Below are 115,343 nucleotides of genomic sequence, written 5' to 3'. Positions count from 1 at the left end.
GGGGAAGAAGGGGACGTAGGCGATTCCCTGCCTGGCCAGATCGTCGATGAAGGCGTCGTCGGTGCGTTTGGCGATGTTGTATTCGTTCTGGATGCAGACGATGTTGGCGATCTTCTGGGCTTCGGCGAGTTGTGCGGGGGAGACGTTCGAGAGGCCGATGTGGCGGATGAGACCCTGCTGCTGGAGTTCGGCGAGGACCGTCAGGGGTTCCGCGATGGAGCCGTCGGCGGGGATGAGGGGTGGGCCTACGCGGAGGTTGACGATGTCGAGCACGTCGAGGCCCAGGTTGCGGAGATTGTCGTGGGCACCGTCGATGAGCTCCTGTTTGGAGAGGGCGGGAAGCCAGGAGGAGTCGGCTCCGCGGCGGGCACCGAGTTTGGTGACGATGGTGAGGTGGGCGGCGTAGGGGTGGAGGGCCTGTTTGATGATCTGGTTGGTGACGTGCGGCCCGTAGAAGTCCGAGGTATCGATGTGGTTGACGCCGGAGGCGACGGCCTCTCGGAGGATGGCAATGGCCTGATCGACGTCGGCGGGCGGGCCCCAGACGTGGGGTCCGGCGAGCTTCATGGCGCCGTATCCCATGCGGTTCAGGGTGATGTTCGTTTTGGGAAGGGTGAAAGGGGTGCGGGTCGACATGGTGGGGCTCCTCTTTGGCATTCTTGTGATTAGATGAAGAAAGCTTCAGGTTAGGAGTTCGCATTTGCCGACACCGACGATCGATGTCTTTAGCCCAAGGAAGACGCCGGTTCAGGCTCGCTCGACGGCGAGCGTGGAGGCGATTCTCGAGGCGACCGTTCAGGTTTTGCTGAGCGTGGGGCAGGAGGAGCTCACGACGACGAAGGTCGCGCATCGGGCGGGGGTGTCGGTGGGCACGCTGTATCAGTACTTCCCGAACAAGAAGGCGCTTCTGCAGGAAGTTCTGACACGGCATCTCGACGGTGTGACCAAGGCGGTGGAGAGGGTGTGCCGGGAGCAGAGGGGGCAGCCTTTGCAGGTGATGGCCACCGCGCTGATCGAGGGTTTTCTGCAGGCGAAGATGCAGAGCGTGGCGACGAGTGCGGCGCTGTATGCGGTGGCCTCGGATGTGGATGCGGCACGCATTGTGAAGACGAAGGGCACGCGTTCGCTGAAGGCGATTGCGGGGATGCTGGAGAGTTCCTGCGACGCCATGACGCGCGAGCCGCAGAGGGCGGCCGAGATGCTGTATGGGGCGATGGTGGGGGTGAGCCGGGGGCTGCTTGAGTCTCCTGCTCCGGGGAAGATCGTGGCGGGGGTGCGGGAGGAGTTGATGTTTTTTGCCTGCTCTTACCTGGAGGCTTGCAGGGCCTGACGGGCAGTCAGCCAGCTTTGCGCGAAGGCGGCACTTTGTCCCGTTCCTTGCGATCTAGCGGCCGGACACCCACATTTCCAAGACGAGACCCATTCGACAAGCTCAGGGCAGGTTATGGGGCGGCCGCGTTATCGGCGCTAGAAGGAGCTCTGGGAGTGCGAGGTGAACTTGCGCAGGAGAAACTCCTGGACGAGGCCGTTGACCATGCGACCGGCGGTGCTGATGAGGGTGTTGGTGAAGACCAGGCCAACGCCACGGTCGGCGGGCGGGTAGTAGACGTTGGAGAGAGCGTTCGATATCAGGTCGCCGCCGATGCTGGAGTAGTTGGGCTGCCAGAGGCCGTTATCGCCTTTGGCGACGAAGGGCGCGGAGAGGGCGTGGATGACGCGAGAGCGCTTGGTTCCGGTTCCCTGGTAGAAGTAACGGGGATCCTGATGGAAGAGGGTGGGGAGGATGGCTCCGCCGATCATGATGTTGGTGGAGGCGTTGGCGTAGACGGCGCCGACGCGCTGTCCGAAGCCCTTGGTGCCCTGGACGTAGCTGGGGGTGAAGGCGGCCTGGTCGATGGCTCCGAGGAAGACTGCGCTGCCGAGGGTGACGGCGTCGGTCGCGGAGCGGGCGGCGAGTTGGAACTTCAGCTTGGTGGTGAGAGGGACGAAGCGTGGGTCGTAGACGACGTAGAAGTTAGGGATGAATCCGAAGACGCGTTGTTTTTCTTCGTTTTGGACCTGTTCGAGCGCGACCTTTTCGGCGGAGACGGCGCTGACCGTCGTGATGACGTCGCCCACGACGAGCTTGATGTCGTTCAGGTCGAGGGTCTGGCCGGGGGTGAGGAGGATGGGGGCGGAGGTCCAGTCGGAGAAGCCCTTGGCGTGGATGCTGAGGCGGTAGGTGACGCCGGGACGGAGATCGTGGAAGGTGAAGAGGGCCTGATCGTCGGCGGCGATGACCTGATGGTCGGCGGGGGTTTCACCGTCGAGGGCGATGATGGTGTCGGGGACGATGTAGGCGTCGGCGTCGGTGATGCGGCCGGAGATGGTGCCCGCGCCGGCCTGGGGGGCATCGGGAAGGGGTTGGGGCTGGCTTTGGGGCTGAACTGGGGCAGGCGTCTGGGCCGCGAGGGCGCAGGAGAGCGAGGCGAGCAAAACGAAGTTTATGAGTTTCAATCGAGATCCTTCTGGGGATTAGAGGACGGAAGGTGCCGAATCGATCCAAAAGGAGCGTTGACCGGGGGCGACGGCGCTGGGGTGGGGCTGGGGCACGCGGTGCGGTATCCTGAGCCTTGGTGAGTGAACAGACGACATCCACGGCGAGTTTGGACGCGGCGATGCAGACGCCGGTCATGCGGCAGTATTTTGGGGCCAAGGAGCAGCATCCGGATTGCCTGATGTTCTGCCGGGTGGGCGATTTTTACGAGTTGTTCTATGACGACGCGATTCTGGTGGCACGCCTGCTGCAACTGACGCTGACGGCGCGGGACCGGGAGAAGAAGCAGCCGATGTGCGGGGTGCCGTGGCACTCGGCCGAGGCGTATCTGCAGAAGCTGCTGCGGATGGGGTACAAGATTGCGCTGCTGGAGCAGGTGGAAGACCCGAAGCTGACAAAGACGATCGTCAAGCGCGATGTGACGCGGGTGCTGACGCCTGGGACGTCGATCGATCCGGGAATGGAGGCGAGCGATAGCTGCTGGCTGGCTAGTTTGTCGGTGTTGGGTAAGGGCATTGGGTTGGCGCTGATGGATCTTTCTACCGGGGAGTTTCGGGCGACGGAGTTTGCGGGGGATGGGGCGTGGGTGGCGGCTACCGATGAGCTGGGGCGGGTGAAGCCGGTGGAGTTGCTGTATCCCGGGGGTGGGTTGAAGGGGGCAGCGACGCTGGAATTTGGTGGAGCGTCGGAGGATGCTTCCGGGGCGTTTGAGGGGATACGGACGAAGACGGCGCTGGATGAGTGGGTATTTACGGCGGACTATGCGCTGCCGATGGTGAGGAATCACTTCAAGGTGCATTCGCTGGACGGCATGGGACTGGGCGGGCATGAGGCGGCGGGGGTGGCGGCGGGGGCGATGCTGCACTATCTGCGGGCGACCAAGCAGGGGGCGCTGGAGCATGTGGATGGCGTGCGGTTCTATGAGCGGTCGAACTGCCTGGAGCTGGATGCGGTGAGTGTGCGGAACCTGGAGCTGGTGGAGCCTCTGTTCTCGGGCGAGACGGTGCAGACGACGCTCTTCTATACGCTGGACGCCTGTTGCACGCCGATGGGGAAGAGGCTGCTGCGGGCTACGCTTCTGCGGCCGGCGAGCGGGTTACGGGAGATTGCGGCTCGGCTGGAGGCGGTGGGTGAGGCTGCGGGGGATCTGCGCAAGCGCGAAGGGCTGCGGCGGTCGATGGATAACGTGCTGGACCTGGAGCGGCTGCTGGGGCGGGTGGCTTTGGATTCGGCTGGGCCGCGGGAGGTGTTGTCGCTGGCGGGGACGATTGGGGCGCTGCCTGGGGTACGGGCGGCGGTCAGGGAGTTTGGCAGTGCTCGGTGGAGGGCGCTGGCGGAGCAGTTGGATGCGCTGGAGGATCTGCATGAGATGATCGCGCTCGCGATTGCGGAAGACGCTCCGGTGAACCTGGCCGATGGCGGGGTGATTCGCGCGGGGGTGGATGCGGAGCTGGATGAGTTGCGGGAGTTGAGCCGGAGCGGGCGGCAGGCGCTGGTGGCGATTGAAGAGCGGGAGAGGCAGAGGACCGGGATCGGGTCGCTGAAGGTGCGGTTCAACACGGTGTTTGGCTACTACCTTGAGGTGACCAAGGCCAATGCGAAGTCGGTGCCGGCGGACTATGAGCGGAAGCAGACGCTGGTGAATGCGGAGCGGTTCACGACGCCTGAGCTGAAGGAGTATGAGGCGAAGATTCTGACGGCGCAGGAGCGGTCGGGGGAGATCGAGCGGAGGCTGTTCCATGAGCTGCGGCGTCATTTGCTCGGTGGGGCTCCGCGGATGCGGGAGGCGGCACGGAAGATCGCGGAGATCGATCTGCTGGCGTGCTTCAGCCATCTGGCGGCGCTGCGTGGGTGGGTGAAGCCGGTGGTCGAAGAGAGCTCGGTGCTGGAGTTTCTGGGGGCGCGGCATCCGGTGGTGGAGAGGCGAATGGAGGAGAGTGGCGTGGGGCGGTTCATGCCGAATTCGCTGCATCTGGATGCGGTGGGTGGGCCGTCGATCGCGCTGATTACAGGGCCGAACATGGGTGGTAAGAGTACGTATCTGCGGCAGGCGGCGCTGCTGGTGATCATGGCGCAGTGTGGCTCGTTTGTGCCGGCGGATTCGATGCGGGTGGGGCTGGTGGACCGCATCTATACGAGGATTGGCGCGAGCGACAATGTGGCGCGAGGCCGGTCGACGTTCATGGTGGAGATGACGGAGACGGCGGCGATTTTGAATACGGCGACGGCGAAGTCGCTGGTGCTGCTGGACGAGATGGGACGCGGCACGGCGACGTATGACGGGTTGTCGCTGGCGTGGGCGACGGTCGAGCATATGCATGACCGGATTGGGGCGCGGACGCTGTTTGCGACGCACTACCATGAGCTGACGCTGCTGGCGGAGAAGCTGGCGCGGTTGAAGAATCTGCGGGTGACGGCGAAGGAGACGGCGGGCGGGATCGTGTTTCTGCATACGGTGGAGACGGGGCCGGCGAGCAAGAGCTATGGCATTGAAGTGGCGCGGCTGGCGGGGCTTCCGGCCCAGGTAATTGGGCGGGCGCGTGAGGTGCTGAAGGTGCATGAGCGGGCGGAGACTCAGCAGATTCGTGAGGCCTCGGCTCCGGAGCCGGCTTCGTTGCAGATGACGATGTTTACCCCGCTGTCGCAGAGGATCGTCGATAAGCTGGCCGAGGTGGATGTGGATGAGATGACGCCACGGGAGGCTCTGAATCTGCTGGCGGAGTTGCAGCGGGAGTTGAAGGGGTCGGCATGATCGTCGCGGGTGTGATGAGTGGGACTTCGGCGGATGGGATCGATGTGGCGATCTGCCGCATCGGTGCGGGTGGGCGGGTGAAGCTGGTGGGATGGACGGAGTCGCGGTATCCGACCGCGGTACGCAAGGCGGTGCTGGCGGCGATGAATGCCGAGGCGATGCCGGTGGCGGAGATGAGCCGTTTGCACTGGCGGCTGGGGGCTCTGTACGCGGATGCGGTGGAGGCTGCGGCCAAGTCGGCTGGGGTGAGGGTGGAGCTCGTTGGGTGTCATGGGCAGACGATCTATCACCAGGCTGTGGCGAGCAAGTACCTTGGGGCGCCGGTGAGGACGACGTGGCAGATCGGCGAGGCGAGCGTGATTGCCGAGAGGCTGCGAGTGCCGGTGGTGAGCGACTTCAGGCCGGCGGATCTTGCAGCGGGTGGGCAGGGTGCTCCGCTGGTGCCGATGCTGGATGTGCATCTGTTTGGGCATACGACGCGGAGCCGGGTGTTGCAGAATTTGGGCGGGATCGGGAATCTTACGGCGATTCCGGCGGGCGGTGGGGCGCAGGATGTGATGGCCTTCGATACTGGGCCGGCGAACATGGTGATCGATGGGTGCATGGAGCAGCTTTATGGGAAGCGCTTCGACCGGAACGGCGCTACCGGGCGCAAGGGCCGGGTGCTGACGGATGTCGTTGCGGCGGTGCTGCAGGAACCCTACTTCGCGGCGTTGCCGCCGAAGTCGTGCGGGCGGGAGGAGTTTGGCACGGATTTCGTTACGCATTTTATTGCGCGGTGCAGGAGCGCGGGTGGGACGGATGCGGATGTGATCGCCACGGCCACAGCTTTGACCGTGGAGTCGATCGTGGATGCGTATCGCAGGTTTGTCTGGGCGCACCTGGGGCAAAAGGCTCCGCTGGCTCGTGTGGATTTTTGTGTTGCCGGTGGTGGGGCTCGGAATGGTTTTCTGATGGAGATGCTGCGGGATGGGTTTGCTCCGCTGGGCGTGAAGGTCCAGGCGATCGATGCGCTTGGACTGCCGCCCCAGGCGAAGGAGGGTGTTGCGTTCGCGCTGATGGCGTGGCTGACGTGGCACAGGCAGACGGGCAACGTGAAGGCAGCGACCGGGGCGATGCGCGATGTTGTGCTGGGCAAGGTGACGTATGGATGAGCCGATGATGATGGAGCGGGTTCTGCTCTGGTGGCAGCGGAACCTTGGGGGGCTGTACGTCCTGATTGGGACTGTGGCGATCGGCCTGGCTGCGCTGTTCTGGTATGCGGCGGGACCGGTGTCGGTGGCGTGGATGTGGGGTGTTGCGCATCGTCATGAGGCCACGCTGCATAACGCCGCGGTGAAGCTTCCGAAGGGCTGGCGAGAGCACAACAGCGTGGGCCGCTCCGACCTGCATCTGGAGAAGCCTTACAAGTGGCATGCACGTTTGGATACGGTGGATATGGATGAGTTGGGCGGACCGGATGCCGACTATCAACGGATGCTGAATACGTTGAATTCACTGGAGAAGGTGGCGATCAGCAATGGCGAGGTCGCGGCGGTGTATCCCCTGAGCGACGCCAATGCGGCGCGATTCGTGTGCCTGGAGCATGGCAATGCCGAGGAGGCCACGCTGCATGTGACGTGTCTGGAACGAGACGGGCGGCGCGTGGTGCGGATGGTGGGCGAGGAGAACTCGCGGCAGGACTTCGCGGCGATTCTGACGGGAATGGCGGCGCTGCCATGAGGCTGCGTGTCGCATTGTTGCTGCCGGTGCTGGCGCTGGCGGGATGCCGTGCGCGCAACGAGGCGCCGGGTTCGGTGGTGATGGCGATCGAGTCGAGCCCGAACAACCTGGACCTGCGGCAGGGCACGGATGCCCAGTCGGAGCGGGTGGGATCGCTGGTGTTCGACGCGCTGGTGGTGAAGGACGATCACTTCGTGTTGCAGCCATGGCTGGCTACCAGCTGGGAGAGGCCGGACGCGGTGACCTGGGTGTTCCACCTGCGCGATGGGGTGCGGTTTCACGATGGGCGTCCGCTGGAGGCGGACGATGTTGCGTGGACGATTCGTTCGCTGATCGACGGCACGATCGTTTCGAGCAAGAGCGGCAACTTTGCGGCGGTGAAGAGCGTGGAGACGCCGGACCGGCTGACGGTTGTGGTGCATACGAAGTATCCGTTCTCGGGGCTTCTGTTCAATATGAGCGATGGGCTGTTTGGCGTGGTGCCGCGTGGCGCGGGCAAGGACCTGGGACTGCATCCGATCGGTTCCGGGCCGTTTCGCTTTGTGAGTGCGGTGCAGGACAAAGAGGTCGTGCTGGAGCGCAGTCCGCTGTGCTGGCGTGCCCCGGCTGTGCCTCCCCCGGGGAAGCATCTAGTCGATCATGTGCGGTTCGCGGTGGTGCCGGACACGATTACGACGGCGCTGGAGATGAAGAAGGGCTCCGCCGATGTGGTGAGCAACGTGGTGACGCTGGACATGGTGCATGCGCTGGAGCAGGCTCCGAATCTTTCGGTCGCGACGGATGAGAGTTCCATCGCGATCTACATGACGCTGAATGTGCAGGATCCGGTGTTGCGGGACAAGCGCGTGCGGCAAGCGATGGCGTTCGCGATGGACAAGCCGGCGATCATCCAGGCGCTGTGGCGCGGGCAGGCGAAGGCCGCGTCTACCCTGCTGCCGGAGGGACACTGGGCGGCGGCGAGCGCCGCTGAGCTGCCGCAGTATCCGCATAACGTGGCACGGGCGCAGGCGTTGCTGGAGGCTGCGGGGTTCCATGCGGACAAGAACGGTGTGCGGCTGCGGGTGACGTTGAAGACCTCGACCGATGAGACGACGCGTCTGCTGGCGGCGGTGCTGCAACAGCAGATGAGGGCTGCGGGGATTGAGCTGACGACTCGTTCGGCGGAGTTTGGGACGTTCTACGCGGACATCACCAAGGGCGCGTTCCAGATGTATATTCTGCGCTGGATCGGGAGCAATGAGGATCCGGATATCTTTCGGTATGCGTATGGGACGGCGAGCTTTCCGCCCAAGGGCGGGAACCGTGGACGCTACTCGAATGCGAAGGTGGATGGCCTGATTGCGAAGGCCGCGGCGGAGACGGACGAAGGCCAGCGGCGGGCCGACTATGTAGAGCTACAGAGGATTGTGGCCGAGGAGCTGCCGGTGATTCCGCTGTGGTATCCAAACAATGAACTGGTGTACGGGAACAGGATGGGCGGGATGGTCGTGCGGGGATCGGGCACGTTCGATTTCCTGCGGGACGCCTGGACACGCTGAGCGCACGATTAGTGACGCTGCTGCCCGGAGTAGGGATGGAAGAAACGCCGCTGGCAGGCCATGCAGCGGAACGGTGCGAGTTTGAACAAGCTAAGAGCGTACTCGTACCAGCGTCGATGCGAGACTCGAACTTCTTTGCACAGGCAACGCTTGCAAACGATCGTAACTTGTTTTTGTGCCATAGGTCCATAGTACAACGGCTTGCTCGAAATGCTTTACCAATCCGTGTTTTCGAGCTTTGGCTTCCAAGGAAAGTATGCGGGGGTGAGCAACATTGCTCGCCGACGTCCCACTTTTCATGCAGTCGTAACAGGAGGACCGTAAGATCCCTCGCGATCAGGGCTGGACGACGACGTGGCGTATGACGACCGGCGTCAGCGGAAGGTTCGAGGCGTTGCGCGGCAGATGCGCCATCCGCTCCAGGACCGCCACCGATGCCGCGTCGCACTGCCCAATGATGGGGTAGCCGCCATCGAGCACATGCATCGGATTCAGCGCAAAGAAGAGTTCGCTGTTGTTCGTGTCGGGGCCACCGTTGCCAAACGCGAGCCGCCCGGGACGATCGAAGGTGAGGCCAGGCGCGGTCTCGTTCCTGAAGCGGAAGCCGATATCGACCTTCCCGCTGATGTCGCCGGTGATGTCGCCGAACTGGATGTAGAAGTCCGGGAGCACACGGTCGATCGCCATGCCATCGTAGAAGCGGTGATGATGCTGGACGACGTGCGTCGTTGGGTCGGTCCAGTCCTTCGTTCCATCCACCAGCCCCAGAAACGTACTGGTGGCAATCGGACTCTCTCGTGTGAATAAGCGACAGGAGATGCGCCCGATGCTGGTCTCGAGAATGGCCGTCGGCCCTGTGGGTTCCGGTCCTGAAGGAGCGGCCAGCGCCGTGATCGGTTGCGCCGGCAGGATCGTGTTGGCGGCTACTTGCGGTGCGGGCGGGGGGAGCGGCGTCCCTGCGGGAACAATCGCAATGTGGTTGACGGCAAACGGCGTGGTGGGGTGGTTGTCGGTGCTCTGCAGGATGTGCCGTATGGTGGCTACCAGCCTGACCGTGGCTTCGTCGCATCGGCCGAAGACCACCGCGTGGCCGTCCACCTCTCGATTCGCATGATCCGTGATGAGGAAGCGGGATGGTCCTGCGCTGCCTTTGGCGATCGTCATGGCGAGGAGCCCAGGCTGGTCGAAGAGCAATGCCGGAGTTGCTTCCGCGGGGAATGTCTCGCCGGCGGGCTGCTCGGAGGGTGTGGCACGCACCCCGGCAGCGACTCCCGCAGCCTGGGGGAAGATACGCGTGCCGTCGTAGAACGGCTTGCCGCCTCCGGCTGAACCATCCGGCTGAACCCATGCCGTGGTTCCCTGCGCCAGCCCGATGAAACGAGCGGTCGTGAGGGGGCGCTCATGCGTCAGCAGCGTGCAGGTCATCCTGCCGGCCGTCGTGTCGATCACGGCAGTGGGCTCGCTCGACTGGCAGTCGGCATGAAGCGTGAACGCGAAGACGCAGGCGGCGACGAGAGCGCGGAAAGGCAGCATCCACAGGTTATACACCCGCTCGAGCACGGAACCCAGTACTTAGGTATCGGTCGATACCAAGGGCCAATGGCCATGGCTGTCTGCCTCTGGTGTGATCGCAAGACGCAATCGCTTACAGGCAACTCGGCAGCAATGGGTGCCTGTCTGCATGGAGGAATTATCATGACGCAATACGGAAGGGCTCCATTGGAAGATGGCACGCCTGCCACTGACACCTGCAACATCCACACCCGGCGGAGTTTCCTGATCAAATCGGGAGTGAGCAGTCTCTGTCTTCTGGGCCTTGCATCCAGCGGCGAGGCGGAGTCCGCCATCATGGAGCAAGAGACCCCTCTTCCTGCACCTGTGGCTGGTGACGACACCATTCGTCCGTTCCATATCAATATTCCGAAGTCCGATCTGGCGGACCTGCGCCGGCGCATCCTGGCGACACGCTGGCCCGACCGGGAGACGGTCGACGATGCATCGCAGGGCGTCCGGCTTGCGACCATGCAGAAGCTTGCCAAGTACTGGGCGACCAGCTTCGACTGGCGCAAGGTCGAGGCCAGGCTGAACGCACTGCCGCAGTTCGTCACCACGATCGATGGGGTGAACATTCACTTCATCCATGTCCGATCGAAACATGCGCATGCTCTGCCGATCCTCATTACGCACGGGTGGCCTGGCTCGATCATCGAGCAGATGAAGATCATCGGGCCGCTGACCGACCCAACGGCCTTCGGGGGCAGTGCGGACGATGCGTTTGACGTCGTCATCCCTTCGTTGCCCGGTCATGGATTTTCCGGGACGCCTACGGTGACGGGATGGGATCCAGTGCGCATCGCACGCGCCTGGATCGTGCTGATGAAGCGCGTCGGTTATACGCGATTCGTTGCACAGGGCGGCGATTGGGGAAATGCCGTGACGGAACAGATGGCACTGCAGGCACCTCCGGAGCTGATCGGCATCCACACCAATATGCCGGCGACTGTTCCTGCGGAGATCGCACATGCGCTGCAGTTCAGCGAACCGGCTCCGGCAGGCCTCTCCGCGGACGAGGAGGGTGCGTGGGATCAGCTCGACACCTTCTATAAACATGGCCTGGGCTATGCGCAGGAGATGGCCAACCGTCCACAGACGCTTTATGGACTTGTCGATTCCCCCATCGGCCTGGCCTCGTGGATGCTCGACCATGATGCACGCAGCCAAGCGCTTATCGCGCGTGTCTTCGACGGTGTGTCCGAGGGACTTACGCGAGAGGACATCCTGGAGAACATTACGCTCTACTGGCTGACCAACACGGCAGTCTCCTCCGCCCGTCTCTACTGGGAGAGCAAGCTTCCCTTCTTTGCGCCGAAGGGTGTGCAGGTTCCGACTGCGGTCAGCGTCTTTCCCGACGAGATCTACGCGGCGCCCAAGAGCTGGACGGAGAAGGCCTATCCCAAATTGATCTATTACAACCGGCTCCCGAAGGGCGGACACTTCGCCGCGTGGGAGCAGCCTGCACTCTTCAGTACCGAACTCCGCGAGGCGTTTCGATCGCTGCGGTCGTAACAACCGGGCGGCAATACGTGGATCACGGTCGACCACGTATTGCCTTCCCTGCTCCCGGTATAGACCATCTGCTTCTCCCATCTCTCATCCGAAGGAACATCGTCATGCGGAACGTCGTCGTCAGTCTTGTAGCGATCGCTCTTTTGAAATGGGCCTTCCTGAAGCTGTGCGCGCCATCCCGGGGTCTGGAGGACGCCGGCGAAGAATCAGGCACTGCGCACGGGCGTTAGACGGAGTCTGACCGCCATCTTGACCAGACCGGGGAGAGAGTCGGCCTGCATCTTCTGCATGACCTTGCCGCGATGAGCTTTCACGGTGATCTCGCTGACGCCCATCGCAGCCCCGGCCAGTTTATTGGACATGCCCGCAACGATCAGGGACAGGACATCCCGCTCACGCGGCGTCAACAGCGCGTAACGATCTCGCAACGTCTTGATCTCGGCCTCGCGGCGAAGCGCGAGATGGCTGCGTTCGATCGAGTGCCGGACAGCGCTCAGGAGCGCCTCGTCCGCAAACGGTTTTGTCAGGAACTCGGCTGCTCCGCCCTTCATCGCCTTGACCGTCATGGGCACGTCGCCGTGCCCGGTGATGAAGATGATCGGCAGGTCCTTGCGGTCGGCCGCGATGCGCTTCTGCAGTTCGAGCCCGTTTAGGCCGGGCAGACCGACGTCGAGGATCAGGCAGCTTGGGGTGAAAGCCCGCGGGTGGTCCAGAAACGCCTGCGCGGACGCAAACGTCTCCGGCTGCCAGCCTTCGCATCGAATCAGAGACTCCAGCGACTCGCGGACAGAGATGTCATCGTCGACAACAAATACGATCGGCGTGGAATCTGGCATAGGCAGCAACCTCGAAGAACGTACTCTCGCACGTGAGCGAATTGTCTCATTTCTCGACGCGTGCCGACCGCGATCTTCAGGCATCGGCCCACACTGTACGGTCACGATTATGCAGTAAACATTGGGTTCTTCGCGTTCAAGCGTTGGGCTTCTCCCCCGAAAGAGTTGTTTCTCTCTACACGATCCAGCGCACACGGCACTCGACGTGGTGTTTCGCGGCAGCGGCGAATCCGCAAGAATCAAGCCAGGAAGTAAACCATGCGATTGACGGCAGATTCGTTTCCCCAGACAACGATGCATGACGACGGTGCGGCGTCGATTGACTTTGCGGAACTTAGCCTGCTTGCCGCGTCGATTGCGCATGAAGTGAATCAGCCTCTCTCGGGGATCATCACCAATGCCAGCACCTGCCTGCGGATGCTGGCCTCGGATCCGCCCAATATTTCTGGAGCACTCGAGACCGCGCGCCGCACGATCCGCGACGGCAACCGGGCCGCCGAGATTGTGACGCAGTTGAGGGCGCTCTTCGCGCATGAGGAAAGCCTTCTCGAACGCGTGGACCTTAATGAGGCGACCCATGAAGCAATCGCGCGGACGTGGAGCGAGCTCCAGAGGAACCGTGTCATCCTGCAGCTCGGCCTTGCAGACGTTCTCCCCCCTGTTGCAGGTGTCCGTGTGCAGCTCCAGCAGGTCATCCTGAACCTGATTCGGAATGGGATGGAAGCGATGAAGGAGGTCGAGGATCGTCCCAGGTTATTGCGGATCAGGACGGAGAAGGATGGGTGGAATGGCGTTCAACTAACCGTGACGGACTCCGGGATTGGGCTCGACCCTCCGTCGTTAGCAAACCTCTTCAAGCCTTTTCATACGACGAAGCAAGACGGCATGGGTATTGGTCTGTGCGTCAGCCGCTCTATCGTGGAGCGATTCCGTGGCCGTCTCTGGGCCGCGAGGAACGACGGACACGGATGCTCGTTTGCGTTCTCGATCCCCTGCTACGCAACGCGGTCGACGAAGGGCAAGGTCCTGCGGTTAAGCACTGCGGCCAAACCATCCTTTCGCGGGAAGCAGCCCCGCTCCCCGCAAAAGGATTCCAAGTCTCGCCCGACGCATCGGTCACATAGGACGCGGCCGCGTTGACGTTGCAGACGGGCCAGGAGCTGCCTACTCCGGCTTGCCTACCGAGTGCTCCTTGTACGCCTTCTGCACCACGTAAAAAGCCTTCTTCTTCTCCATCTTTTCGGAGAAGAGGCCTTTGCGGTTGTAGCCGTCCTGAAGCCTGGGGATGTTGCGTGTGGTGGAACGGAAGTCCATCAGCACCCATGGCGTCAGGCCACGCACCGCAGGGATCTTTCGCAGCATGTTGAACTGATGCTCATAGACGTTCGCCTCCTGCTCTTCGGTCCAGCGATCCTTCGCGGTCCCGTGATTGCCGAACTTCGCCTCAGCACCAAACTCGGAAAAGATGATCGGCTTGTTGGCGGTGAAGGTCCAGGTCTTCTCATCCGCTTCCTCGGCTTGTCCTTCGTACCAGCCGATGTACTCGTTCTGACCGACGACATCGAGAGCGGCCATGAGGGGATCGTCCTGGAGGATCTGCGGCTTATCCACCTTCGGGCCGATGAGGGCGGATGTGATGAGGCGCGTGGGGTCCGTCTTTCTGGCTTCGTTGGCGAGGCGGGTGAGAAATTCGGTGCGTGCAGGATTCCTCGGCGTCTCGTTCGAGACCGACCAGAAGATCACGGAGGCCTTGTTGCGGTCGCGACGGATCATCTCATGCAGCATGGCTTCGGCCTTGCTGTAGACGGGCTCTTTATCGAAGGAGATGCGCTGCCAGAGAGGGATCTCAGACCAGATCATGATGCCGTCGCGATCGGCTCTGCGCTCCATCCGCTCGTCGTGTGGATAGTGGCAGAGACGCACGAAGTTGGCATTCAAGTCATGCAGCATGGAGAAGATGTTGTTGACATCCTCGTCGGTGTTGGCCCTGCCACCGCGGACGGGGGCCTCCGCGTGCATGTTGATGCCCTGCAGGAAGACAGGTTTCCCGTTGAGAAGGATCTTCGTACCGTCCACCCGGATATCGCGAAAGCCAATGCGATCGGTGAGAGCATCCTGTCCTGCTGAGAGCTCGACGCGATAGAGGCGGGGGGATTCCGGCGACCAGAGAGTCAAGGACTTTGCGTCGACGGAGAAGTCGGCTCGTCCTTGCGAGTCCGTGCTGACGATGGTGTTGACACCAGCCTCGGGGATGTTCAGATGAACCTTCGTGCCGGCGGGAGCATCCTGCACATGAACGTACCCGGTGAGCGTGTGAGCGTCCTTCGCCGAGAAGGTGGCGTCATGCTTGAGATGCACGTCGTAGTCGTCGATGAAGTGCTCCGGCACAGTCACCAGCGAGACATCGCGGGTGATGCCGCCGTAGTTGAACCAGTCGTAGGAGACCGACGGGATATCGTCCTGATGCCTTGTCGAATCGACCGCGATGACCACGGCGTTGGTTCCGGCGTGCGCCGCGCTGGTGATCTCGCAATCGAAGGGCGTGAAGCCACCCTCATGCTCACAGACGCGCGTGCCGTTGACCCACGCGACGGAGCGATAGTTCGCGGCTCCGATATGCAGGAAGGAGCGCGTGCCTGCCTTGGGGGTGTAGACGAAGTCGCGCTGATACCAGACGACGCCCTCAAAGCGGAACAAGGTGGGTTCCTGCGTGTTCCAGTCTCCCGGCACCTTGAGCGTTGGCGCGGTGGCAAAGTCGTATTCGCTGTTGTGGGGCCCGCTGCTGATGTTGGGATGGGTATTGCGCGCGTATCCGCTATCGCGGATCTGGCCGGCGTTGTCGTAGAGTTCGCGGAAGGGCGGCTGCTCCACGAGATAGTGCCAATCGCCGTTGAGGGACTCGGTCTTTCGTTGATCGACACCGACGAGCAGTGTCTGGAGTGGCTTCTGGGCCACGAGGAGCGGCGCAGCAAACGAGAGTGTCAGGACAAGTACCGCGGTGAGCCGGCTTTGCCGGACATATTGGGAAAGACTTGGTACGTGCATTGAATCTCCTCTGGAGGCGAATGGTTCCGACGCATTGCTGCCAAAACAGTTCGTTCGGCAAAGTCTGAAAAGGTAATCTGGGGAATATTACTCTTTTCCGGCAACCATCGACGAGATGCCGGTGAGGCATGCCCGATGGCAGGGGTTGGCGCGTGGAACTGACGATCCGATACCGGAGGCTAGGGCTTGTGGGTGATCAACGTGGCGGGCATACCAGGGCGTGCTGCAGTCCCTTTGAAGTTCTCCAGCTTGAGGCCTGATACGTTCTCCGCTTCCAGGGCGTAGCTGAAGTAAGGAGCCTGGTGAAGTCCCCAGCTTGCGGTGCAGTTGCGCAGTACGGCACCCTGCACGTTTCTGAGTGAGTAGGCAGGTGTGTCGTGCTTCTCCAATCCACCGGGTTCATGCATCGGGTCATCCGCTCGCGTGGGACGATCGTCGAACATGCCACCGGGATATTGGGTCCAGCGGTCGATCTTGACGGAGCAATCTTCCAGAAGGACATTCCTGATTGGCATGTCCGGATGAGCATCGATCCGGAAGCTGTTCTCCGCGACACCGTGAACATTTCTGAAACGAATATTGCTGAGGGTCCCAGTCTTGCCGTTGAGGGTTCGAGGCCAGACGGTTACGGATGCCGCTTCGCCCCAGCCCCACCAGCGAGCTGCGTGATGCTGCGCAAGGAAATCGATATCACGGAACTCCACGTCTTCGATATTCCCCGGCTGGCGATGAGTGATAGTGGGACCGCGACCACCGGAGACGATGCGGCAACGCTCAAAGAGGATCTTCGAGATATCGCCGAAGGTCTCTGTGCCGATCTTGATGCCACTGTCGCGACAGACTACGGAGCAATCGCGAACCGTAACGTTCTGCATGACACCATAGTTCTCCCCTTCCTTTTGCTCACTCGTCTTGAGCACGATGCCATCGTCCGCGCAGACGATGTCGCAGTTCCTGATCTCCATATCGCGGCAACGGTCGGGATCCATGGCGTCGCAGTTTGGCACGTCAAGATAGTTGCGGACCTTGATGCCTTCGACGAGAACATGGTCGCAGCCGAGGGTATGTAGACCCCACTCTGGCGCGTGCCCGAAGGAGATGCCCGATATCTCCAAGCCGGTACACGCGATGAGATGGAACATTCTTGGACGGAAGGGGAGAGGCTCCCAACGCTCATAAACGGGTGAGTAGATGCCCATGAACTTCATGCCTTGTCCGTCAACATGGCCTGTACCGCTGATGCGCACATTCGTGGCACCGTTGGCGTTGATGATGCCATTGTTCCTGGTGAAGGGATAATGCTGTTTATCCGGGCTTGCGAGAAGGACTGCGTCCTCCGCGAGATGGAAGTCGACGTTGCTCTTCAACATGAGCGCACCGACCAGGAAGCGCTTACCACCCGGCACGATGACACGGCCTCCACCGGCGGACGATACCCGGTCGATGGCCTGCTGGATCGCGGCCGTATCCAGCGTGATGCCATCGCCGACAGCGCCGAGCGACGATACGTTGATTTCAGTTCCCGCCATGGATTGCGCGAACGACGGCATCCAATTGAGACCGGCAAGGGAGAGTGAGCTGAAGAGGAAAGATCTGCGCGTCGCCATACGACTCCTGTGCTTCTTTTACTTTAGGGTTTGAGTTCGAGCAAGACGCAACTGTGAGGCGCCAACGTCAGGTTGATCGAGCTCGAACGCTCACGATCTTCATTCGACCACAGTTCCCTGCTGCTGTAGGTTTCCGAGGGCAGGTTATAGAACGCGTAGGTGCGGGATATGGTCTTGTCTCGGTCGTTCAGGTTGAAGAGGGCCAGATAACGGACGCCATTTTTTCCTGCGGCGGTCCATGCAACCGTGTTGCCTTCGCGTGCGACCTGGCGCTGATCATGAGCATACTGATTGACATTGAGGACATCGCGGTTGGTGAGGAGGCTGACGGTCCACTCGTCGAGCCTGGTGAGATTGGCACCGACGATAAGAGGTGAACGCATGATGGCCCAGAGCGTGATCATCATGCGTTGCTCCGATTGGGTTAAGCGGGTCTGTCGTGCCTCGCCATCACCGGGCTCCGGATCGAGATAGCCGAGGGGGAGCATGTCCGCATCGGGCCACTGGCCGGCATGCGCGTATGGAGACCACGCGGCCGCGAGTTCGAACTGATCGTGCAGGCTGCGCGGAGCATGCCGGACGTTCTTCCAGTAGTCCCAGATGTCGTCCGAGATGCGCCACATCTGGGCGTAAGGGAGCAACTCCTGCGCAATGCCTGGCGATGTCGGTCCAGGCGAGAGGCTGAGAACGATGGGCCGCCCTGTCTTCAGGATCGCTTTGTGGATCATGCGAATCTCGGTCGGTTTGTAAGGATGATCCGAGATGCAGTCTACCTTGATGAAGTCGACGCCCCAGCCTGCATACTGCGCGAGGAGAGAGTCGTACCATGCTTGTCCGGCGGGCGTGTCACGGACTCCCCAATTGGTAGGGTCCCATGGGCACGGGTCGGTTGTATCCGCTACATCCTGCGCGTGGAAGCGGCTGTTTGCGACCGGCATGTTGCGACTGACAGACTCACGAGGGATGCCGCGCACGATGTGGATGCCGAACTTCAGGCCCTGAGCATGGACGTAGTCGCCGAGAGCGCGGAACCCCTGGTTTTTTCCGTCGATCATGGCAGAGGGAAACCGCTCCGGCACGGGATTGTAGCGGCCGTATGCATCGAGCTCGTAGACGACCTTCTCCGGCGACTTGAGGTCCTTGGGGTTTTTGAGGAACCATCCTTCGTCGATGACGGCGTACTGCCAACCGAAGGGCTTCAGCGTCTTCGCAAGGATACTGACGTTGTCGCGAAACTGCGGCTCGGTGATCGTCAATCCATAGGCGTCCCAACTGTTCCAACCCATGGGAGGACGCGAAGCAAGTTCGGTCGCCCCGGGGGCTGGAGTTTGTGCGAACGAAGAGAGGACAGCTCCGAAAAGAAGCGTGGAAGCAAGAGCGAACCGAAGATACAAACGACCTCCGAATAGTGCAAGTGAAGCATGGATAAAAGTGCCCGGCGCGACCGATTGCGCGCGCCGGGATTGGGGAAGGGGCGTTAGAAGGTGATCTTCGCCGCGATCTGAAGCAGACGGGCATCGTTGGCAGTCGACGTGATGCGGCCGAACGTCGTGCTCGAATTGATGGCTGTGTTCGGGTTGGCGTAGTTGGGATGGTTGAGCGCGTTGAAGGCCTCTCCACGGATCTCGAGCTGAGAGCGCTCGAAGATTGGGAAGTGCTTGCTGATGGCTACATCGACGTTGGCAAAGCCTGGACCACGAGCCTGCAGAGGAGCCGCGTTGCCGAAGGTGCCAAGCGGTTGCAGAGCGTAGGCCGCAGCGTTGATCCACAGCGGCTTGACGCCTGCAGCCGGGAAAAGATTCTTTGCGTAGAGACTCTGTCCCGGGACGAGATTCGGGCGATCCTGGCCAATTGCCGTAAGCGAACGATCCGTACCGTCATTTACCGTGTAAGGCATGCCCGTGCGGTAGGTGATCAGAGGACTTACCTGCCATGCGCCAAGAGCATAGTTGAGCGTGTGCTGGTGGAACTTCGGTGTCGTGGCAACGCCGGAGATCGTGAGGTTGTGGGTCGTGTCGAAGTTGCAGTTGCCATATTCGGCGGCGTGATTGTTGGGGTCCTGCGGGGGCGGCGTGTTGTCGCCCGTGTAGTTCATGTTGGAGAGGCAGTGCGACCAAGTGTAGTTCATCAACATGGAGAAGTTGTTCGCGAAGCGGTGGTTGACCGTGGCGACGATGCCGTTGAAGTTCGCCATGCCGTAGTCTGCCGTGGCGCTGAAAGCACCATAGCGCGTGCCCGCTGTGGTGTTGCTGGCGATGGCAGCTCGATACAAGATGTAGCGCTGCGAGGTATTGTTCGTCGTGGCGACCGCACCGGACGGCGTGTTTGCAGGCGTTGCGTAGTTGTACGGCTGGAAGCCCCAAAGATGAATGGTGCTGGTCCCGATATAGCTGACCGATGCGAGCCAGTTTGCTGAAAGCTGGTTCTGATAGCTGAGGTTGTACTGGTGCATGTAGGTGCGGCGCAGATTGCTCGGATAGTAGCCCGTCGCCACGTTGCTTGCGGCGAACGCAGCGTTGGCTGGAGCCGGGTATTGCGTGGGATACGGGTTGCCTCCGACGATTTTCTTCCAAGGGTTGTCGAAGGATTTGACGGCATCCGTCTGGTTGGTGGAATTGTCGACCGTGAAGGACTGCGCCGCTGCGTTTGGAGAGTTTCCCGGGAAGCCCGAATCGTAGTAGAGTTCTGGAGCTTCGAAGGTCAGCGTATACGAACCGCGCAGGCTGGACCTGCCGTTGCCCATCGGGTCGAAGGCGAAGCCGGCCCTGGGCGAGAAGTTCGTGAAGCGGGAGTTGATGAAGCCAGGTTTAACACCCTTATCTCCGTAGAAGACGATGCCCGCAGGGGCGTTTGGATAAACGGACGAAACAGTATTCGAGGCGAAGGCCGCTGGGCTGAATTCTCCGCCGATATTGTTCTTCTCATACTCGGGGAACCATGGTTCCCAGCGCAGGCCGGCGTTGATGGTCAGCTTTCTGGTGGCGTGCCAGGTGTCCTGCACGTAGTAGCCGAAGTAGTTGTAGCGAAGATGGGCCGCGGCTCCGGGACCGAAGCCTTGCGCGAAGGTGTTGGGTGCGCCGAGCAAAAGATCGGAGAGTCCAAGACCGGAGTATGAGCCGTTGAAGGTGAACTGACCGTTCTCCGTGTTGAGTCCGGCGAGGTTCAACTCTTCGTGAATATAGTCGAAGCCGAGTTGCACGAAGTGGCTTCCTTTCTGCATGGAGACGTCGTCGGCCACCTGGTAGTGGTTGGTGACGTAGTGCGTGGGAGCGCAGCTTCCGCAGGACGCGGTAAAGGCTCCGCTGACGTTGAGGTAGATATAGTTGGGGACCGACGAGTAGACGTTCGAGCCGATGGTCGCGGGCGAGATGAGGTCACCCGGGGCGCCGCGTGCGATCGCGAGACGCGTGACCGTGCCGCGAAGGGCGTTCGAGATGTTGGGCGTTATGACAAAGTTATCGCCGAGTGTGAGGTACTTGCCGCGGTCCTTCAGGCCCGGGTTGATGGCGTTCAGCAGGTTTCCGTTGAAGATCGCCTTTTGGTAGTAGTTCGTCATGAAGTAGCGGGCGAAGACGTTATGACGTGCGCTGAGGGTGTAGTCGAGACGTCCGATCCACTGATTCTCGTCCTGGGGCGCGGGAACGGAGTAGGAGACGAGACCGGCGGCATTCTGCGTCTGGCCGGTGGGAAGGTACTTCATCAACGCTACCGCAGCAGGGCTGAAGAGCGAAGGGTTGATGGTTGCCGTGCAGGCGGTGGCGTTATAGACGAAGCCAGCCGAGGCGAGCAGCGTGGGGCAGGTGTTGTTCGCGCTGAGGCTGCGCTGGTACTGCAGGTAGGGAGTGAAGTTGCCGGAGAGCATCGCAGCCGTTGGCACGAAGGATGAAGTGCTGGCCGGAGCGATGCGCAACGCCGTGTGCTGATAGCCGCCGAAGAAGAAGAGCTTGTCGTGAATGATGGGGCCGCCGAAGTATCCGCCGAACTGGTTGCGCTTCAGATCGGTGTAGCCGTTGATGCGATTGTTGGCGTTCGCGTAGCTGTTGCGCAGGAACTCGAAGACGCCTCCGTGCCAGAGGTTGGTGCCGGACTTCGTGACGATATTGACGGCGGCGCTGGGGTGAACGCCGAACTGAGCCGACATGCCGGTCGTCTGCACGCTGAACTCCTGCAAGACATCCGGGAAGGGGAACGGCATATTGACGTTGGAGAAGGAGTCGTTATGGTCGCCACCATCGAGCAGATAGTTGATCTGATTGCCCTGGCCGCCGGCGACCGCGATGTTCAGCGCGCCACCGATCGCGCTTGTACCCGTGCTGCCGTAGCTCTTGGTGCTGGTCATATTGCCGTTCACGGTCGGGGCGGAGGCTCCGGAAAGCAGCACGAGGTTGGCCGCGTTACGACCGTTGAGGGGCAAGTCGACGACGCGGCTCTGGTCGACGACCGTCGCAATGGAGGTATCGTCGGTCTGGACCTGCGCTGCCGTTCCGTTCACCGTAATCGTGGTGTCGGTAGAACCGACGGTGAGAGGTGCATCCACGACAGCGTCGTTCGATACCTCCAGGATGATTCCGGTGCGGCTATAGGACTGGAAGCCGGGGGCGGTCACCTTGACGGTGTAGGCTCCGACGGGGAGATTCGACAGCACGTAGCTCCCTGTGCCATTGGTGACGGCCGTGGCGGTTGTGCCGGAGGCGGTTTGCGTTGCGACGACCGAAGCTCCACTGACGACTGCCCCGGTGTTGTCGGTGACCGTGCCATGCATCTTGGCCGAAGAAACAGCCTGCGCGAACGCGTTGTACCCGGGAAGCAGGACGAGGTAGCAGCTCAGCGCCACGGCAGACCTGGAAAGAATTCGCTTCATGTTCAGGAGCGAACGGATCAATTTTATGTTCATGTGTTGCCTCCAAATTTGGTTCCAACGGGAAACGTTTACCCGTTATCCACAGCCGTTGCACGAGTCCGTTTTCGACTTTGGGGCTTCGGTCTCATGGAATCGTTCATTCGCCAACGGGGGGTTCCGGTTTTCTCCAGCCCACGAAGCTTCTTCACTGGCCGATACGACTCGCAAGTGAATTTACGGTGAGGGAGCGGGAGCTTCACGGCCAGTCGGCAGCAATTCGCGTATTCCGAGGGGATCGCGACCGAAAACACGGACGTTAAGGCTTCGCATTCTTACTGTAAAAGGGAGCGTTTCCAGAGCAAAACGGCAGAATGGTATTCTGTCTCTGCTGGTGCCGGATGCAAACGACCCAACTCAATCCGCCTGAAACTTCCTTTCACCCATCCAAGGCGGAGTGGGAGCGGCTCCTAAGCCGCGTGGTGGATAGCACGCCCTTTCGGCGCTCGACCCGGCTACGTGACTTTCTGATTTATGTCGGGAACGAAGTTGTCCTCCACGGTGCAGAAGACCTCCACGAGCAACAGATCGGGACGGCCGTTTTCGGTCGTCCGGCCGCCTATGACACTTCGCAGGACAACATCGTGCGTGTCAATGCGATGGAGTTGCGGAAGAGAATTGATCTCTACTTCACCGACGAGGGGCAAAATGAGCCTCTCCTCTTCGAAATTCCTCGTGGACGCTATGTGCCTGTCTTCCGGTTGCGTCGCCTGGATGCCATCGATCCTCCGGAAATCGGACCTCTAAAGAGTGCCCCATCCGAGGAAGAACGAAACTCCACCGCGCTCAAGGATACTCCGTCGCCCATGGCGGAGACGAGCGCGATGCTGGCGAGGGCGGTGCGCAATGCCCTTCCCGCGATCCTTGTCGTTGTCATCCTCATCCTTACGGCCTGGCTTGTCATCGCCATACGGCGCGACCAGCAAAACCAGAACGCGCTGCACAAGTGGCAAAGCGGCCCTGCGCTTCGTGCATTCTGGGGGAATTTCTTCGGTACGGGACTCGCCCCTGAGATCGTTCTTGGCGACACCTCTTTTTTGCTTGCCCAGGACGTTCTTCGCAAACCACTTTCGCTGGCGCAATACCTCGACTACAGCTATCGTGCTGCTCAGTCGCCCGACCCGCTGAGCAGTGAGGCACGACAACAAGAGCAGAAGGATCTGGCCATTATCTTCAGCCGCAGTTCCGGAAGCCTTGGGGACTTCCGCGTGGCACGCCGGATTACGGAACTGGAAACCGGCAACGAAGGAACTCGTTTACTCTTCGCGCGAGAATACGCCGGGCACCGGCTGCGTTGGAACAATACGATCTTCGTTGGAAGCAGCAAGTCGAATCCGTGGGTCGAGCTGTTCGAAGATCGGATGGCGTACCACTTCAATCGATCCCCCAACCGGACATCTTCTGTCGTAACGGTGGATCATCCCACCGGGAGTGAGCAGGCGGAGTACTCACTCTCGTCCGATCCGGAGACGAGAACAGCCTACTGCGTCATCGTCTTTCTCCCGAATCCAACCGACACTGGAAACACGCTTATCCTGGCCGGAAGCGATTCTCAGGCGACCGAGGCGGCGGGAGACTTTTTGACCAGCGAGGACGGCCTGGAGAAGCTTCAGGCTGTCTTGCAGCAAAAAGCTTTCCCTCACTTCCAGGTTCTATTGCGGATTTCGCGCTTCAGTGGAACGCCCCTTGGCTACGAGATCGTCTCGCATCGCATCATCAAGAAGTAGTGGCGTCCGCGCTATTGAAGAAGGTGATCGCATTCGGAACGAAGCGTGTCATGCGCCCCGATCAGATGCGTTCGTTCTTCCTTGAGCCATCCGCCATCGGTGTTCAGTTGCTTTTCGGCTCTTGCCAACTCCGGATCGAGGGCTGCCGGTGCCGGACCGCCCAGGACCTGCCTCAATGCGATGAAGTGGACGGGATCGAGCGCCTGCACCAGTTGATCGTGCGTTACGGCGATTCCTTCTTTGCGCGCACGCGCGTAGAGATCCGTTGCCAGCGCAGTTGGATCGTCCGTCACTGCCGCTCTGACTGCTGCGGAAACCATGTGATGCGCTTGATGGAAGGAGATTCCGCACTCTCGGACCAGCGTGTCGGCAACTTCAGTCACCGTGAGGAAGCTTCCATGGGCGCGTGACCGCATGCGCTCCGTGTCGAAGGACGCCTCCGAGAGGGCACCGCCCAGGAGTGCGAGAGCGCGCTGCCCGTCATCGAAGGCAAGGGCCACGAGCGGCTGCAACGAGTCTTCGCCATCGTTCATGTCGGCGAAGGGCGTGTTGTGGAGAGAGCCAAGAACCGCCTGCGCCTCATTGAGCGCGCGCGAAGCAAGGATGCGCGTATGTTCCAGCGGCACGGGATTGCGCTTCTGCGGCATGATGCTGCTGATCTGCACGTAGCCATCAGAGAGTCGTAGAAATCCGAATTCGGCAGTGGACCAGAGGAGCATGTCCTGGGCGAAGCGGCCGAGGCTCAGCATTGCCGTTGCGAGGATGCCACAGGCCTCCGCCACATAGTCGACCGCTGCGATCGCTCCATAGGAGTTGACGACGAGACCGCGAAAACCCAGTAGCTTCTCTGTCACATGACGATCGATTGGAAAGCCTGTGGTGGTGATTGCGCAGGCACCGAGGGGACTGCGATTGACCCGCGCATAGCAACCGATGATCCGGTCCGCATCGCGCTCGAGGATCTCGATCATCGCCATCATGTAGTGACCCAGCGTTGTCGGCTGGGCCGGCTGGTTGTGGGTGTAGGCCGGCATGAGGGTGGTGCGGTTCTCCTGTGCGATTCGAAGCAGCGTCTCGCGCAGACGCAGCGAGTTTTCGAGCGTCTGCAGGAGGCGGCCACGCAACACCATGCGGTACATGGTGAGGTCAATGTCGTTGCGGGAGCGTGCCGTGTGCAAGCGACCGGCATCGTCTCGTCCGGCGAGTTCGGCGATCTTTGCTTCCACGAGAAAGAAGAGGTCTTCAACGCTTCCGTCATAGGGAGCTGTGCGCAGCGCCTGAAGATCGAGTGCGCGCAAAGCTCGCATGCAGGCGGCGGCTGTCTTTGCCGTCACGATGTTCTGCTTGCGCAGCATGACCAGGTGGGCCATATCGATTTCAACGAGCGAGGGCAGGAAGAGCCGCTGCGCATCCGCGAAGATAGCCGTCAATACATGTTCGCGATAGATGGGAGCGGGAAACGTGGAGACCTTGGAATCACTATGCATGGGGAGTCATCTTATCGTGCTGGTTTCGTGCAAGGAAGAAGCGGTGGGCGCGAACGCCCACCGCTCCACGGGATCCGGAGCGACCTAGAATTCGATCTTCGCGCCGAACTGCAGGATGCGTGCCTCAAGCACGGTGCTGGTCGGAACCAGGCTGGGTGCGCCTGTGGCCGTGACGGCACCGACTTGTCCAAGAGCCGGGTTGGTGATGGTTGTAGCCGTGGTGTTGATGCTGGTGACGTTCGAGCGATTCAACACGTTGTTCGCTTCCACGAAGATCTGCGGCTTCACGCGTTCGAAGAAGGTTCCGAAGGTCCGGGTGAAACGCACATCCGGCTGCACGATCGCGGGAGTACGCAGCGTGTTGCGACCGACAAACAATGGCCTCTGCTGACCGACGGAAAGAGCATCGCCGTTGAGGTTGCTGCCGGTCACCTCATTCTGCGCATCGCCGCTGCTCGCGTTCACCAGCACGGCAAGGTTGTTGTTCGAGGCCAGAGCACTGAGGAAACGGCTGTTGAACTTGAACACCGGCTGATACACAACCGCCGTCGTGAAGGCATTGGGACGGTTCACGTAGCTGTTGCCGCGATCGCGCTTGCGATTCGTCGGATCCGAGATGTAGTTCGAGTTCTCGTAGCTGTTGCCTTCGGGCGCATCGGAGATGGCATGCGACCAGGTGTACGAAGCGTTGAGCGTAAGCCCACCCGACATGCGGTGCACAAAGTTGGTGATGAGCGCGTGATAGCTGGAGTTCGCGCCGATATCGATCAACCGGATCGAGTTGAACGCCGGGTTATAGCGCGTCGTCGCCGATACGGTCGAACTGAAGGTGGGGCGACCATCGGCGAGTGCTCCGCCAGGGATTGGGATGACGTTGCTGTTGCGCAGGAACTGCAGGTTGCGGCCATTGGTCATGACGTAGCCGATGGTCAGCGCATCGTTCTTGCCCAGCGCCTGCTCCACCTGCGTGTTGATGTTCCAGGTGTACTCGTTCTTGAACTTCGAGGTCAGCGCAAACGGCGTGGGTGTCGGCAGCGACGACACCGGCACATTGTTGAAGGTGTTGGGGAAGTTCGGCGCACCGACTGTCGTGGGTCCGAGCGTTGCAATGAGATTACCCGTGTTTGTCAGACCATTTGCATACAGCGGGTTGTAGTAGCTGTTGGTCGGTGTGGCCTCATAGAACATGCCACCGCTGAGGCGAACGACGGTGCCCTGAAATGGCGAGTACGAAAGGCCGACCCTCGGAGCGAAGTTGCCCATCGGGATGCGGAAGTTTTGGGTCTCCGCTAGAGGAGCATTCGCCAGTCCATTCGGAGCGCGGTATTGGTCATAGCGCACGCCGTAGTTGGCGACCAGCTTATGGGTGATCTGCCAGGTGTCCTGTGCAAAGAGGGCGAAGAACACCGTCTGATAGCCGGCACCAGGACGCCCAATGGAAGCCGTGACGTTGCTGTACGACTTCGTGTTGATGCCGTTCTTGGCATTCAGGTAATCGGCCAGCGTGGCGAAGGTGAACTGCGTGTAGACATCGGCAAGCTGTGTGTCGTTGTTCTTCTGCAGGGCGGTTCCGAACTTGAAGCTGTGACCGCCATGGATCAGGGTTACGTTGTCGGAGAAGGATGGAATCTTCTCCTGGAACTTATCCCCCGCGCTGTTGGTACCGCCGAAGTTCGCCACACCCGAGATCGTCACCATCGGGCCGGGCCCGGTCGCGGCACCCGCGAAGTGCTGCTGGTTGCGATAGGGCCACGATCCACGAAACTCATTCAACAGCGTGGGCTTGAAGGTCGTGATCAACTGCGCGCCAATGATGTGGGCACGATCGCGGAAGTCAGCCTCCGCACTCTGGAGATACAGACCACCCGCATTCGTGTTGAACGGATACGTATTGCGGAAGTAGTTATAACGAACGAATGCTGTGTTCTTCGCATTGATGTTGACGTCGAGACGGGCGTCCATCCACTGTGCCCGCTGCACCTGAGGCGCGGTTCCAAAATCGCTCAACGGCACACCGGCGGCGATCAACGCTGCCTGATTCGCCGGGGTGACGGTGATCGCCTGCGGGTTTCCGCGCTTCAAGTGTTCGTAAGCGCCAAAGAAGAACACGCGATTCTTGATGATGGGTCCGCCCACGCGGCCGGTCAGATCGTCGACGTGAAGGTCAGGCAGAGGCTTGTAGTTCGAAGCGCCCGGATTGCAATTCTGCAGGATGGGGCAGGAGCTCGCCACCTTCGGACGCCAGATGTACTGCACCGCTCCATGCAGCGCGTTGGTTCCCGCCGGGGTGATGACGTTATAGATCACGCCGGCCGTGTTGCCGAACTCCGGGGTGAAGGCATTCGAGATGGTCTGCACCGTATCGGTGTAGCTGTCGGAGATAGCGAAGAGACGAAGACCGTAGCGGTCGCTCTCCGTATCCACCATGCCGTCGAGCTGGTAGTTCACGCGATCCACGAGACCGTTCGTATTCATCGTGCGTGGAATACCGTTCTCCGGATTCGGATGGCCGGAGACACCCGGTTGAAACAGAATGAAGTTGTATGGGTTCCGTGAAGTCAGCGGCAGGTTCTGCGTTTCGGCCGAGGTGATCGTACGGCTGAGATCGGCTCGCGCCGCTTCAATCATGGGTGAATCGCTCGTCACTGTGATCTCAGTGCCGACGGAGCCGGTCTTCAGCGACTCATCCACCGTGCTGTCGGAACCGGCACCCACGTGCACACCGCTCTGGGTGTAGGGCGCAAAGTTGGAGGATGTGGTGGACACCGAGTACGTCCCGATCGGAAGATTCGGCGCGATGTATCGACCTTCGCCATCGGAGGTCAACTGCCGTGTGTAGCCGTTATCGATGTTCTTCACCGTGACCGCCGCGTTGGGGATCGGCGCTCCGGAGACATCCGTGATTTGGCCACGGATTGTTCCATTGATGGACTGCGATTGGCTGAATCCCGATGCTGTCAGGGACAACGTGAGTGCAGAGAGAAGAAGAGTGCGCGACAGCTTAGACATGAGAGCCTCCGAGAAGTTGATGCAGCGGAACGTAGAGATCGTGAAGATCGATTCTGTTGCGACAGGGAGAACAGATAAGCGTCAACAAAGAAGGTTCGCTTCAATGGCAGCGAGAGAAAGCGATACAGCTCCAAAGAGTTGCGCCTGCGTGCTGAGCGCGGACGAGCGCACCTTTGGAATAGCAAAGTCGTTTTCCTGCAGGTAGTGCGTGGTCACCCGGCACAAGGCCGGATGGGCCCCCACACCACCACCCAGCACAATCAACTCAGGGTTATAGAGAAGCGCGATGGTACTCAGAGCCTCGGCAAGAAGGCGTCCCGTGTTCTGGAGTACCTCCTCCGCCCTTGCATCGCCCGCTTCCGCCATATCGAAGATCTGCGAGGCACGCAGAACACTCAACTCCTCACGCACACTGCGCCGCTCTTTGCGCAGGAGTTCCTTCCACCGAGCCTCGATCCCGAGACCGCCGGTGATGCGTTCGAGCTGGCCCGTCTCACGCATCAGCAGCCTTTGTCTCGGCATCCCCGAGACCGAAAGATAACCGATTTCACCGGCTGACCATGTCGCGCCGTGATGCAACGCTCCGCGAAGGAAGATGCCCGCACCCACACCGGTGCCCATGGCAATGAAGACGAAGTCGTCGATGCCGCGCGCCATGCCTTCGGCGTGCTCCCCTACCGCCGCCAGGTTCGTATCGTTCTCGACACCGGCGGGGATTCCAAGCTGGCGCTCCAGCAACGTCCGCAGAGGTACATCGTTCCAGCCAGACAGGTTCGGCGCGGCAAGGACCACACCGCGATTCACATCGGTGATACCAGGTGCCGCGGCGGTGATGTGCAGGACCTTCCCACTGACTCCGGCCTCAGCCACCATCGCCGTGAGCCCCTGCTGCACCAGGTTCACGACGCCGCGCGGAGTCTTCTGGTTCTCCCCAATCCGCGTGTCCCACTGCGCCACCGGGTTTCCGTTAAGGTCTGCGAGCATCATGCGCACGCGTGTGCCACCGATGTCGGCGGCTGCAACGTGACCATGCTTTTCATTGAATCGAAGTATGGCTGGTGGACGCCCACCGGACGAGATCCCATCACCCATTTCTTCCGCCAAACCCAAGCCAACGAGGCGCGATACGCCGATTGAAACCGTGGGGGCTGTGAGCCCGGACAAACGCGCCAGATCCGCCTTGGAGCATGGACTGTGGGCACGCAGCAGCTTCAAAAGGAGACGATCGTTCGCCTCGCGTAACTGCGCCGGCCGCGCAGGTTCCTGCGTCCCAGCGATCGTGCGATGCGTCATCGGGACCTTTGTCGTCATGCGGCGGCGGATTGGAGTAGCACGTCTCGTCATGAGCTTGTGCATGGATTATAAGGAACTTTTAAAAAGTTCGTGCAATCTTTTTTAAAGCAATTTATAAAGTCATTAGCAATCGATCACTTTTTGATGAATATTTTGGGCCTCGCCACGAGAACGCCGATCCCGATCGGGATTCGCAGGAGAATTCGTCGATGAAGTATGGAAGCTGGCAGAACAACGCGAAGAGCTATGCGGTAAGGGCAACAGGACGAACCGTGACCGCCATGTTTCTTGGTGCGGTCAGCCTCTCCGCCGTGGCGCAGACACCGACGCCGGAACCCATGAAGATTCAGGTGGATGCGTCGTATCCGCAGCCTCTTCCCATCGAGCGCGGTGCATCCGGCCTTGCTGAAAGCCTGCGCCGCCTCCATACCCGTGCGAGCCTCATCCAGATCAACGCACATCCCGATGATGAAGACGGTGGGATGCTCGCCTATGAAAGCCGTGGACTTGGCGCGGACGTCTCCCTGCTCGCGCTGAACCGGGGTGAAGGCGGCCAGAACGTGATGACGGGAGATTTCTGGGACCAACTCGGTATCCTGCGCACCCAGGAGCACCTTGCCGCGAACCGCTATTACGGTGTGCATCTCTTTTACACACGCGTCGCGGACTTCGGATTCTCGAAGACACTCGAAGAGGCCCTGAAGCAGTGGGATCACGATCGTGTGCTGCGGGATGTCGTTCGTGTTGTCCGGATCACGCGGCCCATGGTCGTCACCAGCGTCTTCGCCGGGTACGTGTCGGACGGGCATGGCCATCATCAGACTGCTGGCCTCATGGCACAAGAGGTCTTCCATGCAGCCGGCGATCCAACGATGTTTCCTGAGCAGATCAAGGAAGGCCTGCAACCCTGGAAGCCCCTGAAGGTCTATGCGCGCGTTCCGTTTGCGCAGGTTACGCCGAAGGGCATCTTCGACTATGCAACCGGAAAGTGGGAGCCGGTTCGTTTCAAGAACTACGTTACGGGCAAACCAATCGAGGGCGTTCCCACCGCCACGTTGACCGTGCCAGAGGGCGAGTACAACGCGCTTTACGGCAACAACTACCTGCAGATTGCACGCGAAGGACTCAACGAGCAGAAGTCGCAGACCGGCGGCGTTCCTATCCCGGCACCGGGGAAGTTCGACAGCCCGTACCATCTCTATGCTTCGCGGGTAAACGGAGCTGCCCTGCCGGAGCATGAGCAGAGCTTCTTCGATGGCATCGACATCTCGCTTCCCGGCATCGCAGGATACCTGCCCGCAAAGAGCCAGCCCGAAGTCCGCTCCCGTCTCCAGGCCATCGCGGCGCAGGTCGACGAAGCAACGCGCGTCTACGATGCCAACGATCCCGCAAAGAGCGCACCGGCTCTGGCACGTGGGCTGGACCTCACACGAGCTCTGATCGACTCACTCCGGTCCGCCAATATCCCGGAGGAGGCGCGCTACAACGCACTCCACGAACTCGAGTTGAAGAAGGAGCAGTTCAACTTTGCGCTTGGCCAGTCCCTGGGGATGTCCCTGCTGGCGACGGTCCAGGCGAAGATGCCTCAGGTCGGCCGCTTTGGCCCCATGGGCCCCACGGATGGCGTCTTCTCCGGCGCGGCTGCTACCGGTACGGCCATCGCCGGCCAGTCGGTACTCGTTGGCGTCCATGTTGCGGCTCAGGGTTCTACGCCAGTGCAGGTGGACAGCGTTACCCTTATCCCGAACACGGGTGGCGACTGGAAGCCTGTGGAGAAGGGCGGCATCGACGGCGCACTTCAGGCGGGCACTGCGAAGGATGCCTATCTGACCGTGACCGTCCCTGCCGACGCTCCTTATACCGAGCCATACTTTTCCAGGCCCAATCTTGAACAGAGCTACTACGACCTGAAGGCGCCGCAGTATCTCGATCTGCCGGTCATGCCCTACCCTCTCTCCGCGGCGGCGGCGTATACCTTCAACGGCACGCATGCGGAGGTGCGCGGTGTTGTGCAAACGGCTCATCGCGCCAATGGGTTCGGCGTCGTCCTCGATCCCCTGCTCATCGCTCCGGCCATCTCCGTGCGCGTCTCGCCGCCGGCGGGCATCATGCCCCTCACGTCCACGACGCTCGCACTGGACGTCACCGTTCACTCGAGCGTGAAGGGCCCAGCCGAAGGAACCGTAGACCTCAAGCTGCCCGCAGGCTGGACGGCTTCGCCTGCCACTGCGACCTTCCACACGATGCGCGACAACGAAGACGCCAACCTGCACTTCGCCATCACGCCGAAGAACGTGGAAGCGAAGAGTTACGACATTGCCGTCACCGCGAACTACGCCGGCAAGCAATACACTGAAGGCTTCCACACCATTGGGTACCCCGGCATCACGCCCTACCCACAGTATCGCGCTGCAAAGTTCCGTACCACCGGGGTCGACGTGAAGGTTGCGCCAGGGCTCAAGGTCGCCTACATCATGGGAAGCGGCGAGGATGTCCCGCAATCCTTGCGCGACATCGGCATCATGGTCACGCAACTCACGGCGGCCGATATCGCGCAGGCCGACCTCAGCGCGTACGACTGCATCGTGCTTGGCATCCGCACTTATGCGGCACGCCCCGAACTCCGCACCTTCAACCAGCGGCTTATGGACTACGTTCACAACGGTGGCATCGTCATCAGTGAATACCAGACTCCCGAGTATCAGAGCGACTTCGCTCCCTACCCCATTACGGTCGCCAGCGACGCGGAGAAGGTCGTTGAAGAGGATGCGAAGGTCACGATTCTCAATGCGAAAGATCCTCTCTTCACCTGGCCGAACCAGATTCTTCCCTCCGACTTCGATGGCTGGGTGGAAGAGCGAGGCCACGGTTTCCCGAACTCTTTCGACGCGCACTACACCGCTTTGACCGAGGTCCATGACAAAGGTCAGGATCCGCAAAAGGGTGGTGTCATCTATGCGCGGTCCGGTAAGGGCTACTACGTTTATCTCGCTTTCGCCTTCTTCCGTGAGATGCCGGAAGGTGTCCCAGGAAGCTTCCGGATGATGGCCAACCTGCTCAGCCTGAGCAAGAATCCGGGGCTGGCTCACGAGTAGGACATAGCGGTTCGCCCGGGCGAGGATGTCTCGGTGAAACGAAAAGAGCTGTCTGCGGCTGGTTTGAAACAACCACCCACAGACAGCTCTTTCGCTTGATGCACTAGAAGGTGAACTTGCCTCCGAACTGCAGTTGCCGTGCAGGATACGATCCGTTGAGACGCCCGAAGGACGTTCCGCTGGTTGCCGTGGTCCCAAGCGAACTATAGTTCGTGTGATTCAACACGTTGAAGAAATCAGCCGAGATGCGGAAGTTGACGCTGTCGTGGATGGGAAAGATCTTCGCCAGCGTGGCGTCGGTCTGCTCCAACCCAGGAAGAACAACCTGTCCCACGCCGGAGTTGCCGAACGCAGAGCCCGATGGAGCGGTAAAGGCAGCAGGGTTGAGGTACTGCTTCTGGTGTCCGGCGAGACTGCAGCAGTCGCCGACCTGGTAGATGTTCGTTCCCGCAACATAGTTCGCACGACGCGAGCCAAGGGTTGTTGCGCTCGCATTGATGTTGTAAAAAGCGCCCGTCTGCAGGCGAAGGACACCTGTGACGAAGAAGCCACCAATGGTCTCGCGCAACAGGAAACTATGGCCTTTGAAGGTCGGCACCTGATAGTTCAACGTGCCGATAAAAGCATGCTTGCGATCGATGTTGAGCTCACCGTAGTTGTAGCTGAGGCTCTGCCAATTGGCCAGGTCTCCGTTGTTGTTGGACGAGTCGCCGAGCGCCTTGGCAAAGGTATATCCCGCAGTCAGCGTAACCGCGCCCTTTCGCTTGGAGAGATAAACCTGCAGGGCGTTGTAGTTTGAGTTGGAGTCGCTGCGCCACTGGCTGATGGTGCTGAACCCCTTGTATGGGTTGTAGAAGTTTGCGTTGACGGTCGGATTCGCTGCGACCTGCGTGATGCTTGGCGTGTTGATGTTCGGCTGACGCAGGAGGTGATGTCCAACATTCCCTACGTAGGTTGTTTCGAGCAGCATTCCGCCGGGGAGTTCCCGCTGAATGCCGAGAGAGAACTGTTCCACATAGGGGTTCTTCAGGTTCGGGTCGATGGCCGTGATGCTTCCCTGAAGCCCGGTCGTGGCCGGTGTGCCCGCCGTGATGTTGCTGAGGTTCGCGTTATCGAACTCCGTGTTGACGAGGAAAGGCTGGATGTTGACCTGGCTGAAGCCTACGTTTCCTTCCGGCCGGTAATAGAAGACGCCGAAGCCGCCACGAACGGAGGTCTTTTCATCGACGGCATACGCAAAGCCGATGCGTGGTCCAAAGGCACCGTGCATCTTGAAGAGACCACGCGGGGCAACCTGCGGGATCTGTGGATAGGCGGCCGTGTTGATATTCGGGACACGAGCGATCTGATCCGATGGGATCGGATCCGAGGTACGCACCAGGCCGTTGTATGGGTTGCCCGAACCCGGGACGACTTTGCCTCCTGTCGTGACCGTGATCGCGGCCGACGGAATGTAGTACGCCGGATCGAAGTTACCGTAGTTGTTCCCCTGCGCGTAGAGCGGGAGGATGTCCTGCCAGCGGATGCCATACTCGAGGCTGAGTTTGCGTGCCGCCTTCCAGGTGTCTTGAACGAAGACTTCGGGTTGCGAGAAGCGGAAGTGACCCACTGGATCGGCGTTCGCTTCGGTGTAGGACTGGAACTGCCCGAGGAAGGCGTCTGCCAAGGCGTTGCCGGTCGTCGCCGTATTGCCCGCCGTGTTGAAGACGACGTTGCCGTTGTAGTTGGGGCGTCCGTTCTGATCGATACGGTCGCGGATGTACACGCCACCAAGCTTGATGAGGTGGTTGCCTTTGATGATCGTCATGGTGTCTCCGGCCTGGATGTCCGTGGTCGGAGAGTTCAACGCGAAGTAAGGGCCCGAGAAGCCGCTGAAGTTCGTGATGCTGACAGAGGGGATACCGTTTGCGTATTGGCCGGCAGTGGGGAAGAGCTTGGCGAACTGGAAACCGAATGTCGAGCGCAGATAGTTGATCCCGTAGGGTGGGATGTGCTGCGATACGAACGAGAAGTTGAAGGTCGCCTGATTGATGATGTTGGGCCGGTAACTAAAGGTCTCAGAGATCAGATAGCTCTGTCCTGGACGGTTGCGTTGCGTTGGCACTGTGGGCAGACCGCCGCTCGAGAAGGTTCCGAAGGGGTCGATGAGTGAGTTGTGATCGCTGATCCAGCGCCCGAAGATGTTGTTGCGCTCGTTGATCTTGAAGTCGAGACGCACGAAGTCTTCGCGGAAGTCGAGGGGGTTGTTGGGTGTGATGACGAAGTTGTTGGTCGGCAGTGATGGCGATCCCGCAGGGCTGTCGGTAAAGGTACCAAGCGCGCTGATGATCCGATAAACGTTGGCGATCGCTTTCCCGTCTGGGGTGATGAGCGGTGCGATATTGTTGTTTGGAATCGGTGTCGTTGTACCTGGGTAGACAAGCTGGAGCGGGGTTCCATTGGCGTTCAGGAGCCCGTGAAAGTCTCCGTTGAGCAGAGCCGTGCTTGGCACGGTAAGGGTCGTCGGCGTGTTTTGCTGACGCAGCCGCTTGTACTCCTGACCGCCGAAGAAGAAGAGACGGTCGCGCAGGATAGGACCGCCGACGCCAAAACCGAAGTTGTTGAAACGCAGGTGCGTCTTGTAGGTGCTGAAGAAGGGACGGGCATCGAAGATATTGTTGCGAATATCTTCAAACGCAACGCCGTGGAACTTATTTGTACCGCCGCGCGTGACGATGTTGAACGCGGGACCCGAGGTGCGGCCATACTCCGCGGAGAAGTTCGAGGTTGCGATCTTCACTTCCTGGATAAAATCGGGGCCGACATTGTTGATCAGAGAGCCGTTGGATCCCGATGCCTGATTGAACGCGCCATCCACGGTGAGATTGGAGGAGTCGGAGCGATTGCCGTTGATCACCTGGTTTCCGGAAGACAAGCTCGTTGTGATGGAGAAGATGTCGGGATTGGTGACGACAGCGCCGGGGATCAGCGTCAGAATCTGGAGATAGTTGCGACCGTTGAGCGGTAGCGTGTCGATCTCTTTGGTATCGATGACATGCGCGAGTTCGCCTGAGGTTGTGTTGAGCTGCTCGCCCTGAACGGCCTCAACGGTGACGATCTCCGCCGCCGTTCCGACTTTCAATTGAAAGTCGGTGGTAATGTGGGCATCTGCCGAAACAGTGATGCCGGAGCGTTTTTCTCCTCCATACGAGGCCTTGGCCGCCGCAACCGTGTACTGACCGATGGGCAAGTTCGTGGCGACATAAAAGCCATTGTTATCCGTAGTCACGGTGCGCACGGTTTGCGTATTGATCTCAGTGATCACGACCGTGGCTGCAGGGATGACAGCTCCGGTGCTGTCGGTGATCGTACCCGTGATCTGGCCCTGCGATGTCTGAGCCTCGACCGGTCCGCCTGCGAACGCCAGCATCATCACAAGAGCAGCGAGCGCATATCGTATGAAGTTCTTTACCATTCTGCCTCCAAGTTTTCTTGAACTCTGCCTGAGTCGTTCTTCCAGGTAGATTGCTGTCCTTTTGGTTTCGCCATCCGTTGCTTGCGCGAACGCGGGACGACCCAAGTTCGCAGCAAAGCTACCGAACGAAATGAATAGGCTTTCAAGAGCAAAGAAGGTTTACTTGAACGGTCCGACCAATGTCAACTCGTTCATTCGATTTGCGTAAACCGTCGGGAGACGAGGTTCGCAGACCTTGACAGTCCTTCGAGAGGGTGGCGGCCTCATGGGTCGCACCACCCCTTTGCATAGCGCTGAGGCAATTTTCGCTCTATTCCGCATGCGGAATGCGATGAGCGGGACACGCCGTCGGCGATTGGCGTCAAGGGTCGCCAGGCCGTGGGCCTGTGGAAGCAGGTGAAGCGTGGGCGGGGCAATCAAAGGATAAGCGGTACGACCTCTTCTTTTCCATCGAGTAGACGAAAACGGTCGTCAAGCCGCCTACTCAGGCTGTGCCGTGAAGCAGTCCTTTGAGATACGAGAACCCTTGTTGCGCGAGCATCTCGGGGGAGACGGCCGGGTCAGCCCATAGCGCACCCGGAGCTGAGGATTCGGACGCACGATAGCCGAACCCTTCGATCATCAGATATCCTTCGTACCGACTCCGCTGGAGAGAACGAAGAATAGCAGGAAAATCAACGTGTCCCGAACCGAGAAGGCTGCGGTCGTTCTCGCTCATATGCATGTGCTTCACGTGAACACCCAACGACTCGACCGCCGCTGCAATGTTCTTCTCTTCGATGTTCGCGTGGAACGTATCGATCGTGACCCCGATGCGCGGGCTTCCCACCGCGGCACAGAGCTTCGCGGCTTCTTCGCCGGTCCGCACGAAGAAGGTCTCCGAACGGTTCACGGGCTCTATCGACAACGTGACATCATGCGCTTCAAGAAGCCCCACGACGGACTGAAAGTGCTCGATCGCCCAGGTCCATTCGTCCTCTGTGGACCGGTGTCCGGGCAGATAGCCAATCGGCGCGAAGAGTGGTCCACCGAGAAGATGCGCGCCCATCTCTGCCGCAGCTTCGATCGAGCGCACGAGATGATCGCGAGAGCGCTGACGCACGACAGGATCGGAGCTGATGGGGTTGATGCCAGCCGGAAGAATCCCGCAGAGCGTGCAGGCGAGATCGTTCGCCTCGAAGGCGCGACGGATGGCAGCGACGGGGAGCGCCGCTGGGTCAAAGAGCGGGACCTCAAAGGCTTCGAAGCCCATGGTTCGCACGCCGGGGAGCAGGCTGAGATGTCGCTCTTCGAAGTTGGCGGTCCAGGCAAATCCACTGATTCCTAGCTTCATCGACTCCCCTAATTGAGACCCAGTTGCGTTTGAATCTGTTCGAGCGACCTGCCTTTGGTCTCCGGATAGAAGAAGAGCACGACGAAGAACTGAAGAAGCATCATCGCGGCGAAGAAGGCGAAGGGCGCGGCCTGCGAGCGGGCAGCGATGTAGGGGAAGGCTCCGGCGATGAGGGCGTTCATGATCCAGTGCGAAGACGACCCGATGCTCTGCCCCTTGGACCGGACGCGCGAGGGAAAGACCTCCGCGATGTAGACCCAGATGACGGAGCCTTGCGAGATGGCAAAGAAGATGATGAACAGCACAAGAAGCCAAACCAGCAGCGCCTGGTGAGCGTGGGTATAAAAGATGGCTGCTACTCCGAGCAGGGCGACGGTCATGCCGACCGATCCGGTAAGAAGGAGCGTCTTGCGGCCGAGGCGGTCGATGAGGCTCATGCCCAGCACCGTAGCCAGGAGGTTGACGAGGCCCACGCTCACCGTCTGTAACGCAGCCGAGGTAGAGCTGAAACCGGCGGAGGCGAAGATGTAGTTCGAGTAGTAGAGGATGGCATTGATGCCGGCGAGTTGATTGAACATGCCGATGGTGATAGCAAGGAAGATGGGTTTTCCGTATCGACCGTTGAAGATGGGCTCCTGCTGGGTGCCGCGTTCGAGATGGATGGAGTCGACGATCTCCTTGAGTTCGGCGGCGGAGTTGGGTGAGCCCATCAGTTCGAGGACTTCGCGAGCCTCGTCGGTCCGGTTGGTGGTGACGAGCCAGCGGGAGCTGCGCGGGATACCGTAGAGCATCACCAGAAAAAGGATAGATGGGATGATGGCTACGCCGAACTCCCAGCGCCACTGCATGGTGCCAAGATTGCGCGTGGTGATGATGTAGTTGGAGAGATACGCGAGAAGGATGCCAACGACGATATTGATCTGAAAGAGGCCGACCATACGTCCACGCCACTTTGCAGGCGCCAGCTCCGCGATGTAGACCGGACCGAGTACGGAGGATCCGCCAATACCGAGTCCGCCGATGAAGCGGGCGACCATGAGGATATCCCAGTTCCACGCGAAGGCACAGCCGATGGCGGAGATGGTGTAGAGAATCGCCATGATGCGCAGAGCTTCCCGTCCGCCGATCTTCTGGCCGAGCACGCCGGAGCAGAGCGCGCCGATGACCGTACCGACGAGACCGATGAAGACCGTGAGGCCGAGCGTGGTGGGTGTGAGATGGAAGATCTCGGTAAGCTGCTGGGTCGTGCCGGCGATGACGGCTGTGTCGAAGCCGAAGAGCAGGCCACCGAGTGCGCCCACGATCGTGGCTTTGGCGAGATATCGATTCACGTTCTTCTCCGCTGTTGCTAGGTAGTGAGACGGTTGATGGAGATCGGACGGATCTTCCAGGCATCCACCGTGACCTCTCCCAATCCGGTGGTGTGGACGTGGATGTCGGGCGCGGTGGAACCTTCGTAGTAGAAGCGTTTCGTATAGCCGATGCGTTCGCTCACGATGAGCTCGATGACTGAGCCATCGACGAAGGCATGCAGCCTGGGCAGGTCGCCGGGCTGCAGGGCAATCTCGTGTCCGTCGGCGAGGAAAGCGTGCCGCGCGGAGGAGTAGGCGATGTGCATGAGTTCGGTCGTTCCCGTACTGATCGAGAGTTCGAAGTTCTTGCCGGACGAGGCTCTGCAGAGCACTTCGCCGTTGGCTGCCGGCAGTGTGTGGAGCGTCCCTTCCCTGGTCTTCTCCGCGGGGACCGTGCCTGCGCGGAGCTTCGCCGCCTCCGGGAGAGACTGGAGGCGAAGTGTGCCATCGGAGTCGAGACGCATGACACGCGGAAGACTCATCATGCCGGACCATCCCGCTTCCAGCATCGCCTTGTCGTTGCGACGCTCTGGAATCCAGCCCCAGAGGATACGACGGCCTTGTGCGTCGAGCTGCGTCTTGGGCGCGTAGAAGGCGTCGAGGTCGAGGAGGCCGGTTTTGGTGGGCGTGAACTTCATCGTGGCTACGTCGAGTTTGCCGGATTGCCAGAATACCTTGCCAAGCGTGGAATAGATGAGGACGTGCATGCCGTCGAGTGCGAAGAACTCAGGGCACTCCCACATCTCGCCGTCATCGCATGGATTCGGCGTCTTCTTGCCGTTCCAGGTGCCGCTGGTCAGCGGGTGCAGGTATTCCCACGTCTTGAGATCCTTGGAACGATAGAGCAGCACGCAACCGCCGACGCGGGCAATGCCTGAGCCCACCGTCATATAGTACGTGTCTCCCTGCTTCCAGGCGGAGGGGTCGCGAAATCCGGTGATGGCCATGCCAGCGGGTGGCAGAGGCACGATGGGCTGCGGGAGCTTGGTCCAGTGGATGAGCTGCGGATCGTCGGAGTAAGCGAGACACTGCGACTCCTGGAGTTTGTCGGAGCCGTCACGAATGGTGGCCTTGTCGGGCGTGCTCTCCACAACGCCGGTGTAGACCTGGTAGACGCGTTTGCCCACGGCGAGGGCCGAGCCCGAGAAGCAGCCGAAGGCGTCGGGTGAGCCCGGCGTGGGCGCGAAGGCGAGGGGCGCATGCGTCCAGTGGAGCATGTCGGGGCTCGTGGAGTGATACCAGCTCATATCTCCCCAGGTGGCCGCGTGCGGGTTGTACTGGAAGAACATGTGGTACTTGCCGTTGAAGAAGATGGGGCCGTTGGGATCGTTCATCCAGTTCTTCGCGGGAAGCAGGTGGAACTTTGGACGGCGTGGGTCGGATGCGAGCGGACTGCTCTGCGCCAACAGAGCGCGGGGTGTGAGGGCCAGGGTGGCGGCCGTTGCGAGAAACTCGCGGCGGGTTGGGGAGAGACTGCGCTTCATTCCTGACTCCTCTTTGCAGCGTGACGCGAAGATTGATCTTAATCGACGCGTGGACGCATCGCCAGTCCAGGCCGATGCGTCCACGCGCGTTGGTGGTTAGAACGAGAGACGCATGGCTGCCTGCAGTACACGCGGCGTATTGGCCTGGCGGGTGACCGTGCCATATGCTCCATCGTTGAGGTTGGTATCGGGCGCGCCAAACTGAGCGCGGTTGAAGAGGTTGAAGGCTTCGATGCTGAACTTGCCGGTGACCTTCTCCCAGATGGGGAAGCTCTTGTTTGCGGAGAAGTCGAAGTTCGCTGCTCCAGCCGAGCGCAGCTTGCTATCGACGCGGCTCTCGTTGCCAAAGGTGAAGTCGGTTGGGATGGTGAAGCAGGCCTTGTTGAACCAGTTGTTCACGCGGCTCTGCGCCGATCCACCGACCTGCTTGTTGCACCCGGAGACCACATTCGGGCGGATGGGCCCCGAACCAAAGTAGTTGCTGAGCGAGTTACCCGACGTGGAGAAAGGGAGCGGCAGACCACTGTGGAAGGTGGTGATGCCGTTGACGCGCCAGCCGCCGATGACCGTATTGATCAAGGCATTGCTTGCATTCAGGTACTTCTGCCCGCGACCGAAGGGGAGGTCGACGCCATAGTTGATGACGAGGTTGTTGGTCAGATCCTGCATGCTGACCGACTTCTCGGCGCGCAGGTTGTAGTTGTCCTGCACGACGCCCTGTCCGCCTTGTCCATCCTGGAAGCTGCTGGTGTTCTCCGTGTTGCTCAGCAGCTTGGCCCAGGTGTAGGCGACCTGGATGAGACCGCCATGGTCGAAGCGGCGGTTGAAGGTTGCCTGCAGAGCCTCGTAGGTTGAGCTTCCCTTACGCGGGACCGTCTGGTTGACCGAGGTGTACTGCGGGAACGGCTTCAGGAGATAGCCCTGGAGGATGGTGGGTCCGCCAAGCTGTCCGCCTGCGGGGATCTTGCCATAGAGCGGGTTGGCGACGGGCTTGAAGAGACCGGTGCCGAGACCGGCCGAACCGCCGATCGAGTTGTACTGGTCGGGGAGCTGGTTGAGGTTGAGGCCCGTTCCGGTATAGCCCTGCGAGAGCGTGAGGTGCGTGCCCTTCGCGCCGGCGTAGGAGATGGTTGCGGAGGTCTTGCTGCCAAAGGCGCGCTCCGTGCCTACGTTCCACTGCTGCACGTAGCCGTAGGGCTGGTCGGGAATGCGTGAACCGATCCCCTGCCCCAGCACCGCGTTCAGCGCGGCGGCAGTGCGACCGGAGGGCAGAAGGATCCCGTTCGGGAAGGGGTTAGCGACAGTCGTATTGACGGTTCCACCCGGCGTATTGGAGAGGCTGGTGCTCGCATTGTTGATCGGCGCTCCGCCGGGTGAGTCGGCCGTGATCTCCGCCGGCAGGAAGGAGATGCCGTAGCCGCCGCGGAAGACGGTGCTGGAGTCCGCGCGGTAGTTCATACCGATGCGCGGGGAGAAGAGCTTCCAGTGCTGCGTCTCTTCACGGCGTGATGGGTAGAGCGAGCTGTTGACGTAAACCAGACCACCCACGACGGGCGTGCTGTTGCCGGTGACGGGATTGGTGACGCTACCAAGGTTCGTTGCGAGTGTCGGGTTGAGGATCGTGTCGAGATCGTTGACCTCGGAGTAGGAGCCGGGCTGATCCCAACGGACGCCCAGATTCGCCGTGAGCTTACCGGTCATCTGCCAGGTGTCGGTCGCGTAGAAGCCGTAGGAGTGCAGTACCGCGCGCCACGTGCCGACCTCGGTGATCCCCGTGCTGGCCGGAACGCCAAGCAGGAGCGATGCGAGCGCGTTGCCACCGCCAAGCGTGGGGCTCGCCGTGAAGGCCGTCGTGGAACCGAAACCGACGCCCTGGTTGTTGCCGAAGTTCGTCCACAGAATCTGCCGGCCGCTGCCGCCGACCTTGATGGTGTGACGACCGGCAACCTTGGTGATGCTGCCGCTCAAACCATAGACCGTGTTGAGCCAGTAGAGCTGCGAGAGGTTGACGCCCAGGCTGTAGCCCGGGACGCTGATGTTCGGCAGAAGGCCCTGATTCTTGTTCACCTGCTGGGCCTGGAGCGCGCCGTAGTTGGGGTTGATCGTGCTCTGGTTGAAGCCGTTCGAAAGCGGCGTCTGGTAGTTGTAGTTCTCGAGCCAGGAAACGCGGAGGTCGGCGATGGTGGACTGGTTGAAGACGTGATTGTCGCCGACGACAGCCTCGGTGGTGGTGTTGCCCGTGGGACCCGAGCCCACTTTGGTGCCGAGCGGATCGCTGTTGCCGTTATGCGGATTCCAGAACGTGTAGCGAGCGAAGAGCTGATCGGCCTTGCCCAGGTTGTAGTCGACGCGAACGTTGAACTGATTCTGTGCGCCCTCGATCGGAGCCGTGGCGACGAAGTTATTCACCAGTCCAGGACGATTGGGCAGAGGCGACTCCAGCGCAAGAATCTTCGCCGCGGTGGGGTCGATCTGGCTGGGGCAGATCACATTCAGCACACCGTTGCAGGAGTACTGTGCGCCGGTGACCGGGTTGTAGATGTTGCCGAGGCCTGCGGCGGAGAAGTCTCCAGCCACCTGCGCCGCCGTGGGCAGCGTGTACGTCGAGATGGCGCCCGACGTCAGCGTCTCGCGCTCGAAGGAGAAGAAGGTGAAGAGCTTGTCCTTGATGATCGGCAGGCCGATGTTCGCGCCGTACTGGTTCTGGTGCAGCGGCGAGCGCTTCAGGCCCTGATGGTTGCTGAACCAGTCGTTCGCATCCAGCACCGTGTTGCGAAAGTACTCATACACCGAACCATGCACGGTGTTGGTTCCCTGCTTGGTCGAAATTTGGATGACGCCGCCGGCGAACCCGCCAAACTCCGCACTGACGTTGTTGGTCTGAACGCGGAACTCCTGGACGGCATCCTGCGTGGGAACGATTGAATTCACATTGTTTTCAGGCACATTGGAGCCGACGCCGTCGATGAAGAAGAGGCTCTGTCCGCTGAAGCCGCCGCCAATCTGGTAGTTGCCATAGGCGATCGCCTGGGTCTGACCGCCGGCCTGGAAGTTGCCACTGCCGCCGTTCGCCATGGTATTGCCCGAGGTGCCGCCGCCAGGCACAACACCCGGAACGAAGTCGAGAAGGTTGTTCACGTTGCGTCCGTTCAGCGGCGACTCCAGCACCTGGCGCCCACCGACGACACCGCCCAGCGAAGCGCTATCCGTCTGCAACGGGGCCGAGGCCGCTTCGACCGTCACCGTCTGCGTGACATCACCCACCTCCAGCGCAACATCGACACGCGTCGTGCCTCCGACCGTCACGGTGATGGCGTTCTGCGTCGACGCCTTGAAACCGGTCTGCGAGACATTCGCCGTATACGCCCCGGGATTCAGATTCAGGAAGCTGTACGTTCCGCCGTTCCCAGTCGTCGTCTCCAGCGTTTGGTTGGTATCGGTGTTCTTGAGGGAAACCTTGGCTCCAGCCACGGTCGCTCCGGAGGAGTCCGTGACCATCCCCACGATCGAGCCGTAATTGTTCTGCGCCTTCATCGTCTGCGGAAGCAAGAGAGCCATCACTCCCAGCAGCATTGCGAGCGCGGTGCCTGTGAATCCAGAGTGTTTCCTGATCGTTGTCATGTTTCTATCCTCCAAAGTGCTGCGTCGGCCTTTTCTTGTAGCGATGACCCTTGTAGGAGAATCGATATACAACTGTCAACGAAATTGAGTAGTTCAATTCAACAAACCTAGCTATACATTTATGGGAACGCACGTAAGGTCTTTCCTGCCTATCGCTGCCTAAAGCTTCTTTGCCCCGCAGGACTCGCGCACCACCAGCGAGCCGTTCAGCAGCACCGAACGGGCCGGCAGATGAGGATTGCTGATCCGGTCCAGCATGGTCGCAATGGCGGTCGCGCCGATGTCCCGGCAGGGCTGGTGCAAGGTGGTCAGAGGCACAGGCAGAAGCTCGGCATAGCGCACATCGTCGATGCCCGCGACGCGGATATCGCTGGGAATCCTTAGCCCCAGGCCAAGGAGCGTGCGCATCACATGAGCCGCCGTGAGGTCGTTCGCGCAGAGCAAGGCATCGATCTTCTTCGCTGCAATGCGGGTCGAAAGCGTGGCGGCATCGGCCGGATCGGCACGCAGAATCATCTCCGGATCGAGAGGCATTCCTGCTGCATAGAGCGCCTCGCGATACCCGACGATACGGTCGTCCACCGTCTCCGCGGAGCCTTCCACGGCAAAGAAGGCGACGCGTTGCGCACCCTGCCGGATGAGGTGATCCGTCATCACGTAGCCGGCCCGCCGGTTATCCAGACCGACGATGTCGTAGTCGCTCCGCGCCGGGTACTCCAGCACGCAACGATCGAGCAAAACCACTGGAATACGGGCTGTTCGCAGCGACTTGAGTACGCGCCGGTTCACCTGCTCGCGGCGTGCGCCAAACTCGACGGGAGCGAAAAAGACACCGGACACGCGCTGCGCGATGTACTGCTCGCAGAGGTGCTCGGCCTCATCCTCCTTGCTCTCGCCGCCCGCGGAGTGCCCCCAGGAGAGCGAGTGGCCGGAGGCGTTGGGAGAGGCCGCCATGCCCTGGCAGATCGGCTCGAAGATCTCGGTCCGTCCAAGGTCGGGAATGATCAGACCGAAGACGGGCTTCTGATGCGGACCAGCCTCCGAGGCATACGTGCCGGAGCCGGCCCGTCGCACCAGTACCCCCTCCTGCTGCAGATGCTGCATTGCCTTGACGACCGTCATCCGGCTGACGCCGAAGCGCCGCATCAACTCCGCTTCGCTCGGCAGGCGCGCCCCGTTGCGATAGCGGCCCCCCTCGATGTTCTCGCGCAGGCTGTCGATGATCTGCAGATACTTCGGCTGCGGACGCTTCACCGCGCCTGGCAGTCCCTCTTCTTCGCTCGCCATCTCAAACCCTCTTTCTGCTCGCTCCATCTCAACACAAGCGCCGTTGTCACCTTGAAGCGGCAAGCAAATCCACGGCAAGAAGATAGACAACTCTTTAGCAATTGGAATATACATGATGCTGCAGACAAAACGACATAGGAAAGGCTGAGTCCATGGTGAGTTGCGTGATTGGGGAGATCCTTTGGGATATCTTCCCGGACGGTGAGCGTTTCGGGGGAGCAGCTCTCAACTTCTGCGCCAATCTGCAACGGCTCGGCGACCAAGCCATCCTCTTCAGCGCGGTCGGAGACGACCTCCACGGGCACATGGCGCTCGAGACGATGCGGGGACTCGGGATCGGGACGCAGGGTATCCGGGTAGTCGGTTCCGTTCCGACCGGCACGGCCCGCGTCTCGATGAACGAAGCGGGCGAGGCCTCGTTCGTCATTCCGCGCCCTGCTGCCTTCGACGAAGTTGAGGTCGACGCAGCGATGCTGATGACGCTGGAAGCGAGCGGCGTCGACTGGGTGTACTTCGGCACGCTTCTCCAGACGAATGCTGCGACGGAGCGGCTCACCCACAGCCTGAAGCACGCGCTCAAGCCTGCCCGCGGCTTCTACGATGTCAATCTGCGCACTGGGCACTGGAATCTGGCGCTCGTGCAAAGGCTTTCGCAACTCGCGTCCGTGATGAAGCTGAACGAGGTCGAAGCGGAGACCCTCTTCTCGCTGACCAATGCGTCGGAAGAATCCTTCACGCTCGAGCGCTTCTGTACCCGTTGGGCCGCCACTCATGGGATCGGGGTGATCTGCATCACGCTTGGGCCAGCCGGGTGCATGATCTACGACGAGGGTGCGTTCCATCATGTCCCCGGTTTCCCGGTCACCGTCTGCGACACCGTCGGCTCCGGCGACGCCTTCGCCGCAGCGTTCCTCCATGGGTATGAGCTGGGTTGGCCCACCGCGAGCGCCGCGCGCTTCGCCAATGCGCTGGGCGCGATCGTGGCCAGCCGCGCCGGCGCCACGCCCTCGTGGAGCATCGCCGAGGTCGAGTCGATGCTGGGCAAGCAGTTCATGGACGATCTGTCTTGAAGCCATCCGAGGAACAAGCCCGGATGGTCAGCGCGACAAGTCTTCACGCTCCTGCAGTCGCTTGAGAATCGACACAAAGGTATTGGCGATGGCCTCTCCGCCAAACTGCTGGCGCATGCCCTTGGCGAGCACCTCCGCTTCTGCTCGATACCGCTCGACACTCTCCACCATCCTTCGCATCGCGAGTGCCATGCTCGGAACATCGACCTCATCCCACCATTGATCCCTGGTGTAGGATCCATCCCGGCCCGGTGTCCTCACCGGCACAGCGACACTGCGCACTAAACCGCTGAGATCATCCTCCGCCAGGAAGGCTCGATGGCCGCCATGCTCGGGCGCGAGAAACGGTTTGCCGAACCACACGGCCTCATACAGCCCCATGCCCCATCCTTCGCCACGCGCGCACGAGACGTAGCAATCGCCCGAACCATGGAGCGCGGCGACCTCATCCGACGACATATCATCGGTCAAGAGGACGATGCGCGGGTCGTTCCCCGAGAGCACGCGCTCCAGCGGCTCTCTCGCTCCCAGCACCCGGCGGATCGCTCTCCGCCAGAGCGGTGCGGGGCTGTCCAGCGACCGCGGCGAGGTCTTCAGGATCAGCAGCACATCGTGCCTTCCCCGGAAGGCTCTGCGAAACGCCTTGAGCAGAAGATCATTTCCCTTTCGGTAGCTCCACGCGCCGATGCTGTAGAAAACGAACTTTCCCGCAGTCTCCGGCAATCGTGCGCGAAGTCGCGCGACGGTCTCGGCCCGCGGTGCTCGCCCCTCAAACTCGGATGCGTGCGGCAGACAGAAGACCGTTCGCGTCACCCCGCTCTCCAGAAAGACCGTGCGATTCCATGCCGAGGGCACAAGAATCGCGTCCATCCGATTCAGCAGCGCGGGCCAATGCCGTGGAAGTTTGCTCGTCTCCCACACCGTCATCCCGACGATCTTTCCCCTGACGCCTCGCTCTCGCAACCATTGCGTCAACGGGGCGTAGTACTCCGGCACGACATGCAGCACCGTGTCCGCGTCCAGCATCAGTTCCTGCTGCAAGACCAACTGAGTCTGGGGAGGCGCAGCGCACTCGTACCATAGCCCGAGCCCGGGCCCAGGCAATAGCGGTTGAAAACAGACCGACACGCCATGCGCGACGAGCAGCCGGATGTATTGTGCGGCGGCGCACGCATAGCCGGTATGGTCAGCCGGTGCGATGTAATTGATGCGCATCGTCACGGGCCACCAACCCTTTGCTTCTGCCGCTCCCACTGTCGATAGGCAATGAAGCCTTCGACATAGCCGACGAGAGAGATGATGCGGCTCCTCCTTCGCGAGCCGCGAAAGATCAGGCTGCCCGCGACGTGGCGACCGATGTCGTTGACGAAACGCCTGGGGGATGCACTCTGCCAGTGCCGGGCGAAGCATGCCCCGCGCGCACGGGAATAGATCCGAATCTTGCGGAGCGCGCGGTCGTCGACCTGCGAAGATCCGTTGTCATGCACGAAACAGATCTCCGGATAGTACTTCATCCGTGCCGACGGCATTTCTCTCCAGATCCGCCGCACCAGGTCCACGCCCTCCTCTGCGCCGAACAGCGACCCCGGCCCGAACGCCGGATCGAAGCCACCGACCGCGAAGAAGATCTCGCGCCGCAGATATAACGTCGACTCCGCAACCGAGCGGCGCAGCACATGGCGTGTGATCCTCGCCTCAGCGGGGTGCCACGGCAGAACCGAAGGGTTCCCCTCCCGGTCGCGTGTCATGCCGGTCAACACATCGATTCCATCCCCGACCGCATGGGCGCGGATGCGCTCCAGCGTGTCCGGAAGAAAGCAGCAGTCATCATCCGGAAAGCCCAACCACTGGCCGCGTGCCCGAGCGGCTCCGGCATTGCGAGCATCGGTCGCATGGCGATGATCCATACGCAGCCAAACCACCGGAAAGGACGATCCCACCGACTCGATCACCTCCTGCACACGCAAGTCTTCATTCTGGTCCGCGACGATTACCTCAAAAGAACGAAAGGTACACGTGCGAAGGCTCTCAAGACAGTGCCGCAGTTCTTCCACGCGATCGACGGTAGCGACAATCAGCGAGAGAAGGGGAAGAGTGGATTCTGCATCGGGCATACGTTCTACCTCTGTTCGGGCTCATAGGACGGTTGTTCGATCCGCAGTCTGGCCCGCTGCAGGTGGATATACGCAAAGAAACCTCTGAAAAATCCAGCAAGATAGGCGATCTTCCGCCGTCTCTTCTCGCTCCGTGTCAGGCACACGCCGCCGATGCGCAACACGAGCTTCCGCAGCACGGGCGCCTTGGGCAGCACACGAAGATGCCGAGCCACGAACGCGCCCTCAGCGAACGCGAAGCGGCGCACGCGATCGCGCCCCGTGGGCGTCTCATCGGTCGACTTCTCCGGGTGATAGAGCTGAATCGACGGCGTATACAACGTGCGCAGGGCCGTGCCCTCGTGCCACAACCTCCGCATGAGGTCGGCGCCCTCGGCCGCGGGAAACGGTGCGCCCGGCCCGAAGAGCGGGTCGAACCCATCGATCCGCAAGAACACATCTCTCCGGATAAAAAACGAGCTCTCCACGAAGGTGAAGTCCAGCGTATCCCGGGTGATCGCAGCATCGTGATCCAGCCAGGCAATCAGATGGGGCGCGCCGGCTTCGTCGACGATCTGTCCGCCGATCACATCGAGCGACGTGTTCTCCAGGGCGAAGAAGCGCTCGAGCGCCATGGGCAGAAATGTCGCATCATCATCGGGAAACGCAACCCACTCGGTCGAGGCGTGGCGGGCTCCAAGATTCCGCGCACGGCTCGCATGCTGGAAGGGTACGCGGAGATGCTCAAGCGAGAGATCGGCTCGAACAGACGCAAGCAGAGGAATCAGGCGGTCGTCGTCGTTCTGGTCGACGACGACAATCCGTACGCGATCGGCACAGTCGCTTGGGATGCTATCGAGCAGCGCCCGCAGCGGCACATCGCGGCCACACGTCGCAATCACGAGCGACAGAATCCTGGAAACGTTCAAGTCGTGCAAAATGAAGTACCGTATCGACTGTGAGTGCTGCGTGGCCTTTATAGTGAAAGAGCGCCATGGCCATTCCTCGATCGTTTCACTTCATCTTTGGGCTCAAGCCACAGACGACGCCGTTCCATCTGGCGCATTATCTATGTCTTCGCTCCTGTATCGAAGTCAACCGGCCTGCGGCAGTGAACTTTCACTACCGGAACATGCCCTGGGGCCCTCTCTGGGATCTTGTTGTATCGCAGATTACACTACGTCCGCTGGCCGAGTCAGTCCCCCTGGACACATACGCTTACCCTGAGGCGAGTACATCCGTAACCTACCGCTACGCGCATACTTCGGACTTCCTGCGCGTAGCCATCCTGGAGCGAGAAGGCGGCGTCTATGCCGACATCGACACGCTCTTCCTACGACCCTATCCGGATCGTCTCTACCAGCATCCCTTCGTCATGGGTCATGAACTCGTCGACCCGCACGTCCCCTCCGCCACCCTGGGCGGATCGCTCTGCAACGCCGTCCTGCTGTCTGAGCCGGGTGCCCGCTTCGCACAACTCTGGCAGCAGCAGATGGCGTCCAGCTTCGACGGCTCCTGGAGCCGCCACTCGACCTTTCTGCCCTACGAGATTAGCCGCGCCCACCCGGAGACCATCGCCGTCGAGCCCGAGAGCTCCTTCTTCCATCTCGACTGGACCCGCGAGGGCATACGACGTCTCTTCGAGACCTCCGAGACCCTGCCGGACAGCGTCTACAGCCTGCATCTCTGGGCGCATCTCTGGTGGGAGAGCGGCCGCACAGACGTCAGCCGCTTCCACGCCGACCGCCTGACGCCCGAGTACATCGCGTACGCCAACACCACCTATGCCCGCTACGCCCGACGCTTCCTCCCCGCGAACCTGAAGCTCGGCTCCCGCGCCGCCTGGACGACGCAACGCGCCATCGCCCAGGCCACGGACGCGGCATCGATTCTGAAAGCTCGCGCCGCCGCCCGCGTCCGCAGCCTGACCGGCCCGGCGCGATGAACACGCGTGAACACTGCGTCCTCATTGCGCCCGTGCTCCCCAACCCGGATGGCTCGGGGCTGGAGCAGAGGGCGTTCTCGCTGTTGCGGAACTTCGCCGCCCGTTTCGATGTGACGCTCGTCGTCGCCAACGGAGAGCCCAGCCTGCCCGCGATCCCATCCGCGGTCGAGTCCCTCGCCACCGGCATCCACCATCTGCACACTCGTCCCGCCTCACGCTTGGGCCAGCGAGCCGCCCGCCTCATCCCTCCCCTGGTTCTCCTCGAACCCCGCTGGACCGCGGACTGGCAACAGGCCGCCGCGCCCCTGACGATCCTGCACGCGCCCAGCCACGCGGTCTTCTTTCGTCTGCGGATGCACTCCCTGCGCGCCGCTCTCTTCCCCACCGAGCAGCCCCCAAACACGTTCATCGACCTCGACGACCGCGAGTCCACCACCCTCTGGAGCATCGGCTGCTACGCGTTACGCCGCCGCCGTCTGCGCCTGGCCCTCAAGCACCTCTCCATGGCCTGCCAGTATGCGCTGCTGGAGCGCACCGTGCTCCGCCGCTACAACACCGTCACCTACGCCAACCCCGTCGACGGCCAAGCCCTCGCCAACATCTCCGGCAACGCCACCCTGCTCTGCCGCCCAAACCAGGTGCGCCTGCCGGACGAGACCCCGCGCCCACCCGCCGATGCCCCGTTTACCCTCCTCTTCGTCGGAACCCTCGGCTACTTCCCCAACGAAGACGCGGCGCTCTGGCTGGCGGACGAACTCGTCCCAGCACTCCGCCTCCAGGCGCAAGTCCCCTTTCGTCTGCTCATCGCGGGACGCTGCGCAACGCAACGCCTTATCACCCGCCTCGCCTCGATCCCGGAGATCGAGTTCCTCGGCTCGGTCGAGCACGTCGCCCCCCTCTACGCGCAATCGCACGTCGCCGTCGCCGCCGTGCGCTGCGGTGGCGGAACGAAGGTCAAGGTGCTCGAAGCCGTGGCCCATCAATGCCCCGTAGTGGCCACCCCGCACTCGGCACTGGGGCTGCCCTTCCTCCCCGCAGAGGACCTTTTCACGGCCAGCGACGCGGCATTCTTCGCGGCCTCGTGTCTCCGCCTCGCGCGGCATCCGGATCAAGCCCGTGCCATGGCCCGAAACGCTTACCTCCGGCTGAGCGCATCCTCCTCGAACGCCGCCACCGGCTCCAGCAGCACGCCGTCTTCCAGCCGCTGAGTCCGGTCCGCGAACTGGTGGCCGTCGGTCCGATGCGTCACCATCAGGATCGCCACCTGCATGGACGCCAGATTTCGCAGCACATGCCGCTCGTTCTCGTCGTCCAGCGCGGAGGTCGCCTCATCCAGCAGAAGGAGCGACACCCGCCGAACCATCGCGCGCGCCAGCCCCAGCCTTTGCCTCTGTCCGCCAGAGAACAGGACGCCATTGTCGCCTACGCGCGTCTCCAGCCCGCCCGGGAGCGACGCCACGAACTCACCCAGGTTCACCGCCGCCAGGCAGTCGAACAGCTCCGCATCGCTCGCCGCCGCCATCCCGAATAGCAGGTTGTTACGGATCGAATCGTCCAGCAGCGTAATCTCCTGCGGCACATACGCTACACTGCCGCGATCGAGCCGCATCACGCCCGCGTCCGGATGCGAGACACCCGCCACCAGGTTCAGCAGGGAGCTCTTCCCGCTGCCCGATACTCCGCGCAGAATCACGATCTCGCCAGCCCGCACGCGCAGGCTCAGCCCCCGAAGAATGCGCGTCCCGTCTTCATACGAGAACGACAGATCCTCGATCTCCAACACGAACCCAGGCGCAGGAGTTTCGAGCACCGCCGGCACCGAGCGATAGACCATGCAATCGTGCAGCTCCTGATGGATGATCTGCAGGTTCTCATAGGCCCCCTCCAGTTGTCCGAAGGTCAGCGCCAGCGTGCTGATCATAGGCAGAATGCGCCGCGAGAGCACAAAGTAAAACACCAGCAGTGAAAGCAGTTGCCGCATCGGGCCATGCTGCAGTTCAACCGCGATCACGATGCCCAGGAACAGCATCACCACGCCCTGCTCCGCCAGCACCCGCGCCACCTGCGGCAGAGCGGCCAGCCGCACGTTGCTCGACGCCACCCGCGCGGCCTCATCGTGAATGCGCCCATGGAAGAAGGTCTGGTTGCGATACGTCCGCACCTCCTTGTTCGCGGCCAGCGTCTCCGTCACCGCTCGCTGCAGCACCCGCAGCGAGCTCTCCCGTTGCGCCGCGGCAGCAGCCAGCCGGTCGCGCATCGCAAAACGATGCAGTGCATACAACAGAAGCGTAATCAGACCCAGGCTGATCGCCAGCTTCGGGCTCTGATACACCAGCGCAAACGCAAATAGACACACCACCGTGCTGCCAGCGATACTCTCGATGAACATCTGGTACGAGAACGCCGCATCGAGCGCCGTGCTCGTCGAGTGCTTCAGCATCTCGCTCCGGTTGCGCTGCACGAACTGACTCCAGCGCATCTGCCCATAGCCCTCCGTCAGCCGCAGCAGAAAGCCGCCATACAGGTTCTGCGTGAACCGAACCATCCAGGCTGTGGACCCGATATCGATGACGATCCGCGCCAGCACCAGCACCATGGTCAGGCACGACGCCGAAAGCACCGTCTTCGGCGTCCACCAGCGATGCGCCGCGAGCGTACCTCCCTGCAATAGCAGGAAGACGACGTACATCGCCCCCGCCAGCAGCAGGTCGCAAAAGCCCATTCCAATCCGCGTCGCCACCAGCAGCGCCAGCGCCACACGCTGCCGTGCAGGCAAAAGACCGAGCGCCATGCGCCATCGGCTCACGTCCGCCGCGCTCCGGGCATCCTTCGCGTCCGGCCTATACCTCGTCATCGTGACCTCTGTCCTGTCGTGCTACGATTCTAACTTCCCGGAGCGCGTCTCACCATCTCCGGTCGCCCCAGGAGTTTGGAGTATGTTGCATATCCTCGTCGATCCGACCGTCTTTCGCTACGGGCGCTGCGGTCTCACGCGCTACTATGCCGCCGTCTGCGAAGGACTCGCACGCCAGCAGGTCCATCTCTCCATCCCCCTGCTCTCCAGCAACAGCGACTTCAAACCCGGCATCGCCCGCTGGACCGATCCGCTCCGCCGCATCCCCAAACTCGGCGGTCTCCTGGACACGCTCTCCGAACGCTGGTTCCATCACCTCGTCCGCCGGGGCGACTACGACTGCATCCTCTTCACCTCGCCCAGCTTCGACGCCGGCTTCCTCCGCCACAACCCAAGCGCCCGCTTCCTCATGATCGTTCACGACCTCATGAGCTGCGTGACGGCGCCCGATGGACTCTACGATGCAGCCGGCCCCGGCATGGTCGCGCTCATGTACCTCGCCAACCGCGCATCCCGCGTCGTCTGCATCTCCCATGACACCCGCCGCGCTCTGCTCAGCCATGGCCTTGTCCAAGCGGACCGCACAGCCGTCGTACTCACCGGCAATCTCCTCGCCGCCAGCCAGCCCCAAGAGCAGACCGTGCCTCTGCCCCGGCGCTTCCTCCTCTTCGTCGGCGAGCGCTCCGGGCGCAAAGGATTCTACTCCCTCATCCGCATTCTCCCGGAGATCCTTCGCGCTGCGCCCGATCTTCATCTCGTCTGCACCGGAACACTCCGCGAGGCGGAAACCGACTACATCGCGCGCCACATCCCTCTTGACCGCGTCCATGCCATCCCCGCCAACGACGGCGTGCTGGTCACCCTCTACCGCCGTGCACTCTGCCTCGTCTATCCATCCCTCTACGAAGGCTTCGGTCTGCCCGTCATCGAGGCCATGCACTACGGCTGCCCCGTCATCACATCCCGCTGTGGCGCCCTCGCGGAGGTAGCGGGGGACGCCGCCATCCTCATCGATCCCAACCAGCCCGAGCAGATGCGCGACGCCATCCTTCGCCTCGCATCCGACCCCGCGTGGACGGAGCGTTGCAGCAAGGCCGGCCAGACGCACGCGTCAGGCTTCGCCGTCGATCGCATGATGCAAAGCCTGCGCGCAGAACTGGAACGAGCAACGGAGCCACCGCACCATGAAACCACCCTCGACTATTCCGTCGTGTAGCGAATCTCGAGTGTTCGCATGCGATAGCACGAATAGAGCAGCACCGCTGCGATCAAGAAAAGCAAGCCAAGCGTGGCAACCCAGCCAGCCACCGGTTCCGTCTCGATGGTCAGCAGTGCAAGAAGCCCCTTCGCCCCAACGTTCACCGGCATCAGATGACGGAGATACGAGGCGACACTCAACTTCTGCAGCAACGAAGGCATAACCGGGTTGATTGCCTCCCAGCCGAGGAAGAGCAGTGCTCCCGGAGTCGGGTTCTTGAACATCATGCTCAACAAAAGAAAGACCGCTCCATAGCCAAGGCAGGCAAGTACAAGAATCAGAACGTACGCCTCAAGCTGTTCCAGCCCCGGTCCATTGACGATATAGTCTCTCCCCGCTGCACCGTAGGGCAGATACATCAGTGCGAAATCAGTCAGCGTAGCCGTCACAAAGAGAAGCAGCGCGGTGGCCGATCCCGCCGCGAATTTGGACAGCAGAAGCACTTCGCGCCTGACTGGTGACAGGAGATAAAAATGCAGGCTCCGCTCGATCATCTCGCCACGGATAAGCCGCGAGAAGATCCCCAGGCAGCCAAAGAAAACTCCCAGCCGAATATAGTAAAGCTGGACGATGCCCGCAAGCACCTGCGTATCCTCGACGATCGATGGGGCATCGTGGGGATCGACGAGGCCGTGGACAAGAATGATCAACGTCGGAATGAACGCCAGGAAATAGATCCAGCTCGCTCTCCAAGAAAATAGATTCCGCCTTAGTTCGATCTGGGTGAGACGTTTCGCCTGCACCCACCAGAGCGCCCACGGCTGTTGCATCAGGTCCTTCCGCAGCACGGCAGCGTGTCGCATCATAGTCTGCCTCCTTCGGAGCCGATGAGGTACTGGTAGATGGCATTGGCATCGTCATCCGCGGGCGCCACGGCTTCGATCTTCACAATCCCCTCCGTAGCGATCTCATTCAGAATGGAATAGAACTGGTCGACGTCGCCTGTGCGCAGAAAGATGCCCTTGCGATCCGGATGCAGCTTGGCTTCCACGCAGTGGTTCATGGCAAACATCTTCGCCGCCAGCGCCTCCGGACGATCGCAGCGCACCAGCACCTGCATGGGCTTCTCACGCACCTCCTGCCGCACCTGGTGAATATTGCCTTCCGCGATCAGATATCCGCCGGTGATCAGCACAACACGATCGGCGATGCGGTCTACTTCGTCGAGGATGTGGCTGGAGATGATGAGGTGAATCCCCTGCCGTCCGAGTTCTTCGAACAGCGCCATCGACTCGGCGCGCGCCATCGGGTCCAACCCATTCAACGGCTCATCGAGAACAAGCACCCTGGGACGATGCGCAAGAGCCTGCGCCAGCCTTATCTTCTGGCGCATTCCCTTGCTATATCCATCCATCTTCCGCAGGGCCGCCACCTTATCGAGTTGCACACGCTGCAGAGACTCCTCGGCTAACTGAAGAGCGGCAAGCTTGCTCATCCCGTACAGCATCAGACTGTCCACAAGAAACTGCCACCCGGTCATGCCGCGCGGAAAGAAGTCGAACTGCGTGCAATACCCAACCGTCGCGAAGAACCGGTTGGCATCGCGAGAAGACAAGCCCATCACCGAGATACGTCCACTCGATGGTTGAACGAGTCCCGTCAACAGGTTCATGAGCGTCGTCTTGCCCGAGCCGTTGGGACCCACGAGGGTTGTGATACCGGGCGGAATGGTCAGCGACACACGATTCACGCCAAGGACTTCGCCGTAAAACTTGGAGACGTTCTCGAAGACGATCAGGTTGTTCATCCGCGGACCACCTCGCGCGCCCGGATGCGGCGATGCAGCATGACGATCGAGAGACCGCACCCGAGCGCAAGCATCGCCACGATCGCCCCCGTCGGCAGATGCATCTCCTCGTTCAGGTGGCTCTGGATGCCAAGCAGGCTATCCCAAAGAAAGGACATCATGATGGGAACATTGAGCAGAAGCCCCCACTTGGTATGCAGCACCTTGGTCACAATCGCTCCAACGCCCGCCGGGACAAGAATCGCCGCAAAGAGAATGCCGGTGGCGATCACCCTCCACTTCACCCACGAAGAAAGAGCGAGGCCAAGCAGCGACAGGAAAGCAATCCAGATCAACCCTCCAGCCAGCAGCCCAGCGCCGATGCGAAGATTGCCCGCAGCCCATGGCACCGGCGAAGCGTACCCATGGTAGGCAAAGAGCAGCAGGCACGGAACCCACGTCACCGCCGAGAGTGTGGCAAAAAGTGCGACATATTTGCCCATCACATAGCCAAAGCGCGAGATGGGATGGCTCAGCAGAATCGGCAGCGCATTGTCGACAAGATCCAGCGTGATCAGACGCGGCGCAATCCACGAAGCAAGCGCCACCGCCAGCCATGACTGAACGGTCAGGACGTTGCGAAAGAAACTTCCATCGATCGTCAGCAGCCGCGAACCCGCGTTGCCCATCAGCAGCCGCGCGGCAGGATTGTTCGCGAGATAGATGGTAAAGAGAGAGCCGGCCGGAGGCAGCAGGCAGATCACGAAGAGCACGGTGGTGATCTTCGTGCTCCATGCTTCGGCCAGGCCATACCGCGCAAGCACCAGGATGCGCTCCCAATACGGCGTGACCCTCCCGGTGTAAGCGCGATAGCGATGCTTATAGATGGACATTGGCGGGTCGTTCTCCTTCCGGATCCATCGCTCGTAGAAAGATGTCTTCAAGGGAGTCGCGGCGTACGTGCATCCTTCGGATCTGTACCTTCTGCTCCGAAGCAATCCGATAGAGGTCGCGAGCTTCGACATGTTCGGGAAGCACGAGCTTGATGCGGCCGCCCGGGAAGCATGCGCATTCGCAGCCCAGACCGCGGATGCTGACAGAAAATCTTTCCGTCGCGCCTACCGTTTCGAGCTCCATGAAGCTGCGGTTGGTGCGGCGTTCCTCTTCGATGTTGCACAGCGCCGCGATGCGTCCGCCCTTCAGAATAAGAACTTCATCGCATGTCTCATCGATATCTCGCAGCAGATGCGACGAGATGATCAGACGCACGCTGCCTTCCTTGCGAATCTCCTGGATCAGATGAATCATCCGCTGACGCGCAATGGGGTCGAGGCCGTTCGTGGGTTCGTCGAGAATCAGCAATCGCGGCCCATGCGCGAGTGCCTGGGCCAACTTGATGAGCTGTTTCATCCCCAGGGAGTAGCTGTTCACCTTGCGATACCGCACCTCCCCCAGTCCGACGTAGAAGAGCGCTTCATGGGCGCGTTCCAGCGCCTCTGCCGAAGGCAGGCCGGAGATTTCCGCCATGTAGCGGACGAAGTGAACGCCGCTCATGTTGCCGATGAAGGAATCGTTCTCCGGCATATATCCAATGCCGCTGCGAATCTGCGCCCTGTCCCGGTACGTGTCGAGCCCGAAGATGCGCGCCGTTCCACTCGACGCGCGGTGAAAGCCAAGCAGAGTATTGATCAGCGTAGACTTGCCTGCTCCGTTCGGTCCAAGCAGGCCGATCGCCTGGCCGCGCAGCACGCCGCTCAGCCCATTCAGAATGGTGCGGTCGCCAAGCCGGACCTCGAGCGCATCGAGTTCAATCGTTCCCATGCTATTCACGTACGCTTACCCCTGAACGCTTGTTCCCTGGATGAACGAGAGCTTCGAGCGCCAGGAGGTCGAAGCCGAAGAGATGACTGTTGCTGGCGGCTTCAATGTTGTTCTCCTTCCCCCATGCGCAGATCGCGGTAGGCCGGCCATCCGCTGCGAGTTGGGTCAAAGCCTGTGCCGACTCGCCGCTCACATGAGAGAGCAAAGGCGTCAACACCGGGCCGATATTCTGGTACACAAGAGCGGAGTAGTTTGCATTCTCGTCTTTCGGCAGGAGCGCCTTGAAGGCCGCGGAACGCGCCAGCGAGTTGCCGCTCGCATGCGCCTGCAGCGCCTGCAGCAGAAGAGCGCGATGCGGAGCGAGGATCATATAACCATCCGCAAATGTATAGTGCGCCATGGCAGCGCCGGATGCGACATCGTCGATCGAGTAAAAAGTCTGGCCGTTGCTCTGGCTTGTGTGGATCGCAATGTCATGCGCATGATTGCCGCCGGGCTGGCTGCGCATCGCATCCGCAAGTCGTTCGAGGGTTCTCTCAAGCTGCTCGGCGTTACGAACTTCGACGACAGCCTTCCAGGCCGGGCTGGGCAGCACCGCACCATCGAGAGACATCAGGAAGTCTCCACCAAGATTCGCGGCGAGATCGTTGCGGACACTGATCTGCAACTTCGCCTCTTCCTCGCTCCAGCCACTGCTCGCCGATGCGCCGGAGGGTCGCGCCATCTTCATCATGTCGTCGGCGATCGCTACAGGGTCCTTCGAGAGAAATGCGACTGCGATGGCTGCGTTTGGAGTAACGAACTCAAGCGACCCGATCGGAGCCGGACCTGCAAGCCATGAAGCTGCACCCTGCCTCGCCCCGGCGAACTGCAGATTCACATGGTTATCAGGCAATCCATTGCGTTCGCGGTGCTCCGCGATGAGATACCGAACACTATCCATGCCGCTGCTCTGCAAGGCGTTTTGCGTGCTTGGCGTGTCGCGGCCTCTCTCGGACACAGTGTGCAGCATCTGATGAAGGTCTGCTGCAAGAATGATGCCGGCTCCACGACTGTAGGCCGCGGCAATCTGCTGCCCGAAATCGCCAGCTGCGAAGCTGCTTGCGTTGCCGTTCAACTGTGCGTTCATCTGTCTAAGGACGGTAACGCTGCTGGAGAAGACGGCTTCATGCTGCCGGACAAGAGCGAACAGACCCGGCCGATCCTGCGTTGGAGCAGTCGCAAGGGAAGCTTCGTCGAACACAACAATCGCTGGAGCCGTCACCCTCAGCACATCGCCCAGTCCGCCCCTCTGAAGATCGGCGACGATCGCGAACCCGGGGTTTGGCCGGGGACTCTCCGGCTGTTGCACCCCTGCGACCACAACTTCATCGCCCAGATACTCGCTCACCTGGTGAAGCTGATTGACGAGAGCATCAAGCTGCGCGGTATTGTGATGCGCCCCACTCTCCCACCACTGCTGGAGCGCCGGGCTCTGCTTCAACTGGTCGTGAAAGATGTTGTTCGCTTCGCTCAGAAAATTGCCGAGATTGGGAATGCTCACGTACAGCAAGGTGTTCGCAGGAACACGCCCAAGCAGATCACTCGTATACCGGAGCGGTGGCGTTGGAATCTGATCGATCCTGTGTTGCAGCGTGCCGAACTGCGCAAGCAGAGGAAGATACGTGTCGAGGTTGCGGCTCCATGCAATCTGCCGGTCGACGGGCTCCGAGCTCAAATTGTCGTTCGTCGATACCTGGTCGCCCGCATGCATCAGCGTCTCGAGACCGCCGTGCGTCACATGCACGGTTCCTTCCAATACCGCGACCCGTGAACCCTTGATCCCGGCGTTGACCGAGAAGACCGTACCGGTGACAGCAACACGGCAGTCCGGAGTCTTCACGTACAGGTGGCCCGCGGTCCGCTTGGCCGCCTGCACGATCACCGCTCCGTTATCGACCGCGACCGTCATGTTGCGGCCTCTCGCCCCGACGGAGAGAACGCTTCGTTCGTTGACCTCGACCGTGGAACCGTCCGAAAGACGCAGCACGGCGTGGGCTCCGCCGCTCGTTCGCAGATGCTCTCCCTCGTGCAACGTGTCGCCTGCCGCGATCGGGGCGTCCCCTGCATCTGAGATGCGTGAAGCAGATCCGTCGATCGACACCACCTCCGCGCGAACGCCGGGAGGAACTTGCCAGAACGCGCGATACAACACAAACGTCAGAGCCAGAACGGCGAGTGCAGGGGCGATGGCCCAGCGGGGCAGGCGGAAGCTCCACGTAAGAGCTCGCGACGCATGGGGTGCCGACCAGTCCAGTCCAGTCGATCCCAACCCACCGTGATAGGTGCGGTGGCACTCTCCACACTCGCGCAGGTGGGCCTGAATCAGAAGTGTACGTGCTGCGGACAGGGTCCCGGCACGATACGAACCAAGCAGACCCTGCACATCCGCACAGCTCTCGATCGCGGAGGAGGCGGAGAAATCCAAGCTACGCGTCGATTCGATGCCGAGACGATCCGCCACTCGCTGTGCGGAGGCAGAGACCTGTGTGGCATCCGGTTCAGCCGCGTGAATGGATTGAATCGCCGTCTCAAGTAAGGATTCGCTATCGTGTCTCATTGATCTTCCCATCCATTTCTAAAAGTCGCTTCTTGAGCCTGGATCGCGTGTTGTGAAGCGTCACAGCGACCGCGGCCTGCGAAGTTCCCATCATCGTTGCGATCTCTTTGTTTCCCAGTTCCTCGAAGTAGCGCAAGGCAAACATCTCCGCTGCTCTTGGGGGCAACTCCCCGATCGCAGTGCGCAATGCCTCCCCCAGTTGCCGGCTTGAAACCTCGGACTCCGGTGAGCTTCGACGACTGACCGACACGACCTCAACCGCCTGATCCAGCGGCTCGGTCGCTGCACTCTTTCGCCTCCGCAGCAGGTCGAGCGCTCCGTTGATCGCCGCACGATGGAGGTAGCTCCCCACGTTGTCGATCGGTCGATCAGTGCTTGCCAGCCTCAGGAACAAACCCTGTGCGATATCTTCCGCATCTGCCATATTGCCCGTGATGCGATGAGCAGCCAGCAGCACGCGGCGGTAGTGCTCCGCGAAGAGTTGCGAAATGCTTTCCATCGTCGGAATGATCATGCTGGCAGCAGCCAAGGGTTCACCTTCTTGCTTCTTCATAGAGATGACGCACCGCGTTGAGATTTATTAATGCAGGTGGCAGCATCTACGCGGGAAGGTCTCACGATGTTCCGTCCCGGCACACGCTGACCCCATCCCCGCGCCAGCGGAGCGTCTCCTGAGTTCATTGCCCACAAAGCCCCGCAGATGGCGCGCACCCGTGCGCCTCGCCGGCCTTCGCCAAGCGTGGATCCTCGCCAACCAAGGATGCTTTATCTGTACCGGTAGAGCTTTACCTTTTGAATGGAGGGCCCATCGGCCGCAAATCGCAGACCGCTTCCGGACTGGTTCGTCGCAGCCGCCTCGGCGAGTTTATAGTTCAGCAGCACGTCATCCCCGTTCAGCCACCGGCCCGGCATCCACACTCCCTCCGCGTAGTGTCCAGCATGAACCTGTGCCAATCCTGCAATCGGCGGACCCGGCGTGTTGGGTGAGAACGTGATCTCGACATTGCTGCCCGCGATGACGTATTCCTCCGGCCCAGTCGCGATGACCATCGCGTAGGCCGGTGCCGCTTCCGCGGTCGTGGAAGCCACCGCCGCCGACCGTCGATTCTGAACCGCACTGACCGTGACGCTGTACTGCCCCACATTGAGGGACCGGTTCAGCTCCCCAGCGTTCAGGACGACCGCACCGATCGATCCAGTCCCCTGGTGCTTGAGAATCAGCGGCGCAAGCTGCCCCAGCACGTCATACCCCTTGGCCAAAGGAAGACTCTGCACATCGACCGAGCCGCCTTGCTCCGGATCCGCAGACGCCGCCATCAGGCGCGACACGCTATCGATCCCAAAGGGAGAGTATCCGATCGCGTCGTGTTGGCCGATCGCATAGAACGCATTGGCTACGCCGGAAGTGTCGCCACGCGACTCCGGCACAAACAACGGATTGCCATTCTGGTGGAACCGGGCCACCCACTCCGCGAAGTTCGGAAGGTAGATGTCGGGCGCGTTGATGTCGATGTCGGGCCCACCGGCACGCCATATGTCCAGCACATCCGGCTCCGGGCATCCGCTCGGATAGTCTCCCGGCCCGCGGTCCTCCGGCTGCACGATCCACGTATTCGTAAACACCGGGACGGGATACTCTGCCTTCCCTGCCTTCGTCACCTGGTTCATGTAGCGCGCATAGTTCCACGCCATGAAGATCTCATCCGCCATGCCACTTCCGAAGACTTCGCTCCAGGTCCCATCCGTCTTATCGCCGTTCGCGTCCCACGCCTTCTTCAACGCCGGCCGCAGAGTCGCCACATGCATCCGCAGAGAGTCCATCAGTTGCTTTGGCACCGCTCTGGCAAATGCTTCGTTCGCGGCCGGACTCCGGTCGCGCGAATCTCCCAGAACGCCCACTTCGTTTTCGACCTGGATCATGATCACGGTATGCTTCTCCGCGTCCACCTCGCGCAGATGATGCATGAAGGCCCGATACGCATTGGAATCCGCCTTCAGGTTCTCCGCACTCAGCGTCGAAAGTACCTCGATCGACCTTCCGGACCCCAGCTCCGCCCGCGGAAATCGCCTCTGGTCCGCTTTCACCCAAGCCGGCGCGAAGCTGGACAACCCATTCTTCCAACTCCCGAACCAGACAAAGATCACCTTCAGGTTCTGCGCCCGCGCGCCAGCCAGCAGATCGTCCACCAGCGCATAGTCGTACTTCCCCTCTTCAGGCTCAAACTGCGCCCAAGACATCCCCGTCAGCACCGTGTTCAAGTGCATCCTGGCCAGTCGCGGCCACACCGGTTTCATATACTCCATGCTCGACGACGCCGTGTTCGCGAGTTCCCCGCCCAGCACCAGGTAGGGTTGTCCATCGACGATCAACTGCGTCGCCGCCCCGTGCTTCTCCAGATGCGCCATGGTCTGCGCACTCGCAGTGCCCGCCCCCAGGAAAACCATCAGGAGCATCCGGCCTGCGCGACGCATCGCTTGCATACTCATGAACACCCTCCCCGGCTCCGCTACTTTCCGTACGGCTTCTCCAACTCGAACAACGGACTCCGAGGCAGATCGAACGTCGCCACGCTATCCGGATGCGCCGGATCGAAAGCCGGAATCCCCGCCTTCAGATACGCCGCCAGCGGCATCTTCTGGTCGCGCATGCTCTGGACCACGGCCCGCGCCAGTTCGTACGCGCCATAGGAGTTGAAGTGCGTGTCATCCTTCAGCTCCGTGGTCTGCCCCGGAAACGTGTTGGCCGGATAATGCACGAACGCCTTGATCGTCCCATCCTGCCCCATCGCCTCATACAGCGTCTTGCTCATGGCATTCAAATCGATCAGCGGCAGCTTACGTTCCTCGGCAAACGCGCGCGTCGCCTGCGGATAGCCCCCCAGGGAATCCGTAATGTGCCCCTCCGCGTCGAACGTGCGCCGGTTCATCGCCGTCACGAGAATCGGATGCGCGCCCTTGGCCGTCACCGCATCCACATACTTCGCCAGCGAACCTTGGAAGTCCGTCGTCTCCGGAGATCCATTCTTCTGGTCGTTGTGCGCAAACTGGATGATCAGGTAGTCGCCCTTCTTGATCGTCGACATGATCTTGTCGAAGCGGCGCTCCCCGGTAAAGCTGCGAATCGTCTCTCCCGACTCCGCCTCATTCGCAATCACCACCCTCGGCCCGAAGAAGACCGGCAACATCTGTCCCCATGCCGCCCAGGGTTCTTTGTCCTGGTCGACCATCGTCGAATCCCCGGCCATATACACCGTCGGCACATCGCCGATCGGCCTCACCGCGATCGACCGCACGCTCGGGTGTTCGCCATTGAACTCAAGCGTCAGCTTCTCATCCCAGTCCAGCGCACCAATCTCGCGCGGCTTCAGCCGCACCTTCGCGCCCACGCCGCTTCCCCCGGCAATATCTGCCGTGCGGACATTCACATTGAACACCTCGGTCGCGGAAGCGCCCGCCGCCAAAGACCTCTTATCGACGAAGAGCCTCCGGGATTCCGCCCTTACCGTCGTCGTCGAGCGCGCGCCGGAACCCAGCACCACGGTCACCTGGTAGTTGCCATCGGGAACCGCGACCGAAAAAAAGAAGGCATGATCGCTCGCGCAGGCACCTCCGGCGAACTGATCCGGAGAGGCCACCAGATCGAACCCGAAGGCCGGTCTGCCCGTCGCATCGCTCTCCGCCGGAGCGGTGTACCTCTTCTCCGCGCTGAGCGAAATCGCCCCCTTGGCCTGCTTCCCGCACGTAAACTCGATCGCCTTCTGCGCTGAAGCCGATACACACACACCGCACAGCAGCAGCATCGTCCACCCGTATTTCCTCTGTCGCATCTTGATCTTCCCCATTTCCTTATCTTCCCCAGCCCCGCCGGGAGCCGTGCTGCTCGCACCGCACATCCTACAGCGATGCATCTATTATGAGGAATTATTTTCGTATTGATCATTCCCCACCGCCGCACCGTCCCTCCGATCAGCAGGAAAGCAGCAGCCGCCCCCATGCCCAACAGCTGGCCGGTCCAACCGGGGCTGATCCCAGCGGACAAAATCCATCCGGCAGAAGTATACTCAGCATGCTCCAAAGGAGGAACATATTCTCAAAAGAAACCTCCCCGGCATTCCCTCGCTCCCGTTTTCGCCAACGAACCCAGCCATCAACCGCTCCATAGACTGACGCCATCGAAAGGGCCCGGCGGTGCATACCAACTCTCTGTTCCGTGCGACCCTCGTCGCGTCCGTTGTTCTCGGCAGTCTCTGTGCCGTCGCGCAGACCGGTCAGGCCACCGCCATCACCGCAACCGCCGGGCTGCAGCCCAATCTCACCGGCAACATCGACAGGCCGCTGCGGTATCGACCGCAGGACCGCGACTTCGTCATCGAGGATGGCATCGAGTTCTTCAACCGGTCGCTCTATGGCGGCAACACCGCCTTTCGGGTCGATGGAGGCGACAAGCCCGAGTTCACCCTCTACCTTCCAGGCCGTGGCGGCAACCTCCGCCTTGGCATCGCGATCGCAGGCAAGACGCTCTGGCTCAAGGACGCCCGGCATATCGTCACCCGTTATCGTCCCGGCGAACTCCTCTACACCATCGCCGACCCCATCCTCGGCCCTGACGCCCGCATCACCCTTGAGGTCCTCGCTTACGCCGCGACCGAAGGCCTGATCGTCCGCGCGCAGGCCCAGCACCTCGCCGGCGGGGCCGAGCTCCTTTGGGCCTACGGTGGCGTCAACGGACAACGAGGGTCACGCGATGGCGATATCGGCACCGAGCGCGTACCGATCTCACATTACTTTCAGTTGCAACCCGCCTTCGCCGAAGGCAACACCTTCACGTTCACCGGCCAGGGCTTCACGCTCCACAGCGAGCACGCCGACATCGCCGGCATCACGCCCGCCGGCACCCAGCAGCATCTGGCGGATGCAGCCAGTTGGAACGACCTGCCTGCGCTCCTCGCCGCGACCACCACCGCCTCCACCCACCCCATTGTCGTCGGTCGTGCCCCCTTCGCATCGGACAAGCCTTTGCTGCTCTCCCTCCAACGTCTCACCGGCGCCACGCAGTCGCAGGATCTCAGCATCTACCGCGAGGTCACCGCGCCCGTTGCCGGCAGCGCGCCGAAACGCCAGCCGCTCCCTCTGCCGCCCGCCTTCGAGCGCGACCGTCTTCCCGGCCTTTTCACGACGACGGAAAGCCACTTCGCGGCCTTGCGGGACAAGGTCAGGATCGAGACCCCCGATCCTTATCTCGATACCGCCATGGCAGCGCTCAACGTGGTCGCCGACGCCCTCTGGGACGATGACGCGCACGCCATCATGCACGGAGCCATTGCCTGGCGGACCAAGCTCCTTGGCTGGCGCGGCCCCTACGCCCTCGACGACCTCGGCTGGCACGACCGGGCCCGCGAGAACTTCGAGACATGGGTTCCCAACCAGAACCGCAAGCCGATCCCTGCGGTCATTCCAGGCCCTGACCCCAAAGCCAACATGGCGCGCAACGAGCCCGGCCTCCACTCCAACGGCGACCTCTCCAACTCGCACTACGACATGAACATGGTCTTCATCGACGCCCTCGTACGGCATCTGCTCTGGACCGGCGACCGCGACTACGCTCGACAAGTGTGGCCTGTGCTCGAACGTCATCTCGCCTGGGAGCGACGCCTCTTCCGCCGCGAGTATGGACCGGACAAGCTGCCGCTCTACGAGGCCTACGCCAGCATCTGGGCCAGCGACGACCTCTACTACAACGGTGGGGGCACCGCCTACGGCTCTGCCTACAACGTGTACGCCAACCGTACGGCCGCCCGTATCGCCGTCCTCGCCGGTGTCGACCCCAGACCGTACACGGAGGAGGCAGACCGCATCCTCCAGGCCATGCACACCTTGCTCTGGATGCCCGAGGCCCGCACCTTCGCCGAGTACAAGGACCTCACCGGCAACCAACTCCTCCATGCCGACTACGGTCTCTGGAACTTTTACCACACGGTCGACGAAGAGGCGGTAACTCCGCGCGAAGCGTGGTCCATGGGCTCTGCGCTTCTCGGAAAATGGAAGCGAATCCCCGTGCAGGGCCCGGGCGTCCCCGACGACGCGCGTTATCACGTCCTGTCCGAGACCGATTGGATGCCTTACTCCTGGTCCATCAACAACGTCGTCCTCGACGAAAACATGAACACCGCGCTCGCCCTCTGGGAAGGAGGACACAGCCAGGACGCCTTTGTCATCGCCAAGGGCGGTCTGCTCGCCAGCATGTACATGGGCCTGTCCCCCGGAAATGTCGGCACCATGAACCTGTACGACGCCTATCGAAGGGAGAGCCAGCGCGACTTCGGCGACAGCGCCGGCACTATCTCGCGAGCGATCGTCGAAGGTCTCTTCGGCATCCACCCCGATGCACTCGACGGTTCCCTCACCATTACGCCCGGCTTCCCCACCCAATGGAACCACGCAAGCATCACGCACCCCGACCTTAGCGTCAGCTTCCTTCGTAAAGAAAAAGCCGACACCTGGGACGTCACGCAAAACGCAGCGGGCCGCTTCAACAAACTCACCCTCCGCATCCCTGCCGCCTTCACCGGGGTGGCCAGCCTCAAGATCAATGGAGTTGCAGCGCACTGGACCTCAGACCCTGAAGCCGCGGGCCGTCCACTCCTGGTCGTGCAGACCACGCTCACGTCAGCCGCACATATCGAGATCGAGTGGTCCGGCACCGAGCTGCATCCGGATGACACGACCGCCAAACCCGGCGCACGCAACGGCGACTTCCACCGCATGGCCCTCGGCTCCTTCACCTGGTGGGCACCCGAACCCATCCCACCCATCCAACCATCCACCCCGCCCATACCCTTCGACTGGCACGCCCTACGCACCGCGTCGGCTTACGAGACCGTGGACCTCACCGGCCATTTCAACGATCGCGTCTCCGCCATCTTTGCCAAAGGCAAGTACCTGTCGCCCCGAGCACAGGGCGTCAGCCTCGAACAGCCCTGGCAGGGCGTCGGAGCCTGGGCCGGGCACCTTAACACCCTGCCGGTCATCGACGACTCCGGCCTGCGCGCCACCGCCGCCAGCCACGGAGACAGGCTCACGATGCCCGATGGCATCTCGTTCGCAACCCCATCCGCACCCGAAGCCCGCAACATCGTCTTTACATCCCAATGGGAGAACTATCCCCACGCGGTCACGTTCCCCCTCGGCGGAAGGGCAAGCCACGCCTTCTTCCTTATGGCGGGTTCGACCAGCTTCATGCAAAGCCGCATGGACAACGGTGAGATTGTCATCCGCTATACCGATGGGACTTCAACGCGTCTCGCCCTGCGCAACCCCGAAACATGGTGGCCCATCGAGCAGGACTACTTCATCGACGACTTTCAGTTCCCGCTCGAAGCGCCACTTCCTCCGCGTGTCGATCTCAGGACAGGCCAGATTCGTCTGCTCGACCTCGCCACCTTCAAGGGTCAGGGCCGCGAAGTTGCGGGCGGAGCAGCCACCGTACTCGACCTCCCCCTGGACCCCAACCGGCAACTCAAAGATCTTACCCTCCGCACCCTCTCCAACGACTCCGTCATCGGCCTCATGAGCCTGACGCTCGAACGCCCCGGACGAACCACACGCTGAGAACAAGAGACCCTCCGTTCACCACACGCTGTCCAGCTTTTCCATCCATTCGCCCACGTTCTGCACCACCAAAAAGTCTCTGGTGAAACATGGGGAATTTCGCATCGCCAACCCGGAACACCTTTAGAAAACCATGCATGCACCGACCCGGGTTCTACCTCACTTTTGATCCACCCTTTCGGGTGAGAGAGATGCATGTGCCTGCGTGATATATTCTGTCTCGTAGTTGGCTCAATCTGTCTCCTGTTTTCCGGCAGAGAAGCGTGAGGTTACCATGTCTCCAAAAAAGATCAGAATTCTCTGTGTCGACGATCACCCCATCGTGCGGGACGGCATTGCCTATGCCCTGCTGCAGCAGAGCGATATGGAGCTCGTGGGAGAGGCGACCAATGGAAACGAAGCCATTGAAGCCTTTCGAAAATATAGACCCGACGTAACCTTGATGGATCTACAGATGCCGGGGATGAACGGGATCGAGGCCACCGCAGAGATTCGGAAGGAGTTTCCGCAGGCTCGCATCGTGATTCTGACGACCTACTCGGGCGATATTCAGGCTTCGCGCGCACTGAAGCTTGGGGCAGTGGGGTATCTGTTGAAAGGAATGTTGCGCACGGAACTGATCGATACGATCCGGCAGGCGTATGCGGGGCAGCGGCACATTCCGATGCAGATCGCCTCGGAGATCGCGAATCACTATAGCGCGGATAGACTCTCGGAACGCGAGACACAGGTGCTGCGCGAGGTAGCTGCGGGCTCTTCCAACAAGATCGTCGCGGACAAGCTCTTCATTACGGAAGATACGGTGAAGGGGCATATGAAGAGCATCCTCGCCAAGCTTCAGGCGAATGACCGGACCCATGCGGTCATGATTGCAATCAAGCGCGGCTTTATCGAGGGGTAAGGTTCCGCATATACCCGATGTAGTCATGGATTTCCCCTTCGCAAGGGGCATCCCCACTTGAAGTCTCAAGGGCCATACTCATGGAGTCGTGACGAACGACGCATCCGAGTTCGCTTAAGGAGATGTCTATGTTTCATCAGATGCTTCATTCCATGCTGGCGGCAGCCGCAAGCATGGCGATGGTCGTTCTGCCCTCCGCACCTCTGCTGGTACGGAGACGGCCAGCTTCACTTGCTGCCCAGGATATCGGGATCAGAGTCCAGCCCGGTCGCCGTGCGGCGAAACTGTAAGAGGCGTTGCCACCATACGAAGCGCTTGTTCGAGTAAAGATAGGCTCTTCTGGCGGGTACGCGCACCTCGATCTCGGTTCCGCGTCCCTTGGCACTCCATATCTGCAGCTTGCCTTCGATCGTCGCAGCGCGCTCTCGCATCCCGATGAGCCCCCAATGTCCAGTGCGCTGACCGCTGGCGAGCACAAGCGGAGGAAGACCGATGCCCGTGTCGCAGCATTTCATCAGAAGCTCGGAGCCATCATAGGTGAGGATGACCTCGGCGCTTGTGGCCCTGGCATGAAGGACAGTGTTGGTTAGCGCTTCACTGGCGATGCGGTAGAGCTCTTCCTGGGCGATTCCGTTGAGAGATTGCCGCTGGCCGTTCTCGACGATCTGGAAGGTCATGCTCTGTTCGATCTCCAATTCCTGGGCGCGCCTGGCGATGAGACTGACGAGATCGGTCCGCTCCGCCACGTCGTAGCGCAAGGATTCAACCTGGCTACGGGTCTCCTGATAGACGGAATCGGCGCGCACGAGAGCAGCCTCCAGGGATTGTCGCGCGGGGGTGTCTTCCGCAAGAGTCTGGGCTGCAAAGTGGAAGCGCAGCATCAGACCATGGACCGACTGCAGCAACGTATCGTGCAGGGCGCGCGCGATCCGCAGACGTTCGTCCGAGCGCTCTTTCAAACGATCTTTAAGGAGGTTCGTGAGGTACTGCACACGAAGAAGATAGATGAGATAGAGGAACATGAGAACGACAAGTATCGCAAGCAGATAGAACCAGACGGTCTGATAGAAGGCAGGCGTGATGGTGAAGACAAGCGGCGTGGAAAGCTCTTGCCACGGGGCCGTTCCATTCCAGGCACGCACACGAAAACGATACTTCCCCGGCCTGAGATGGGTGTAGAACGCCTGTCGGCGATTGCCGACTTCACGCCAGACCTTGTCTTCGCCCTCGAGCATGTACTGATAGGTCACTTTCTCCGGCGAGGAAAGATCAATTCCGATGTAGTCGATCTCGAGTTCTTTTAGCGAGTTGGCGCTTGTCGTGATCGAGGTGGATGAATGCTCGCGATCGATGATCGATACCCCATTCATGGAGACGTTCTGCAAGGACAAGGCGGGAACAGACTTGCGCACGGAGAGAGCTTCAGAATCCAACGAGTAGACCGCACCCGACATCGAAAACCACAGCAGTCCTTCCTTGTCCTCCACTGCCGATGGAGTGGGCTTGATCTGGGTTGCGGTCCCCTCGACGCCTTGTCGATCGTCAAGCAAATCGTATTCGAGTGACTTCTGGCCGATAGATAACTTATCCAGCTCCGACGCAACAATGCGAACAATGCCAACGCTTGTGTTCAGCCAAAGACTCTTGTACCGATCCTCTACAATTCCCGAGATGCCTCGCAGAGGGGCGTCTCCACTGAGAGAGACGCGCTGGAAGGCTCCGTGATCGAGGTAAGCGAGTCCGTTTGCTCCCGCGGCCCAGAGCCTATCGCGGAATACCGCAAATGTAAGAATATTGCCAAGATCTGCGCTTTGCTGCGGGGTAAGCGCGTGAACGCCATGTTCATCCCGCATGAGGATGCGTCCATCGGGATAGCCGAGCCAGACATGACGTTCTTTGTCGCGGAAGACCGTGAGTGGATGTTCTGACGGCAGGCTCGCATCCTGGACCCGTTTCCACTGGCCATCAAAACGCCACAAACCAAATTCGTCGAAAGAAACAAGCACTGCACCGTCGTAGTCCAAACCTATGCTTTGCGCCGGCACGCGATGCACCTCTTCCGGGACAGGGATGCGGGACATCTTGCCGCGATCGTATACAGTGAGCGTGTCGAAGAGCGGATCTACAAGCCAAACACGTCCTTGATCGTCACATACTATCGGGCTCGATCCGATCTCGCGTCCGGTCGCAGAAAGGGTGTCGCCAGATGCGTGAACGAGGGGATGCGCCAGCATGGCGATCCACACACCACTGTGCGCATCGGCGGCCAGAGCCGGATAGTATTCGACGCGAGTATTGCGAAGAGACTTCAACGGCGACGCATGAAAGCGGTCAAGCCCGCGCGAGGTGCCGACCCAGATGTCACCATCGCGGTCACGCAGGATCGAGTTTGTTTGTTCCGATGTGAGGTCGCTCTCTGCGACGAGTGGTCCGGAAGGCTTATGATTCCTCGCGGCCTGAAAGTGCGATACACCTCGATAGTCCTGGGCCATCCACATGCTCCCGGAGGGCTCAATCAAGGTGCGTGTGTAGCTCGGCACCAAAATCTTCTTCTCGGAGGACGTGGGGTCGAGAGGACGAATGACGCGCCAGCCGTCACTTAGCCATATCTCGCCGTCTGGCATCTCGGCCAGGTCCACGACGATGAAGGTCTTGGTTGGGTAGAGGACGAATGTTTGATGGCCGGGACGAAGAACGAAGAGCTTGTGACGTGCCGAAGTCCAGATGTTGCCGCGACTATCGAAGAAGAGACTCCAAAGCGGCTCATCCGGCAGACCGTGCTCCTTACCGAAGTCCACCCAGCGATCGCCACGCAGAAGGAGTAGCTTGTTATCTGCAATCGCCCATACTGAGCGGTCACCCTGCACGACGATCTTGAGGACGGACTTCGGACCGCGCCCGTTGCCCGCGTTGTAATTCGTAAGAACACCGTCGCGCGTAAGATGGCAGATGCCACCGCTGAGACGGAATCCGATCCAGAGCCCGCCCTGCGAATCAGCCGTGAGCGCATCGATGTCGAGAGCTGGAAGGCCTGCTTCCATCCGTGTCATCGGATAGCTTGCGAATTGCAGGCCGTCAAAACGATATAAGCCAAGGGGCGTTCCAAGCCAAAGATATCCGTCGGTCGTCTGAGCCATGGCGGCAATATTGCCTGGCGCTCCATCGCGTCCTGTCCACCTCATGTGGGCTACGACAGGCTTCATCTCGGGAAAGAACGATACAGGTTTGACGCCGGGACCTTGTCCACTCGACACAGTCACTCGCAGGAGGACGAGCAAGAGAATCACGGTGTGGGGCAATTTACGATTCACGTCGCATCCGTCCTTCATCATCGGGTAGCAGGCGGTTGTTTACTTCGGAGCAAAGGGGGCAGCCGCCTTGCCCACTCAATGACTGAAGGTAGCATTCCGGGCCGGGTTGCCGCTCACCCGAAAGGGTTGGTGCACCATTACCCTTCGTGAGCTCCCAAACTGTGTCACGAACATCTAGCCTTGGTCCATGTTAAGTTTTCCGAGAGGACAATCCGGTTTAGGTCTGATGCTCCTCCGCGTGACTGCCTCTGGCTTGCTCGTGGCCACCGCCTGCGACCATCTTTCCCTTGGAGCCGCTAGTTTACTCTCCGTCTCAATCATCATTCTTGCAATCTTTCTTATGCTGGGGCTATTCACCACAGCGGTTGCGCGCCTCTCGGCGATGCTCACCATGACGCTCTCCCTGCTGCCTCGTCAAGAGATACTGGCTGGAAGCATCGTCACGATCTCAGTCTGCATCGCTCTGGCGCTGCTTGGCGCTGGAGCTTATTCCCTCGACGCTCGTCTCTTTGGGCAGCGACGCGTGGTCTGGCCAAACCACTAAGAAACATCACCACGACCCATATAGAAATACAACCCACAACAACACTGAAACCGGAATGCCGCGCGCGACTATCCGGGCTTCAAAGAGCATCGACGCATCCTTCCATGGGTGCCCTTGCTAGCGGCTGACACAGACCCAGTTAAGATAAAAGTCTGCGTTGCAGGGCTACGACCGCGGTCCTTGCCATACGGCGAGTATCCGTCCGCTCACCGTGACTACATCCCATGCATGTCCATTGCTTAGTGGACAGCGCACGTGATCCTTTCTCCCTCATCACACGAACGAGTAGCTGCAAAAGCCCACTTGGGGAGTTACTTGAAATTCTCGCGAGCTTCCATACTCACTTTCATGAAGAGGGGATCGCGTGCCGCATGATCGCGAAGACCGGCAAGGTCCTCTCACTCTGATTTTCACTGTGCCGATAGATCAGGCGCTCCCCGATCACGCAACTTCAACCCATCCAGGAGATTTCAATGAGCACTCTCACCATGAAAGATGGAACGACCATTTACTACAAGGACTGGGGCACCGGTCAGCCTGTTGTCTTTTCGCATGGTTGGCCCCTGAACGCCGACGCTTGGGATGCGCAGATGCTCTTTCTGGGCCAGCTCGGATACCGCGTCATCGCGCATGATCGCCGCAGCCACGGAAGGTCATCGCAGACTTGGGATGGCAACGAGATGGACACATACGCTGACGATCTGGCTGCGTTGTTTGAAGCACTCGATCTGAAGGATGCCATTATGGTGGGCCACTCGACAGGTGGTGGCGAGGTGGTTCGGTATCTTGGACGCCATGGATTGAAGCGAGTTGCAAAGGTCGTTCTGATCAGTGCGGTCACGCCGATCATGGTTAAGTCGGAGTCGAACCCCGAGGGCACGGATATCCAGGCTCTGAATGCGATCCGCATCGGCGTCACGCAGGATCGATCGCAGTTCTTCAAAGATCTCTCGATCCCTTTCTTCGGGTACAACCGTCCCGGGGTGAGGATCTCCGAAGGCGTACGTGAGAACTTCTGGTACCAGGGCATGCAGGGCGGCTTGAAGGGCGAGTATGACTGCATCAAGGCATTCTCGGAGACCGACTTCCGGGACGACCTGAAGAAGATCGATGTGCCAACGCTGGTGATGCATGGCGACGATGACCAGATCGTCCCCTTCCAGGACGCGGGCCTCCTGACAGCGAAGCTGGTGAAGAATGCGACGCTGAAGGTATATCCGGGTTTCCCGCACGGCATGCCCATCCTTCACGCAGACGTCATCAACAAGGACCTTCTCGATTTCATCCAGCGCTAACCGGATGGCGGGTCGTTGTGAAACGACCCGCCACTTGACATCCCCTTCTTCCTGGAGCACGCCATGCTGATTCCCCCCATTTCTTGCGCAGCGAATACCAATCGGCAGCAGTCCAACCGTCATGCCTCCTTTCCCGTATTCGGCCAGGAGATCGTGACGCGCCTGATGGAGTTGGGTGTCGTAGAGATCTTCGAGCCTGGTGCCTTCCTCTTCCTGCGGGGAGCACGCGATGTCGACATGTTTGTAGTCGTCGATGGTGAAATTGAGATCATCGAGAAGATTGGGCAGATGACGGGCAATACCTTCGCAGTACTGGGCCGCGGCCAGTTCACCGGTGAGCTTGACTTGTTGGATAGCCGGCGGACCCTCTTTGACTGCAGAGCGATCACGCGCAGCCGCATCCTCAGGATCAACCGGTCCATGCTGCGCCAGATCATTCGATCCGAGATTGAAATCGCAGACCTCGTCATGCAGGCGTGCATGGGACGCCGGTCCGACATTGTCCGGGATGCCTCGGGTGGCGTAACCCTGATCGGACACAAGCATAGTGCGGATACGATTCGTTTGCTGCGCTTCCTCACGAGAAACGGCCATCCCTACACGATGCTCGATCCGAGTACCAACGCCGATGCCAATTCGCTCATTCACTCTTTCGATTTTCAGCAGGCGCATCTGCCTGTCGTACTTCTAGGAGACCAGACCGTACTGCGCAATCCATCGACCGCGCTCCTCTCCGATGAGCTCGGCCTTACCGATGTAAGCGATCGCACCACTGTCTATGACGTGGCGATCATCGGAGCAGGGCCGGCCGGTCTCGCGGCCGCTGTCTATGCGGCCTCTGAGGGCCTCTCCACAGTCGTCATCGAAGGCAATACACCGGGTGGGCAGGCGGGAACAAGCTCACGCATTGAGAATTATCTTGGATTTCCCACGGGTGTCTCGGGACAGGAGCTTTCGGATCGCTCGCTGGCACAGGCGCAGAAGTTCGGTGCACGCTTTGCGATCTCGCGCGATGTTGTGACGATGAGGCGGGAAAAGAACATATACGCCCTTCATCTGGAGGACGGCGAACCCGTGACGTCCCGTACCGTCGTTATCGCCACGGGTGCCCGCTACCAGAAGCTCAACCTGCCCAACTATGAGCGTTTCGAATACCAAGGCATCCACTATGCGGCTACTGCGATGGAGGCCGGCCTTTGTCTGAATCAGGAGGTCGTGGTGGTGGGCGCGGGTAACTCCGCAGGACAGGCTGCCTTGTTCCTCTCTCAGACCTCGAAGTGTGTGCATCTTCTTATCCGCGGGGAACGCCTGGAGACGACGATGTCGAACTACCTCATTCAACGTATCTTGTCTTCGCGGCGCATCTCTCTTCGGGTCCGGAGTGAGATCGTGCGCATGGATGGGGAGGATTGCCTGCAGGAGGTGACGTGGCGGGACAACGCGATTGGGAAAATAGAGTCAAGGGCGATCTCCAACGTCTTCGTGATGATCGGAGCACGCCCAAGAACGCAGGGCTTTTGCCATGACCTCGCCGTCGATGCAAAGGGCTTCATCATGACCGGAGGCGCTGTCGCCTCGGAGAGTCTCTTCGGCACCAACCTGGAAGCCGTGTTCGCAGTAGGCGATGTGCGCTCCGGATCCGTGAAACGTGTGGCTTCCGCGGTTGGCGAAGGTTCGGTTGTCGTCTCCGATATTCACAAGTACCTTGCCTCCACCAAAAAGGCCGACTCCGCCTACTCCGTCCCGGCAAGGGGTGTCGTCCCGGCCTACATGCCGGCGGTCATGCAAGCTCTGCCCCAGGGATTCTGAGGTCGAGAGAGGAACAATGGCGCAGGCCCGTTCCCGTCTCCGGTCGAACAAGAGCAAAACTCGTCGGCTGGAATCTCCTCGCCCTGGAAGTGGCATGAAGATCAGGGCGCTGATTCGAAGAGAGCCAGCCTCTGCTCAATCTCTTTCCGATCTGGCAGGGACAGATCGCTTGATTGGCTTCGAGCGCAGACCATGAGCGAGAAGAAGTCGAAGGGAGCGTGTTCGAGTACCGTCCGAGCAAAGTCCAAGGGAGCGTCCGGATCAAATGGTAGGCTGCGGACGCGCCGAACCGCGGAGCGCAGGTGCCTGCGAAACCGCGCTCTTCTTGACGGTGGTGCTTCCGCAAGCGCGATCATCACTGCGCTGTCGCGATACATCACAGAAGTGAGCAGAGGCCGCGCAAGGGAGAGCGCGCGCGAAAGACTTCCAGCGCGCACCAAAACCTGGACCGCAAGCATTCGAAGCCGAAGATAACCTGGATAGCTTTCCAGCAATTCGAGAACAGCTGCAACAGCCCCGGACTCGCATGGGCCGCGCTCTTCGAACCTCTGCATTGACTCCATCGCGACGTTTGCCCACGCGTTCGTTCTGGGAAGCGTGGAGTTGTTCATAGAGGCCGGAGCATGGGACAGATACCATGCCGCGTGTCTCTCAAGCGTCGATGCATGACCACCCTGGTTGAGCACATAGGCGTGCAAGCGCACTCGCTCCACTTCCATCGCTGCAGGATCCATGTGGAGCCGCTCCAGCATTGGACCAAGTGCTTGAGGATCCTGAAACCAAAGCGTGTGATTCAGATGTGCGCCGTAGACTGCGGACTTTTGCAGAATCGCTACGACACCGGCGGCGGCGTACTCGAAGAGCTTCACATCCGTTCTTCCTGCATTGAACGCGGTTGCCGCCAAAGGGATAATGCCCGCGTGAAGCGTCTGGAGAAACGCATCGTAGCTTGCAGGCGAGCCAAAGTCTTCGAAGCGAACCTGGGCTGACGGGAGTTCGTCGAAGAGATCGTGCAGCATCTCCAGGTCCCCTTTCAGTGCAAGCTGGATGCCCGGATTAAGGCGCAGAAGATCGCGCAGCACCGGCACCAAGAGTCGAAGATCTTCCCGGTGGGAACGCGTCCCCGCCCAGCCAACGGTGAAACCAGGCGGTTTCTCTGACAGGCGAGCAGGAATCTCGACCAGATTCGGCAACACCTGCGTGCGTTGCGAGACGATCGCGTACTTGCCCTGCAGCGCTGCGGACGAAAACTGAACACCGTCACAACGGGATGCAAGGTGGAAGCATTCGCTCAGAATGAGAGGACTCCGATGCGGAAACTTTCGCCAGGGGGCTGGCGCGCTGAGATCGTCCGCAATCTCGTAAAGAGTCGCTCGGCCGCGCGCCCTGCGCCAGTCGATCACGGCTTCCAATGCCATATCGTGGAGCAGATGGAGGATCAGGACGTCCGCGGCGCAGGCCATGGCTTCCGCGTCGGGATGATTCCAGGGAAGACCGATTGCCTCGAACCTTCCCTCGCGCGTCAGCAACTCACACGGCCGCTCGATACGGTGGAAACGGTTAGCGCGGTCCTCGTTCTCCTTTTCCCAGGGATGCAGATGGACGAGCTTCATCTTCAACCGCCTGCTCCGGATCGACGCCAGAAAACACACGTCTCATTCACCCACTGCATCGGGTCGAGGATGGAGTGGGTTTCCCGGAATTCATCGATGGCCTGGCGGCAGGCGGGAAGTCCGTAGTCGTCGACGATGATGAATCCGCCCGGGCTCACTCGGTGGTACAGACAGTTCAAAGCGTCCATGGTGGAGGAGTATAGATCGGCGTCGAGCCGGAGCAAAGCAAGAGGCCCGATGTGCGCTGCCGGCAGAGTTTCCGCGAAGAGCCCGGGCAGGAACCTTACATTCCGATCGAGCAGTCCGAGGTCGCGAAAGTTATCAGAGACGGTGCGAAGTGGCGCGACCAGGATGGGAAAGTTTTCCTTTGAGAAATCGACGCCATAGCGAATATCCGGTTCGGCCGTGTTGATGGGAAGACCGTCAAAGGTGTCGGCCAACCACACGGAACGGTTTTCCTGCTGGTGAGAAAGTTGGAGCGCGCGCATCATCATGGATGCACCGCCCTGCCACACGCCCGCCTCCAGGAAGTCTCCAGGAATCCCGTCGGCGAAGATCTGTTCCGCGCAGAATTCAATGTTGTCCAAACCTGCGAGTCCGATCAGTGTGCGAGGAAAGCTTCGGTTCGATAAGGCAGGAGAACCAAGGCGGAGTCCCAACGTGCAGGTCGCGTAATCCTCTGCGTCCGTATAGCGCACCTGGACCATCTGCGTGGTGCGCGTTTTCTTGTCATCGCTGAACGTTCCGCCCTCCAGCCGGGAGATCCTGAGGGCGTTCTCGGGATAGACGAGACTCGTAAGCGTCCGTTTCAGCAGATGGAGATAACGATTTCGTTGTCGCTCCGCAACGGTCGGTGGTGGAACGTGCAGGAGGAGGCCAAAGCTCTCCAGCTCAGCCAAGAAACTGAGTGCGCCTTGTCGACACTCCGCTTCACCCACATCGTAACTCGCCAGAAGATGCGCAATGACCTCATCGTGCGAGACAGGATACTCCAGCAGATCCCAGATCTCCTGACCGATACCGTCAAGGTGTAGGGTTCGCGAGTCGCCGCAACGCAAGCAGAAAGAAGAATTATCACGCAAAAGACCGGTCGGCTGTCTGCGCAGATACGTGTCAGTCATTCCTGGAATCCGACCTACCCGCACCGCCCCCTCCACAACGCAAGAGGCTTGTCGAAGACATTCATTGACTGCGAACACCGCTGGCCGCAAGAAACATGCACGCTAGGAGTAAAAGGTAGTGTGATCGTTGGAGTTAAACCGGTTGATCTGTTGGCTAGTTTCAGCGGTTGCGAGGTCTCGCTCCTCAATATGCGGCGTCGACCATGTGCGCTTGCTTCCGGTGAAAGTCTGACCGTCTGTCGATTCAAGGTGATCTGTCTGATTCATAAAAACCTCTTCGGTATTAGAGCTATAAGATAGCACGTCCATTGAACCTGCCAAACTTTGAGGATGGAGGAGCAACCGTGCGTTTTGGGAGTGGTTTGGTACGCTTGCATGGTCAGCCTTACCGAGACCAAATGCCATACCGTATTCAGCTGAACATACGCAGGTTGTGCCCCCCGCATTGCTGTTGGGATTACACTTTTTGATATGTCGGCTATCGCTGGTTCTTGTTGTTCTGACGGAAGTCCTTCGGCTCTCTCGCACTGCAAAAGTATGTTACGAGGGCTGAAGCCGTTTGGAGGCGGGAGGCCAGAATGCTGGGTGAGCGGTTCGGTCGCCCTCGGCCGCGACCTCCGACGACTCCTTCCAGAGGATGCTTTCGATCAACAACCGGCCTCAAGCCGCAACGGACGATATACCCTCGTCGCGGATATCCGGTTGGACAACCGCCCGGAGTTGACCGACGCACTTGGCATCGGGGCGGGTCAGGCCGCGAGGTTGTCCGACTCAGCGCTCCTTCTGCAGGCGATTGAGCGCTGGGATCTCGGGGCGGTCGACCGTCTCACCGGGGTCTTCGCCATTGCTCTTTGGGATGCCCATCTCCGCCGTATGCATCTGGTTCGCGATCCTCTTGGCATGAGGCCTCTTTACTTCCACCAGAGCGAGGGCTGTGTCGCGTTCGCATCCATGCCCTGCGGATTGCACGCGTTACCCGAGATTCCCTATGCGGTCGATGAAGAGCGCGTATCGGAGACCTTGATCCCAATGTCCATTGCGACCGAAAGGACGTTCTTCCGGGATATTCGCTCAGTCCTTCCAGGTCATGTCTTTACCTTTGCGGCGGGTGCGCTCACGCGCGTGAGATATTGGCGGCCCGAGGAGATTGCGACTAGGAGACAAACGCGAGAGCAGAGTGCGGAATCGGTACGCGAGGCATTCGACCGCGCCGTCGCCGCGCAGCTTCGGGGAGAGGGCGAGGTCATGAGTCAACTGAGCGGGGGTATGGACAGCACCCTGGTAACCGCGACCGCAGCCCGTATCTTAAGAGCCAGCAACCGCCGCTTGATTGGCGTGACGGCAGCGCCTTACCCAGGATTTGCTGGAGAGGAGCGGCGAGACCGGATGGAGGATGAGAGCGGGTTAGCCTCCCAAACAGCGGCGTTTTATCCGGAGATGGAACATCTTGTGATCCGGCCGCCGATGCATGTCTCGCCTCTGGCGGAATCGATGCCCGGCGAGGCTCTGCTCGGTAGACCGCGAGCGAGCCCATGCAACCAGACGTGGCTCACCGCGATCAACCAGGAGGCGCAACGCAGGGGAATTGCCATTCTGCTAGACGGCGTGCCGGGCAACATGACGGTCAGCCATCCAGGTCTGGATGCCCCCATGGATCTGGCGCGGCGAGGCCATCTACTGCGGGCGGGGCAGGAGGTCCTGGCTCTGGTACGCCAGCATCGCCTTCGACCGCGTGGCGCGGTTGGTTTGGCGGCTCGCGCGCTGCTTCCTCCGGGTGCCTGGAGGTGGGTTGAAGCCCACACTCGTCGAGCTCCGGACTATGACTGTTTCGGCGCGGTTCATCCGGACAGGATGAGGGAGTGGGAGCTGCTTCTCCGGACGGAGGCCCTTGGCCGGTCCATTCAGGCTGACGGGCTGGGCAGAAAGATCGCCGTATTTGAGATGACCGCTGAAGCGGGCCCATTGCGGAAGGGCAACCTGGCGGCCTGGGATGTCGATGAACGCTCGCCGTTGGGAGACAGAAGGGTGATCGAGGCTTGCCTTTCCATCCCCGCCGAACACTATCTTGAGAATGGGCAGACCTGCGCCCTGCATCGGAGAGCCTTCGGAGAGCGGCTCCCCTCCGATCTCTATCGGGTGCGCGCGCGAGGTCTTCAGGCCGCCGACTGGTGGGATCGTTTAGATGCCGATCGAACGGGTGTAGCCAACGAGTTGGATGCGATGCGGCGTTCCCCGCTGACCCAACACTTTATCGATGTTCCTCGGATCGCCAAGTATGTCGGAGAATGGCCTACCGATAGGCATCCAGGAGCTCGTACGACAGCGAACTACCGGATGCACCTTCTGCGAGCCGTAGCCATGAGCCGTTTTCTTCGGATGGTAGAGGCCGGGCGGCCCTCCTTTGTGTAAGGCGGCCAGGGCAGATCAGATGGTCTTCGGTATTGAGCTCCCCGATGGGCACCAAGCCCCGTGTGTCGAGCCGTGATCCACCGTCCGCATGACCGAGCGCACATTTTCTTCCTGCACAGTTATGCTGGCTCGCATCGTAAACTGCGAAGCCAGCGCTGATCAGACATGGCTGGTCGCTCCACATGGAGTCAACTCGCAGAGCCCCCGGAGAACACGAGGAGCCTGCTCGAAGAGGCAGTCCAGCGAGTCCGGCATCGTCAGGCGGTAGACCGGCGTCGAAGTCGCGATCTGCATCGCAGCCCGGTACGAGGGAGTCCGGTACGCCGGCGGGAGTTGCGCGCCCCAGGTGCAATGCTGGCTCAAGACATGCACCGCAGTTGGAACATCCAACTGGCTGGATTTCCAGCCAGACTGCCCGGGCTCTCTGCGTCCCAGCACAAACACAGCCTGCAATGGAGCCGGCTCCAACGGTTGCTGGCCGACCTCATCCATCTGCCAGCGCCAGCGCACCTTCTCCTCCGCGCTGCCGTCACGCCGCTCCCACTCCGGGAGCGTCTCGCGTTCGTCGAGCCGTGCGATCAGCGTCGGATCAAGCGAAAGATACGGCGGGCCTGGAAGGACGCTCCACCCGCCCCTCGCTTCTCGCAGCAAAAGCGTCTCCTCCGCAACAACACCCGCTCCCGCTCGCAGCAAGGCCGCCGTCGTCGTCGATTTGCCGTCGCCGCTATGACCCAGGATCGCGAAGCCTCTGTCTGCATGATGAAACATAGAGCCGTGAAGCACCGCAGAGCCCCTGAGGAAGGCGAGCGCCGTAAGCCCCTGGTAGACTACAAGCCTGCCCAAATCCCCCAGCAGACAACCACCACGGCAAAAGGCGCGGATGACTCCTCTCGCGTCGATCTCGAGCCGTGCCTCTCTTCCGGAGACATCATCGAAACAACGCAACATCCACCGATCGCGGTCGACCACCGAAAACTCGAGGTACGGTGACATGCGGAAATCGAAGCCAGTCCACGAGCACTCGCCCAGCGTCTCGTCATACAAGACACTCAACTTCGACAGATGCGGCGCATCGTTCGCTACCCTCCGAGCCGGAAGAGGAATCTCGGATCGGATGTCGAAGTCGAAGGCTGTATAGCGAAGTTGCATGGACGTTATCTCTCCATAGAATACAGGCTTGCCCAGAACCGAAGAACTTCCCCCTGTCTCCATGCAGCGATCATGTATCTTAATTTCAACCCGGTGATTCAGAATCAACCCCGGAGACCAAGAAGAAGACGGTAAGAGGTCGCAGATGCTGACGGGCAATACGACGGTCCAACGCGTGAGCCACACCATTGACGCCGAGTTTCAGGACTCGCTCATCATGTTGGACCCTGTTCGAGGCAAGTACCTTGCGTTGAACGCGGTCGGTCGCCGCATCTGGCAACTTCTCGAAGAGCCCACGACTGTCGATCGTCTCAGCGCAACGCTCCTCATGGAGTTCGATGTTCCTCCAACGACATGCCTCGATGAAACACGGCAACTGTTGGAAAGACTGAGCGCACTGGAGTTGTTGCAGATCGATTCGCACGGATAGGCACGATGACCGGATAGGTCCTCCATCCGACAAAGAGAATCCATTGACCAGGCGGGCCGCGGGGGATAAGAGCATGTATCACGAGGCGTACCGGCAAGCCATGTTGTCCCCGGAGTTTCGACTCCTGGTTGCCGCTTGCCGATGGCCGCATTCCATAAGCTGCCGGGAACGTCTTGATCGATGTCTTGAAGAGGCTATCCACTGGGAGCGCTTTCTGCTTATGGTGGATCGCCATCGTGTGGTGGGACTGGTGTATCACGCCCTCGCCCTCGCTGCCCCGGTCCATATCCCGGCAGACGTCCTTGCCGTGATGAAGCAACGCTCGGAGAAGCAGCTATGGCAGTGTATGGGGGCGGCAGGCGAGGCTTCGCGACTGACGTCTCTGCTTGATCGTGAGGGCATACCATGCTTGACCCTCAAGGGACCATCCCTCGCCATCCTCGCATATGGAAGTCTTGCCCTGCGACACTGCAAGGACAATGACCTCTTAGTCTCCCCCCAGGACGTTTCGCGCGCACATGCCATCTTGCTCGATGCTGGGTATCGCCGAGAGAAGCCCGCAAACCTGGTGGACGACAAACACACACGAATTTACATGCGGCACCGCAACCAGTTCGAGTACTTTCACGAACGAACGAAGATGCAGGCGGAGTTGCATTGGCGCATGTACGAGAACAATGCACTCGCGCAGTTCGACCCGCGTTCTTGGAGCGATCGACAAACCGTATCGCTCGGTGGAAGCCGGAGCGTCCGTACGCTGTCCGACGACGCGCTGCTTCCCTACCTCTCTCTGCATGGAGCGATGCATGGATGGTTCCGCCTGAAGTGGCTGGTCGACATTCAGGCGATGCTGCCGAGATCTCAGGATGCCGCCGCTCGGGTACTCGATGCGGCTGCAGCCCACGGAGCCTGCCGCGCCGCGGAGCAGGCGATTCGTCTGTGTCATAAGCTCTGGGAGATCCCGCTGCCATCATCCATGCCTCCCGATCATTGGACGTCTCGCCGCCTCGTCGCCGTCGCGTACGATGCAATCGCGAAGAATAGCGATCCAGCATCTTCCTCGGAACGTGCCGCGGGGGCACGCGTCCACGCATCCCACTTTCTCATCGGCGGTACGCTGCGCTACGTGTGGCACGAGATGATCAATGAACTCATGTTGCCGGACGACTGGGCGAAGACTCCAAAGAGCCTGCGCTTCCTTCATCCCTTCCTCCGGCTCCCTCGCTGGTTGATCGGCAGATTCAGGCGTACTCCATCACCACTCCACCCGGCGGTTCACGAATGAAGGGGCTTCGTCAGCGGTTTCGTATCCTCTTCATCCGGAAGCGTGACTTGCCCCTCGCGATGCAAGCGTCCGCATGGTTGTTTCTGGCGTGGCTTGCGCTCGATGTGCTGCCCGGCAAGCTCTACCTTCCCATGATGCGACCAGACGCCAGGGAGATCACGCTCTCGGACGACGACGTGCAGACTTATGCAAGGCGGGTACGGTGGTCCGTTCGTGCTGCGGCGAAGCGCGTTCCGTGGCGAGCGGTATGTTTTCACGAAGGTCTGGCGGCTCATCAGATGCTATCGCGCGCCGGAATTTCCTCCCTGCTCCACTACGGCGTTGACAAGACTGAGGGCGGAGGACTGGAGGCGCACGTATGGGTCACCGCAGGAGCCTGGATCGTGGTGGGAGGAGAGGCTTACGCGCGATTTACCGAGATTGCCACGTTCGGCGCGAAGTCGAAATAGCAACGTGCCTATTCTCACCGGCTTTCCGCGGAACAAATCGATACCTCAAGCGATGACCGGCGGAGAACATCTTCATCCAGATGCGCACGTCGGATGAAGGAACTCGGTGGTCGACCTGTCCGAGGAATTCAGTCGGCTCACTCAGGCATCTTCATTGTTTGCCAGAAATCCACGAGAATGGAAAAAGACAAGCTGCATCGACTTTCAGGGTAGACCCCCTACCTGTCCGAGCGTGGCGAGACAAGATATCTGTTGACAACGCTGCTATCCTACTTCCGTCACAGGGGAAACTCATCGATGAATGTCGCCAGGCTGCTTGTTCTTGTCCTCTTCGCAATGGCCGGCTGCCGCTGTATTGCCCAGACCAGCGGTCCACCGCTCGCAGTTCGTCAGGTTCCGGCGAAGTCCCTGCCCGTGCCAACCGATGTCAGTCCAGGAATGCAGGCTGTGATTGCCGCACCCCTGCGCACAGGCTGGGACGTTCTCTGGAAGACAGGTGGGGAGTGGCGAGCGGCGGCAAACGATGCAGCGGCAAAGACCATCGAGACGCTGCCGGCGATGCGCGAGCGGCTTCATGTCACGGTCAAGCCTTCGACGATTAATGGTGTCAAGGTGTATGTCGTGACACCCGACGCGATTCCGACGGAACACCGCGACAAGCTGCTGATCCATGTGCATGGCGGTTGCTATGAGCTCTCTCCCGGAGAGGCTGGGACACCCGAGGCGATCATGATGGCCGGGCTTGGTCATTTCAAGGTGATCTCGGTGGACTATCGGATGCCGCCCGACGCCTACTTTCCAAGCGCGCTCGATGATGCAATGACGGTTTACGAGGCCGCACTCAAGACATCCAACCCCAAGAACGTGGCCGTGTTCGGCACCTCCGCCGGCGGCGCGCTTGTGCTGGAGATGATGCTACGAGCCAAGCAATTGGGATTGAAGATGCCCGGGGCGATTGCGCCCGGAACTCCAATGTCCGACGTGACGAAGACCGGGGACAGCTTCTACACCAATGAGATGGTCGACAACGTTCTCGTCTCGCGAGACGGATTCTGCGATGCGGCCACCACGGTATACGCCCATGGTCACGATCTGAAAGACCCTCTGCTTTCGCCAGTTTACGGCGACATGCATGGGTTTCCGCCAGCGATCTTGAGCACCGGGACACGCGACCTGTTGCTGAGTAACACGGTGCGCGTACACCGTAGGTTGCGTCAGGCGGGTGTCGAAGCGGAGCTGGAGGTCTATGAGGGACAGTCTCACGCACAGTATTCCCGGGACGACCGTTTGCCCGAAACGAAGGAGGCCTTTGGCGAGATCACCGCATTCTTCGACAAGCATCTAGGCCACTGAAACAGGGGTGAGGAATCGGCTAGCCGCGGGTTGCGTGAACCGGATAGAATTCGTGCGACGACCAAAGGACACCCCCTATGAAAACCTATCGTATCGCTACGATTCCAGGCGACGGCATTGGGAAAGAAGTGATTCCAGCTGGCGAGCGGATTCTAGAAGCCCTTGCCACCTCAGAGAATACCTTCGCGTTTGAGTGTGAGAACTTCGATTGGGGTGGAGACTACTACCGTAGGCACGGCGTGATGATGCCCACCGATGGTCTCAAGGCTCTGCTCGACAAGGATGCGATTCTCTTCGGGTCTGCCGGCGATCCGCATATTCCCGACCACGTCACCCTCTGGGGATTGCGGCTGAAGATCTGCCAGGGACTGGATCAATATGCCAACGTTCGGCCGACCCGCATCCTTCCGGGCATCGACGCTCCGCTCAAGCGATGCGCCGCACACGACCTGAACTGGGTGATCGTACGCGAGAACACCGAGGGCGAGTATTCCGGCGTTGGCGGCCGCATGCATCAGGGACATCCCATCGAAGTCGCCACTGACTTGTCGCTGATGACGCGCGCTGGCGTGGAGCGTATCCATCGTTACGCGTTTCGACTGGCGCAATCGCGTCCACGCAAGCTGCTCACCGTCATTACCAAAAGCAACGCGCAGCGCCACGCCATGGTGATGTGGGATGAGATCGCTGCTGAAATTGCGAAGGAGTTTCCGGATGTGAAGTGGGAGAAGGAGTTGGTCGACGCGGCCACGGCGCGTATGGTGAATCGTCCAGCCTCGCTCGACACAATTGTTGCAACCAATCTCCATGCCGACATCCTGAGCGATCTCGCCGCAGCACTGGCAGGCAGTATGGGGATCGCGCCCACCGGCAACATCAACCCGGAGCGCGCCTACCCCTCGATGTTCGAACCGATTCATGGTTCCGCATTCGACATTATGGGCAAGGGTATCGCCAATCCCGTTGGGACCTTCTGGTCTGTGGTGATGTTGCTTGAGCATCTCGGAGAACTGGAAGCTGCAGCACGAGTCATGCTGGCGATCGAGCATGTCACGGCGGATCCGGCCTTACACACGGCCGACCTTGGTGGCAACGCAACAACCGCCATGGTGACAGAAGCCGTTTGCGCGCAGATTGCTTCCACCGCGAAACAACACATGACCGTCGCGTGAACAACCCAGCGCCGGTGCCCGACGACCTCGAAGCTCGCGTCATGCGTAGGATCAGTTGGCGGATCCTGCCGTTTGTGATGCTGCTGTACTTCATCAGCTTTCTCGATCGAGTGAATGTTGGCTTCGCCGCAATCACCATGAACAAGGAGATTGGCCTGTCGCCCGCTGCGTATGGCCTCGGCGGAGGACTCTTTTTCATCGGTTATTTTCTGTTTGAGGTTCCTTCAAACCTCCTCCTCTATCGGGTGGGCGTCCGTCTATGGATTGCACGCGTCATGGTCACCTGGGGCATCGTGTCCGCATGCTCCGCCTTTGTCACTGGGCCTCACAGCTTTTTTGCGCTACGGTTTCTGCTAGGCATCGCGGAAGCCGGCTTCTTCCCCGGCATCATTCTGTACCTCAGCCTTTGGTTTCCTGCGCGATATCGGGCGATTGCGGCTGCTGCATTCATGGCAGCGGCTCCTATCTCCACGGCGATCGGCTCTCCAATCTCGGGAGCGCTGATGGAGTTACCTCGCTGTGCGGGACTTAGCAATTGGCAATGGCTCTACCTCATCGAGGCAGCGCCCGCGATCGTGTTGGGCTTCGTCGTTTTGAAGGCGTTGACGGACAAGCCCGAAGACGCGAAGTGGCTGGCGGCAGATGAACGCGAGTGGTTAGTGGCGAGGCTCAAGCTCGAGCAGGGCGGCGCTTCCTCCACGCGTGTCAGCGGCCTAAACACTGTCTGGGAGACGCTTTGCGACTTCCGCGTACTGGCACTCTCACTGATCTATCTGGGAACATCCGCGGGGCTGTACACACTGGGATTGTGGGCCCCGCTGATTCTCCGGCGCTCTCAGTTCTCGTCGATGCAGACAGGCTGGATCAACGCACTTCCCAGCGTCGTTGCGGTTCTGGGAATGACGTTTTGGGCACGTCATTCCGACCGAACCCTGGAACGCACATGGCATGTCGTGATCCCGTGCGTTGCCGCATGTCTTGGTTTCATCTGGGCGGGAAGCACTCACTCGGCCACAGGTGTCATTCTTGCACTGGTTGTCGTCAACGTCGGCATCAGCGCGGCGAAGGCACCTCTCTGGGCGATGGCGAGTTCATTCCTGTCTGGTGCCAGTGCCGCCGCTGGCATTGCGACGATCAACTCCGTCGGAAACCTCGGCGGATTCATTGGCCCTTACATGATCGGGTGGATCGAGGGAAAGACCGGAAGCTACACGGGTGGCTTGTATCTGGTTGGTGCCACGCTGGGGCTGTCGGCAGTGCTCACTTTGCTCCTCAGCCGCAAGTGACGAGTCTCCGGATGCACGCTGCAAGAGCTGCATTGGCACTTATCAGGATGGAAAGTCCGCTGGTGCGGCCTAGAACTCGAAGACGTTACCAGCCTGTCCCGTAACCTCAATCTACACTCCGGATACACCTTCACCGCGACGCGGAAGCGAGTCGATTCCTCCGAGGATGAGCTCGATCCCAGCGAGAAAATCCGCGCGGTCATCATGCGCACGCATCTGTCCAGCCATACTGCGCGCGAACGGATACTCTTCTGGATCGAGCTGCGACCATATCTCCGAGACCGCATCCAGGAATTCGGATCTATCGAGACCGCGCATGCGGGCAAGCTGTCCGTTGGCCGCGTTCCGCCCACCGACACCAAGGATATAGTTCAGCAGAGCAGACGCTGCAGCCCACTGCTCTCCGGACGGCACGCCAAGGGCTCGAATCTGTTGCCCCAAACGTTCGACAATACGCATCATGGGCACCTGCCCCGGAGCCAACGTAAGGGCGGAGCCAACCCAAGGGTGCGCGTCGATTGCGTCGAACAGAGACAGCGCCAAAGTACGGATGATTGCCTTTGGCGATGCATCGAGAAGAAGTGCGTTCATTGTCAGAGCAACAATAGCGTCACAGGCGGCGGTCAACAGATCGCTCTTGTTGGCGATGTGCCAGTAAAGAGCACCGGGGCCGGTGGCGAGCCGTTCCGACAGAGCGCGGAACGTCAGTCCGCTCTCTCCGCTCTTGTCCAACAGCTCGATCGACGCCTCAATGATGCGTTCCCGAGAAAGCGATTCCTCCCGCCGTGAAACGCCTGATGTTTTCCGAGCCATACTCCATTTTGACATAAATGGAACATCGTTCCATAATTATGGAACGATGTTCCACTCTGCCATTGCAGTCTTCCCCGGCAGTCTCGACCCCATAAGGAATCGCGATGAATCCATCGATCACCATCATCGGAGGGGGCCTCGGCGGGCTGACTCTTGCGCGCGTGCTCCATATTCACGGTATCGCAGCTACCGTCTACGAGGCGGAAGCATCCGCCGACGCAAGAGGACAGGGCGGCTTGCTCGACATCCATGAATACAACGGCCAATTGGCACTCAAGGCAGCTGGACTCTATGAGGATTTCCGTGGACTCATACAGGCTGAGGCCGAGGCACAATGCATCCTCGACAAGAACGGTAGCGTTCTGCTCTATCAACCCGACAAGGGCAACGGCGGTCGCCCTGAGGTGCCACGCGGAGACCTTCGTCGCATCCTGCTGGACTCACTTCCTTCTGGGACGGTTCGCTGGGGACACAAGACTACAGCAGTGTCTTCTATCGGCGATGGCAGACACACCGTAACCTTCGCGAATGGATCGACGGCGACCACCAACCTCCTCGTGGGGGCGGACGGCGCTTGGTCCAGAGTTCGTCCACTCCTCACCGAAGCAAAACCGACTTACGCTGGCACCTCGTTCATCGAGACGTTCCTGTTCGACTGTGAAGCCCGTCACAAGGCAAGCGCAGATGCGGTTGGCAGCGGCACCATGATGGCACTTGCGCCGGGCAAAGGCATTATGGCGCATCGCGAGGCAGACGCCACACTGCATGCCTACGTGGCGCTCAACAAGCCGGAGGATTGGATCGCCAACATCGACTTCTCCGACCCCATATCGACCCTGGCACGGGTCGCCGCAGAGTTCGAAGGATGGGCACCGCAACTGATAGAACTTCTCACTGGCACGGAGACCGACCCCGTGCTTCGTCCAATCTACACACTTCCGATCGGACACCGATGGCGTCGTGTGCGCGGTGTCACACTCCTCGGTGACGCAGCCCATCTCATGTCACCCTTCGCTGGCGAAGGAGCCAACCTCGCCATGTACGACGGCGCGGAATTGGGGAAGGCCATCGCTGCCAACCCCAATGATCTTGAAGCCGCGCTTCTCGTTTATGAAAAGGACATGTTTACCCGAAGTGCATCCGCGGCCGAAGAAGCTGACCGAAACCTGAAGCTGTTCTTCGACGAGAACACTCCTCAGAGCGTGATCGACTTATTTACGAATCACCAGGCCATCCACGAATCGCTTGCACGCCAGTCGCGTGTGGCAGAGGCGACTTGAATGCTTGTCGGATGACTCGCCAACGATTCCCCTGACGGCCAGCCATGTTTCGACGACTTGAGGCCACCATGTAGCCGGACTCCGGGTACGGCGTAGTCCAGACGCGTGTCCAACCTGAGCGCATGTATACCTTTTCCGCCAGAATGACCACGTTTTCAGCGCGATAGAGTAGGCGGTCGAATCTTCCACATTGTCCTCCCGATCGTTCGCAGCGACTCTCGTTCAACAAAGGCATCCAAGGATGGGGCTAGTCGAGCGAACCCTTCTTTGCATGCGCCTTCGCCCAGGTGTCATATTCTGCTCTGCTGATAACTGAGAGATGCATCTGTCCGTCGACGGTCCCCTCGTCGTCCTCAAGAAGCGCGTACAACTCTGGAGTAAGCCAAGTAGCTCTTCGGTAGACCCTGAGTGTGGCTCCGTATAGGTTCGGTGTATCGACCTCTTTGTTCTCATTCGGGTGCGTGTCTGTCTTAGCTGAGAGATCCCTGACAACCTCTCCGAAATCGGCACCATGGAAATCAATGTCCATCTGAAAGAGAGCAGCGTTCCTGAAGTGCCAGATGATAGGGCGTGGCCTGCTATTGGGTAAAGATTGGATGACTACGGGGGAGGATGAAGCGGATGTGGCCAGGGACAACAGCGAATGGCAGAGGGAAGTCACATCCGGCATTCGCTTGTCGATCACAATAGGCATCCCCTGCTTTGCAAGATCTTCGAGTTCGTCGCGATTAGGGGGTCTCTTCCATTTCACCCGATACTTTGTGTCGGGCGAGCTAAGGACAGTCGCGAACACCTGTTGTCCCAGGGCATAGGCGTCTTGCTTCGAGAGCGCGTGGATCTGCTCGGCGGTCATCGGCTTCGGCTCCGACACACGGCAAGAGTCAACCCGACTCTCCAGCCCAGGCTCTGCGGCGAAGAACTGTGAAGCGCTCTCACCGATGTGGTGCCCCATGAAGACTGTCTGAGAGAAGGCTGGGCAGACCGCAAGCATGAGAGGAACAATAAATCGGCGCAACGTCATACCTCAATATCCCCAAGAAGAAAGAATTTGCGGCGAGTCTGTACATGCTCTCCAGCGACTCGCCGCAAAGGCTTGGTTACTACTTTTCGAAATGGCAGTCGAGATAGATGGTCGCGGCAAATTGATTTGGAACGACCTGCACTACTTTGCCGATAACCGTCGCGTAGTCCCCATTGCGCAATGCGAGAAAGCGGTCCAGTTGCTTTGGATCGGTATGGCAGGTGATTGATCCTGTTTGTGCCCCCGCGGGGGTTCCCAGAAGACCAGTCTTCACCTTCGACGTATTGAAGGAGATGTCAATGGAATTTCGTCCACTCTGGATACTTTGGCTCCTCCCCAGGGCCTCTCCAGGCGTCATCATGATAGCCACTTGGCCGTCAATGCGGTAGACACGGCCCATATATTGATTTTCGATATCGTCCGGCTTCAGTGGGCGACCCCAAGCGCGCCTCGTTACCTTCTGGGCGAGTTCGGTCGCCGTAATGTTGGTGATCTCATCGCTGTGAGTCTGGGCATGAGCCGCGGCGGCTGCGGCGGCACCGGCGCTGTCCATCGTGACGTGGGTCAGCATGCCGCACATAAAGCTCTGCATATTCGCAGCCGTGGAAATCTGCCCCTGATTGAGCTGAAGCGCCATGATTAATCGGTTGTTCGCCTTATTGGCTTTGATCAGAATGGGAAAGCCCTTGTTCTGATGCAGGAGACCACTTTTGTCTTTCCGAACGACGGTGAGCGTGCCCTCATCCCCTTCATAATTTTCGGCTCCAGGGGCAAGATCATTGTCGAGAGCGATCTTTTCCATCTGTCCGAGGGCACTGTGGATTTCGAGGTGGGGAATGGTGACGAAAGTTAGATAGGATGCGCCGTTGCGCGGGTCGCCACTGACCTTGAAGTTTGCTGCACACTCGTCCTGAGCAAGAGCTGTCTTCGCGACAAGGAAGAAGCAGCACAGGAACATGCTGGTTGATATGGCAACAAATCGATTCTTGACCTGACTTCCTGTCATTGCAAACTTCATCTTTTCTCTCCTGTTTGGGCCCCAAAACTACAGAAGCACTGGCGTGCACGTTTTAAGGAATGATCCATTACGAATCCGATGCAAATCCGGCATTAGCGTTTGGTTGATATACCAGCATTTTTTGTTTTTCCATGACTCCGCCACCAAAGGACCAGCGCCTCGAAGCGCATCGAGCTTTCTCGGAGTATTCCCAGCTCCATTGCACTCTGTGCCTTGAGCAGGCCGCCGTGGGCTCTGAAAATGCTCAAAGGCCGCACCACCTGGTTCGCGCTCCAACCATCGCCGCTCTTCAACAGCGTTCAGGAATGTTGCTATCGCCTCAGCCATCGTCAATGGTTGATCTACTGGAATCAAGTGGCCGCAGTCGGGGATAATCTCGAGCCTTGTACTCTCGATGAGGGGTAAGACCTCTCGCTGTTGCAGTTCTACAGGATCTTGCCCGTCTTGATCCCCCACAAGAAGCAGAGTCTGCACTGCGATCTTCGTCACTTGGGCCGAAAGATCTTCATAGGCGGCGATTGTCGGCCATGCCTGCTTCGCGCCGGGCGAGCCGACGTGGCTATCCTGCACAAGCTGTTCGACAGTTGCGTCGTCAGGTCGGCGCACTGTAAGGAAATTGATCGCCGCAAGTGCCATCTCGCGACTGTCGTATGCGTGCAACTGGGCTTGTCTCGCTTCTTCGGAAATATGCTGCGGGACCGGTGACGCAGTAGCTATAAGGACCAACGCATGAAGGCCCACTGGGCGTTGAGGGGCTGACAACTGCGCCACCTTGCCTCCCATGGAATGCCCTACGAGTACATACCGTTCCAGCCCTAGCGTCCGAATCAGCCTGGACGCGTCATCCGCCAAATTTTGCAGGTTGTATCCATCCGAGGGAGCATCGGACGCTCCCCAGCCACGCTGGTCATACGCGACGCATCGAAATCTGGGCTCCAGCGCACATGTCACGGACTTCCAGGTTCTCGCGGAACCGCCCCAATAATGCAGAAAGATCAGCGTCGGATCGCAGCTTCCGGTATCCACTACGTTGAGGCTGAGGGTGTCGATGGGAACCCTTCATCGTTCAGTTTTCCTTTCTATCAATGGTTGAGCTGTTTCTGTTGTGGCGAAGACAGACTCTCAGCATGCCGACGCACCTCGCTTGTATCGAGCGGTCCGCCATGTCCAAGATAAAACCGTTCGACACCGCCTTCAAAGAGTCTCAAGAGTTTTGCGGACGACTAGGCTATCGTCCGCAAACGGAGGCTGGATCGCGTGGTTGATTCGCAAAACACCGCCAATCAGGATGCCGGAGGCTAAAAGATCTCCTACCATCGCCTCTTTGTTTCCAAGTTCGACGGAAAGCGATCCCGCTGTATGCCCAGGCGTGTGCTTGACAACGCCCGCGAGGCCAAACTCGGAGATGTCGAGAGTGTCGCCAGCCGATAGCAAAACGTCCGGACTAAACGCGGTATAGCTCTGACGAGGAAGGGGTGTTTTTGAGAAAATACCGTCCCACCTCCCGGTAGGGCAAAGGGCCACCGGCTTCTCTCGCCTGTAATAAGGCAGGTCGTCCTCATGCGCGATAATCGGAGCCAGCGTCTTCTCACGGAGTTCTGCTGCTCCGCCTGCATGGTCGACGTGGGCGTGCGTAATAACAATGGCTTTGACATCCGCGAAGGTACCGAGAAGATGCTCCCATTGCTTACTGAGAGGCGAGGCGAGATGGTCGCTCAAAATCAAGGTATCCGGGCGAAGAAAGGCAAATCGGCAGCCCAGCTGCTGTCCACCTTGCTCCATAAAGCCGACGAAGGCGCAATCGGCAAGCTGATTGTCGAGGCCGTCATACTGCTCGGCCAGCAAGCGAGTGGACGGCAGCAAGGTTCTACGTGGCGCCACCAGGCGCATAAGGTGAACAACGATGCCGTCGCCCTTAGAGTCAAGCAGGAGTTCACAGCAAAAGAGAAGTCGAAGAAAGCTCCGCAGTACGTAGCCAAACCCGCGAAGAGGGTGGCCCTGCGTCTTGCCCCCGGTTTGCACGAACCAAGAGATCAAAGCCACGAAAGAACGCTGGATGACCGAATGGTGAATGATTAGACCGATGCAATGCGATACACGCACACCCACGACCAGAGGCTGAACGCAACCCCCGCGAGCCTCAACCACCTGCTCTTCCTAGTGGCCCTGGCCACCCCGCTGCGCCAATGCTGCGTCTGCTCTTTGCTACGAACGAAGTAACGTCATCGCCGTTCATTCGACTGATGAGCCCTTCTACCAAAAGTCCCTAACGCCGATGCTGGCCAGGAGGCTGTATCACGACCCCCAGCCGCTCGGCCATTTCTTCTCTTGTGCTGAACGTGGTTGTGGTGGGACGCCCTTCTGCAACCCATGCGTCGAGGCCGCCTTCCAGAATCCACACGTTGGATACTCCAAGTTTCTTCATCGCCTGCGCAACGCGCGCACTCGTAAACTCGTTTTTGGACGAACAATAGAGCACCATGCTGACCCCCTCCGGCACGACGACGCGCTGAGACTTTCTCAACTGTTCTGGGTCCGCCCGAACCGAACCCGGAATGCCTGCAAGCTCCTGGTCCATAGCTTCGTATCGCAGCAGATCAACCACCCCAATTCTGTCGCCATCGTCGATCATCCGCTGCAGCATCGCCGGGCTAATCCGGTGAAGCCGCAAGTGACGGATCATTTTGACAATTCTCAAGAGTCTCCAGGCGGCCCACAGCAGCATAGGGATACCTATCAGCAAAAGTAACCCCGAACCGAAGCGGTCGAGTAGACGGATGACCCGGTCAAGTTGAGTGGAAAAAAGAAAGCCCGCCAGGAGGTAAACCGCGCTCCAGAGGAGCGAGCCAACGGAGTCATAGGCTAGAAAACCTTGAACCGTCGCGCCCTGGGCACCAGCCAGCGGAGGTGATACCCCATCCAACAAAGGAATGAATTTTGCCACCAGCAGCAATCGTAATCCCCACCGATCAAACATATGCCGTGAGCGTTCACGGCTGCCCTGCGGATTGGAAGTCAAGCTGCAGATCATTCGGATGACATTGCTGCCCCAGCGTCTCCCTAGCCAGAACCAGACGCTGTCCGCGGCAACGCAGGCGAATACACTCGTCAACAGCACGAGTGGAATGGTGAGATGCCCCTCGCCACGAGCAGCCAACGCGCCGACTGTCATCAAGAGGAGCATGGATGGGAGCGGAAGGCATAGCTGTTGGCCGAAGACCGCCAGGCCGAGAGCTAGGTACGTCAGTTGTGCCGCGCCGTTCATAGACTCCTCATTCCGAACTCAAGGTGATTGTGCAACCGAGCCTGCTTTCAGTCATTGACTTTTCGAGTCATCAGAAGAACTTGCCATGGGCAAGAAGATCTTTCGCCTGACCGCATCGCCCACCGATCCGCCAAACTTGATCACTCCGATCGGTGTAGCGGCTACGTCCATCAGAGCTCCATCATTACGGAGAATGGTCGTTCGGTTTGGGGCCCAGATTTCACCCCCTTATCCACCGCCAGCATTTTATTGCAGGCGCTCTGAACGCGCACCTGATTCTCCCACTGATATACAGGCTGCCGCGTGATGCCCTCTCTGGGCTGGCAGAAATGCCAATCGGACTAGGGCTCCGGTAATACTCCGTCGAGAGTTGAGTCAGGAAACCCACACGAAGGTCGGCGCGTATCTCCGAGCCGAAGCCTTCGAAGTTGGGATCGTACACCCACGTATCGAATGTTGTACGGGTGACGTCGGAGTTGGCCGGGTTCCTCTGCGCTCAGGCGATAGAGCGATGGTTTCAGAGTGCCATTGCGTGAGCTATCGGGTCTGGTCAATGTGGCTCGGAAGAAACAAGCGATTGGAAGTAGACGAACAGCTAGCGTAGTTCTCTTAGGACACAGCTCATTGACGATAGGTGGCTAACCTATTTGAAGTGAACGGTTGGCTCTACGGACATACCGGGACGAACTTTGTCCAGACCGTCTTGATTGGGCAGAAATCGAATTCGTACAGGAAGGCGTTGCACGACCTTCACATAGTTGCCGGTGGCGTTTTCCGCAGGCAACACGCTTGCACGGTCGCCGGTCGAGGCTGCAATGCTTTCCACCGTTCCGTTGAAAGACCGTTCCAAAGCATCCACTTTCACGGTTACACTTTGTCCGGGATGCATCTTGCGAAGTTGTGTCTCCTTGAAGTTCGCTGTGACCCAGGGCGAATCAACCTGTGCCACCATGAGTAACTGAACGCCGGCAGCAACGCGCTGGCCTACCTCTGCGCTCCGCTGCATGACGATGCCGGCGACGGGAGCCACAACATGGCAGTAGGCTAGATTCAGCTTTGCCTGCTCCAACTGCGCTTTGGAAGACTCGACCGCCGCCGCATTGCCAGCAACAGTGGCATGCTTGATCTCAACTTGACGGGGAGCGTTCGCGGTCGTCTGCTGGTACTTGGCACGCTGCTGAACAACCTGTGCCTCGCGTTGCTGAATGACCTTCTTGTAAGAGTCCGCAGAGGCGGCAGCCGCATTGACGGCAGCTTCTTGTGACCGTGCCGTCGATGAATACTGGTCGTAGTCCGAGTGGGCAATCTCCTGCTTATCAAGCAGTTGCTTATACCGGACGAGATCGGATTGGCTCTTCTGATTTGTCGCCTCGGCCTGACGCAGCTTTGCAACGGCGCTCTCATAGTCACTCTTGGCTGCGCTGAGGGCAGCTTCCGCATTCTGCACCTCGGCCTGCTGCGAGGCGATGTCGCTGGCGTTGGTCGCCTGGGTGATCGGTACGTTGGGGTTCTGTGCGTTCAGTTGAGCGACGGCCTGATCGTAGTTGGCCTGCGCCTGAGCGAGTGCAACCGTAACATCATTCGGATCGAGATCGACGAGAGGCTGGCCGGCCTGTACGACCTGGTTGTCCTCGACGTACACCTTAGTTACTGTCCCTTGCACCCGCGCGGCGACAGGATTCAGGTGAGCGTCTACCTCTGCATCATCCGTCGATTCATAGGTGCCGGAGTAAAGGAACCAGCCAATGCACCCGACGATAACAAAGAACGCGATCAGTGCGACACCGAACATCTTTCTCCGCTTCTTGGCTGGATCGACTGGAGCATTTGCGTCATGAGCGCTGTCCTGGTGCTGATCTTTCGTCTCTTCCGTTTGTGTCGGCATAATAGACTTCCTCTCCGTGTAGATTCGGTTACTGAATAAGGGTGGGAACAACGGCCTCAGCCTGCCCGGTTGCTCGAGCAAGATTGATTCGACCAACGTTGAGCGAGAAGAGCCCATTGATGTAATCCAGTTCAGCCGAACCCAGGCTTTCTTGTGACTGCACAACTTCGACCGAGGTCGTGACTCCGGCGGCAAATCGGTCCTGGGACTGCTTCAGGGTGCTCAATGCGAGTTGGCGATTACTCTCCGCAACCTTGACCTGCTCTGCGGCGACGTTTAGATCCAACAGTGCCGTTCGGACGTCATGTTCGACGACGCCCTTTTTGTCGGCAAATTCGGACTTGCGCTGGTCCACTGCCGCGTCTGCCTGCTGAACATCAGATCGCACGCGACCGCTGGACCAGATAGGAATATTCAGGGTTGCGGTCGCCTGAAAGACATTGGCCCCCTTATTCGGATTCACGCCCTGCAAGCCGTAGCTGCCGTTGACGGAAAAGGATGGCAGATATTCCGACTTGGAAGCGTTGAGCGCCTGCTGCGCCGCTTTCACCTGGAGGCCCGCCGCCATCAAGTCGGCGCGATGATCCAGACCTTCCTTCACGGCAGAGTCCACGCCAGGTAGTTCCGGCGCCGAAGTTGGAAGCGTCTCCGAGAGTACGAGTTGACGGTCTAATGGGAGGCCTATCACGCGAGCGAGCGACATCTGTTCTTTAGCCAACTGAGCCTTATCCGAGGTGAGCCTCTGTTGCTGCGATTGCAACTCGACAAGACTGCGGTTGGCGTCGATCTGCGCCTTGGTGCCTGCCTCCATCTGATCTTGCGCCTGCTTGTACGAGACCTTCGCGTACTCCACCTGTGCTTCCTGAGACGCTACAAGAGCCTGCGTAGCCAGCACCCGCAGGTAAGAGCCGCTCACTGCCAGCACCACCATCTCTCGTGCGTCGCGACCGTTCATGAGTGCCGCCTGTCGGGCATCGTCAGCGGAACGCAGGTTATGAAGCGATGTAAAGCTGAACTCCTCCGACAGATTCACCTCTGCGCTGTAGTAGTGGTAAGGACCCACGACCGTCGGCAGCACCGCGCCTCCGCCAAAGACTCCACTGCTGAGACCCTGCGTCTGCAGATCGGTCTTCGCGCCGCTCTCCAAGAGAGTGGCGTAGATGTTCGGCAACATCTGGCTGAGAGCGCTTAGCCGCTGTGCGCGTGCCTGCTTCAACGAAGCAGAAGAGTCCAATGTGCCGAGGTTGTATTGCAGACCACGCCGAATCGCTTCCGCGAAGGTGAGAGAGACCGGGCCATCACCGGACACAGGCCCAAGAACGCTTCCCTGGTAGGCTCCCTGCACCTGAACGGTGGTGTTAATCGTATTGACGCTAGAGGTCGTGCTCGGCGAAGCGGACTGCTGAAGCGAAGCAGAGTTATTGCCTTGAGGAAAGCCTGAGAGCTGAACCTGCTGCGCCTTCGGGCCCTGCGACTGCCCTTGCTGTGCCGACATCAACGCCGGACCGAATGTCCAGGCAACAACTCCAAGCAAGAGAAGTCGTAAACGGATGAATGGGACAGTCTTACGATATGGATTATTCATAGAAATCCCTCTCTTTAGTGCATGACCACTTCGCCGCCGCCGGACGGTGCCTTCTTCATCAGGAAGGCAACGGGAATCATGATGGTGCAAGCGAAGGCGAATAAATAGATAACGTCCAAGTAGGAGAGAAGACTCGCCTGCTGCTGAACACTGCGGTACATCTGCTGCAGAGCCCCATGCTCGCCATGGGACTGGATCAGTTGGTTCATACGATTGTTGAAGAACACATTGCTACGAACGGCATGACGGACAAGCACGTTCTGATGGAGCTGTTCATGGCGCACCAGCAAGGTAGTGAAAAACGCCGTCCCGCATGAGCCGCCGATATTGCGTGCAAGATTCGTCATGCCTGCAACATCGTTGTTCTTATCCGCAGCAACTCCCACGTAGGACATCGTGCTGATCGGAATGAACAGGAAGCCAAAGCCAAGCGACTGCATAAAACGGAGCTTTGCGGCGTAGCCCATGCTCATCTGGAGATCGATTCCGCTCATGTTAAAAAGGCCAGCAGCGGTCAGGATGAAACCGACCGAGATTAGCTTGCGAGGGTCCACCTTCCCGACGAGGAAACCGACGAGCGGCATACACAGCAAGGTTGCAAGACCACCGGAGCCAAGGGTGATGCCCGACTGCTCCGCCGTATAGTGCATCAGGTTTTGCAGGAGCTGCGGAAGCAGCGTGTTGACTCCGTATAGAGTTCCCCCCAGAACGAACATCATGCCAACCGAAAGGGCGAAGGTGCGGTTCTTGAACAGTGTCAAGTCCAGGATTGGCCGTTGCTTTGTACGTGCCATCCATAGTTCCCAGAAGATGACCGAGATGAAAGATATTGCCGAGATGGCAATGAAGGCGACGATGAAGGGAGAGCTGAACCAGTCGTCCTCCTGTCCCTTGTCAAGTACCACTTCCAGGCAACCGAAGGTAAGGGCAAGAAGGCTGAAGCCGATGTAATCGACGCGAAACTTGCCGCTGCGGGCCTCCTTGACCTCCCGCTCGATGGTCGGGGTATCTTCAACGAGCCGGTTGGTCAGATAAAGGGAGAGCACGACGACTGGTAGGTTGATGAAGAATATCCATCGCCAATCGAAGTTGTCCGTGATCCACCCGCCGACAGTGGGCCCGATGGTAGGGGCCATCACGATGGCAAGACCATAGAGAGCAAAGGCTTGTCCACGCTTAGCGGGAGAAAAGGTGTCCGCGAGGATCGATTGCTCCGAGGGGCCAAGGCCGCCGCCGCCTAGCCCCTGTAGAACCCGGAAGAAAAGCAGCAGCGGTAAAGTTGGTGCAAGCCCGCAGAGAAGAGAGCTGACCCCGAAGAGCGCGACGCAGATCATATAAAACCGCTTGCGCCCCAGCAAGGTCGACAAATAAGCGGCAATCGGAAGGATGACTGCGTTCGAGACGAGATAGGAGGTCAACACCCAGGTCGATTCGTCCTGACTTGCACCGAACGAACCCGCAATGTGGGGCAACGCAACGTTTGCGACGGAGGTATCCAATACCTCCATGAAGGTCGCTAGGCTTACCGTGATTGCTATGAGCCATGGGTTGTGCTTGGGAACCCAGGGCTGTGTCTCGAGATCGCTCATACTGCTCCTTCGCTCCAACGAGCGCGAATAGGGTAAAGGCAAATCACAGGACTATCGCTTGACCCACCACTCAGGAATTGGAATCTTGGGAGTCGGGAAGTGATGTTGAGCCAGAAAGTGGAAGATGTCCGGGGCGAACTCTGCGCCGATGTTGCTGCCAACGAGACGTGAGAGTTGAAACACGATGCGCTGATCGGCATGAGTTACATCATTGAACCCTGTGGGAAGATAGGACATTCCTACATACCCTCCAGCCGCGAGACCAGCGAAATTCGCAATCGCCGGGCGAACATGTCCTCTGTCAGACTGGTCCACAAAGGTGTACGTGAGGGCATGACCTGCGCGCATGAAGAAATTGATGCTCGTTGACGGGTGGTAGCGAAAGTCCTCATGCAAGGCCGCGCCGGCAACGAACCTGCCCGTCTGCAACGTGGCGAACGTCGCGAGCTGGTCGCCGTAGTCCCTCCCAAAGGCTTCGGCCCCTTGCCTCCATTCGCGAGGGAAATGATTCGGAGGGTTTGCCATGCGGATCGCCGCTGGAAACGCTGGGCCGACCAAGGCACGCGGACCAACTGTTGTCATAGCAAATGCCATGAACTTGTCGTGAAACGTCTGCGGCAAGAGTGGTCCCGGCCCCATACCGGGTGGATGCAATGGGCCGCCCGAGTTCATAGGAGTGGCTTGAGGTGCATCGGGGAGATCCTGAGACTTGCTCGGCATCACAAGCTCACTGAACTGCATTGGTTGCGACGAACTGGACTGCGGAAGTTGTTCCGCAACCATGACCCCGGACTGTGCGCTCAATGAGCCGGTAATAAGCGATATTGCACCAAGTGCTACCGAGAAGACCAAAACCTTCATGTTTTTCCTTTGCTAACGATCGGAAGTCATTTCGGACCGGCCATTAACGAAACGAAACATTCGTTTCGGTTTTAAGATAGATTCGTGAGGTCGGTGAAAGTTTCAGAGAATCACCCAGTTTGTGCGAATGAGGAGGAAAAAGTTCGTAAGAAGTGCAGTAGCTAGACTTAGAGGAGTTGGATGTTGACTATTTTCTTCACTTTTGCTCGATGGTCGCCGCAGTTCAAGCACCGCGACCGGGTACGCGCAGCACGGCGGCAACCGCGAAGGGAGGTCACCGCAAGGCCGATCGCCATACCTTAAAGGCATTTGAGAAGAAGCATATTCCAGAATGGAAGTGAAGGGGCAATCAGTATCGGCATGGCGAACTGTAGACCATGAAACTGATCAAACAGACAGCGAAGGCCGTCGAGAGTGCATGAGGGAGGATTCTAGCCGTCGTGGTCTTGGCCGTTGTCAGGTCCCGCCTTAAGAGCATCTATTTCGCGGTAAGGATGGATGGCGGCAGTATGCTCATGAGTGTTGCGATGAAGATCTGGAAGATCGAGTCCACGATGAGGCCGGGGTGGCCGGATAGTGGGACGATTGTCATGTACCGAAAGGCCAGAAACACCGCAAGCGCGCTAAAGATACCATTCAAGACAACTGCAGTGAAAGTCTGCTGCAGGAGAAATATAGCCTGTGTTCGAGAGATGATGAAGACCTCCGGATGGCTCCGCACTGTGACGGGCTTTGCAATAGAGATAAATACGAAGCGAAACATTCGTTTCGAAAGTTGAGGGTGAGTTTACGACATTGAAGAAAGTTGCAGGGATCGGTAGCGTGAATATCATGATGAAGAAAACACCTACGAAAAAAGCGCCGGAACGGTCGAAGACGGCGCTTCGCACAGAATTGCTCCTTGACCGGCTGCTCGATGCAGCAACCAGGGTCTTTATGGAAAAGGGGTTCGATGCGACGAGCATGGGGGAGATCGCCAAACAGGCCCATGCATCCACGGAGACTTTTTATCGCCACTTCCCCACCAAGGAAGAACTCTTTGAGAGGGTACTGCTTCGCCGGACAGAGCTTCTAAAGGGGGAACTGAACTCAGTTCTCCTGTTTGAGGACGCACCGGAAAAGGCACTTACCGCCTTCGGGGAACTCGGTCTGTCCTTGCTGCTTGCTCCCCAATCACTTTCGCTTCACCGTATCTTGGTGATGGAGAAAGGACGCTTCCCCAACATCGTCGAATCCTTTTATTCCCAAGGTCCGGAACGGGTGCAGGCTGCCCTTGCGTCCTATCTTGGAGAGCAAGTGAAGAGGGGGAGGTTGCGGAAGATGAATGCGGATGTCGCCGCGCGCCAGTTCTTCGACCTTGTCATCCCGGAGTTTCATTTCGGAATGGAACTCCGCTCCAGACCGGCACCAACGAAGGTGGAGATGCGACAAAGGGTAAAGGAAGCGATTGATTGCTTCCTTCATGGATATGCCTCTGGTGTCTGAGCGGATATACCGCTGGACAAGAGCCGACACAGCCCGGGGGGTTCCAGCGGTAGCGTTCAAGGTAATACCTCAGGGCGCCTTGCTCACATGCGCAGTACGGGCCACTGTTATCGAACGATGTAGAGCTGTATCTGGAGCCGTTGCACTTTACCTCCTTGCACGGTCACTCGGCCACTGCGCCTGTACTGCTACGCCCTTGTGCTCCGCGTTCAGAAATCGCGTACCGCTCCCGCCGGATTTCTGACTCTTCCGCTGACAGGCTCTGGGTCTCCACTCCAATAACTTCGTCTTTCTGGCAACGCGGTTAGGACGCGACTTGGGAACAGCGCAACTGTGCGCCCCTTCGGGATGCGTGCCCCGAGTGACCGGGCAAAGGATATGTGCCAAAGTTCTTCTTGCGAGGGGGATCGCCCTCGACCTCAGACATACGGCTTACGCCATGATGTGTCAGACATCGGTAAAGGGAGAAGCGGGTGAGCCTGGGGCTCGTAGGCTGGAACTCATGGAGGCAGTCATCCAGCGGCAGCAGCGTGTGCATCCGCGCCTATTGCAAACAGGACGCGCCGCGAATATGCATCGCACTTTCCGGGCATACCGTGTGCACACCGCAATGAAAGCCCATCGTGGTCACCAGAGAAGTGCCTGAACGCGTGAGATCCTTCAGATGTTCTCGCCTTGTAGAGCGCACGAGCAAGGTGACTAATACGTGATCGTGACGGCATCAATGTCTCCCGGCAAGCTTCCAGATGGCTTACAGATACGCGCAGATGTCCGGCACTGATGCCTGAATCAACATAAAACAGACATCGCTACCATTCCTTCCTGCGCGTTTTAGCTAGATCTGACACTCATCCTGGTCTAGGCTGCACACTTGGATGAGGCGTCCAAGAATGGACTATTAGGTTGGTCGAACTCTGAAGCAACATGTCAGAGGGCTGACCGGCTAGACTTTGCTCTTCACCGCCAGTCGGAGAAATGACTCCGGCGCCAAGCGGTCGACTCGGAATCAAGGGGGCACCAACTGTAGCATAGCGAAAATGCTTCAGATGAACTGCTTGCAGTCACGATTTGCAGTTGCATCCAAGGCATGCCGAACCGGTACTTGGAATCCCGAGGAATGCCAAGTACCCCATCCACGTCGTACAAACAGTGTGAAGCTCAAGCAGCGGTGACGAATTGTTAGGTGGACTTGCCTTCGCCGAAGAGGTGATAAGAGGAGACTTCATCATCCGCGTTCTCAATAGAGGTCGGTAGAATAATTTGGACATCGAGCCCTCCTGTGGCACGATTGCTTGCCATGATCTTTCCACCATGGAGATGCACCGCCCGCTCGGCGATCGCCAAACCGACACCAAATCCGCCCGAGCTCTCCGATCTTGCCATGTCGACGCGATAAAAAGGCCGGAATATGTGCGAGAGATGATCCAGAGGAATCCCTGGTCCAGCATCTCTTACTGAAATTTTGAGAGCGCGAGATCGGATCTGAACCGAGGTGGCCTCACGTTCATCGAGATCGCTCAGTTCAACTTCAATCACGCCCCCAAACGGCGTATAACGAATCGCGTTTCGCAGAATGTTCTCGATGGCTCGACTAAGCATCTCCGGCTGGCCATTCATCTGGCTGGCTGTCAACCTCGATTCGAACTCTATCTTGCAGCCCCGCGCGCTGATCTCGAAGTTCACAGCTTCCAGCAACTCCTGGATCAGGGCCTGCATGTCGAAGCTATCCAGACGAGGCGTTTGCCGCGTACTCTCCAAAAGCGAAAGCGTCAGCATCTCGCCGATGAGCGCATTTACCTTCTCGGTTTCCTGCTCCATATGATCGAAGACCGATTGGTCTGCGCTGCTGTCTTCGCGGGCAAGCTCAACAGCCATGCGTAAACGCGCCAGTGGCGAACGAAGCTCGTGCGAGACATCTCGAATGAGCATCTTATGCGCATCAATCAGCTCCGTCACGCGGTCAGCCATACTGTTGAAGTCCGACATCAGGGTTTGCACGTCGGCACTGTCGAACCGTCCCCAGCGCGACCGGCCGGCAACAGGGAGACGCGTATCCAGGTCTCCCGCGGTAAAGGTACGGAATGCTTTGGAGAGCGAACGAAGCGGGCGCGTCAAGAGATACGCAAAGATGAATGTAACCAAGATCGAAATCGGCAACGCACTCTTAGGAAAAGGTGGAAACCAGGGTGGCCGCCCCAACGGAGACTCCAGAACAATGAACCACTTCGTACCCGGGTCCAGCGTGATGGGCAGCGCATGAATCCATTGAAGACCGCTCCGTGCGCCCGCTAACGCGTCTTGACGGACGGCGCGTTGCAGCACGTCACCTTCGGCGTGCGTCAAGAGGCGACCGCAGAGCGGCAATCCCTGCGCATCTGCAACGAGCCACAAAGGATCGGAAAGCGAAGCGGCAGAACAACCCTGCGACCTATAGTCCCGGAGCGTTAAGTTCAAGGAGTGAGCCGCAGAACTCCTGAAGATAGCCTGCGACTCTGCCGGAGACTGCGGTGCGTCGCCCGGAAAGAAAATAGTAGCTCCGATGAAAATGACGATTGTGGCAAGCCAAAAAGAGACGAAGAGCTGGAGGAAGAAGGTGCGCATGGACCTCTATGCCTCTCCAGGCCGTGCGGTAGGCATGGATGGCGAGAACAGATAACCGCTGCTTCGTATCGCAATCAGTCCACCAGTGAATAGTGGAAAGACTTCGAGCTTCTTGCGCAGACGCGAGACATGCATATCGAGGCTTCTGTCATAAGCGCGGTGCGGTCGTTGCAGTGCTTCCATGCAAAGCACCTCACGATTGAGGACCTCGCCGGGATGAGCGAGAAACACACGAAGCAGGAGGTACTCCACATCGGTTAAATCGATCCGGCGATCCTGAAACGTCACCTGGCGGTTTGAAGCGTCAATGAAGAAACCGGGAGTCGCATCTCCAGCAGGCAGATCGGCACGGGGCACGACGCGTGCCCGGCGGACCACGGCTCGCATGCGAGCCAGCAGTTCCCTGGGGTTGAATGGCTTGGGAAGGTAGTCGTCTGCTCCCATCTCGAGACCTACGATACGGTCGATCTCCTCTCCTCGAGCCGTCAGCAAGAGAACGTGAGGATTCATCTCACGCTGCAATCGCCGCAGAACCTCAAAGCCATCGAAGTCCGGCAGCATCACGTCGAGTACGACGAGTTCCGCACGAGCCCTGCGGACAGCTTCCATCCCCGCGGCTCCCGTGTGAGCGGAGGTCACATTCCAGCCATGACGGGTCAGGTAATCGCGAAGCATCGCGCAGAGTTTCACATCATCGTCAACGACCAGGACGCTATCTTTCTCCGCAGTCTGTCCTTCTGTCATACGCTTGGCCCTCCTTCCATAGTGTGCGCTAAAACCTCCCCGGAGAAAACGTCTGGTGACACTTCGTTACAATGCGTGACCCATCATTACCGCCACATTCCTCCTCTTCGATCACTCTTGAATGAGAGGTATCCATGCTCCCTTCCGAACGGCCGATGCAACAGCCAACATCCGCCACACCCGGTGAACCCGCTGCCCATTCGAAGCCGAAAAAACGCCGGTGGTTAGCCTGGGGACTTGTTCTCTTGGCCTGCGGCATCCTGATGATTCCCCTGTTTCTTCCTCCGATGCCCCCGGGCGGAATGCCCCCCGGTATGGGCCCCGGAGGACCGGCTTCAGCAGGCGGAAAGGGCATGAAGACCTCCGGGACATCAACCAGCGTCTTGGCAGCCATCGACAACAGGACGCCGGTAACGGCTTCCAAAGTGCAATCCGGAAGCATGGATATCTTTCTGGATGCACTTGGCACTGTAACCCCAGTAGCAACGGTCAATGTGTATAGCCAGGTCAGCGGACGAGTCCTTTCGGTCAACTATCGCGAGGGACAGATGGTTCACAAGGGACAGATGCTGGTCGAGATCGATCCACGCCCCACCCAGGCACAGTTGCAGCAGGCACAAGGCAGTCTTATCCGCGACCGGGCGCTCCTCGATCAGGCCCGCGTCAACCTTCGCCGTTACCAGGAGGCACTGCAAGAGCATGCGATCGCCGAGCAGACCGTATTCGATCAGTCCGCCACTGTGAAGCAGGATGAAGGGACGGTAGCCAATGACGAAGGCCAGGTGAGGTACTACGAAGTGCAGCTCAGCTACTGTCATATCGTCGCACCAATCAGCGGCAGGATCGGACTGCGTCTTGTCGACACCGGAAACACGATCTTTTCCGGAAGCTCCACAACCATTGCGACGATTACACAGCTCAACCCGATCACCGTTGTCTTCTCTATGGCAGAAGATCATCTTTCAACGATGCAGGAGAAGACGCGGCCGGGTCACCAAGCCTTGACGGTCGCTCTTTACGATCGTTCGCAAAGCAATAAGATAGGCACAGGCAAGCTCCTTACGCTGGACAATCAAGTCGATACGAGCACCGGGACCGTGCGGTTGCGCGCTCAGTTCGACAATGCCTCGGAATCCCTCTATCCCAATCAATTTGTGAATGCCCGCCTCCAGGTGGATACCCTCCAGAATGCCAACTTGGTCCCAACCGGAGCCGTGCAGTACAACGGTCAGCAAGCCTTCGTCTACGTGGTGAAACAGGACTCTACCGTGGAGCTTCGCAACATCACCGTCATCAACACCGAAGGAGGTCAGAGCGCAACGAGTGGTCTCAACCCTGGCGACACGGTTGTGACCAGCAACTTCGACCGCCTTACCGATGGCACAAAAGTGACGGTTGGCTCCGGTCAATCTTCCATGATGGGGCCCGTATCATGAATATCTCTCGGCCCTTCATCATACGGCCGGTTGCGACGATCCTGCTCATGGTGGCAATCCTCCTGGTGGGCGTCGTGGCCTACCGGCAGCTCCCCATTTCCGCCTTGCCGGAAGTGAACTATCCCACCATTCAAGTGCAAACGCTCTATCCCGGCGCCAGCCCGGAGGTGATGAGTTCCACGGTCACCGGACCACTGGAAAAGCAGTTCGGCCAGATGCAGGGCCTCTCCCAGATGACCTCCACATCTTCAGGAGGCGCGTCGGTGATCGTGCTGCAGTTCGACCTGAGTGAGGATATCGACGTCGCCGAACAGGAGGTCCAAGCCGCGATCAACGCGTCGAACTCATACCTGCCAACCGACCTGCCGATCCCTCCAACCTACAGCAAAACGAATCCTGCCGATACGCCTGTGCTGACACTCGCTCTCACGTCGAAGTCCATGTCGTTGAGTGAGGTGCAGGATCTGGCAGACACGCGTCTTGCTCCGAAGATCTCGCAGCTTACCGGCGTAGGTCTCGTTACGATCCAGGGTGGACAGAAACCCGCGGTCCGCATTCAGGCAAATCCCACAGCACTCGCCTCCTACGGTTTGACTCTCGAGGACGTCCGGACAGCAATCACCGGAACCAGTGTCAACACAGCCAAAGGCACTCTCAACGGACCCCAGCAAGCGTACACCATCGACGCCAACGATCAACTGACCTCAGCCGATCAATACAACCAAGTTGTGGTGGCCTACCGGAATGGGTCGGCTGTCATGCTGCCGGAGGTCGCGAAGATCACCAATGGCGTCGAGAACAGCAAGTTGGCTGCCTGGATGAACACCACGCCCGCGATCATCCTCAGCATCCAGCGTCAATCCGACGCTAACACCATCAAGGTGGTGGACTCCATCAAGGCATTGTTGCCGCAACTGCAGGCGAGCCTGCCGGCCTCCATTGAAGTACACACTCTTACCGATCGAACCATTACAGTGCGAGCCTCCGTCGAAGATGTCGAGTTCGAGCTAATGCTCACGATCGGTCTGGTCATCGCTGTCATCTATGTGTTCCTTCGCTCCTGGCGAGCCACTATCATCCCAGCCATCGCGGTTCCACTTTCGCTCATCGGGACCTTCGCTGCGATGTATGCACTCGGGTACAGCCTCAACAATCTCACCTTGATGGCGTTGACGATCTCGACTGGTTTCGTTGTCGATGATGCCATCGTCATGATCGAGAACATCAGCCGTTATCTTGAGGAGGGAATGAATCCGTTGGATGCGGCTCTCAAAGGCGCTGAGGAGATTGGATTCACCATCCTCTCACTCACGCTTTCCTTGATCGCTGTGCTGATCCCGCTGCTCTTCATGGGGGACATCACCGGACGCCTCTTCCGTGAGTTCGCCGTAACTCTCGCGGTCACAATCATCATCTCCGCGATTGTTTCCTTGACCTTGACGCCGATGATGGCCTCTCGGTTACTCAAGCACACGCCCCCGGAAAAGCAGACTCGCTTCTACAAATGGTCGGAAAAACAGTTTGAACGCGTCATTGGCTTCTACGGGCGGACCTTGAAGTGGGTACTCGGGCGTCAGTCTCTAGTCTTGGTCGTAGCGTTCAGCATGATCGTCTTCGCCGGCCTTCTCTACTACTTCATCCCAAAAGGATTCTTCCCGACGCAGGATACAGGAATCATTCAAGCCATCACGCAGGCACCCGAGGCAACCAGCTTTGAAGCCATGAGCGGACGGGAGCAGGCTGTAGCGCGCTTGATCCTCGAAGATCCGGCCGTCGAGTCAATCTCATCTTTCATCGGTGTAGACGCCAGCAACACCACACCCAACACGGGGCGCATGCAAATCAATCTGAAGGCGCTATCCACCCGCGGCGTGTCCGCAACGAAGGTGATCCAGCGGCTGCGGCCAAAGCTCATCCGGCTCACCGGAATTCAGACCTATCTGCAACCCGTACAGGACCTTACAGTGGAGGATCGTGTAAGCCGCACACAATACCAGTATACGATCGAAGGCACCGAGAGCGCTGAGCTCAAGACATGGTCCACGAAACTCCTCGCCAAGCTGCGCACCCTCCCTCAATTGGAGGATGTAACCACAGACGAGTTGCCGAACGGCAACGCAGTCATGGTGGATGTGGACCGCATCACGGCCTCTCGTCTCGGCATCAACCCGCAGAGCCTCGACAACACGCTCTACGATGCTTTCGGGCAGAGGCAGATCGCGACACTCTACTCCCAGACCAATCAGTACCATGTGATCCTCGAAGCCGATCCCAAGTTCCAAACCGGAGTAGAGCAGCTCGGCGACGTCTACATGCAAGGCTCTTCCGACAGCTCATCCAGCAACGGAGGATCGGAAGGCTCCGGTCAAAGTGGAACTTCGTCGTCCTCCGCAACCAACTCGCAACTCTCCGCCAGTAGCACCAGCGCCGTGATCGCCACGACCTCCAATACATCTACGCTTGCGACAACGTCCGCCAGTAGCCAACTCAGTAGCTCGTCGCAGAGCAGCTCAGTTTCCGGATCCAACACGAGCAGCACTTTATTACAGACATCCACGACCAGCAGCGGCACCTCCTCACTGAACACTTCTTCTTCCACAAGCAGCGGTTCCTCGACGAGCGCGCAGAACAGCAGCAGTGGCAGCGGAGGTACAGGCATAGCGGCCAGCACCTCTTCGAGCGCCCGTAATCCAGTTCCACTCGCGGCCTTTACCTCGATCAAGAAGTCCTTGACACCACTGACCATCAACCGTCAATCTCAGTTTCCCGTAATTACCATCTCGTTCAATCTCGCCCCTGGCGTGCACCTCAGCCAGGCCGTCGACGCAGTCGAGAAGACAGCTTCAGACCTAAAGATGCCGACGAACGTGCAGACCAAATTCCAGGGCACGGCAGCCAGCTATGAAACCTCACTGAACAACGAAGGCCTCCTCGTGCTGGCAGCCCTGTTCACCGTCTACATTGTTCTTGGTGTCTTGTACGAAAGCTTCATCCATCCGCTGACTATTCTCTCCACCCTTCCATCAGCAGGCGTCGGCGCGCTACTTGCGCTTCTGCTGTTTCGAATGGACCTAGGCATCGTGGGCATCATAGGAATTGTACTTCTGATCGGAATCGTGAAGAAGAACGGCATCATGATGGTCGACTTCGCTCTCAACGGAGAGCGCATCGAAGGAAAGGAGCCTGAGGAAGCAATCTACAACGCCAGCCTCCTGCGCTTCCGTCCCATCATGATGACCACTCTGGCTGCACTCTTCGCTGGACTTCCGCTCGCGCTGGGTCGCGGCATCGGTGCCGAATTACGCCGTCCCCTCGGCGTCGCCATGGTTGGCGGATTGTTGCTCAGCCAGGCGCTGACGCTCTACACCACACCAGTGATCTATCTCTGGTTCGACCGCATCAGCAGAAAGTTCCGGGGAAAGAAAAACGACCATCCGTCCATCCAGCGCGACCTTCCGCTCGGGGGTGAGGCATGAACCTATCTGCCCCCGCGATCCGCAGGCCGATCGCTACGATTCTTCTGACCGCCGCATTGGGATTGGCAGGCATCCTGGCCTTCAATGTGCTTCCCGTCTCTCCCTTGCCCCAGATAGATTCGCCCACCATCAGTGTCAGCGCACAGCTTCCCGGGGCCAGCCCGGATGTAATGGCAGCCGCTGTAGCTACGCCGTTGGAGCGCCAGTTTGGTCACATCGCCGGCATCACTGAAATGACCTCGCAGAGCTCCACTGGTTCAAGTTCGATATCACTCCAGTTTGATCTGAGCAAGAATGTCAACGCCGCCGCGCGCGAAGTGCAGGCCGCCATCAGCGCCGCCAGGACATACCTTCCAACCAACCTACCCTCCAATCCCACCTACCGCAAGGTGAACTCCGCCGACGCACCGATTGCCATCCTCGGCATCGAATCCGACACCTATCCGGTCGGCTCACTGTACGATTCAGCGTCTACGATTCTGCAACAGAAGATTTCACAAATTCAGGGCGTAGGACAAATCACCATCGGCGGTTCCACACTCCCCGCCGTGCGTGTCGAAATCAATCCGCTGCAGCTTGAGCACTACGGCCTCAGCCTGCCGGACATTGCCACTTTCCTCAAGAACCAGAACGCCCATACGCCCACAGGTTCGGTGTCTGACAGCCAGACAACGAGCTACATCAGCGTCAACGATCAACTTTCAAAGGCGGAAGGCTATCGGAAGCTCGTCGTCAGCACAAAGAATGGAGCGGCCGTTCGCCTCGAAGACATCGCTGATGTCGTCGATTCCACCGAGAACCTGCGTTCCAGCGGCTATGTGAATGGACGACGTTCAGTCGACCTGATCATCTTTAAACAACCCGGTGTCAACATCATCGAAACGGTCGATCGGATCATGGCGCAGCTCCCCGCGTTGCGCTCTGCCATCCCTGCCGGCCAAAACATCACAAAGATCATGGACGCCACCACTACGATCCGCGCCTCATTGCGTGATACGGAGTGGACGCTCCTCCTCTCGATCGTGCTGGTCATCCTCGTTGTTTTCGTCTTTCTGCGCGATTGGCGAACCACCATTATCCCAGGCATCGCGGTACCGATCTCCCTGATTGGCACCTTTGGGGCGATGTATCTCTTGAACTATTCCCTGGACAACCTAAGCCTTATGGCCCTTACCATCTCCACCGGCTTCGTGATCGACGATGCCATCGTCGTGATGGAAAACATTACGCGTTACCTCGAGCAAGGCATGACCCCGCGCGAAGCCGCTTACAAAGGGGCACAGGAGATTGGCTTCACCGTGGTCTCGATCACGGCCTCACTCCTCGCCGTCTTCATTCCCATTCTGTTGATGGGCGGAATCATCGGACGGCTCTTCCGCGAATTCGCCGTGACGCTATCGATTGCGATCTTTATCTCGATGATCCTATCGCTCACCACCACCCCGATGCTCTGTTCCCTGCTCTTGAAGCGCCGTGAGGAGTCCGAGCACGGGCGCGTATATCGCATGGTAGAAGCCTGCTTCGACTGGCTGCGCCACGTTTACGAACGCAGTCTACGATGGGCGATTCGGGATCACGCTGTCCTGATTCTCCTCGTCTTTGTCTTCACGGCGGGCCTCAACGTCGTATATCTCTTTCGTGTCTCCAAAGGTCTATTCCCACAGCAGGACACAGGCCTTTTGATGGGCGCCGTCATGGGCCCTCAGGACACATCATTCACCAGAATGGATGACGCTACAAAGAAGGCGGTGGAGATCGTGCGGGCCGATCCCGCAGTCCAGAATGTGATCGGCTTTACCGGTGGCGGCATCAGCGGAACGTCGAACAACGCCTTCATGTTCGTCGTGCTGAAGCCGTTGGACCAGCGCAAGCTCAGTGCAACGGAGGTGTTGAATCGCCTGCGGCCGAATCTCATGGCAGTCAAGGAAGCACAGACGTTTCTGATGGCCGCTCAGGAGATCAATCTCGGTGCTCGACAGTCTAACGCGCAATATCAATACACGCTCCAGGCCGATTCTACGAGCGACTTGAAGCAGTATGTCCCGCTCCTTACCCGCGAAATGAAGAAGCTGTCTGTGGTCACCGACGTAAACTCCGACCTGCAAAGTGGAGGCCTGGAGTCATATCTCACGTATGACCGTCTCACGGCGGCTCGTCTCGGCCTCATGCCGTCCAACATCAACGACGTTCTGAACTACTCCTTTTCGCAGGCGCAGACATCGACCATCTACAAGCCGTTGAATCAATATCATGTCATCCTGGAGGCCCAGTCCCAGTTCACACAGGAACCCGAGACACTCCGCAACACCTACATCCAGACCTCCAGCGGCTCAGTGCCTTTAGGTGCGATCAGCACTTACAAAACCCTTACCGCACCGCTCTCCGTAAACCATTCCGGTCTGTACCCGTCTTCGACGATCTCCTTCAACCTCTCGTCGGGATCCTCCCTCGAACGAGCTACCAGCGAGGTTCATAGGCTCGAAGACCGGTTGCACATCCCAAAGAGCGTGCATGGAGCGTTTTCGGGCACAGCCAAGCTCTACCAGGCTTCGCTCGACTCAGAGCCGATTCTCATTGCTACTGCCATCCTTGCGATTTACATCGTGCTCGGCATTCTCTATGAGAGCTTCATTCATCCCATCACGATCCTCACGACCCTACCCTCTGCATCGCTTGGTGCGGTCATCACGCTGGTCCTGTTCCATGCCGAGTTGGACGTCATCTCGCTCATCGGGATTATTCTCCTCATCGGCATCGTGAAGAAGAATGCCATCATGATGATCGATTTCGCCCTGCAACTCGAGCGCGAGCAAGGCCTCTCCACGGAAGACGCCATCTTTCAAGCCTGCGTACTGCGCTTCCGTCCTATCCTGATGACCACAGCCGCCGCATTCTTCGGCGCAGTTCCCTTGGCCTTCGGGTCTGGAATCGGATCGGAATTTCGGCGGCCACTGGGCCTGACGATCCTGGGCGGTCTTCTTGTCAGCCAGATCCTCACGCTCTACACCACACCGGTCGTATATCTGATGCTGGACCACCTGCGGCACCGCTTCGGGCGCGGCAGGTCGAACCATCAACAAACCATCCCAGCTCAGGAGGCAGTATGAATTCCTCTCGTGTGACACCATCCGTCATCGCGGCGGGTGCAGGGCTGACTCTGTCCCTCTTCTTGCTGACAGGCTGCCGTGTCGGTCCGAAATATGTGCGCGCGAATCTCCCCGCGGTCCCGCCAGCAGCATACAAGGAAAATCAGGTGGGCAGCGAACAGGCCGGCGAAAACGGCTGGCGTCAGGCTCGTCCGGAAGACGCCATGCTTCGCGGCAAGTGGTGGCAGGTCTTTCAAAACGACGAGCTCAACGGTCTTGAGGAACAACTCAACATCAACAACCAGAACATCAAGCAATACTTCGAAAACTACATGGCCGCACGGGCCGTAGTCCGCAACGCCCATGCCTCTCTTTATCCGTCGATCTCGTTTGCCCCTAGTCAAAGTGTTCAAGGGAGAGGAAGCCAGAGCGCTGCAACGACGACAACCTCCACGACGGGCACAAGCACCACTGGCACCACGGTTGCGAATACGACCAGTCAAAGCTACTCGCTTCCATTCAGCGCCTCCTGGGAGCCTGATCTCTTCGGGATGGTTCGCAACACTATCCGCGAGGACGCCAATGCTGCTCAAGTAAGTGCCGCCAATCTTGCCAATGAAACGCTCAGCGAACAGACGAGCCTGGCCCAGTACTACTTCGAACTGCGCGGCCAAGACTCCCTGCAGGAACTTTACAACAAGACCGTTGAAACGTATCGCGATACGCTACGGCTCACACAAACGCGATACCGCACCGGCCTCGACTCCGACCAGGACGTCGCACAGGCTGAGACCAACCTCCGGACAGCCGAAGCGAATGCGGCTTCGGTAGCGACGACCCGGGGTCAATATGAACACGCGATCGCTTTGCTCGTTGGCCAGGCTACCGGTAACTTTTATCTCTCCGCACGTCCCCTTATCGCCAGTCCTCCATACATTCCTGTGGGGGTTCCATCG

The 115,343-nt window shown here is 59.6% G+C and carries 78 protein-coding genes and 1 pseudogene (2 of these 79 running past the window's edge); 32 read left to right on the top strand and 47 right to left on the bottom strand.

The features are described 5' to 3' along the window. Positions 1-636: the 5' portion of an aldo/keto reductase family oxidoreductase gene (locus BM400_RS10515; protein WP_089839113.1), read on the bottom strand. 222 nt of this gene lie to the left of the window's left edge; the window shows 636 of its 858 coding nt (coding positions 1-636); the start codon lies at positions 634-636; its stop codon lies beyond the left edge, outside the window. Between the two features lie 64 nt (positions 637-700). On the opposite strand from BM400_RS10515, the gene BM400_RS10510 reads away from it, so the two are divergent. Further along, positions 701-1,330 carry a TetR/AcrR family transcriptional regulator gene (locus tag BM400_RS10510; RefSeq protein ID WP_089839111.1) on the top strand — a complete coding sequence of 210 codons (630 nt, stop codon included), beginning with the start codon at positions 701-703 and terminating at the stop codon, positions 1,328-1,330. A gap of 137 nt (positions 1,331-1,467) precedes the next feature. On the opposite strand, the gene BM400_RS10505 is transcribed toward BM400_RS10510, so the two are convergent. Further along, the gene (locus BM400_RS10505; protein WP_141223876.1) at positions 1,468-2,496 is read right to left on the bottom strand and encodes a carboxypeptidase-like regulatory domain-containing protein; all 1,029 of its coding nucleotides are present in this window, start codon (positions 2,494-2,496) and stop codon (positions 1,468-1,470) included. A 161-nt stretch (positions 2,497-2,657) separates the two neighbouring features. Here BM400_RS10505 and mutS point away from each other — a divergent pair, with 161 nt between their 5' ends. Genes mutS through BM400_RS10485 form a run of 4 tightly spaced genes read left to right on the top strand, consistent with a single transcriptional unit; the run spans position 2,658 to position 8,548 of the window. After that, positions 2,658-5,288, top strand: coding sequence for a DNA mismatch repair protein MutS (gene mutS, locus BM400_RS10500; protein WP_089839107.1), 2,631 nt, complete (start codon positions 2,658-2,660; stop codon positions 5,286-5,288). Then, complete coding sequence (locus BM400_RS10495; RefSeq protein ID WP_089839105.1) at positions 5,285-6,442, top strand: anhydro-N-acetylmuramic acid kinase; 1,158 nt, start codon at positions 5,285-5,287, stop codon at positions 6,440-6,442. The genes mutS and BM400_RS10495 overlap by 4 nt, the downstream gene beginning before the upstream one ends. Beyond that, the gene (locus tag BM400_RS10490; protein ID WP_089839104.1) at positions 6,435-7,010 is read left to right on the top strand and encodes a hypothetical protein; all 576 of its coding nucleotides are present in this window, start codon (positions 6,435-6,437) and stop codon (positions 7,008-7,010) included. Before BM400_RS10495 ends, BM400_RS10490 begins: the two co-directional genes overlap by 8 nt. Next, entirely contained in the window at positions 7,007-8,548 is a 1,542-nt protein-coding gene (locus tag BM400_RS10485) for an ABC transporter substrate-binding protein (protein ID WP_245781810.1), read from the top strand. The genes BM400_RS10490 and BM400_RS10485 overlap by 4 nt, the downstream gene beginning before the upstream one ends. 336 nt (positions 8,549-8,884) lie before the next feature. Here the strand turns inward: BM400_RS10485 and BM400_RS10480 are convergent, their stop codons facing one another. Further along, a complete protein-coding gene (locus BM400_RS10480) occupies positions 8,885-10,081 on the bottom strand; it encodes a peptidylprolyl isomerase (protein ID WP_141223875.1) in 1,197 nt (398 codons plus the stop codon). A gap of 162 nt (positions 10,082-10,243) precedes the next feature. Here BM400_RS10480 and BM400_RS10475 point away from each other — a divergent pair, with 162 nt between their 5' ends. Then, positions 10,244-11,614 carry an epoxide hydrolase family protein gene (locus tag BM400_RS10475; protein ID WP_245781809.1) on the top strand — a complete coding sequence of 457 codons (1,371 nt, stop codon included), beginning with the start codon at positions 10,244-10,246 and terminating at the stop codon, positions 11,612-11,614. A gap of 206 nt (positions 11,615-11,820) precedes the next feature. Here the strand turns inward: BM400_RS10475 and BM400_RS10470 are convergent, their stop codons facing one another. Beyond that, positions 11,821-12,450 carry a response regulator transcription factor gene (locus BM400_RS10470; protein ID WP_089839100.1) on the bottom strand — a complete coding sequence of 210 codons (630 nt, stop codon included), beginning with the start codon at positions 12,448-12,450 and terminating at the stop codon, positions 11,821-11,823. A gap of 258 nt (positions 12,451-12,708) precedes the next feature. Here BM400_RS10470 and BM400_RS10465 point away from each other — a divergent pair, with 258 nt between their 5' ends. Next, positions 12,709-13,590, top strand: a complete 882-nt coding sequence (locus BM400_RS10465) for a sensor histidine kinase (RefSeq protein WP_089839098.1) — start codon at positions 12,709-12,711, stop codon at positions 13,588-13,590. Positions 13,591-13,614: 24 nt separating this feature from the next. On the opposite strand, the gene BM400_RS10460 is transcribed toward BM400_RS10465, so the two are convergent. From BM400_RS10460 to BM400_RS10445, 4 genes are all read right to left on the bottom strand, one after another. Then, positions 13,615-15,495, bottom strand: coding sequence for a glycoside hydrolase family 2 protein (locus BM400_RS10460; RefSeq protein WP_089839097.1), 1,881 nt, complete (start codon positions 15,493-15,495; stop codon positions 13,615-13,617). 179 nt (positions 15,496-15,674) lie between these two features. Next, complete coding sequence (locus BM400_RS10455; protein ID WP_089839094.1) at positions 15,675-17,102, bottom strand: glycoside hydrolase family 28 protein; 1,428 nt, start codon at positions 17,100-17,102, stop codon at positions 15,675-15,677. Positions 17,103-17,125: 23 nt separating this feature from the next. Beyond that, positions 17,126-18,388 carry a glycoside hydrolase family 27 protein gene (locus BM400_RS10450; protein ID WP_089841734.1) on the bottom strand — a complete coding sequence of 421 codons (1,263 nt, stop codon included), beginning with the start codon at positions 18,386-18,388 and terminating at the stop codon, positions 17,126-17,128. 191 nt (positions 18,389-18,579) lie between these two features. Then, the gene (locus tag BM400_RS10445; protein WP_175528971.1) at positions 18,580-21,963 is read right to left on the bottom strand and encodes a TonB-dependent receptor; all 3,384 of its coding nucleotides are present in this window, start codon (positions 21,961-21,963) and stop codon (positions 18,580-18,582) included. Positions 21,964-22,340: 377 nt separating this feature from the next. Between BM400_RS10445 and BM400_RS10440 the strand changes: the two genes are divergently transcribed. Next, entirely contained in the window at positions 22,341-23,726 is a 1,386-nt protein-coding gene (locus BM400_RS10440) for a hypothetical protein (protein WP_089839091.1), read from the top strand. A gap of 11 nt (positions 23,727-23,737) precedes the next feature. On the opposite strand, the gene argH is transcribed toward BM400_RS10440, so the two are convergent. The 3 genes from argH to BM400_RS10425 form a co-directional block, all read right to left on the bottom strand. Further along, complete coding sequence (gene argH, locus BM400_RS10435) at positions 23,738-25,213, bottom strand: argininosuccinate lyase (RefSeq protein ID WP_089839089.1); 1,476 nt, start codon at positions 25,211-25,213, stop codon at positions 23,738-23,740. Positions 25,214-25,297: 84 nt separating this feature from the next. After that, the gene (locus BM400_RS10430; protein ID WP_089839087.1) at positions 25,298-28,222 is read right to left on the bottom strand and encodes a TonB-dependent receptor; all 2,925 of its coding nucleotides are present in this window, start codon (positions 28,220-28,222) and stop codon (positions 25,298-25,300) included. Positions 28,223-28,303: 81 nt separating this feature from the next. Continuing rightward, positions 28,304-29,533, bottom strand: a complete 1,230-nt coding sequence (locus BM400_RS10425; RefSeq protein WP_089839086.1) for an ROK family transcriptional regulator — start codon at positions 29,531-29,533, stop codon at positions 28,304-28,306. 191 nt (positions 29,534-29,724) lie between these two features. On the opposite strand from BM400_RS10425, the gene BM400_RS10420 reads away from it, so the two are divergent. Beyond that, entirely contained in the window at positions 29,725-32,610 is a 2,886-nt protein-coding gene (locus tag BM400_RS10420; protein ID WP_245781808.1) for a PIG-L family deacetylase, read from the top strand. Between the two features lie 103 nt (positions 32,611-32,713). Here BM400_RS10420 and BM400_RS10415 read toward each other — a convergent pair whose 3' ends face one another. From BM400_RS10415 to BM400_RS10390, 6 genes are all read right to left on the bottom strand, one after another. Next, complete coding sequence (locus BM400_RS10415) at positions 32,714-36,064, bottom strand: TonB-dependent receptor (protein WP_089839084.1); 3,351 nt, start codon at positions 36,062-36,064, stop codon at positions 32,714-32,716. Positions 36,065-36,548: 484 nt separating this feature from the next. Beyond that, complete coding sequence (locus tag BM400_RS10410) at positions 36,549-37,397, bottom strand: sugar phosphate isomerase/epimerase family protein (RefSeq protein ID WP_089839082.1); 849 nt, start codon at positions 37,395-37,397, stop codon at positions 36,549-36,551. Positions 37,398-37,405: 8 nt separating this feature from the next. After that, positions 37,406-38,728, bottom strand: a complete 1,323-nt coding sequence (locus BM400_RS10405; RefSeq protein WP_245781807.1) for a sugar porter family MFS transporter — start codon at positions 38,726-38,728, stop codon at positions 37,406-37,408. Between the two features lie 17 nt (positions 38,729-38,745). Beyond that, a complete protein-coding gene (locus tag BM400_RS22540; RefSeq protein WP_089839078.1) occupies positions 38,746-40,233 on the bottom strand; it encodes a glycoside hydrolase family 32 protein in 1,488 nt (495 codons plus the stop codon). Positions 40,234-40,329: 96 nt separating this feature from the next. Next, positions 40,330-43,854, bottom strand: a complete 3,525-nt coding sequence (locus BM400_RS10395; protein ID WP_089839076.1) for a TonB-dependent receptor — start codon at positions 43,852-43,854, stop codon at positions 40,330-40,332. Between the two features lie 159 nt (positions 43,855-44,013). Continuing rightward, complete coding sequence (locus BM400_RS10390) at positions 44,014-45,141, bottom strand: GntR family transcriptional regulator (protein WP_089839074.1); 1,128 nt, start codon at positions 45,139-45,141, stop codon at positions 44,014-44,016. A gap of 152 nt (positions 45,142-45,293) precedes the next feature. On the opposite strand from BM400_RS10390, the gene BM400_RS10385 reads away from it, so the two are divergent. Beyond that, entirely contained in the window at positions 45,294-46,211 is a 918-nt protein-coding gene (locus BM400_RS10385) for a carbohydrate kinase family protein (protein WP_089839073.1), read from the top strand. Between the two features lie 27 nt (positions 46,212-46,238). Here the strand turns inward: BM400_RS10385 and BM400_RS10380 are convergent, their stop codons facing one another. From BM400_RS10380 to BM400_RS10370, 3 genes are read right to left on the bottom strand one after another with little or no spacing between them, the layout of a single operon-like run. Further along, positions 46,239-47,432: a glycosyltransferase family protein gene (locus BM400_RS10380; RefSeq protein ID WP_141223873.1), complete on the bottom strand. Its 1,194-nt coding sequence runs from the start codon at positions 47,430-47,432 to the stop codon at positions 46,239-46,241. Continuing rightward, a complete protein-coding gene (locus BM400_RS10375) occupies positions 47,429-48,325 on the bottom strand; it encodes a glycosyltransferase family 2 protein (RefSeq protein ID WP_089839069.1) in 897 nt (298 codons plus the stop codon). Before BM400_RS10375 ends, BM400_RS10380 begins: the two co-directional genes overlap by 4 nt. Before the next feature lie 5 nt (positions 48,326-48,330). Further along, positions 48,331-49,233: a glycosyltransferase family 2 protein gene (locus BM400_RS10370; protein ID WP_175528969.1), complete on the bottom strand. Its 903-nt coding sequence runs from the start codon at positions 49,231-49,233 to the stop codon at positions 48,331-48,333. 65 nt (positions 49,234-49,298) lie between these two features. Between BM400_RS10370 and BM400_RS10365 the strand changes: the two genes are divergently transcribed. Together BM400_RS10365 and BM400_RS10360 are read left to right on the top strand one after the other, a co-directional pair. Continuing rightward, entirely contained in the window at positions 49,299-50,249 is a 951-nt protein-coding gene (locus BM400_RS10365) for a glycosyltransferase (protein ID WP_089839066.1), read from the top strand. Next, positions 50,246-51,457, top strand: coding sequence for a glycosyltransferase (locus tag BM400_RS10360; RefSeq protein ID WP_089839064.1), 1,212 nt, complete (start codon positions 50,246-50,248; stop codon positions 51,455-51,457). Before BM400_RS10365 ends, BM400_RS10360 begins: the two co-directional genes overlap by 4 nt. On the opposite strand, the gene BM400_RS10355 is transcribed toward BM400_RS10360, so the two are convergent. Next, positions 51,385-53,103: an ATP-binding cassette domain-containing protein gene (locus tag BM400_RS10355; protein WP_089839063.1), complete on the bottom strand. Its 1,719-nt coding sequence runs from the start codon at positions 53,101-53,103 to the stop codon at positions 51,385-51,387. The two genes, BM400_RS10360 and BM400_RS10355, sit on opposite strands and share 73 nt — an antisense overlap. 82 nt (positions 53,104-53,185) lie before the next feature. Between BM400_RS10355 and BM400_RS10350 the strand changes: the two genes are divergently transcribed. Beyond that, the gene (locus BM400_RS10350) at positions 53,186-54,319 is read left to right on the top strand and encodes a glycosyltransferase family 4 protein (RefSeq protein ID WP_175528968.1); all 1,134 of its coding nucleotides are present in this window, start codon (positions 53,186-53,188) and stop codon (positions 54,317-54,319) included. On the opposite strand, the gene BM400_RS10345 is transcribed toward BM400_RS10350, so the two are convergent. From BM400_RS10345 to BM400_RS10310, 8 genes are all read right to left on the bottom strand, one after another. Then, positions 54,304-55,167 carry an ABC transporter permease gene (locus BM400_RS10345; RefSeq protein WP_089839061.1) on the bottom strand — a complete coding sequence of 288 codons (864 nt, stop codon included), beginning with the start codon at positions 55,165-55,167 and terminating at the stop codon, positions 54,304-54,306. The two genes, BM400_RS10350 and BM400_RS10345, sit on opposite strands and share 16 nt — an antisense overlap. Next, the gene (locus BM400_RS10340) at positions 55,164-56,108 is read right to left on the bottom strand and encodes an ABC transporter ATP-binding protein (RefSeq protein ID WP_089839060.1); all 945 of its coding nucleotides are present in this window, start codon (positions 56,106-56,108) and stop codon (positions 55,164-55,166) included. Before BM400_RS10340 ends, BM400_RS10345 begins: the two co-directional genes overlap by 4 nt. Beyond that, complete coding sequence (locus BM400_RS10335; protein WP_089839058.1) at positions 56,105-56,980, bottom strand: ABC transporter permease; 876 nt, start codon at positions 56,978-56,980, stop codon at positions 56,105-56,107. Before BM400_RS10335 ends, BM400_RS10340 begins: the two co-directional genes overlap by 4 nt. Further along, the gene (locus tag BM400_RS10330) at positions 56,967-57,908 is read right to left on the bottom strand and encodes an ABC transporter ATP-binding protein (RefSeq protein WP_089839056.1); all 942 of its coding nucleotides are present in this window, start codon (positions 57,906-57,908) and stop codon (positions 56,967-56,969) included. Before BM400_RS10330 ends, BM400_RS10335 begins: the two co-directional genes overlap by 14 nt. A gap of 1 nt (position 57,909) precedes the next feature. Next, the gene (locus BM400_RS10325; protein ID WP_175528967.1) at positions 57,910-60,507 is read right to left on the bottom strand and encodes a FecR domain-containing protein; all 2,598 of its coding nucleotides are present in this window, start codon (positions 60,505-60,507) and stop codon (positions 57,910-57,912) included. Further along, on the bottom strand, positions 60,494-61,060 hold the full coding sequence (locus BM400_RS10320) for an RNA polymerase sigma factor (protein WP_089839052.1): 567 nt from the start codon (positions 61,058-61,060) through the stop codon (positions 60,494-60,496). The genes BM400_RS10325 and BM400_RS10320 overlap by 14 nt, the downstream gene beginning before the upstream one ends. A gap of 212 nt (positions 61,061-61,272) precedes the next feature. Further along, complete coding sequence (locus tag BM400_RS10315) at positions 61,273-62,994, bottom strand: GH35 family beta-galactosidase (RefSeq protein WP_141223871.1); 1,722 nt, start codon at positions 62,992-62,994, stop codon at positions 61,273-61,275. Between the two features lie 20 nt (positions 62,995-63,014). Beyond that, positions 63,015-64,334, bottom strand: coding sequence for a rhamnogalacturonan acetylesterase (locus BM400_RS10310; protein ID WP_089841729.1), 1,320 nt, complete (start codon positions 64,332-64,334; stop codon positions 63,015-63,017). 361 nt (positions 64,335-64,695) lie between these two features. On the opposite strand from BM400_RS10310, the gene BM400_RS10305 reads away from it, so the two are divergent. Beyond that, positions 64,696-68,115 (top strand): DUF4450 domain-containing protein, encoded by a 3,420-nt coding sequence (locus BM400_RS10305; RefSeq protein ID WP_217644102.1) that lies wholly within the window; start codon positions 64,696-64,698, stop codon positions 68,113-68,115. Between the two features lie 274 nt (positions 68,116-68,389). Continuing rightward, a complete protein-coding gene (locus BM400_RS10300; RefSeq protein ID WP_089839048.1) occupies positions 68,390-69,016 on the top strand; it encodes a response regulator transcription factor in 627 nt (208 codons plus the stop codon). A gap of 227 nt (positions 69,017-69,243) precedes the next feature. Here BM400_RS10300 and BM400_RS10295 read toward each other — a convergent pair whose 3' ends face one another. Beyond that, positions 69,244-72,153 carry a sensor histidine kinase gene (locus BM400_RS10295; RefSeq protein WP_175528966.1) on the bottom strand — a complete coding sequence of 970 codons (2,910 nt, stop codon included), beginning with the start codon at positions 72,151-72,153 and terminating at the stop codon, positions 69,244-69,246. A 514-nt stretch (positions 72,154-72,667) separates the two neighbouring features. Between BM400_RS10295 and BM400_RS21645 the strand changes: the two genes are divergently transcribed. From BM400_RS21645 to BM400_RS10280, 3 genes are all read left to right on the top strand, one after another. After that, complete coding sequence (locus BM400_RS21645; protein WP_141223870.1) at positions 72,668-72,871, top strand: hypothetical protein; 204 nt, start codon at positions 72,668-72,670, stop codon at positions 72,869-72,871. Positions 72,872-73,344: 473 nt separating this feature from the next. After that, positions 73,345-74,166, top strand: a complete 822-nt coding sequence (locus tag BM400_RS10285) for an alpha/beta fold hydrolase (RefSeq protein ID WP_089839042.1) — start codon at positions 73,345-73,347, stop codon at positions 74,164-74,166. A gap of 153 nt (positions 74,167-74,319) precedes the next feature. Next, complete coding sequence (locus BM400_RS10280) at positions 74,320-75,975, top strand: FAD-dependent oxidoreductase (protein ID WP_217644101.1); 1,656 nt, start codon at positions 74,320-74,322, stop codon at positions 75,973-75,975. Positions 75,976-76,076: 101 nt separating this feature from the next. Here BM400_RS10280 and BM400_RS10275 read toward each other — a convergent pair whose 3' ends face one another. Both BM400_RS10275 and BM400_RS10270 read right to left on the bottom strand, forming a co-directional pair. Continuing rightward, positions 76,077-77,594: a glycosyltransferase family protein gene (locus BM400_RS10275; RefSeq protein ID WP_141223869.1), complete on the bottom strand. Its 1,518-nt coding sequence runs from the start codon at positions 77,592-77,594 to the stop codon at positions 76,077-76,079. Continuing rightward, on the bottom strand, positions 77,591-78,709 hold the full coding sequence (locus BM400_RS10270; RefSeq protein WP_089839036.1) for a PqqD family peptide modification chaperone: 1,119 nt from the start codon (positions 78,707-78,709) through the stop codon (positions 77,591-77,593). The genes BM400_RS10275 and BM400_RS10270 overlap by 4 nt, the downstream gene beginning before the upstream one ends. Before the next feature lie 471 nt (positions 78,710-79,180). Here BM400_RS10270 and BM400_RS22530 point away from each other — a divergent pair, with 471 nt between their 5' ends. Further along, positions 79,181-81,118 carry an asparagine synthetase B family protein gene (locus BM400_RS22530; protein WP_089839034.1) on the top strand — a complete coding sequence of 646 codons (1,938 nt, stop codon included), beginning with the start codon at positions 79,181-79,183 and terminating at the stop codon, positions 81,116-81,118. Between the two features lie 159 nt (positions 81,119-81,277). Here the strand turns inward: BM400_RS22530 and BM400_RS10260 are convergent, their stop codons facing one another. Continuing rightward, a complete protein-coding gene (locus BM400_RS10260; protein ID WP_089839033.1) occupies positions 81,278-82,267 on the bottom strand; it encodes a phosphoenolpyruvate carboxykinase (ATP) in 990 nt (329 codons plus the stop codon). 145 nt (positions 82,268-82,412) lie between these two features. On the opposite strand from BM400_RS10260, the gene BM400_RS10255 reads away from it, so the two are divergent. From BM400_RS10255 to BM400_RS10230, 6 genes are all read left to right on the top strand, one after another. Continuing rightward, positions 82,413-82,697, top strand: a complete 285-nt coding sequence (locus BM400_RS10255) for a PqqD family protein (protein ID WP_089839031.1) — start codon at positions 82,413-82,415, stop codon at positions 82,695-82,697. Between the two features lie 73 nt (positions 82,698-82,770). Beyond that, on the top strand, positions 82,771-83,982 hold the full coding sequence (locus tag BM400_RS10250) for a nucleotidyltransferase domain-containing protein (protein ID WP_089839029.1): 1,212 nt from the start codon (positions 82,771-82,773) through the stop codon (positions 83,980-83,982). A 47-nt stretch (positions 83,983-84,029) separates the two neighbouring features. Then, positions 84,030-84,431 carry a lasso peptide biosynthesis B2 protein gene (locus BM400_RS10245; protein ID WP_175528963.1) on the top strand — a complete coding sequence of 134 codons (402 nt, stop codon included), beginning with the start codon at positions 84,030-84,032 and terminating at the stop codon, positions 84,429-84,431. Positions 84,432-84,728: 297 nt separating this feature from the next. Then, on the top strand, positions 84,729-85,784 hold the full coding sequence (locus BM400_RS10240) for an alpha/beta hydrolase (RefSeq protein WP_089839026.1): 1,056 nt from the start codon (positions 84,729-84,731) through the stop codon (positions 85,782-85,784). Positions 85,785-85,861: 77 nt separating this feature from the next. After that, positions 85,862-86,956: a tartrate dehydrogenase gene (locus BM400_RS10235; protein ID WP_089839024.1), complete on the top strand. Its 1,095-nt coding sequence runs from the start codon at positions 85,862-85,864 to the stop codon at positions 86,954-86,956. A gap of 41 nt (positions 86,957-86,997) precedes the next feature. Then, positions 86,998-88,242, top strand: coding sequence for an MFS transporter (locus BM400_RS10230; protein WP_217644100.1), 1,245 nt, complete (start codon positions 86,998-87,000; stop codon positions 88,240-88,242). A gap of 111 nt (positions 88,243-88,353) precedes the next feature. Here the strand turns inward: BM400_RS10230 and BM400_RS10225 are convergent, their stop codons facing one another. Further along, positions 88,354-89,055, bottom strand: coding sequence for a TetR/AcrR family transcriptional regulator (locus BM400_RS10225; protein WP_089839022.1), 702 nt, complete (start codon positions 89,053-89,055; stop codon positions 88,354-88,356). Between the two features lie 104 nt (positions 89,056-89,159). On the opposite strand from BM400_RS10225, the gene BM400_RS10220 reads away from it, so the two are divergent. Continuing rightward, positions 89,160-90,335 carry an FAD-dependent oxidoreductase gene (locus BM400_RS10220; RefSeq protein WP_089839020.1) on the top strand — a complete coding sequence of 392 codons (1,176 nt, stop codon included), beginning with the start codon at positions 89,160-89,162 and terminating at the stop codon, positions 90,333-90,335. A gap of 247 nt (positions 90,336-90,582) precedes the next feature. Here BM400_RS10220 and BM400_RS10215 read toward each other — a convergent pair whose 3' ends face one another. The 9 genes from BM400_RS10215 to BM400_RS10175 form a co-directional block, all read right to left on the bottom strand. After that, the gene (locus tag BM400_RS10215; protein ID WP_089839018.1) at positions 90,583-91,356 is read right to left on the bottom strand and encodes a hypothetical protein; all 774 of its coding nucleotides are present in this window, start codon (positions 91,354-91,356) and stop codon (positions 90,583-90,585) included. A gap of 79 nt (positions 91,357-91,435) precedes the next feature. Continuing rightward, entirely contained in the window at positions 91,436-92,374 is a 939-nt protein-coding gene (locus BM400_RS10210; RefSeq protein WP_089839016.1) for a hypothetical protein, read from the bottom strand. 27 nt (positions 92,375-92,401) lie between these two features. Then, positions 92,402-93,400 carry an alpha/beta fold hydrolase gene (locus tag BM400_RS10205; protein WP_175528962.1) on the bottom strand — a complete coding sequence of 333 codons (999 nt, stop codon included), beginning with the start codon at positions 93,398-93,400 and terminating at the stop codon, positions 92,402-92,404. Positions 93,401-93,568: 168 nt separating this feature from the next. Beyond that, complete coding sequence (locus BM400_RS10200; RefSeq protein ID WP_175528961.1) at positions 93,569-94,483, bottom strand: MBL fold metallo-hydrolase; 915 nt, start codon at positions 94,481-94,483, stop codon at positions 93,569-93,571. 157 nt (positions 94,484-94,640) lie between these two features. Next, a complete protein-coding gene (locus BM400_RS10195) occupies positions 94,641-95,558 on the bottom strand; it encodes a VTT domain-containing protein (RefSeq protein WP_175528960.1) in 918 nt (305 codons plus the stop codon). Positions 95,559-96,282: 724 nt separating this feature from the next. Beyond that, a complete protein-coding gene (locus tag BM400_RS10190; RefSeq protein WP_175528959.1) occupies positions 96,283-97,524 on the bottom strand; it encodes an HlyD family secretion protein in 1,242 nt (413 codons plus the stop codon). Positions 97,525-97,552: 28 nt separating this feature from the next. Next, positions 97,553-99,109 carry a TolC family protein gene (locus BM400_RS10185; protein ID WP_089839007.1) on the bottom strand — a complete coding sequence of 519 codons (1,557 nt, stop codon included), beginning with the start codon at positions 99,107-99,109 and terminating at the stop codon, positions 97,553-97,555. Positions 99,110-99,123: 14 nt separating this feature from the next. Next, the gene (locus tag BM400_RS10180; RefSeq protein ID WP_089839005.1) at positions 99,124-100,698 is read right to left on the bottom strand and encodes a DHA2 family efflux MFS transporter permease subunit; all 1,575 of its coding nucleotides are present in this window, start codon (positions 100,696-100,698) and stop codon (positions 99,124-99,126) included. Between the two features lie 51 nt (positions 100,699-100,749). Continuing rightward, complete coding sequence (locus tag BM400_RS10175) at positions 100,750-101,559, bottom strand: hypothetical protein (protein ID WP_089839003.1); 810 nt, start codon at positions 101,557-101,559, stop codon at positions 100,750-100,752. Positions 101,560-101,735: 176 nt separating this feature from the next. Between BM400_RS10175 and BM400_RS22290 the strand changes: the two genes are divergently transcribed. Further along, positions 101,736-101,900 carry a hypothetical protein gene (locus BM400_RS22290; protein WP_217644099.1) on the top strand — a complete coding sequence of 55 codons (165 nt, stop codon included), beginning with the start codon at positions 101,736-101,738 and terminating at the stop codon, positions 101,898-101,900. 137 nt (positions 101,901-102,037) lie between these two features. Here BM400_RS22290 and BM400_RS22050 read toward each other — a convergent pair whose 3' ends face one another. Further along, positions 102,038-102,199 carry a hypothetical protein gene (locus BM400_RS22050; RefSeq protein ID WP_175528958.1) on the bottom strand — a complete coding sequence of 54 codons (162 nt, stop codon included), beginning with the start codon at positions 102,197-102,199 and terminating at the stop codon, positions 102,038-102,040. A gap of 191 nt (positions 102,200-102,390) precedes the next feature. Here BM400_RS22050 and BM400_RS10165 point away from each other — a divergent pair, with 191 nt between their 5' ends. After that, positions 102,391-103,044: a TetR/AcrR family transcriptional regulator gene (locus BM400_RS10165; protein ID WP_175528957.1), complete on the top strand. Its 654-nt coding sequence runs from the start codon at positions 102,391-102,393 to the stop codon at positions 103,042-103,044. A gap of 370 nt (positions 103,045-103,414) precedes the next feature. Here BM400_RS10165 and BM400_RS22525 read toward each other — a convergent pair. From BM400_RS22525 to BM400_RS10155, 3 genes and pseudogenes are all read right to left on the bottom strand, one after another. Then, positions 103,415-103,585 (bottom strand): annotated as a pseudogene (locus BM400_RS22525) (IS481 family transposase); the annotation flags it as partial. 638 nt (positions 103,586-104,223) lie between these two features. Then, positions 104,224-105,645: a sensor histidine kinase gene (locus BM400_RS10160; RefSeq protein ID WP_089838997.1), complete on the bottom strand. Its 1,422-nt coding sequence runs from the start codon at positions 105,643-105,645 to the stop codon at positions 104,224-104,226. 6 nt (positions 105,646-105,651) lie between these two features. Next, positions 105,652-106,389, bottom strand: coding sequence for a response regulator transcription factor (locus BM400_RS10155; RefSeq protein ID WP_089838995.1), 738 nt, complete (start codon positions 106,387-106,389; stop codon positions 105,652-105,654). Positions 106,390-106,523: 134 nt separating this feature from the next. Between BM400_RS10155 and BM400_RS10150 the strand changes: the two genes are divergently transcribed. The 4 genes in view from BM400_RS10150 to BM400_RS10135 are tightly spaced (each overlapping or abutting the next) and all read left to right on the top strand, a layout consistent with a single transcriptional unit that may run on beyond the window. Continuing rightward, positions 106,524-107,825: an efflux RND transporter periplasmic adaptor subunit gene (locus BM400_RS10150; RefSeq protein ID WP_089838994.1), complete on the top strand. Its 1,302-nt coding sequence runs from the start codon at positions 106,524-106,526 to the stop codon at positions 107,823-107,825. Continuing rightward, positions 107,822-111,301 carry an efflux RND transporter permease subunit gene (locus BM400_RS10145; protein WP_089838992.1) on the top strand — a complete coding sequence of 1,160 codons (3,480 nt, stop codon included), beginning with the start codon at positions 107,822-107,824 and terminating at the stop codon, positions 111,299-111,301. The genes BM400_RS10150 and BM400_RS10145 overlap by 4 nt, the downstream gene beginning before the upstream one ends. Next, complete coding sequence (locus tag BM400_RS10140; RefSeq protein ID WP_089838990.1) at positions 111,298-114,408, top strand: efflux RND transporter permease subunit; 3,111 nt, start codon at positions 111,298-111,300, stop codon at positions 114,406-114,408. The genes BM400_RS10145 and BM400_RS10140 overlap by 4 nt, the downstream gene beginning before the upstream one ends. Next, on the top strand, positions 114,405-115,343 hold the 5' portion of the coding sequence (locus tag BM400_RS10135) for an efflux transporter outer membrane subunit (RefSeq protein WP_089838988.1). It continues 600 nt past the right edge of the window; 939 of the gene's 1,539 nt are visible here — the first part of the coding sequence; it begins with the start codon at positions 114,405-114,407; its stop codon lies beyond the right edge, outside the window. The genes BM400_RS10140 and BM400_RS10135 overlap by 4 nt, the downstream gene beginning before the upstream one ends.

Origin of the sequence: Granulicella pectinivorans, assembly GCF_900114625.1 — a bacterium.
GTDB lineage: Bacteria > Acidobacteriota > Terriglobia > Terriglobales > Acidobacteriaceae > Edaphobacter > Edaphobacter pectinivorans.
The sequence above is the reverse complement of the archived record's forward strand: the minus strand, read 5'-3'. Positions and strand labels throughout refer to the sequence as shown.

Coding starts and splice junctions, on each gene's coding strand:
- BM400_RS10415 (WP_089839084.1), bottom strand. CDS start 36,064: ATGGTAAAGAACTTCATACGATATGCGCTCGCTGCTCTTGTGATGATG.
- BM400_RS10165 (WP_175528957.1), top strand. CDS start 102,391: ATGATGAAGAAAACACCTACGAAAAAAGCGCCGGAACGGTCGAAGACG.
- BM400_RS10420 (WP_245781808.1), top strand. CDS start 29,725: ATGAAGTATGGAAGCTGGCAGAACAACGCGAAGAGCTATGCGGTAAGG.
- BM400_RS10470 (WP_089839100.1), bottom strand. CDS start 12,450: ATGCCAGATTCCACGCCGATCGTATTTGTTGTCGACGATGACATCTCT.
- BM400_RS10450 (WP_089841734.1), bottom strand. CDS start 18,388: ATGGGTTGGAACAGTTGGGACGCCTATGGATTGACGATCACCGAGCCG.
- BM400_RS10195 (WP_175528960.1), bottom strand. CDS start 95,558: ATGCTCCTCTTGATGACAGTCGGCGCGTTGGCTGCTCGTGGCGAGGGG.
- argH (WP_089839089.1), bottom strand. CDS start 25,213: ATGCATAGTGATTCCAAGGTCTCCACGTTTCCCGCTCCCATCTATCGC.
- BM400_RS10395 (WP_089839076.1), bottom strand. CDS start 43,854: ATGACAACGATCAGGAAACACTCTGGATTCACAGGCACCGCGCTCGCA.
- BM400_RS10335 (WP_089839058.1), bottom strand. CDS start 56,980: ATGTCCATCTATAAGCATCGCTATCGCGCTTACACCGGGAGGGTCACG.
- BM400_RS10360 (WP_089839064.1), top strand. CDS start 50,246: ATGAACACGCGTGAACACTGCGTCCTCATTGCGCCCGTGCTCCCCAAC.
- BM400_RS10270 (WP_089839036.1), bottom strand. CDS start 78,709: ATGACTGACACGTATCTGCGCAGACAGCCGACCGGTCTTTTGCGTGAT.
- BM400_RS10315 (WP_141223871.1), bottom strand. CDS start 62,994: ATGAGTATGCAAGCGATGCGTCGCGCAGGCCGGATGCTCCTGATGGTT.
- BM400_RS10230 (WP_217644100.1), top strand. CDS start 86,998: ATGCGTAGGATCAGTTGGCGGATCCTGCCGTTTGTGATGCTGCTGTAC.
- BM400_RS10410 (WP_089839082.1), bottom strand. CDS start 37,397: ATGAAGCTAGGAATCAGTGGATTTGCCTGGACCGCCAACTTCGAAGAG.
- BM400_RS10185 (WP_089839007.1), bottom strand. CDS start 99,109: ATGAATAATCCATATCGTAAGACTGTCCCATTCATCCGTTTACGACTT.
- BM400_RS10220 (WP_089839020.1), top strand. CDS start 89,160: ATGAATCCATCGATCACCATCATCGGAGGGGGCCTCGGCGGGCTGACT.
- BM400_RS10430 (WP_089839087.1), bottom strand. CDS start 28,222: ATGTCTAAGCTGTCGCGCACTCTTCTTCTCTCTGCACTCACGTTGTCC.
- BM400_RS22530 (WP_089839034.1), top strand. CDS start 79,181: ATGTCGGCTATCGCTGGTTCTTGTTGTTCTGACGGAAGTCCTTCGGCT.
- mutS (WP_089839107.1), top strand. CDS start 2,658: ATGCAGACGCCGGTCATGCGGCAGTATTTTGGGGCCAAGGAGCAGCAT.
- BM400_RS10385 (WP_089839073.1), top strand. CDS start 45,294: ATGGTGAGTTGCGTGATTGGGGAGATCCTTTGGGATATCTTCCCGGAC.
- BM400_RS10160 (WP_089838997.1), bottom strand. CDS start 105,645: ATGCGCACCTTCTTCCTCCAGCTCTTCGTCTCTTTTTGGCTTGCCACA.
- BM400_RS22540 (WP_089839078.1), bottom strand. CDS start 40,233: ATGAAGCGCAGTCTCTCCCCAACCCGCCGCGAGTTTCTCGCAACGGCC.
- BM400_RS10300 (WP_089839048.1), top strand. CDS start 68,390: ATGTCTCCAAAAAAGATCAGAATTCTCTGTGTCGACGATCACCCCATC.
- BM400_RS10440 (WP_089839091.1), top strand. CDS start 22,341: ATGCAAACGACCCAACTCAATCCGCCTGAAACTTCCTTTCACCCATCC.
- BM400_RS21645 (WP_141223870.1), top strand. CDS start 72,668: ATGCTGGGGCTATTCACCACAGCGGTTGCGCGCCTCTCGGCGATGCTC.
- BM400_RS10225 (WP_089839022.1), bottom strand. CDS start 89,055: ATGGCTCGGAAAACATCAGGCGTTTCACGGCGGGAGGAATCGCTTTCT.
- BM400_RS10240 (WP_089839026.1), top strand. CDS start 84,729: ATGAATGTCGCCAGGCTGCTTGTTCTTGTCCTCTTCGCAATGGCCGGC.
- BM400_RS10285 (WP_089839042.1), top strand. CDS start 73,345: ATGAGCACTCTCACCATGAAAGATGGAACGACCATTTACTACAAGGAC.
- BM400_RS10215 (WP_089839018.1), bottom strand. CDS start 91,356: ATGACGTTGCGCCGATTTATTGTTCCTCTCATGCTTGCGGTCTGCCCA.
- BM400_RS10175 (WP_089839003.1), bottom strand. CDS start 101,559: ATGAAGGTTTTGGTCTTCTCGGTAGCACTTGGTGCAATATCGCTTATT.
- BM400_RS10455 (WP_089839094.1), bottom strand. CDS start 17,102: ATGGCGACGCGCAGATCTTTCCTCTTCAGCTCACTCTCCCTTGCCGGT.
- BM400_RS10295 (WP_175528966.1), bottom strand. CDS start 72,153: ATGGCTCAGACGACCGACGGATATCTTTGGCTTGGAACGCCCCTTGGC.
- BM400_RS10190 (WP_175528959.1), bottom strand. CDS start 97,524: ATGCCGACACAAACGGAAGAGACGAAAGATCAGCACCAGGACAGCGCT.
- BM400_RS10310 (WP_089841729.1), bottom strand. CDS start 64,334: ATGCGACAGAGGAAATACGGGTGGACGATGCTGCTGCTGTGCGGTGTG.
- BM400_RS10345 (WP_089839061.1), bottom strand. CDS start 55,167: ATGATGCGACACGCTGCCGTGCTGCGGAAGGACCTGATGCAACAGCCG.
- BM400_RS10260 (WP_089839033.1), bottom strand. CDS start 82,267: ATGCAACTTCGCTATACAGCCTTCGACTTCGACATCCGATCCGAGATT.
- BM400_RS10180 (WP_089839005.1), bottom strand. CDS start 100,698: ATGAGCGATCTCGAGACACAGCCCTGGGTTCCCAAGCACAACCCATGG.
- BM400_RS10350 (WP_175528968.1), top strand. CDS start 53,186: ATGTTGCATATCCTCGTCGATCCGACCGTCTTTCGCTACGGGCGCTGC.
- BM400_RS10145 (WP_089838992.1), top strand. CDS start 107,822: ATGAATATCTCTCGGCCCTTCATCATACGGCCGGTTGCGACGATCCTG.
- BM400_RS10155 (WP_089838995.1), bottom strand. CDS start 106,389: ATGACAGAAGGACAGACTGCGGAGAAAGATAGCGTCCTGGTCGTTGAC.
- BM400_RS10365 (WP_089839066.1), top strand. CDS start 49,299: ATGGCCATTCCTCGATCGTTTCACTTCATCTTTGGGCTCAAGCCACAG.
- BM400_RS10480 (WP_141223875.1), bottom strand. CDS start 10,081: ATGCTGCCTTTCCGCGCTCTCGTCGCCGCCTGCGTCTTCGCGTTCACG.
- BM400_RS10490 (WP_089839104.1), top strand. CDS start 6,435: ATGGATGAGCCGATGATGATGGAGCGGGTTCTGCTCTGGTGGCAGCGG.
- BM400_RS10445 (WP_175528971.1), bottom strand. CDS start 21,963: ATGAAGCGAATTCTTTCCAGGTCTGCCGTGGCGCTGAGCTGCTACCTC.
- BM400_RS10475 (WP_245781809.1), top strand. CDS start 10,244: ATGACGCAATACGGAAGGGCTCCATTGGAAGATGGCACGCCTGCCACT.
- BM400_RS10355 (WP_089839063.1), bottom strand. CDS start 53,103: ATGACGAGGTATAGGCCGGACGCGAAGGATGCCCGGAGCGCGGCGGAC.
- BM400_RS10465 (WP_089839098.1), top strand. CDS start 12,709: ATGCGATTGACGGCAGATTCGTTTCCCCAGACAACGATGCATGACGAC.
- BM400_RS10320 (WP_089839052.1), bottom strand. CDS start 61,060: ATGAAGAAGCAAGAAGGTGAACCCTTGGCTGCTGCCAGCATGATCATT.
- BM400_RS10375 (WP_089839069.1), bottom strand. CDS start 48,325: ATGCCCGATGCAGAATCCACTCTTCCCCTTCTCTCGCTGATTGTCGCT.
- BM400_RS10390 (WP_089839074.1), bottom strand. CDS start 45,141: ATGGCGAGCGAAGAAGAGGGACTGCCAGGCGCGGTGAAGCGTCCGCAG.
- BM400_RS10250 (WP_089839029.1), top strand. CDS start 82,771: ATGTATCACGAGGCGTACCGGCAAGCCATGTTGTCCCCGGAGTTTCGA.
- BM400_RS10235 (WP_089839024.1), top strand. CDS start 85,862: ATGAAAACCTATCGTATCGCTACGATTCCAGGCGACGGCATTGGGAAA.
- BM400_RS10460 (WP_089839097.1), bottom strand. CDS start 15,495: ATGCACGTACCAAGTCTTTCCCAATATGTCCGGCAAAGCCGGCTCACC.
- BM400_RS10330 (WP_089839056.1), bottom strand. CDS start 57,908: ATGGGAACGATTGAACTCGATGCGCTCGAGGTCCGGCTTGGCGACCGC.
- BM400_RS10210 (WP_089839016.1), bottom strand. CDS start 92,374: ATGAAGTTTGCAATGACAGGAAGTCAGGTCAAGAATCGATTTGTTGCC.
- BM400_RS10150 (WP_089838994.1), top strand. CDS start 106,524: ATGCTCCCTTCCGAACGGCCGATGCAACAGCCAACATCCGCCACACCC.
- BM400_RS10325 (WP_175528967.1), bottom strand. CDS start 60,507: ATGAGACACGATAGCGAATCCTTACTTGAGACGGCGATTCAATCCATT.
- BM400_RS10140 (WP_089838990.1), top strand. CDS start 111,298: ATGAACCTATCTGCCCCCGCGATCCGCAGGCCGATCGCTACGATTCTT.
- BM400_RS10425 (WP_089839086.1), bottom strand. CDS start 29,533: ATGACGACAAAGGTCCCGATGACGCATCGCACGATCGCTGGGACGCAG.
- BM400_RS10255 (WP_089839031.1), top strand. CDS start 82,413: ATGCTGACGGGCAATACGACGGTCCAACGCGTGAGCCACACCATTGAC.
- BM400_RS10340 (WP_089839060.1), bottom strand. CDS start 56,108: ATGAACAACCTGATCGTCTTCGAGAACGTCTCCAAGTTTTACGGCGAA.
- BM400_RS10485 (WP_245781810.1), top strand. CDS start 7,007: ATGAGGCTGCGTGTCGCATTGTTGCTGCCGGTGCTGGCGCTGGCGGGA.
- BM400_RS10495 (WP_089839105.1), top strand. CDS start 5,285: ATGATCGTCGCGGGTGTGATGAGTGGGACTTCGGCGGATGGGATCGAT.